The organism is Streptomyces sp. NPDC029292 (genome assembly GCF_055569295.1).
Window position 1 is genome coordinate 177,010 of the sequence record NZ_JBVHXR010000017.1, and the last position, 83,035, is coordinate 260,044.

Sequence of the window (83,035 nt, forward strand, 5' to 3'; positions counted from 1 at the left end):
CGACGACCGGAGGGCCATCGAGGACTACTGCCGCAGCGGCGCCATCGAATTCGCCTGGCAACCCGACGGCAGCCTGCGCACCCGCCAGCGCCGCCCCGCCGTGAGGACCCACCCGGTCACCGGCCGCCGCTGCTGGTTCAACCAGATCGCCTTCCTCAACGAATGGACGATCGAACCCGAAATCCGCGAATACCTCATCGACGTCTACGGCGCCGAGGGACTGCCGTTCAACACCCGCTTCGGAGGCGGCGACCCCATCGGCCCGGACATCATCCAGCTCCTCAACGACACCTACACCGCCCACACCACCCGCGAGCCGTGGCAGGCCGGCGACCTCATGCTCGTCGACAATGTGCGCACCGCTCACAGCAGGGAGGCCTTCCAAGGACCACGCGAGGTACTCGTCGCCATGGCCGAGCCGCTGCGCCTGGCCGAGTGCCCGCCGACCGCCGAGGCAAGCGCCGGATGACTACCGTCCGTTCCACCGCAATGGAGCCCACCATGTCCCAGCCGCACACCGTGCCACCGTTCGCAGTGATCTCCGGCGCCCAGGTCCAGCACGCCCTGCAGGACCGGGAAAAGCAGATCGTGAACCTCATCGAGGCCACCTACCAGCTGCACGCCGCCGGAGAGTCGGTCAACCCACCCTCCTACTTCCTGCGCTTCCCCGACCGCCCCTCCTCCCGGATCATCGCGCTGCCCGCCTCGATCGGCGGGCAAGTGCGGGTGGACGGCCTCAAATGGATCTCCAGCTTCCCCGACAACGTCCAGGCCGGCATCCCCAGGGCCTCCGCAGTCCTGATCCTCAACGACCACGACACCGGCTACCCGTTCGCCTGCCTGGAAAGCTCCATCATCAGCGCCACCAGAACCGCCGCATCCGCGGCACTGGCCGCCGACCACCTCACCCGCAACCGGCAACGCCCCACCCGTATCGGGTTCTTCGGCACGGGCCTGATCGCCCGCTACATCCACACCTTTCTGACCGCCGTGGGCTGGGCCTTCGACGAGACCGGCGTCCACGACCTGTCACTCGACAGCGCCGCCGGCTTCCGCGACTACCTCCAACAGACCGGCACCGCCGGACAGATCACCGTGCACGACAGCCCCGAGGAACTCATCCGCTCCAGCGACCTCGTCGTCTTCGCCACCATCGCCGGCGAGCCACACATCAGCGACCCGGCCTGGTTCCACCACAACCCCCTGGTCCTGCACGTGTCCCTGCGCGACCTCGCACCCGAGATCATCCTCGCCTCGACCAACATCGTCGACGACGTCGAACACTGCCTCAAAGCCAACACCTCCCCGCACCTGGCCGAACAGCTCACCGGCAACCGCGACTTCCTGTACGGCACACTCGCCGACGTCATGACCGGACGAGTAACACCCCCCACCGACCGGCCACTGGTGTTCTCGCCTTTCGGCCTCGGCGTACTCGACCTCGCCGTCGGCAAATACGTCTACGACGAGACGGCCCGCTCCGGGCAGCTCCACGTCATCGAAGACTTCTTCCACGACCTGCGCCGACACGGATGACCGGCCCACAGCGCCCTGCCGCGAACGAAGGGTCTGAAACGGAACGAGCCGGTCGGGCTTGTGCGAATGACCTGGATACGCACCGTTTCCGGCTCTGATCCGCCAGGTTCGAGCCGGTGACTCGATTGAGAGACGTGAACGCCGGTTCCTCGCGTACTCCTCTCCGTCCCGCTCGCCGGACCCGCCCCATCCGGCAGTACTGGACACGTCCCGGCGTTGTCAGGGCTGCTCTCGCCCTCCCCGGCATCACCCGGATCAGGCTGCCCTCAGCTTCAACCCCACTGCTGTGACAGCGGGTTGGCGGCAGGTCTTCCACCTCCACTCCAACCAACAGCGCCTCACGGCGCAAACAGAAGGTGAGCCAGAACCCGAGTTGGGATGTCGTTTCGACGCGAGATCGGGAGTCGCACTCTCGCGCGAATGTCCGATGTTCGCGACTTCGGAAGTCACCTGCCTTCGCCAGTCAACCGGCTTACGGAACGCGGCGACGGCCTGATCGTTGTGCGAGGCGGGGCAGAAACCGGCCGTACCCTCAAGACATACGATCAGGCTTCCTCGTGCTGGAAGGTGATCAATCGATGCCGGTGCCGAGCCTGCTCGCGGTGTTCGCTCACCCCGACGACGAGTCCCTGTTCGCGGGCGGCGTGCTCGCCGGGCACGCGGCCGCAGGCGCTCGAACCGCAGTTGTCACAGCAACCTGGACCGCGGACACGCAACGCGGCGCGGAACTCGCCGAAGCACTTCGGATCCTCGGCACTGACAAGCCACGCATGCTCGGCTATGCCGACGCTCGCGTACCGCAGTCGGCTCCGGGTATGTCGCGGTTCTGCGATGCGCCGCTCGACGAGACGGTGGGGCGGTTGGTCTCTCACCTGCGCCAGTTCCGCCCGGAGATCGTGGTCACCCATGACGCCTACGGCGGCCTGACCGGCCATCCAGACCATGTGCACACCAACCGGGTGACCACGCTCGCAGTCCAGGCCGCCGGGCTTGAGCGGCTCTATCCGGATGCCGGTGAACCTTGGCAACCGAGCGCCCTCTACCTGGCCACGCACCCGCACTCGGCTATGGGGGCGCTGAGCGACCTGGCCCGTGCGGGCAAGGCCATGAACACTGTTGCCGACGAGCGGATCACCGCAACCGTCGATGTCAGCCCCTGGCTGGAGCAGAAGTGGGCCGCCGTGCTGGCTCATCGCACCGAGGTGGAGCGGGGGGCCGCGCCGGGCTTGCTTGCCGGATTCCCGACGGCCGTCCGGGAGCGGATTCTCTCCACCGAGTGGTACATCCGCTACGACACCGTCTCCATCGTGTCGTCCCAAACGAACCTGACGGTGTGAGCATGAGGTGCCGCAGTGACTCCCGAACCCTTCGACATCGATCACGCGGCAGAGCCGCGAAGTGACTCCGAAGCCGTCGACAATCGACTCCCGTTCTCGCGTGCATAGCCAGCTGAGGCACGCTAGAGCGACCAGCAGCGCGGTGCCGAACTCCTCGGCACGTGGCCTGACCCCGGCGGGAGCGCCGGATGCCGAGGCACTTGCCAGAGGCCGTCACCCGTCGGCAGCCCACCCCGGGACCGTCGGCAGTACCTTCTCGGCGACGCGGAGCAGCACCGCGTCGTCCGGCACCCCGCCGTCCGCGCGCCACAGGACCACCTCGAAGGAGCCGCCGCTGTCCTTTGTGTCCCGGGCCGCGGTGAGGGCGCGGGCCGGGACGCCGGGACCGCTGTCGGTGTCGCTCCCGTCGAGGCGGAAGCTGATGCTGATGGTGCGGTCCGAGTAGAAGACCGCCGGGCGGCCCAGAACCGTCCGCTGTAGCGTGCCGTTCCCCAGAAGTGCGGCGGACCCGGCCACCGGAAGACGGTCGTAGGTGGCCGACAGCGTCACGGTGTGCAGAGCGGAGATCGGCTGCTCCGCCTCTGGGCGCCGCCTGCGCCGGATGTTCCTGCTGGAGCCTCGTTAGGGTTCGGTCGTATGACCGACCGCGTTCTGGAACTCTTGCGGACCCGCCCTGATCTGGCTGAACTGGCCGCGTTTGCCTTCGACTTCGATGTGAACCGGGCGTACCACGTCGAGCCGGTGCACCTCGCGTCCGGTGCGTCGCTGGAGGCGATCGCCGGCGACGACACCGGCGGAACGTACTTCCTGTGCGGGGGAACGGCGGTGCTCCACGCGTCCTCCGAGGGGGACGCCGTACTGCTCGCCGACACTGTCGGCGAGGCTCTCGAGATCCTCGTCCGGCTGCCCGGGTGGTGCGAGCACATCTCCCCCGAGCTGGACGAGGAGGACCTGCTCGCCGAAATACGTGCGGCGGACGACGAAGCGCGGGAGGGGTTCGCCCCCGAACTGGACGCGCAGCGAGCGGCGTTGATCAGCGGTCTGGGTCTGCCGGACCGGCCGCTGGTCGAACTCCTCGCCATGTCGGAGTCGGCCGCCAGGCGCACCGAGCCGGACCACGTCCTGCTCAACTTCCGCGCGCTCTGCGCGTACCGGTTGGACGAGTCCTTCCGGCAGCCCCTGCGCGACGTCGTCCTCGGCCCGGGACGAGAGGCGCTGGAGCGGATGCGCTCCGGCGACCTCGGCGCGCGGGAGGAGACGGCTGCGGATCCAGCTCTGCGGGCGGGGGTGCTGAGGGCAGCGCGGTACGACCGCCGTGACGGCGACCTGCCGCTGCTGCGCTTCCTGCTGGAGCACGAGAATGCCGCGCGGACCGAGTGGTTCGAGGAGCGGCGGCTGGCCGCGGTGCTGGTGGCGTTGCACGGGCAGGACGGGGACGTTCCGCTCCTGCGGTCGGCCACTACCGGGCAGGTCACCGACAGTGCCGGAGCCGTGCACTGGGCCCGCGCCGAGGAGGCGAGGCGGCACGGGCGGGATGCGGCTGCGGAGAGCGAGTTCACCTGGATCGAGCTGGCCCACCGGCAGGGTCGTATCGAGCACGCCCGGATCGGGCTCATCCGCATGCTGGACGACACGGGCCCGGACGCGGACCGGCTCCGAGAGCTGAGCCGTGCGCTGGAGCGCATCGGCGACCACGCACAGGCGGCCCGCGCCCAGTTCAACCTCCTCACGCTTCAGGACACGGCATGGGACCGGGCCTCGGAGGCGTACGTCCTCGCCCGCCTGGAGCGGCGCAAGGGCGACCTCGTGGCAGCGGGGCGGGCGCTGGAGCGGGCACGGGCGGCGGTCGGCGCCCATGGCGCCACGCCGGAGGGAGCGGTGACTCAGTGGCACCGCGTGGGACTCGGCCGACTGATCACGGAGCAGCATTTGGAACTGACGCTCGCCGCGGTCGAGGCCGGTGACGCGGAACTCGCGCGTGCCACGATGGCGCATGGCAGGCGCCTGCTGGACACGATCGGCAAGGAGTCGGCGAAGGCACTCAGCCGGCTGTCCACGCGGGCGAAGTGGGCGGTGGCTGGGCTTCGCCCGCCCGGCGCCTGACACCCGCGAACCGTCACGGCGGAGGGGGCGCGGCCGTATCCGGGGTCGCCGGGTCCGCGGCCCGTATGGCGGGAAAACATGGCCAACCAAGGCTCGTCGCCCAGGACTTCGGCGGATGCGTCTGCCTTCGGGCCCAGCTGCTCCACGATGTAGCCGTACGTCGACATCGGCATCCCCGTCACCGTGTGCTGGGGGGGGGGAGGACGACTCCTGGATCCCAGTCGCCAAGGTCCACGAACTGGCGTTGCCGATGCCCGGCGCGCACTTGCGTCTCATCCCCGGCGCCGGGCATCTCGTACCGCTGAACGCACCTGCGCAGCCGCTCGCCGCGCTGCTGGACTTCCTTGCCGGGGACGGCTGAGGTCCTGAGGCCGGAGGTGGTGGCCGGCCACCACCTCGTTGGCCGTTTCCGTCAGTTGTCCGGTCGCGGGCATCGTGGGGTGGTGCTCTGATCACCCCCTGTGGCCTGCGGTGGTGCGTCCATCCGGACGTCTTTCAGTGCGTCAGCAGGCCCCCTCGTCCTGCCAAGGCCCCCACTCCGAGGCGCCGGGCACCTCGTTCTGGGTCCACCACTTGGCCTTCCAGTTGTGCTTGTTGTACGAGACCTCGTTACCGGCGGTGTAGACCGCTGTCGAGCTCCAGGCCGTCGTGCACGCGGTGCTCGTAGGCGTCGGAGTCGGCGTGGGGGTGCTGGTGGGCGGCGTCGCTCCGGCGAACATCACCGAGTACTTCGCGAAGTCCCAGGAATTCTGGGCCACGCTGGAGCAGGTGCCGGATGTACGGCCGCCGTTGTCGGCGGGGGTGCACTGGCGGTCGCGGTTGAGGGACCAGAAGGTGAAGCGGTCCATGTTGTGGCTGGTGGCGTAGTCCAGCACCGTCTGGAAGTCGGCCTGCGAGAAGATCTCGCCGGTGTCGCTGCGTCCGTTCATCCCGGAGAAGCCCTCGTGGGCGTAGGCGGTCGCCTGGTCCCAGCCGAAGGTGGACTGGAGGATCGTGTTGAAGTTGGTGAGGGCGCTGGTCTGTGAGGCCGCGCCGTTGAATCCGCCGTCGAACGGCATGATGGAGAAGTTGTTCGGCGTGAAGCCCTGCGACTTCGCCTCGAGCAGCATCTGCTTGCCGAACCAGCCGGTGCCGTCCGCCGTGCCGGCAGTGGTGACGGAGACGTAGAGTCCCGGGTTGTTCTGCTGGAGGATCTTGGCGGCGCCGATCTCGTTCTTGATGGCCGCCGTGTTCTCGTACTCCGGCTCCTCCAGATCGAAGTCGATCGCGTGCAGACCGTACTTGGTGATGACCTGCTGGTACGCCGCGGCGGTGGCGGCCGCGTCCGAGCAGGCCTGTCCGAGCTTGGTGCCGCCGTACCCGCCGATCGATACCGAGACGTCGCCGCCCTTGGAGCGGATGGTGTTGATGACCGACTGCACGGCGGTGTCCGAGGAGACAGCGGCCGTGCCGCCCCAAGTGGGGGAGCAGCCGCCGCCGTTGGGAGCCAGGATGAACGCGAGCTGGAACGCCTTGAGGCCGGTCGCGTCCATGATGGCGCCCGGGTCCGGCGGGTCGTTGTCCAGGGGCATCAGATAGGGAGCGGCGGCGTACCAGCGGTTGCTGAGCGCGGTGGTCGCGCCCGAAGCGTTGCCCGCGACCAGGGCGGTCGTGCCGACTGCGGCCAGGCTCACGGCGGCTGCCGCGCCCAGACATGCGCGAAGACGTCTCACTGTGCCTCCAGGGAGTGGGGGAGTGGCCCCAGCTTCTGGGTGCTGTCGCGATCACGTCAATGAGTTGGACTAGACCAGAAGAGCCTTTGGACTAGACCATGCAATCTCTTTACCCGGACCTCCGGTGCCTTCCTGCTCTCACGCAGTCTGGGTATCACGTGCTCCGCCGGAGTCTCGGCGAACTGAGGCTCGAACGTCCGGCAGGCGTGTTGACCTGGAGCGCAGCGCCTGGGCCCTCGTGCCGGTGGAACGTGATCCCGGTCATCTCACGCGGCTCTCCGCGGCCGGGCGTACTCCGTCAGCTGCTCAGCGGCGTCCTCGGCGCTCACGGTGTCAACCCGGCGCAGCATCGGGTGACCACGCTCAACCGCCTGGTGACACGCGCGGATCCGACCTCTCCAGGTGCTCCAGCACCCGACGAAAGAGCCGACCGGCGATCACGCGGTCAGGCGGCCGCGGGCTGTGCGGTGAAAGTGCGTTCCAGGAGGTCGTACAGAGCGTCCTGGTCCTGGTCGCTGAGCCTGTTCAGGCCGGCGAGCGTGGTGTGCATCTTCCCGCGAATCGCGTCGATGACCCGCTCGCCCTCGTCCGTGAGGACGACGTTCTTGACCCGGCGATCGGTGGAGCTGGGCTCGCGCCGCACCAGGCCGCGCTTCTCCAGTCGGTCGACGATCCCGGTCATGTTGGAGGCGTCGCACGTGAGGATGGAGGCGAGGACGCGCATCGCGGCGGGTCCCCGGCGCAGCACGTTGAGAGTCTTGCCCTGGCTGGCCGTGAGGTTCTCGCTCGCCGCGGCGACGGTGAAGTCGCCGTAGTAGGCGGCTAGCGACACCGAGAGCAGCTCCATGAGCTGGGCCGTGTCGACGCGGCGGGTTCCTGTCATGTGGGTGACCCTACGCCAGGAAACTTGACCATCTCAAATATTGATGATTACGGTCTGTCAATTGCTTGAAGTCCTCAAGCATCGAGGTTCTTAAGTAGTCAGGAACGAGTTTCCGTGTCTCACGCACAGCACGAGGTGTCCCCGCCCTCCGGAAACACCGCGGTCGTCTTGGAAGGCGTGCCCCGATGAAGACTCCGAACCATCCCGGCAACGGATCGATCGAGATCGACCACCGCGCGGCCGTCGCCGCGGAGACCGCCCGGTTCGTCGCTGCGGTCAAGGGCGCCGACCTGGCAACCCCGGTGCCCAGCTGCCCCGGCTGGACGCTGGCCGACCTGATGAAGCACACCGGCAGCGTCCAGCGCTGGTTCTCGGTCCTGTTGGAGACGCGCATCCAGCAAGCCCCCCGGAACCGCGAGGTGGACCTGAGGCTCCCGGACCGCGAGGACGAGTACGCGGACTGGCTGGCGGAGAGCGCGGCCGTCGCCGCGGAGGCCTTCGCCGCCACTGACCCGAGCCTGCCGATGTGGGCGTGGGGCGTCGACCAGCACGCCCGCTTCTGGGCGCGCCGGATGCTCTTCGAGACCCTGGTGCACCGGGCCGACAGTGAGTTGGCGCTCGGCCTCCGGCCGACGATCGAACATCCCCTCGCAGTCGACGGGATCGACGAGTTCCTCGTCAATCTGCCGTCCGCCGCCTTCTTCGCCCCCAACGTCGCCAACCTGCGAGGTCCCGGCAGAACCATCCGCTTCATCACCACCGATGGGGTCGGCGACTGGCTCGTCCGCCTGCGGCCCGATGGGTTCGGGCTTGTTGAGAGCCGCGAGCCGGACACAGCCGACGCGTCCGTCCAGGGAGCCGCGGCCGACCTGCTCCTGCTCGTCTACGGCCGCCTGCACCACGACGCCGAGGTCTTCACGCACGAGGGAGACGAGGGCCTGCTGGAGCACTGGTTCTCCAATTCAGCGTTCTGAGCGCCCGTCCTTTCGCTGCTCGTTGCGGGGACGGGCCACCGAGATCGCTCCGGCACCCGCGCGCAAACCGGCTCGGCCTTCGTCGCTCGACGCGCCTGGAGTTGATCGCCGATGCTCCCTGGTGTGACCGTGCGGGTGACGGCCGTCACGCCACGCCGCGACACGGCGCCCGGCAGGCAGCTAGGCCTTGACCGGGTTCAATACGTCACATGGCATCAGCCTGGTCTGTGCACCGGGCGTTGGAGCAGAGCGACCCGCCCGGGTCTGAGTCGGGCCAGTTGCCGGCCGCGTGCGAAGAACCAGGGGGAGAACATCGGTAGCCGAGTACGAGGTGGTGTTCGGGGTGGACAAGCGGATGACGGTGCTCAGCGAGAGCGGGGATGATCCTTTCGCGCTGCACCACGCCGCCTCGGCGGTGCTCGACGACCGGGGAACCGTGGTCGGCTGGAGCCGGCGGGCACAGGAGTTGCTCGGCTATCCGGAGACAGCAGTCATCGGCCGTCCGGCGCTCGATGCCCTGATCGATCCCCGCGACCTGCCGGCCGCCAAGGCCGCCGTGGCGACGTGCAGGAGGGATGGAGGCTGGTTCGGCGTACTGGCGGTGCGGCATCGCAGCGGGCGGCTCGTGGAGATGGGTTTCAGGGCACGTGCGCTCCTGCGCGGTGAACTTGGCCGCGAGTGGTTCCTTGTCGGGGCGCCCGCGGCGGAGGTCCTCGAGTGGCAAAGGGACCGCGCGGTCCTCGACGGGTTGTTCCGCCGGTGTCCGATCGGTCTGGTCGTCCATGGCCCCGAGATGACGATTCTGCGGGTCAACCGTGCGGTCGAACGGTTCACCGGCACCCCGGCCGTCTCATTTCGGGGAATGCCTACAGGCGCGCTGCTGGTCGCCGAGGATGCGCGGGAATCCGTGGACCGGGTGCGCCATGTGATGGAGACCGGAAGATCACTGGTCTCCACCGAGCAGTACGCCCGCCTGGAGCGGGATCCCACTCGAGAGCGGGCCGCGTCCGTCTCGGCGTTCCGACTGGAAGATCCCGCCGGCCGGGTCCTGGGAGTGGCAGAGACGATCGAGGACGTCACCGAACGCCATCGGGCCCAACTTCGGCTGGCGCTCCTCGCCCAGGCCGGCGCGCGTATCGGATCGACGCTCGATGTGGGAGAGACGGCCTGGGAACTCGTGGATGTGATGGTCCCTCACCTGGCGGACCACGTATCGGTGGACCTGTCGGAACCGGTGACACGCGGCGAGGAGCCGGCGCAGGCCTTGGCGGGGCCCGTCGCACGGGTCGCGGTCCGCAGCCTCCTGGCCCAGGAGCCCGACCTGCCGCACCCGGAAGCGGAGCTGGTTCAGTTCCCACCCGGCACACCACAGGCCAGATGCCTGGCCGACGGGCGTCCCGTCCTCGAACCGGTCCTTTCGCCCGACTGGTTCTCCGCAGAACCGCGTCAGGGCGAGCAGGCACCGGACCTCTCGGCCCATTCTCTGATCCTGGTGCCATTGGCCGCGCGCGGCCTGGTCCTGGGCGTGATGAGCCTGTGGCGATCGCGGCGCCCCGAGCCGTTCGAGGCCGACGATCTCACACTGGCCCAGGACCTGGCCTCGCGCGCCGCCATCAGTATCGACAACGCCCGACGCTTCACCCAGCAGCAGCAGACCGCGTCCACCCTGCAACGCACCCTGCTGCCAAGGATCGTTCCGCCCCAGCCGGCCGTCGATGTCGCCCCTCGCTACCTCCCAGCCAGCACGGCCCCGGGCCTGGGCGGTGACTGGTTCGACGTCATCCCCTTGTCCGGGGCCAGGGTCGCACTCGTCGTCGGCGACGCGGTGGGCCACGGACTGCATGCTGCTGCCACGATGGGTCGGCTGCGTACCGCCGTGCACACCCTTGCCACCCTCGACCTGGAACCGGACGAGGTCCTCTCCCGACTGGACGACCTGGTCAACCTCCTTGCCGCGGAACAAGAGCCGGCCGGCGAACCCGCCAGCGAGCAGGTCGTCGGCGCCACCTGCCTCTACGCCGTCTACGACCCCGTCTCCCGGCAATGCTCCGTGGCGCGCGCGGGTCACCCTCTACCGGTCGTGACTACACCGGACGGACAGGCCGGCCTCCTTGACCTGCCCCCCGGCCCGCCGCTCGGCCTGGGTGGCCTCCCGTTCGAGAGCCGGGAGATCGAACTGGCCGAGGGCAGCCTGCTCACGCTCTACACCAACGGACTCATCGGCGAACGCGACACCGACGTCGACACGGGCCTGCAACGGCTTCGCGCAGCGCTCACCCACCCTGCGGATCCCTTGGAGCAGACGTGCCAGGCGGTTGTCGACTCCCTCGTGTCCGCACACCCCACCGACGACATCGCGCTTCTCATCGCGCGCACCCGCGTACTGCCACCGCAGAACGTCGCCTCCTGGCAACTGCCGCTGCAACCAACCGCCGCCGCCCAAGCCAGAGCGCTCACCACGGCCCAGCTCGCCGAATGGGGACTGGAACACCTGGCGTTCACAACCGAATTGATCGCCAGTGAATTGGTCACCAACGCCTACCGCTACGCCAGCGGCCCCGTGACCCTGCGACTCATCCGTGAACGATGTCTCGTCTGCGAGGTCGCCGACGCAAGTCACACCTCACCGCACCTGCGTCGCGCCCGCACCACCGATGAAGGTGGGCGGGGCCTGTTCCTGGTGGCCCAGCTGACCGAGCGCTGGGGCACCCGCTACACCCGCGAGGGCAAGACCGTCTGGACCGAACAGCCACTGGCCGGGCTGTAAATCATGATCACGGCTGGGAGGAACCGGAGGTCGCCCGAGAGAGCGACACATTGCCCCCTGCGCCGGCAGGCCCCAACTGGGAGCAGCGCCCGTACCTGCGCACACCTCCGTTTCCACGTCGCCAAGGTGGGCACAGACGGGGCGAGCACCAACGCCTCGACCTTGCCAGACCGAGGGCATGCTCCGGACGTTGGATGACCGGCGCACTCGTAATGCGTAGGTCTCGGGTTCGAATCCCGAAGGCGGTCCATTGGGAAACCGCAGGTTGGGCCTCTGAACTGTGGTTTCTTCGTTTTCTTGACCTTGGAATGTGTGTACGTAGCGCTTCGGCCGCCTGTGTATGAAATGCGTAGGGGTTTGTGGTGCGACGGTTCTCCGCTGCGGCAGGCCGGCCGCCCGGCCAGGATCGTCTGCTGGGTCGGTCGAGCCTGAGCCGGAGCAAGTCGTCTGGGCAGAGAGAGCGTGCTCGGCGCGGACCTCCTCATGCCCTTCGCTGTGCGGCAAGGGGGCTCGTTTGGGGCCTACGGGAGTACCGGCTCATGCTGGCCATTGCCCGTATCGAGATCATCGGCCCCTGGTGGACGTTGACGGACGCCGAAGGACACCTGTCCAGTTCCACGACGGGCTTGCTGATCGCGGGCGTACCAATCGTGAGCGCGGCCCTGGCCTGCTTCTTCGGTGACACGGAGCGGCTGGGGGCGCGTCGGGTGACGGGGCTGGCGCTCGGCCTGGTGGGTGTCGCGGTGCTGACGGTCCCGCATCTGGCCGGCGTCGACGCGCTCTCGCTGACCGAGGTGTTCTTGACGGTCCTGGGCTGCGCGACCGCGCCGCTGATCGTCGCGAGGCACCTCAAGTCGGTGCCGAGTCCAGGACCGGCAGCTCCACCAATCGAATTCGACATGCGTCAATATTGACATCTATCGATGTGTGCGGCAGGCTCGCTGCTGTATTGATGAATGTCGATGCAGAAGATCCGATGGCATCCAGCAACCAGCCCCTGGAGCACCTGATGAGCGAGAGCACCTCCGCCTCCCTGCCGACCGTGGTCATCGGCGCCGGCCCGATCGGCCTGGCAGCCGCCGCCCATCTCGTCGAACGCGGCATCGAACCGCTGATCCTGGAAGCGGGACCGTCCGCGGGCACCGCCGTTCGCGACTGGGCGCACGTGCGACTGTTCTCCCCCTGGGCCGAGGTCGTCGACCCGGCAGCCGAGAAGCTGCTGGCTCCGACCGGCTGGGTGCGCCCCGACAGCGCGGCCTACCCGACCGGCGGCGACTGGGCCAAGCAGTATCTGCAGCCGCTCGCCGACGTACTCGGCGACAAGGTCCGCTTCGGCGCGACCGTGACCGGCGTCGCCCGCGTGGGCCGTGACCGCATCGTCGACTCAGGCCGTGACGAGCAGCCGTTCACCGTGCACGTTCAGGGGGCCGACGGCCGCGAGGAGCGGATCACCGCCCGCGCCGTCATCGACGCCTCCGGCACCTGGTCCGTACCCAGCCCGATCGGCGCGGACGGCCTGCCCGCACTCGGCGAGAAGACGGCCGCCGCGCACATCTCCTACCGCGTCCCCGAACTCAAGAACCCGGCCGTACGCGCCCGTTACGCGGGCAAGCGCACGGCGGTCGTCGGCTCCGGCGCCTCCGCCTTCACTGCCCTCGCCTACCTGGCTGACCTGGCGAAGGAGGAGGACGGCACGCACGCGGTGTGGATCCTGCGCCGGGGGATCACCGGTTCGACGTACGGCGGTGGCGAGGCCGACCAACTGCCCGCCCGTGGTGCCCTGGGCCTGCGCGCCAAGGCCGCCGTCGAGGAGGGGCGCGCGAGCGCGGTGGCCGGCTTCCGTACCGAGGCCGTCGAGAGCGACACCGACGGACGCCTGGTCCTGGTCGCCGAGGACGGGTGTCGCCTCGACCCGGTCGACGAGGTCATCGTGCTGACCGGCTTCCGCCCGGACCTGTCCTTCCTCGACGAGCTGCGCCTCGGCCTGGACGAACGCCTCCAGGCGCCGACCGCGCTTGCCCCGCTCATCGACCCCAACGTCCACTCCTGCGGCACCGTCTACCCGCACGGCGTGAAGGAGCTCTCGCACCCGGAGAAGGACGTCTACCTGGTCGGCATGAAGAGCTACGGCCGCGCCCCGACCTTCCTCGCGATGACCGGCTACGAGCAGGTGCGCTCCATTGCCGCCGCGCTCGCCGGAGACCACGAGGCCGCCGAACGCGTCGAGTTGACCCTCCCGGAGACCGGCGTGTGCGGCGGCGCGGGCCTGTTCGACGAGCCCGATACCTCCCAGGCCGGTGACGGCGGTGGCTGCTGCGCTGCTCCGGCCACCTTGCAGATCGGCATCGGCACCCCGGCCACGTCCGGCGGCTGCTGACCCATCACCGCACCCACCCAGCAGGAGGCTCGCCGTGTCCCGCGTACAGCTCGCCCTCCGCATTCCCGACCTGGCCGCGTCCATCGCCTTCTACACCAAGCTCTTCGGCACCGAGCCCGCCAAACTCCGCGACGGCTACGCCAACTTCGCCATCGCCGAGCCCCCGCTCAAACTCGTCCTCGTCGAAGGCCGGCCTGGCGAGGACACCCGCATGGACCACCTCGACGTCGAGGTCGAGACGACCGAGGCCGTCCACGCCGCCACAACCCGCCTCGCCGAGACGGGCCTGGCCACATCGGCATCCCGGTCGGCCGTATCCTCGAGCGTCGCGGTCCGCGGACCGTGATGACCGCCGGTTCCGTCCTGGGCGTCGTGGCTGTCCTTGCTGTTGCGTACGCGCCCAACCTCGCCGCCTTCACCGCTGCCTGGCTCCTTGCCGGGGTGTCCATGGCGGCCACCTTCTACGACCCTTCGCTGCCGTCACCCGTTGGCGGGCAAGGGCCGGGTCCGCGTCCCTACGAGCGTCACACGCGCCAGCGACCTGCGGCCGTCCGGGCCGGCCGCCGCGGCCGCGCACGGCGGCACGGTCATCGAGTACGTGGTGGCGCTGATCCTGGTGCTCTCGCACGGCGGGATCACCACCACCGTCGCACTGACGGTCATGGTCGTCTTCCACCTGCACATCATGTCGACGTTCCCGATGGGCGTGCCGCTGGAGTGGAACGTCTTCTTCATCTACTCGGCGCTCGTCCTGTTCGGCCACGACGCCGCGCCCGGCGTCTCCTTGCTGCACTCCCCGCTGCTGGTGCTGGGCCTGGTCGTCGTCCCGGTGGTCGGCCATCTGCGCCCGGACCTGGTGTCGTTCCTGCCCTCGATGCGCTACTACGCCGGCAACTGGGCGACCAGCCTGTGGTGTTTCCGCCGGGGCACCGAGCGCAAACTCAACGAGGGCATCGTCAAGGCGTCCGGCCTGCCGGTGGACCAGCTCACCCGCCTGTACGGTGCGCAGACGGCCGAGTTGGTGCTGCACCAAGGGCTGGCCTGGCGGGCGATGCACAGCCACGGCCGCGCGCTGGGCGGGCTGCTGCCGCGGGCCGTGGACGATGTGGAGGCCTACGATGTGCGCGAGGGCGAGATGGTGGCGGGGGCGGTCCTCGGCTGGAACTTCGGCGACGGCCATCTCCACAACGAGCAGCTGCTGGCCGCGGTTCAGGAGCGGTGCGGCTTCGCACCGGGTGATCTGCGCGTCATCGTCCTCGAATCCCAGCCGACGCACCGCCAGCGGCAGCACTGCCGCATCGTGGACGCGGCGACCGGTCCGATCGAGGAGGGGTATGTGACGGTGCGGGACATGGTGGCTCGGCAGCCCTGGCTCGACGACGAGGCGCCCGCGATCCCCGTCGAGCCGCTCGGCGCGGCCCGGCCGGGGACCGAGGCGGCGGCCGCGCATGAGTGACGCGATCGTGGTGGGAGCCGGCCCGAACGGGCTCGCCGCCGCCGTCACCCTGGCACAGCACGGAGTGAAGGTCACCGTCCTGGAGTCGGCCGACGAGATCGGCGGCGGCACCCGGAGCAGCGAACTGACCGTGCCCGGGGTGCTCCACGACCACTGCGCCGCGGTGCACCCGCTGGGCGTCGGCTCACCATTCCTGCGCACCCTCGGTCTGGAGCGGTACGGCGTCGAGTGGGCTTGGCCCGAGGTCGACCTGGCGCACCCGCTGGACGGCGGCCGGGCCGGGCTGCTGGTCCGCTCCCTGGAGGAGACCGCACGCGGCTTCGGCCCGGACGGCCCGGCATGGCGGCGCCTGTTCGCCCCGCTGACCGCAGGGTTCGACGCCCTGCTCGACGATGTGCTGCGTCCGGTCGTGCATCTGCCGGCACACCCCGTCCGCCTGGCACGGTTCGGGATGCGGGCGATGCAGCCGGCCACCGCGATCGCCCGCCGCTGGCGGACCGACGAGGCCCGCGCCCTGTTCGCCGGTGCCGCGGCGCACGCCTTCCATCCGCTCAACCGGCCGTTGACCGCGTCCATCGGACTGATGCTCGTCGCCGCGGGCCACCGGTACGGCTGGCCGGTCGCCCGCGGCGGCTCCCAGGTGATCACCGACGCGCTCGCCGCGCTGCTGCGGGAGCTCGGCGGCACCATCGAGACCGGAGTGCGCGTACGCTCGCTGACCGAACTCCCGCCCGCCCGCACCGTCATGCTCGACGTCGCCCCGAGCGCCGCCGTCGGCATCTGCGGGTCGGCCCTGCCGGAGCGGGTCCGCCGGGCCTATCTGCGATGGCGCCACGGCCCGGCGGCGTTCAAGGTCGACCTGGCCGTCGAGGGCGGTGTGCCCTGGACCCACGAGGCCTGCCGCAAGGCCGGCACCGTGCACCTCGGCGGAACCCTGGCGGAGGTCGTCCACACCGAGCGCGAGATCAGCCGGGGGCGCATGCCCGAGCGGCCCTTCGTCCTGCTCTCCCAGCAGTACCTGGCCGACCCCGGACGCTCGGCCGGGGACATCCATCCCGTCTACGCGTACGCGCACGTCCCGCACGGCTACACCGGCGATGCCACGGACGCCGTGCTCGGCCAGATCGAGAGGTTCGCCCCCGGCTTCCGGGAGCGCGTCGTCGACACCGCCGTCCGCTCGGCCGTGGGGCTGTCCCAGTACAACCCGAACAACGTCGGAGGCGACATCATCGGCGGAGCCAACACCACGCTCCAGCTCGCCCTGCGCCCGCGGGTGGCCGCCGACCCCTACCGCACCGGCATCCCCGGCGTCTTCCTGTGCTCGGCGGCCACGCCCCCCGGCGCCGGGGTCCACGGAATGTGCGGGTTCAACGCGGCCCGGTCCGCGCTGCGGCACCTCGTCCCATGACCGGGCCCACGGGACGGCCGGTGGACGGGACCGCCGACCCGGTCGTCCTCGCGGCACGGGTGATGCAGGCGCGCCGGGACGAGTTCATCGCCCGCCTGGTCGCCACCACCGAGGCGGAGATCGCGCTGCTGGAACACGACGAATCGCTGCGCGGGCTGCTGGAAGCCAGCATCACCGAGAACATCGTCACCGCCTTGCACGTCATCATCAACCGCATCGACCCGCAGACCGTGGACGCCCCCGCCTCGGCCGTCTCCTACGCGCGCCGCCTCGCCCAACGCGACGTCCCGCTCTCGGCGTTGCTGCGCGCCTACCGCCTGGGGCAGTCGCAGAGCTTCGACCTGGTCCTCGGCGAAGCGGTCCGGCTGGGGCTGCCGGACACCGCCGGCACGGTCATCACCCTGGTCAACCTCAGCACCGCCTATGTGGACCGGGTCTGCGACCAGATCAGCCGCGCCTACGAGCAGGAACGCGAGCGCTGGGTGGGCACCCGCGGCATGCTGCGCCAGCACTGGGTCACCCAGCTGCTGGACAACCCGAAGGTCGACCTGCGCCAGGCCGAGGCCGCCCTCGACTACCGGCTGTCCGGCAGCCACCTCGCCGTGGAGGGCTGGCTCGACGGCACCACCGCGACCGCCGATCCCACCCCGGTTTTCGACCGGCTGGCCTCACTGCTGCACACCGTGCTGCACGGTGTCCGCCGCCCGCTGCTGGTCCACACCGACGAGGCCGACGCCCACATCTGACTGACCGTCAGGCCAGGCTGCCCGGTGGACGCCGACACCGTCGGGGCCGAACTGGCCCACGCCGCCCTGCCGGTGCGCGTCACCCTGGGCAGCGTGCGGCCGGGACTCGACGGCTTCCGCCGCAGCACCCGCGCCGCAGCCCGCGCCAAGGCGCTCGCCCTCTCCGCGGGCCCCGCCGCGCCCCGCGCCGTCAGCTTCGCCCGCGTCGCCCTCCTGGTGGACGAGCCACGGGAACTCGCCGACTTCGTCTCCGACACCCTCGGCGACCTCGCCGTCGACGAACCCCGCCGCGAACTGCTCCGCGAGACGCTCCGCGTCTTCCTCGCCACCAACCGCAGCTACGCCGCGACCGCCGACCACCTGATGGTCCACCGCAACACCGTCCACTACCGCGTCCAGCGCGCCGTCGAGGGCTACGGTCTCGACCTCGACGCAGGCGGTTTCGACCTCCATTTCGCCCTCACCGTCTGCCAGTGGCACGGCGCGAAGGTACTGCGACGAGCGCGGGACGCGTGAGCGCCGACCAAGGCGCGCTCTCCCGCACGGGCTTCACCCGCACCCGGGCCCGCATGACCAGATCAGCGCCGTGGGTACGACCGGCCGGCCATTGCCGCTCCTGTCGAGCTCTCCCGCCTGCTGCCAGGGCTTCTGCGCCGGGGCCGCGCCGCTGTGCCGACGTTGAGCGCGGCTCGTTGTGCGTCAGTCGTACACGGCCGCTCAAGCCGTAGACCCCGGCCGCGTCGAGCAGGCGGCCGGCGGTCCGGAAAGACCGGTGGAGCCCGCCCAGTTCCGTCGGAGGGCCGAGCCCCGCGGTCACCTCCAGCTCCCCGATGACGGGTCTGGCCTCCACGACTCCCGCGATCGCCTCGTCCAACACGGCGAGCATCGCGGTGCGGCCGCGCGGATGGCACCGCACCTCTCCCCGTGTGGTCGGGCAACCGCGCACGCCATCGACTCTCCCGGACCGGCAACCGCCAACTCAACGCAGCCCTGCACCGGATCGCCGTCACGCAGGCGCACTATCACCCAGACGCCCGCACCTACCTACAGCGCCGACGAGAGGCAGGGAACACCAACACCGAAGCCGTACGCGCCCTCCGGCGCCGTCTCTCGGACGTGGTCTACCGAGCTCTCCTCCGCGACGCCCAGACCAGCACGGAGCAAGCTGACCTCGCGCAGGCCGCCTGATTGACATAGGAGCCATAGGACGCAACCTTGCGTGGGCCATCCGTGGCAAAGAAGCCCGCTCCCGCTCGTGCCTGCCGTCCGGCTCCACAGCCGTACTGAACCATCGCCTTGGTCAAGACGTACGAAGACGACTCAGCGGACTGAGGGGAAGGACCGATGGACGGAGCGGGACATCCCGATCGCAGAGCTCTTCTCGCCGGAGGACTTGCAGTTGCCACGGTTGCGCTTGCGGGGTGCTCGCCGACGAGCGCCGCCCCGTCGGCGAGCAGCACATCGCCGGAAGCACGGCCGGTCACGCCCGCCGCGGCATTCACGAGACTGATGGACGGCAACAAGCGCTGGGTGAGCGGAGACCTTCGACATCCCGACCGGGATCCGCAGCGGCGTCAGTTCGTCGCCCAGGAGCAGGAACCCTTCGGGGGGATCCTCTCGTGCATCGACTCCCGGGTGCCGCCTGAACTCCTCTTCGATACCGGGCTGGGTGACCTATACGTGATGCGTACGGGCGCGGAGGCCATCGGCCCGGTGGTCACGGGTTCCGTGGAGTACGGGCCCATGACGAGTGGTACTCCGCTCATCGTGGTCCTCGGGCATCAGCGTTGCGGTGCCGTCGGGGCGGCGTACAAATCCATCCGTGACGGCAAACCGCTGCCCGGCAACCTGGAGGCGATCGCCAAGGCTCTGCGTCCCGCGTACGACCAGGCAGTCCGTGAAGGCGGTGCCGACCCGGTCGAGACCATGGCCCGCGCCCAGGTCAAGCTGACCGCGGCCGACCTGCGCTCCAACCAGGACCTGGCCCCCCTTGTGGGCAAGGGCGCACTTGCCGTGGTCGGCGCCTACTACTCGCTCGACACCGGCAAAGTGGAAGTCCTGACCGGAGCGCCTTCCTGACCGGTCGGGCGAGACCGCGCTACGCGGCGCGCCCGGGGCTCCTGGGCGGACTACGGCGGCGGCACCCGGGCCGGTGCCGTAGTCCGCCGCGGTCGAGGGCGGCCGCCGTGGGGGCCGAAGCCCCCAGGCGCGGTGCGCCTCCCGTCGCTGTGGTCATTCGGCTGCGGCGAGCAGCCGTTCCTCGCTCTCCTCGTACAGCCGTCGGTTCTCGCGGCCCTCGGCAGCGCGTCGTCGGTGGTCCAGACGGCTGCCCAGCCAGCCCGCCAGGTAGCCGAACGGTATGGAGACCAGGCCGGTGGACTGCATGGGGAACAGGTCGAAGTGGGCGTCGGGGAAGACGGCGGACGGCGTGCCCGAAACGGCCTGGGAGAGGCCCATCAGCACCAGCGCGCAGGCCGCGCCGCCGTAGAGGCTCGCGAGCAGGCCGGTGCGCGTGAAACCTCGCCAGAACAGGGAGTAGGTCAACGCGGGGGCCACTGCCGACGCCCCGATGCAGATCGCCAGCGTGGTCAGTACACCGACGTCCCAGTTCTGGACCACGGTGGAGAGCATGATGGCAACGGTTCCCACGGCCACGCTCGTCCACGCCGCCACCGTCATCTCCGTACGCGCCGCCGCCTGTCCCCGGCGCACCGCATGGGCGAACAGGTCATGGGCGAGCGACGAGGCTGCGGCCAGAGTCATCCCGGCGACCGAGGACAGCAGGGTGATGAACACGGTGCCCGCCACGGCCGCATAGAGAATCGTCGCGCCTGCGGAGGCGCCGTCGCCGCCCAGCACCCGGGACAGCATGAGCACCGACGTCCTGCCGTGCGGGTCGGCCGCGGTGATGTACTGAGATCCCACCAGCGCCGCCGCGCCCGTACCCATGACGATCACGAGCAGGCAGAACGTGGTGACCGTGCCGACCGCCCACGACATGGAGCGGCGCACGGCGGGCACGTCCCGCGCGGAGAACAGGCGCATCGTGATGTGCGGCAGGCAGGCCACGCCGAGGACCACGGTGATCTGGAGACTGACGAAGTCCAGCCGCTCACCGGCAGAGGTGCCCAGTTGCAGGCCCTGCTGGAGGAAGGCGGGGCCCGCGCCGCTGCCGCGCTCGGCGGCCCGGAGCAGGTCGCCGGGACTCCAGTCGAAGCGGTTCAGGACCAGGGCGGCGATGGTGACGCTGGTGCCCAGCAGGAGCACGATCTTGATCATCTGGATGAGGGCGGTGCCCCTCATGCCGCCGATCGCCGCGTAAATGATCATCAGGCTGCCGACGAGGACGATGCACACCGTCCTGGCGCCCGCCAGGTGCGGGATGCCCAGGATGAAGGTGAGCAGCGACCCGGCCCCGGAGAGCTGGACGACCAGGAAGGGAAGAGTCGCCGAAAGCGTCACCACGCAGGAGGCGATACGGACGGCCCGCCCGGGCATGTTGCGGGCCAGGACGTCGCCCATGGTGAACCGGCCGGCGTTGCGCAGGGGTTCGGCCAGCAGGAACATCAGCAGTACGAGCGACATGGCCGTGCTGACTGCCAGCACATAGCCGTCGTATCCCGCGAGCGCGATGATGCCGGTGGTGCTCAGCACCGTGGCCGCGGAAATGTAGTCGCCTGCGATCGCCAGACCGTTCTTGAGCGGTGTGAGCGAGAGGTAGCCGGTATAGAAGTTCGTCAGGTCGTCGCGATCCGGTCCTGCCATCACGCACATCAGCAGCGTGAAAGTGGCCAGGGCGGTGAACAGAGTCAGGACGGTGGCCTGCGTCCCGGAGCTGAAGTCGTTCATCTGGTCATCCCGGCGTCCCGAGTCGGCCGGGCCGCCCGCTCTCTGACAGCTCGCGCCAACGGGTCCACGGAGCGTTGCGCACTGCGTCCGTACCAGAGGACCGCCGCGAAGGTGACGACGAGCTGGAGGACCCCCAGGGCCATACCCAGGCTCAGCTCCCCGGCGATCTTGGATCCCATCAGGTCCGGCGCGTAGCAGGACAGCAACACGTACACCACGAAGGAGCCGAGCGCGGTGAGCGTGGAGACCCGGCGGAGCAGGCGGTAGGCCGAGCGGAGGGCGGCGAGGTCGGCACCGCGCCGACCGGTCTCGTGCCCGTACGGCTCGTGCCGAGGGGCGTGCCCGTACGAGTCGTACGCAGAGGCGTCGTGTTCATACGAGTCGTGCCGAGGGGTGTCGTGTCCGTGCGACTCCTGCCACGGATCCCGCCCGTACGAGTCGTGCCGAGGGGCGTGCCCGTAGGGCTCGGTCTGCGGCTGCGTCCATCCTGTCGGTGGTGGTGGCGGATACCGGTTGTCGTCGGCGTAGGTCATCGCGTGGCCTTCCAGTGCGGCTCGGATCCGTGGAGGTGGGCGCGGTCGAGTGGGGGTGGCGGCGCACGATACCGACTGGTTGGAATGCCTGATAAGCCTGCTGGGCGTTACGTTTTGGGTTCGATGCCGCACCGGGCCGACGGTCGGGTGCCGACGGGTACGGATCGGGTGGGTGTGGTGCTCTGCGTCGGCGGCTTCGACGACCTTTGGTGCGCTGTGTGGTGGATCAGCGAGGGGAGAGGGGATGCGGATCCAGCCTTCCCATGCATCGCCGGGAGACTGTCCATCTCCTGCGCAAGGCCAAAGCCGCCCCGGAGAAGCGCGGCGAACAGGCCGCCGCGGATCAGGCGGCGGACCGTGCTGCGCACGCCGCCCGCACTGACGACGCAGGACGCCTTCCCTGCTCGCTCTCCGACTGCTGTCGGGCCGGATGCCCGCCATGTCGGCCGGAGTCGGGGATCGGGGCCCCGACGGCTGGGGGACCCGCACGGGCGGATGGTGTGTGGCGAACGTCACGCCCGCCGACGTACCTACTGGTCGGTATGGTCGCGGGGAGCCGCGAACGACAGGAGACGCGATGTCTGCGACCAACCGCCAGATACGTCTGGCAGCCCGCCCCGTGGGCGAGGCAACACCCGATGACTGGGAGCACCGTTCCGGGCCCGTCGAGGAACCGGGTCCGGGCCGGTTCGTGGGCCGGACGCGCGTCATCTCCCTGGACCCGGCCATGCGGGGCTGGCTGGACGACCGTCCCTCCTACCTGCCGCCCGTGGGCATCGGCGAGGTGATGCGCGCCGGATCGGTCATCGAGGTCACCGCATCCAACCACCCCGACTTCCAGCCCGGTGATCACGTGGTCGGCATGTTCGGCGTCCAGGAGTATGTGGTCTCCGACGGCCGGGGCGCCACGAAGATCGACACCTCCCTCGCCCCGCCCTCGACGTATCTGGGGGCGCTGGGCATGCCCGGCATGACCGCCTACTTCGGCCTGCTGGACGTCGGGGCGCTGAAGGACGGCGAGACCGTCGTGGTGTCCGGGGCAGCCGGCGCGGTCGGCACCATGGTGGGTCAGATCGCGAAGGCCAAGGGCTGCCGGGTCGTGGGCATCGCCGGAGGGCCGGAGAAGTGCGCGTTGCTCACCGATGAACTGGGATTCGATGCGGCGATCGACTACCGCGCCGACGATGTCAGGAAAGCGCTGCGCCAGCATGCCCCCGACGGCATCGACGTCTACTTCGACAACGTCGGAGGGGACATTCTGGACGCCGCCCTGACCCGGCTGGCGATGCACGCGCGCGTCGTGGTCTGCGGTGCGATCAGCCAGTACAACAACGCCACGCCGGTCAAGGGCCCCTCGAACTACCTCTCGCTGCTGGTGCGCCGCGCCCGCATGGAGGGCCTCGTCGTCTTCGACTACGCCAAGCGCTACCCGCAGGCCGCGCAGGACATCTCCGCCTGGATCGGCGCCGGCCGCATCAAGGTCAAGGAACATGTGGTGCGAGGGACCGTGGACGACTTCCCCGAGACGTTGCAGATGCTCTTCCGCGGCGAGAACGTCGGCAAGCTCGTGCTGGAGCTGGCATGACGGGCGCCGAGCGCGGGGCCGCCGCCCCGCGGGGAGAACAGACGGTCGGCGCCGCGCTCCAGGGCAAGGTGGCGATCGTCACCGGCGGTGCCGGCGGACTGGGCCGGGCCACGGCGCTGGCACTGGGAAGGGCGGGGGCCCAAGTGGTCGTCGCGGACCTCGATGCGCAGGGCGGCCGGGAGGTGGCCGACATGGTCGGCGGGTACTTCCGTGCCTGTGACGTCTCCGCCCCCGACGCCAACCGCGCCCTGGTCGACTTCACCCAGGAGCAGTGCGGCGGTGTCGACATCGCGTTGCTCAACGCGGGAGTTGCCACCGGGTGCGGCGTCGGCGAGGACTTCGACCTCGCCCGCTACCGCCGGGCGATGGGCGCCAACCTCGACGGGGTGGTCTTCGGTACCCATGCGGTGCTGCCGGCGCTGCGGGCCCGCGGAGGAGGGTCGATCGTGGCGACCGCGTCCCTGGCAGGCCTGACGGCGGTACCGCTCGATCCTCTGTATGCGGCCAACAAGCATGCGGTCGTCGGGCTCGCACGCTCCTTGGGGCCGGCTCTCGCGCCGGAGAACGTGCGCTTCAACGCGGTCTGCCCGGGGTTCGCCGAGTCGCGGATCATCGATCCGCTGCGCGACATGCTCTCCGAACAGGGACTGCCGGTCATCCCGGCTCAGGCCGTGGCGGACACCGTGCTGCGGATTGTCACCGGCGACGGCACCGGGGAGTGCTGGTTCATCCAGGCCGGCCGCGAACCGGAGCCGTTCCGCTTCCGTAACGTCCCCGGCCCGGGCAAGCTCGTCGGAGCCTGAGAAGGCCCGCGGCAGTTCGCGATGGTCGCGCGGTGCCTGTGCCACTGCCGGTCGGGGAAGCGGGGAAGAGAGAGTCGTACGCCCGGACATGGCGCCCGCCCGGCGGCGGCCGACCCGCGGGCGTACTCGGCACTCCGTCCCCCGTGGTGAGCTGCCGGCGGCCGGCCGGTCCTGCGCCTGCTCTCGGCAGCCCGCGGGATCCGGCCGGACAGGGGCGGGCCTCACGAACCACCCGGCCCGCCCCCACCGCCGCAAGGAACCGGCCCGAACGCCTCAGCGCGTGATCGGGCCGAACTCCTTGCGCGTGTCCACCGGTTGGCCGAAGAGCGACCACCGCTCGCCCTTGAACCGCATCAGTTGCATCGTCTCGATCGGGAAGGCGTCATCGCGCCCGGTGGCCAGGGTGACGCCGGGCAGCAGCATGCCCACCTTGTGCGCTGCTGGACGCGGCGTTGGAGGTTTCACCGAGCGCGGCTACACCGACGCCAGCCTCACCGAGATCGCGGCGCGCTCCGGCGTTCCCGTGGGCAGCCTCTTCGAGCACTACGGTGGCAAGAGAGGGCTGTACCTGGAGCTGTGGGAGGAGTTCCGGGAGGAACAGGAGCGCAGGACGGCAGGGATGCTGGCCGAGGCGCGCAGCCGCGGGGTGGAAGACCCCATCGCCCTCTTCGTGGAGGGAGCGAGGGCCTACCTGGAGGGTGCCTGGGAGAACCGATGCATCGGCAGGCTGCTCGTGGAGGACGACGGCCCGGCGGGCTTCGACGCGCTGCGGCGGCAATGGGACCGTGCGTGGGTGCGGCGAAACGCCCGGCTCCTGGAGGTGGACGAGCGGCGTCGCGCGGGCCGGGTACGGGTGATCGTGCTGACCACGGTCATCGGAGGGGCGGCGCGGGAACTGGGCGACTGCGCGGACGAGTTGGAAGCCCGGGAGATTGTGGACGAGGTGTGCGGCATCCTCTCCCATTTGTCGGCGTCGCCCGGTTGAGCGTCCGGCCCTGGCCCCGGCGGCGGCACGGCATGTGCCGTACCGCCACCCTCTCCACCGAACCTGGGGCGGGCGGTTCTCCGGCCGGGAGATCTTGATCCCCATTCCGCAGGCGCCACCCAGCAGGGAGTCGGCCCGCAGATGGCCGAGTCCGTTCGAGTAGCGCACGACGCCGTCGAAGCTGCGCGGCTGGGCGAAGATGCCCTGCGCGTAGGCCCGCGGTGCTTCCAGGATCAGGACCGTGGCCTTCACCAGTCCGTAGCTCTTGCCGTGAGCGGTACGCACGGCGCGCCCGACGCCTTCGGTCCGGACCGAGTCGCGGATGCGTTGACCCACGTTGCGGACGACCTCAGCGAGTTCCTCTTCGTATCCCGGGCACTCACTCGCGGCACGGGAATACGGTGCCGTGATGCCCGGCATCAGGGCCGCCGGACCTCAATCAGCCGTGGCCACGCACGGCTGGACCTCGGTGATCCCGACGCCGAAACAGGGGCGCGCGCCGAAGTCGGCGAAGCGGTGAGGACGCCGGGTTCGTAGTAGGCCGGACCGGTGGTCGACGAGGGCATATCCGTGCTGGTGGCGGATGGCGCAGGCCCGGCCGACGGCGCATCGCAGGAGCAGGAGCAGGACGCCTGGCCGCCGGCCTTCAGGTCCGAGGCAGCGCCCGGCGGGTGGTCGCCGGCGGTCAACTCCGCCAGGCAATTGAGGAATGTGGCCTGCGTCCCGGAGGGGCGGATGAGACAAGGCCGCACGGGCTGCGTATCGCATCACAACGAAACAACAAGGCGAGGCCTGATCCGTGCGGCTCAGCTTCCTTTCACGGAACTGTCCCTGGGAACACAGGACATGGCCTTGCACGTACTTGCTTGAGGAGGACTGCCGGTGGGCCTCAACGACACCGAACCACAGCAAGCTCCCGGTTCGGGTCCTGACGTCGCGCAAGAGATACAGGACTCCTTTCAAGCCGTGCTGGACGCCTTGGACGCCGTACGCGCCGACCTGTACGCCTTCGACGTGCAGCAGGACCTGGCCGAGATCCTGCCGCCGTCCCGGGCCCGACACAGCGAACCGGCCACGGACGCCGGCTTTGCTGATCCGCCCACTACCCCCTCCTCCACCCCGACCCCGACCTCGTCCCTGCCCCCAGTTCCGCCCCCGCCCCCACGGGCACAACCGGCAAGGCATGGCCCCGACCCGTATCCGGATCGACCGCATGCCGTCCCGCCGTCCGTCGTGGAGCCACTGCGGACCACTGGCGCACGTCAGGCCAATGTTCAGCAGGATGTCGTGGTGGAGCCGCTGTGGCTGCGCGGGGCGCATCTGGAGACTGTTCCAACCCCGCCGAGGGGAAGGCCGTCAACGGCGCGTGGCGCAGGCCCGACGCACGCCGCGCCGCCGGTGACCTTTCTGCCCCCGACCCCCGAGCGCAGGGGCGCGCGTCGCGGGACCGGTCCGCACCCGGGCACCACGCGGCCGGCCACCCCCCAACACCCCGTCGTGAAGTCGGACCAACGTGTCGCCCCGCCCTCGGAGGCGCTACCGACACCTGTCCGCGCGCACGCGGCGAGGAGAAGTCAAGGATGGCGGCGCTTCACCGACCGGCGGGAAACCCGTGTCGCCGGAGTCTTCGGGGTGGGCGCCGTGAGCGGATTGATTCTCGCCTCCTCGCTGCTGGCCAACAACAACCCCGTACCGGAGGTCCGTTCCCCGTCCTCTGGACGGATGGACCAGCCACTGCCCGACAACCCGGCTCCCTCGCTCCCCGAGATCCCGGGCACGGGTGTGCTGCGCCAGGGCGACAGTGGCCACGGAGTATATGAGTTGCAGGTACGTCTGCTTCAGGTTCCGAACATCTACGACGGCGGTGCGATCGATGGCAGCTACGACCAGGAGGTCCGGGCGGCCGTGGCCAGATTCCAGGAGTGGTACGGCATCCGCGGCGACGAGACCGGCGTCTACGGCGACCACACTCGCCACGCTCTCATGTTGCGGACCAAGTAGTCGGCGGCAGACATGCGATGGCTACGGCGCGCCGAGGCGGCAGCTCACGCAGTCGCACGTTTCGACAAGACGAGGGCCGACACTTCTACGGGGCCCGAAAGACCCCACCGAAGCCCAACTCATGGAAGACGAAGGCAACGTGCGGCGAATGTCTGCCGCGATCCCGCTCACCGACGATGAACGCGCGGCCGTCGACGACGGCCAGGCAGTTCTGGACCGCCTGCTTGATCGTCTGGCTGGCACTCCGACACCCGCAGGCCCGACACCGCGCGCACTCGACGTGCCGGCGACCGCACGCCTGTTGCCGCCCGTCGCTGTCCGGCAAGGCGGCGCAGGCTCGGCGCCGCGCTGATATTCGGAGTGCGAACTGGCTCGGGAGAGTGTCACAGTCGCTGTCGTGACCTTGATGGACGTACTCGTCGACTTCTCCCGCACTGGCCGGATCGGGCCCCTGAGCTGCGGAATGTCCCTGGCTCAGGCTGAAGACCTCCTCGGCCCGGGGCGCCCGCACCCGGCCCATGTCATGAAGGGGCCCGATATCGACGGCTACCCGTATTCCTGGGACGGGCTGCAACTGGTAGTCATGCGGCGGGCTGTCACCGGCATCTGGATCAACCTCTGGCCCGGTTCGACCGACAAACTTCCGCCGTTCGTCCTGCCTGATTCCGAGTCATTCGAGGCCACGATTCTCCGCGAGGAGCTGATCGCCGCCCTCGACAGCGCAGGCTGCCGTCATGCGGTCAACAGCACCCTCACCTTCGGCCGGCAGTCAAGCCTCGTCACCCAGCCCGCTGACGTCTGCGCGGTCTTCAGCCTGCCGGGACGGGACAACCACGTGCCGCACCGTGATCGGCACTACCTCGACGTGATGCACAAACACACGGCTTGACGCTCGGATCGAGCCCTGGTTGCTTACGTGACTCGAAGCAGCAAGTCAGCGTGATGCGGCTGGGACGCGAGCAGTCGTTTGCCGGAGCGTTTCGGTAACGACGAAAGCGGACTGAAGTTCCCCCGCTGAGCTGGACAGCCTGATACTGGGACCGATGAGTCCCGGAGGAAGCAGTTCCAGGTAGTGAGCAAGAAGAGCAACATGAGCAAGCGGTACACGGCCGAGTTCAAACGCGACGCGGTCGCGTTGGTGCACTCGTCAGGGAAGACGGTCACCGAGGTCGCCCGGGAGATCGGCGTCAGCCCCGAGGGACTGCGCAACTGGGTCAAGCAGGACCAGGCCGACCGCGGGCACGGGCCTGCGGGCGCCCTGACCAGCGATGAGAAAGATGAGCTGCGGCGTCTGCGGCGGGAGAACCGGGAACAGCAGCAGACCATCGAGGTCCTGAAAAAAGCCGCGGCCTTCTTCGCGCGGGAATCGACGAAGTAGCCGTGCGCTACGCGTTCATCGATGCGGAGAAGGCCACCGAGGACAACCCGGACGGCCACGGCGTCAGCCTGATGTGCAAGGTCCTGGGGGTGTCCCGCTCCGGCTACTACGCCTGGCGTGCCGCACGCCCGGCCGCCGAGACACGAGCGGGCCAGGAGACCGAGCTGGTCACGGAGATCCGGAAGCTCCACACGCAGTCCCGCCGCGCCTACGGCTCCCCGAGGATCACGGCCGCATTGCGCCGCAAGGGCCGGCGGATCAACCGGAAGAGAGTCGAGCGGCTGATGCGCGAGCACGACATTCGGGGCATCACACGCCGCAGGCGCCGCGGCCTGACCAGGCCGGACAAGAAGGCGATCCCGTCCCCCGACCTGGTCGGACGTGACTTCACCGCCATCGAGCCCGGCACGAAACTGGTCTCCGACATCACCTACCTGCCCACCCTCGCTGGCTGGTGGTACCTCGCAACCGTCATCGACCTGGCCACCCGGGAAGTGATCGGCTATGCCATGGCTGACCACCACCGCGCCGAGCTCGTCGTCGACGCGCTGAAGATGGCCGCCGGCCGTGGACTGCTCAAGGAGGGCTGCATCGCACACTCCGACCGCGGATCCGAATACACCTCACGCGAATACCGTAGCCAGATACGGAAGTTGAAAATGCGGCAGAGCATGGGCAGAACAGGCTCCTGTTACGATAACGCCGCAGCCGAGAGCTTCTTCGGATTGCTGAAAGCGGAGATCGGGACCACTCTCTGGGAGTCCCACGAACACGCACGAACCGACGTCTTCCGCTTCATCGAGGTCGAGTACAACCGCACCCGCCTGCGCAAGCATCCCGTCTACGGGTACGTCACCCCACTCGAAACCAGGGCACTGACGACACAAGACCTCACCCCCGCAGCGTAACCACCCGCTGTCCACGATCAGGGGGGAACTTCAGGACTGCACTACGTCCCGAAGTAAGGGGAACCGACGAAAAGTTGATGCGCTCAGTGACGGAAGCGTTGGTAGCGTGCCACCGCCGGCCGTAAGGATCAAGGAAGGACGACAACGTGCAGGAAGTGACGTGCCACAGCGTCAGTGAGCAGCGGATCGCCCAAGCGCTGGAGGACATCGACGGGCGGACGTTTCGCCGCTGGCACTGGCTGCGCTACGGCGACCTGTCCCTGAAGTCCCTTCAGGAGATGTGCGACGAACTCCTCGACCACGTCGCCGCTCGTGCCCTGGAGGACCCCACGCTCAGCGCTGCCCCCTCACGCACAGTCCTGCGTACTGCTGCGGAGTGTGCCCTCGGGGTGCTGAGTCTCGGCGCCTTCCCCAACGGCGACTTCGAGGTCCTCTTCCCCCTCATCGACGAGACGCTCAGCAGCGAGGACCTCAGCTTCGGCGACGCCGTGGACCAGGCGCCCACCACGAGGACCTGGCTGGACGCGTTCGCGATGTGCCTGGCCAGTGGCGCGGTCTGGGAGCGGAACCGGGTGATCGGTCTGCTGCTGCGGGAGGACTATGCGCCCGCGATCCGCGACGGGGTGCCGTACTCGCCGCTGGAGTCGCGGTCGGATCCGGCGGGCCTCGCGGAGATGGATGCGTTGTGCGGATACCTGGCCAAGGCGCGCGGGCATCTGCCCCGGGACTGGCCCTCTGTGACTCTGTGCAAGCCGGACGTCGAAGAGCGCGGGGCTGCGGCTCGGCGATTGGACGCCCTCGGTGCGCTGACGCCGGATCAGCAGCTGCTCCGCGTGCTCCTGGAGGACGACCAGCCGGCCTTCGAACGTGCCCTGAATGGTCGTCTCGTCCAGTACCGCGAGAGCGCAGCAGCCGATGCGGCCCCCCGAAGTCTGCTGCCGGTCGGCACGATCGCTCTGGCCGCGCTGGCTGTCCAGGTGCACGGGTGGGAGTTGGGCATCAGGTCCGGCTATCTACCGGAAGGCCTGCTGCGTGCCCCGGAGGGCGCTCCGCAGGTCGGGAACTGACGCCGGCGTGGTGGCCCGCGGCTGCCGGTCCGCCCGGGCCCCGGTGAACCAGGTGAAGGGAGATGGGTTTCGTCGGTGAGCCCTCGGCGCTGGCTCGGCCCCGGCGCCGTTTGCCCAGGCGCTACTTGAGCTCGTACTCGCCGATATGCCGCTGTACGACGGCACGTTCGCGACTGAGCCGCTCAATCAACGCTCGTGACTGCGTCGGCCAGCCGGTAGGGCGGCCGATGCAGGGTGATGCGCAGCTCGGCAAAGCGCAGTTCGAAGAACGGCGCCTGCGAGGGCTGCTGCTGGTTGCGTTCGGTCGGCCGCGTGTCGGCGGAATGGATCAGGCCCGTATCGAACCGCGGAGTCGCCTCTTCGGCCTGTTGCCGGGCGTCGGACGCTGGCATGCCGAAGCCACTGTGGGTGAGGGCACCGGCGGTTCGAAGTTCGCACTGGTCCTGCTGCTGAAACCGTGCTGCCGACGTATGGGCTCTCCGACCTCCCACCGTGTCTGGCCGGGTGTTTCCCTGCGTATGCAGGGGAGTGCCCTCCTCACTATCGGAGAGCACAAAGCCGCCAGACTTCATGGGCTGGCCGCACTCGCGACAGGCGGGGGCGCCGTTGGTCATGTGGCGCACCCCAACGGAGCGACCGCTTCGCCCCGAAGCAACTTGGCTGGGCTTCCGAGCTGGAGCCTTCGCGCCTCTCACCTGCTGCGATGGTCCGTAGGCGTGCGTGGTTGTCCACCGCTGTCTGTCGGCGTTGTCACTCAGTCAGACACTCGGCACAGCCCAACTACGAAGCCCCGACTACTCGTACGCTGTCGGCGCTCGCAGCCCTCGTGCGAAGAAGCTCCAGTCACCGTTGGCGGGCAGCTCACGGCCGGCGTTGCTGTACCAGCAGTCCGCGTCGTCGATCCGCAGGGCCTCCAGGAACTCAGCGAGGTCCGCGTTCTCCCACGAGTGGCCCTCCTCGGCATCACGATCTGCCCATGGCCCATGTACTCGGGTAGAGCTGAGTACTTGCGCTCTGGGCCGGTGACGGGGTGAGCCGCAACGCTTGGGCCATGCGCCAAGGACTACTGAAACCCGTTCTCCAGCTGTTGTCCATCCTCGTGCTGGCTGGGGTAACGCTAGCGGTGTGGGCTGCCTGGCTGGGCTGGGACCAGCATCGTGACGTGCAACCTGATGGCACGACGACCGGCCCGTACGAGGCGTGGCAGGTGATCGGGCTGGTGCTGACTCTGCTGGTACCGGTGTACTGGGCGGCATCCCGGCGCTACATCGCAGGCGCTGTGCTCGGCACCACGGTTGGTCTGACCGTCGCCGCCTATGACGACTGGTCGGACGACTCCAGCGGCCTCTTTATGGTCGGCGTGGGGATGGTCATGATGGGGAGCCTCGTCGCGACCGCCCTCGTTTCCGCCGTGATCGCCTCTGCGAAACGAGACGGACGACGGATCGGATCTTGACGGCACGCTGCGCTGCCCCCGACAGACACTGCTGGTTTGGTGCGACCACTGCTGAGTTGGGTGCGGAGCCCAGCGGTTGCCCCAAGAGATCCGCAAGACTGTCGTTGCCGTCAGAGACACGAAACGCCCTCGAGGGGAGATCTGCTCTGGGGCTCTCCGGGGGCCCAACCAGGGTGACAGCGGGTTTTGCGGGCTACCCGTTGCGCCGAGGGTCAATCGGGTCATCGCTGGCACGTCATCTGGTTCCTTGACGCCGAGCTGGCGTCGACCTGCGACGAAGAGTCTGCGCATCGCGTCGCGAAGGCGCTCCTCGGGTGTGGCGTTCGCGTTGTTTTCGGCAGGGTGAATGGGAGCCACTTGGGCAGCGGGAATGAGAGCCGCCTTCCTCCATTCGGGGAGGGGACGGACCTCGACTCAAGTTCATGATCGGCAATGGAATTGAGAGCCACCCCTATCGGGCGACTTTCGAGTTGGCTGCACTTGAACCGGAGCGTCGGCAGCGAGCGGCTGGCCCGGATGTCGTAGCTTGATGACCCCGGGCCCTTTGAAGCAGTGTCCCTGACAGGCGCGGACCAGAAGGGCCCGGTTTCGTTGTCGTGATCAGGCTGCCCTGCGGTCAGCGCACTGACGGGCGTTGGTGAGCGGCCCAGTGTTCGTCGGCGGTGATGCCCATCAGCACGACGTCGTGGTAGCTGCCCGCGAAGAATTCGTGCTGCCGGAGCCGTCCTTCTTCGACAAAGCCGAACTTGCGGTAGAGGGCGAGCGAGGCATCGTTGAATGCGTAGACCCCCACTTCGCACTTGTTGTACCGCTGTTCGGCGAACATGTAGGTGAGGATCAGCTCAGTGGCTTCCGTAGCGTAACCGTTGCCGCGATGATCGCGGGTGATCACGATCCCTGTCTTGAATCGTCCTGCGCGGGGGTCGGTTTCTCCAACCGTCACAGATCCTGCAAAGGCCTGATCGGCTACTGTCTCGATTACCAGCCGGAAGGATTCGCCTCCTGGTGCACGTCCAGCACGCTCGGCGGTCCAGGACCGGAAACTCTCACCCGAGCGCGGCGGCTCGACGAGATCCGCGTTGCGAACGTCGACGGTGTGCTGGGCAAGCGCGCGGAAGCCCTCCCAGTCGTCTGGCTCGACGCCCCGCAAGCGCACCTTCTCGCCCACCCACATGTCGCTCATGACGCCCCTGATACCGCAGCCGATGTGCAGGCGCAGGCGGCCATGCACTCCAAATGCATCACGATAGAGGCATGCGTCCGCGAGGTGCTGAGTAGGTGCTGCTTCGGTGTCGTGACCCACTTGCTTGGACTCACCGCGTCGTCCTGGTCCGTTCGGCTTCGGTGGCCTGGAAGCGGTAGGACTCGGTGCCGGTCTGGATCAGTGTGCAGCGAAAGGTGATTCGGTCGGCGATGGCCGCGCAGTCTTCCAGGTCTTCATGCGGGCGAAGACGTGCTCGACTCGGGCGCGGACCTGCTTGTGGGACTGGCTTCCTTCCAGCCGGGCAGAGCTTCGCCCTTGCGCCGCCTGTGGGGCATGACAAGTCCGGTACCGGGATAGCCACCATCGGCGATTGTGGTGGTCTTACCGATGGCGGCCTTGGCGCCGGACTCCTCCCACGCCTTGCAGTCGTTGCGGTTGCCTGGCAGAGGCCTCGCGGATCGTTGATTCGTGTGGTGTGACCGGCCCGGGGGTCGGCTGGCCACTGATCTGAAACGGTGACCTGCGACGTCCGGGGCTAGGTTGCCGCCGCGAAAGCGTCGACGCCCGTGAGGTCGGCCGACAGCGCCCACAGGCGCGCGGCCTGCTCGGGGTCGGTCGCGTGTGCGTGCACGCCGCCTTCCGAGCCGTCGCCGGCAGGCTCGGCTATGTCGCAGTCCTCGCAGTACACGCCGCCCATGCCCGCCAGCTGGGGGGAGGTCGCCGCCCATACCTGCGTCGCCGCGCCCTGCCCGGGCGCCTTGAAGGTGGGATCGGTCGGGTTGCCGTGCTCGTCGATCCAGCCCGCGTCGACCATCTCCGCCTTCGCGAGGTGGCGCTGCAGCGGGGTGAGGATGCTGCCCGGATGCAGCGCGAACGCTCTGACTCCGGCGTCGCGGCCGAGCGCATCGAGCTGCACGGCGAACAGCACGTTCGCCGTCTTCGCCTGCCCGTACGCCTGCCATCTGTCGTAGCCACGCTCGAACTGCACGTCGTCCCAGCGCACGCCGGTGATGCCGTGCGCGCCGGAGGACACGGCGACCACACGCGCGCCACCGCGGGCGATCGCCGGCCAGAGATGGTTGATCAGCGCGTAGTGACCGAGGTGGTTGGTGGCGAACTGCGCCTCCCACCCCGGGCCGACCCGCGTCTCGGGGCAGGCCATGACCCCAGCGTTGTTGATCACGATGTCGACCTTGCGACCCGAGGCCAGGAACCGCTCGGCGAAACCGCGGACGCTTTCGAGGTCGGACAGGTCGAGGTCGTCGGTCTCGACGCCGTCGATGCCCTCGACCGCCTCCTGAGCGGCCGCCCGTCGCCGGGCGGGGACCACGACGCGGGCTCCGGCACCCGCCAGGGCGCGGGTTGTCTCCAGACCAAGTCCCGAGTATCCACCGGTGACGATCGCCGTGCTGCCGGACAGGTCGATCCCGCTCAGGACGTCGTCCGCGGTGCTCCGGGCACCGAAACCCGATCCGATCTTGTGCTGAGGTGTCGTCATGACGGAGACGCTAGATGCTGGACTGCGCTCTAGGTCAAGGGCCGGTGACGGCGAACGGCCGGGTCCAGCCGTTGCGTCTGGGCCAGATCACCACAATCACCGACGGTGGCTATCCCGGTAACTGGTGCGGAACGGTCTTGGGCGTGTGAGGCGCCCGCATTCCATAGAGTGGGGTTTGTTGAACATCGAGGAATCTCCTGGCCCCTCTCGTCCGCGCACAAGTTCACGTACACAGTTCGGTGCGCTCCAACTTGCGTACACGGAACCTGTACGCGGACGCCCCTCAGTGGATCCGGGTGAGCGGGGTCCAGGACGGAACTTCCAAGCTGTGCAGACGGCCGGAGACGACTGCGTCCCGGGACAAGGTCACTCCGAACTCCGCCGCCAGGGTTTCGCACAGCCACCGTGCGGGGCCCGATGGGTCCGAGGCGAGGTCGGTCGGAAGGCGGCGAGGGTCGAGGGCGGGTGGTACGTCTCCCCGTACCGTGGGCTCGAGGCTCCTGGTCGGGCCGACGGCGACTTCCCACACCACCCGTCCGGCCCCGGCAGCTGTCACGCGCAGCACGGGCGCGTCCGTGTCGAAATCCCATGTTCCGGCCAGGCTCAGAACCGGGTCGCCCGAGATCGCCGACGCCGACGGGGCAGGAGACTGCATCGGCCCCCGTGCTGCTTGCTCGACCAAGGCGAACGCCCAGCCTCGGGCTTCGGGGCCTGTTCCGGCTCGCCCCACGGCTGCTGCTGACGCGTTCCCGTTCCAGATCACGGCCACGGCCGAGGCGCGGCCGGGCTGCCCTTCAGTCTTCTGGGGTGCCGGTGCCGGGGGATAGGCGGTTTCTTTCCGCTTGTTGGCGGTGACGGGGTGGGGGGACATGTTGCCTTTCGTGGCGATGATGCGCGGCAGGTCCGTTGGATCCGCCCCGCGTGCCAGCACAAGCCACCAATTGGTGAGTGCCCTGGACTCCTCCACCAGCCAGGACAGGCCGTCCCGCCCGGCCGCGTTGGGCGATGTCTCGGCATCGTCCGCCCGGTGTTCCGACGCGGCATCCCCGCGGGGTATGGACAGCAATTCCCTGGCTCGTTGGGGTGTGAGCAAGGGTCCCAGGACCCCATCCGCCTTGAGCCCCAGCGGGGCCACATGTTCCTGCTCGTCGTAGGGGCGCCATGCTCGCATGCCCTCGCGGAGCACTGCCCACGCCGCGTTCACTGCGCCCCAGCGCGCGAGCTCCCGCGCTTTTGCCACCGCTTCCCCGAACGGGCCCTCGACGGTGTGGTGGTAGGTGCCGCCGGCTACCGCGCGCGACACCGACTCGATCAGTTCCACACCGGCCTGGGGGAATGCGCTCAGCAACTGCTCCTGATCCGGGCCTTTGCCGAACGAGGCAACCTGGGCCAGGAACAAGCAGCTACAGGGCACCAATTCCCGCACCGCCCACGTCGTGTTGCCAAGGCCCGTGGGAAGGGCCTTGACGGGTCGGGATCCGAGCAGGGCGCCCAGCTGCTGCTGGATCGAGGCGGCCCTCACCACCATGCTGTCCGGCGAACTGATCAGGTATCACAGGGACTTCGGCGTTGACGGGACGGCCCCGCCACGATCTCCCAGTGGGCACCAGCCCGCCCAGAGCGCACGGAGGCGCACCGCCATTTACCGGCCCCCGGCGAGAACCGAAGGTGCCTTACGTTGCTGTCCGGAAACTTCGGGGCACCTCAGGGACAGCGGCTGCGGCGGATCGTGGTTCGCGGCGGGCCGTATCCGGAGCTGTTCAGTTGGGCGCTGCCCTCGAACCGCGCAGGAGCCAAGCAGGCCCGCCGTTCATACGGCTGTGCGATGGTTGTGGACGAGTACCGGGGCCTGTATCGGTAACTCGCCCGCAACTACGCGATCATTTACTGAAACGCCCGCATCGGCCGTGCTGACATCCCCGAGTGGGCCCTCGTGTCACTTTCGCCAGAACAGGTGGTGCGTCACGCCGCTCGGGCTGGGCACGACTTCAAGGTGGAACCGGTCGAGCAGCTCATCGGGTGACTCCCAGAGTCGTACTCCGGACCCGAGCTTCACCGGCGAGACCGCCACATGCATGGTGTCGACGAGGTCGGCGTCGAGGAACTGCCGGATGGTGGTGACCCCGCCGCCGAGTCGGACGTCCTTGCCCTGCGCCGCCTCCCGCGCCTGCTCGAGGACCGTGGCCGGGTCGCCGTCGACGAAGTGGAACGTGGTGTCGGAGAGCGTGAACGACGGACGCTTGTGGTGGGTCATGACGAACACCGGGGTGCGGAACGGGGGCTCGTCACCCCACCAGCCCTGCCACTCATGGTCGTGCCAGGGCCCGCGCTGGGGCCCGAACTTGTTGCGGCCCATGATCTCGGCGCCGATGTTGCGCGCGTAGTCTCGTGTGAAGTAGTCGTCGAGACCGCGGCTCCCCCCGGGGTCGGTGCGCATGGGCCAGCTCGCCGTGGCGCCGGCCCAGGCGAACAGCCTCTCGGGATTGACGTGGCCGAACGGACTCTCGAGGCTCTGGTCCTCACCGGCACCGATCCCGTCACTCGAGACGTTGAAATTCTGGACTCTCAGTAGCTGAGCCACGTGTTCCTCCTGTGTTGTCGATAACGGTGGTGAGACTCTCCGGGCCGGGAAAACTCATCGCTGCGCCCGTGACCGGTCAGAAATTGGGCTACCTACTGTTCTGACCTGGGAGGTTAGCCGCCTGCGGCGCCGTGGACGGATCGTCTCGCCGTACTCGCTTCTGGTACGGCCGACGTCATGGCCAGCGAGGGGATCGCGTGAGTGATCTCCGGTCAACTGGCCTGGTCGCGACCTGCATGATCATCGTCCCGCACGTCGGGGTCTTCACCGGGGTTTCCTGGTCACGGCATGGATCGCAGCGGGGGGTGCTGCGCCGTTATCCCCGGCGGCTGGAGCAGCGGCGGGGGCTCAGGACCGGGGTCCTCGGTGACGACGACGCCCACGGCCGAGAGACCCCGCCGATGGCGAACGGCCGCTGCGCACCGTCGAGGTGGAGCCCTTCTCGCTGTCGGCGACCGCGGTGATCAACGCCGAGTTCGCCTCCTTCGTCCGCGCGCCACATCTGTGACTGACCCGGCAGGCCCGCTCGCAAGTCCTCGGACAGGTGGGGAACTGTCAATTTGACGGTGCAACTGTGGTAGTTGGGGTCAGATGCGGGTTACTGAGAGGCGTCCGGCGAAGGCGGTGTCAAACGCCTGCAGGGCCCGCTTCCAGCGGCTGTCCATCGCTCGCGGCCGGTGCCGGTCAGGTCGAGGCTCATCACCGCGAGGAGACGCACTTCAACACGGCCGCCTCTGACGGGAAGTGCCCGTGGGCCGGGCCGGTGGAGCTCATCCGTCTCACCGAGTTGGGCACGCGGGCCGTACGGCAGCGGCTGCTGGCGGCCGGCCGGGACGCACCGCTGGTCGGTGAACTGGCTCAGGCGCCGGCGGCCGGCGCTTCGGCGGTGTCGAGCCGATCTGCCGCGTGCTGACCATGCACGACTGCAGCATCGTCCCCTCCACCTACTACGCCCACAAGCAGCGCCAGGCCCTCCCATCGGCCCGCCAGCTCCGCGACGCGGAGCTGAAGATCCTGGCCAAGGAGATCTACGACGCCAACTACCGAGTCTACGGAGCGAGGAAGGTCTGGCGCGAGCTCAACCGACGAGGCCACCAAGAGGCCCGCTGCACCGTCGAGTGCCTCATGCGTGACCTCGGCATCACCGGCGCCGAGCGTGGCAGGAAGGTCGCCACTACGATCGTCGATCCGGCCGCTGGGCGGGCTCCGGACCCTATGGACCGCGACTTCGTCGCCGACGCCCCGAACCGGACCTGGGCCGCGGACTTCACCCACGTCGCGGCCTGGGCCGGCACCGTCTATGTCGCCTTCGTCGTGGACACCTTCTCCCGCCGCATCGTCGGCTGGTCCGTGGCGACCACCAAGCACTCTGAACTGGTCCTGGCTGCCCTGGAGATGTCGCTGTGGCAACGTGACCGGTCCGGCACTCCGCACCGGCGAGGGGAACTGATCCATCACTCCGATGCCGGTTCGCAACCCGGACTCAACCGGTCGTCGCAAGCTGGGCGTCTTCCAGTCCATGGGCAGGGTCGGATCTTGTTTCGACAACGCCGTCAGCGAGGTGTTCAACAGCGTCCTGAAGCGGCTGTGGAACCCGTCGCCAGCCCCGGTGCAGGGTCGGGGCGGGCGACGGGTTCCCGGATGTCAGAGCGACGTCATGACGTGCTTGATCCGGGTGTAGTCCTCGAAGCCGTACGCGGAGAGGTCTTTGCCGTAGCCGGACTTCTTGAACCCACCGTGCGGCATCTCGGCGACGAGTGCCATGTGGGTGTTGATCCACACACAGCCGAAGTCGAGGTTCTTCGACATCCGCATCGCCCGCGCGTGGTCCTTGGTCCACACCGAGGAGGCCAGTGCGTAGTCGACGCCGTTGGCGTACTGCACGGCCTGGGCCTCGTCCGTGAACGACTGGACGGTCATGACCGGGCCGAAGACCTCGTTCTGGATGATCTCGTCGTCCTGCCGGAGGCCGGAGACCACGGTCGGGGCGTAGAAGTAGCCCTTTTCGCCGACCTGGTGGCCGCCCGCCTCGATCGTGGCGTGCTCGGGGAGGCGCTCGATGAAGCCGCTGACCTGGGCGAGCTGGTTCGCGTTGTTGAGCGGTCCGTACAGCACGTCCTCGTCGTCCGGCTGCCCGGTCCTGGTGTCGGCCGCGGCCTTGGCGAGGGCGGCGACGAACTCGTCGTGGACCGACTCGTGGACCAGGACGCGGGTCGCGGCCGTGCAGTCCTGACCGGCGTTGAAGAAGCCGCCGACCACCAGGTCCTCGACTGCCTTCGCCAGGTCGGCGTCCTCGAAGATCACTGCCGGGGCCTTGCCGCCGAGCTCCAGGTGGACGCGCTTGACGTCCTTGGCCGCGCTCTGGGCGACCTGGATGCCGGCGCGTACCGAACCGGTGATGGAGGCCATCGCAGGGGTCGGGTGCTCCACCATCAGGCGGCCGGTCTCACGGTCGCCGCAGACCACGTTGAAGATTCCGCGGGGCAGTGCCAGCTCCTCCAGGACACCGCCGATGATCTCGGCGATCAGCACCGTGGAGGCCGGGGTGGTGTCCGAGGGCTTGAGGACCACCGCGTTGCCCGCCGCGAGCGCCGGGGCGAACTTCCACACGGCCATCAGCAGGGGGTAGTTCCACGGCGCGACCTGTGCGCACACACCGACCGGCTCGCGGCGGATGATGGAGGTCATCCCCTCCATGTACTCGCCGGCCGAGCGGCCCTCCAGCATGCGCGCCGCGCCCGCGAAGAAGCGGACCTGGTCGATGGCGGGGGCGAGTTCCTCGCTGCGGGTGAGGTGGAGCGGCTTGCCGGTGTCCCGGCTCTCCGCGGCGACCAGCTCGTCGGCCCGTGCCTCCATCGCGTCGGCGATCTTCAGCAGCGCGCGCTGCCGCACGGACGGTGTGGTGTCGCGCCAGACGGGGAACGCCGCGGCTGCGGCCGCCATCGCCGCGTCGACGTCCGCCGCCCCCGAGAGCGGGGAGGTCGCGTAGACGTCACCGGTGGTGGGGTCCACCACATCGAGCGTGCGGCCGTCCGAGGCGTCCGCGAACGCACCGTCGATGTAGTTGCGGAAGGTGGTGCTCATGGAACGTCTCTCCTGGTCAGGCAGCGGTACGGGCGGACAGATGCTCGTGGACGGCCATCCAGCCGCCGTCGTCGGCGCGGGCGAAGACGATGGTCTCCCGCTCGTGGACCGTCTCCTCGCCGGCGTTGGTGGCGACCCGGGTTTCGACGTCGTGGCTGAAGACGGCCGTGTCGCCGAAGGGCTGGATCAGCTGTGCGGACGAGGTGCAGCCGAGGATGCGGAAGCCGTCCTGCTCCACCCACTGCTGCCAGAGCGCGCGGTACTCGGCCGTGGAGCCGAGCCGCTGCGGGGTGGTGTGGAAGACGAAGGTCGCGTCCGGGGCGAAGGCGCCGAAGTAGTCGTCGAGGCGGCCCTCGGCGAAGGCGGCGACGAGCGCGTCCGCGGCGGCCTGGATTTCCTGGACGGTGGTGGTGCTCATGCACGGCTCCTGGTCACAGGCGTTCGGCGGCGGGGCCGGAACGCCTGGCGTTCGGTTACGAGGGGGACGGCGAGGGCTCAGTGGGCCACGGCGGGCTCGGTGACGGTCTCCTCGGTGCCGCCGGTGATCGGCGGCACCGGGGCGTCAGACGCCCGGACGAAGCGGGGTCCGGCCGGTCCGTACACGGCGCGCGGCTCGGGGAACAGAGTGAGCAGGGCGAGGTAGAGCACGATCGCGAGGGCGAGGCCGACCGGCAGCGAGATGTCCGTGCCGCCAGCGAGGTTGCCGAGCGGGCCGACGAACTGGCCGGGCAGGTTGGTGAAGAGGAGTGCCACGATGGCGGAGATGAGCCAGGTGGACATGCCGCGCCAGTTCCAACCGTGTGTGAACCAGTAGCGGCCGCCGCGCTGGCGGCGGTTGAAGACCTGCAGCGCCTCCGCGTCGTACCAGCCGCGCCGGGTGACATAGCCGAGCGTCATGACGACCATCCACGGTGCGGTGCAGGTGATGATCAGCGTGGCGAAGGTGGAGATGGACTGCGCGAGGTTGAGCGCGAAGCGGCCCACGAAGATGAACGCGATGGACAGGGCGCCGATGAAGAAGGTGGCCTGGACGCGGTTGAAGCGCGTGAAGACGCTGGAGAAGTCGAGACCCGTGCCGTACAGCGACGTCGTGCCGGTGGAGAGGCCGCCGATCAGGGCGATCAGGCAGAGCGGCAGGAAGTACCAGCCGGGGGAGATCGCGAGCAGCCCGCCCACGTAGTTGGGGGCGGCCGGGTCGACGTACTTCGCGGCCTTCGACGCGATGATCGACGCGGTGGTCAGGCCGAAGAGGAACGGCAGCAGGGTGGCGATCTGGGCGAGGAACGCGGCCCCCATCACCCGGCGGCGCGGGGCCCCGGCCGGGATGTAGCGGGACCAGTCGCCGAGGAACGCGCCGAAGGAGACCGGGTTGGAGAGCACGATCAGCGCGGCGCCGATGAACGACGGCCAGAACAGCGGGTCGGCGGTGGAGGCGAAGCTTCCCGGGTAACTGGGGTCGAAGTCACCCGCGAAGGCGAAGGCGCCGAGCACGAAGAGAGCCGACGCCGCCAGCACCGCGATCTTGTTGACCAGCAGCATGAACCGGAAACCGTAGATGCAGACGACCAGGACGAGCCCGGCGAAGATCGCGTACGCGATGCCGTAGGTGACGTCCGACTCGGGGACGTGGACGAGCCGGTGCGCTCCGCCGACGAGCGCGTCCCCCGAGGACCACACCGAGATCGAGAAGAACGCGACGGCGGTGAGCAGGGAGAGGAACGAGCCGACGACCCGGCCGTGCACGCCCAGGTGCGCGGAGGATGAGACGGCATTGTTCGAACCGTTGGTGGGACCGAACAGTGCCATCGGGGCCAGCAGCAGCGCACCCGCGACAAGGCCGAGGACGGTTGCCGCGAGACCCTGCCAGAAGGAGAGGCCGAAGAGGATCGGGAAGGCGCCCAGCACACAGGTCGCGAAGGTGTTGGCGCCGCCGAAAGCGAGCCGGAACAGATCGATCGGGCGGGCTGTGCGGTCCTCGTCCGGGATCCGCTCGACACCATAGGTCTCGATTTCGGTGATCGAGGTTGTCACGGGCGCTCCACCTTCTGTTCATGTGTGGGGACGGTCTCGACAGTGTGTGGCCACCGGATGGCCATCGACAATTGTGTCCGTCACAGAGCCGTACACTTTCTTCTGTGGCCAGCAACAAACTCACCGTCGAGGATCTGCTCTCCTTCCCGGCACTCCAGCTCTCCGTGAAGGCCGGCAGTGGCGGTCTGGGCCGGTCCGTGTCCTGGGCGCACGCCAGCGAGCTCGCCGATCCGACGCCCTGGCTCCTGGGCGCCGAGGTGATCATGACGACAGGCCTGGCGATCCCCCGTACCGCGGCCGGACAGCGCGCCTATCTGGAGCGGCTGGACGACGCCGGGGTATCCGCTCTCGCGCTCTCCGCGCAGCTGCACATGCCCCCACTGCACGACGCGTTCTTCAGGGCGGCGGAGGAGCGGGGCTTCCCGGTCCTCGAAGTGCCACTCGCCGTCCCGTTCATCGCTGTCGCCCAGGAGGTCGCGGCCTCGGTCCAGGAGGACGCCCGGCACCGGCTGGGCGCGCAGCTCCAGGTCTTCGGCTCGCTGCGCTGGCTGGTCGCCGAGAACCTCGACACACCCGCGCTTCTGCGCCGTCTCGAAGGCCTGTCGGGTTACGACGTCTACCTCTGCACGCCGCAGGGCCGCCCGCTCCTGCCCGGCGTTCCCGCGCCGGATCCCGCTGTCCTGCCCGCCTCCGTCGACGCTCCACCGACGATCCCCGGCGGATTCGTCCTCCCGGTGCCCGCGCCCGGCGGCCCGGCGGGCTTTCTCGTCGCGTACGAGCGTCAGGGCGCCCAGCCCGCGGGACTCGCCGTCGTTCAGCACATCGCCACCGTGGCGGCGCTGCGGCTGGCGATGGTGCGCAACGAGCGCGAGACGCTGCGCCGCGAGGGCGCGGAGACGCTGGCCGAGCTGCTGCAGGAGGTGCTCGACCCGGAGGCAGCGCGCCGCCGGCTCGCCCGGCACGCGATCGAGGGCGACACCGTGCTTCTCGTGGTGCGCCACACCACCGACGAGGCGCTGCTGTGCTGCCTGGAGGACCGTCCCCATCTGCTGCTCACCCGGGGCGAGGACCGCTACGTCCTAGGGGCGCCGGAGCTGGCGGCGGCCGTCGGTGAGCTGCCGGTCGTGGCAGCCGGGATGAGCCGCCCCTTCCTGCCGGGCGCCGCACTGAAGGTCGCCCAGCGCGAGGCGCTCTGGGCGGTCTCCAAGGCCGTGGAGTCGGGCCGCCCCGTCGTCCGGTACGGCGACGACTCAACCGGCCGGTGGCTGCCCGACGACCCCGCTGTCCTGACCGCACTGGTCGAGCACGTGCTCGGCGAGGTCCTGCGCTACGACGAGTCCCATGACTCGCAGCTGCTGGTCTCCGTCCGCACCTGGATGGAGCGCGACCGCCGTACCGAGACGGCCGCGGCGGCGCTCCACATCCACCCGAACACCCTCGCGTACCGGCTGCGCCGCTTCGGCGCTCTCGCCCACCGTGATCTGACGTCGACGGGGGCCCTGGCCGAGGTCTGGCTGGCGATCCAGGCAGCGGGGGCGCTGGGCCTCACCGACTGATCCTCGGCAGGACAGCGCGCCCCGTCGAACCGCGGCCAACACCGAGACCACTCGGACGAGCTACAGCCGACCCCACCTCACCATCGCGGACATGCAGTCTATGAATCGTCGCAGTTCAGAACCGGTATCTGGGCTCCCGCGGTCGGAAAAGTGGAGTACAACCAACCGGGTCCGGCCCGGCCAGTCACCTGATTCGGCACCCCCACCAAGGGACCGGAGGCCGGAGTCTGCGCCGCCTCGCCGCCTCGCCGGCGGCCTGGCGCCGCCCGTGCGCCCGGGTAGGCTTCGGCGCGATCTGCATCCACCGCGCGAAGTCCCTCGCGTCCACCCGCGTGGCACGGGTTCCATGCCCCCCACCTGGCCAGGAACCGCCACCACCGCAGCAGATCCATGCCGTAGGACCGGATCGTCGTGGCTGGCCGTCCGCATGCCTGAAGTTCCGCGAAGAACGCCGTCACCGGCTCTACCACCGCGCCGTCCGCGTCGAGCACGGCATCGCACACCTGAAGTACTGGAGTGCTCTTACCCGCCATCTTGGCCGTCGCGAACACATGAGTGACGTCGTCCAAGCCATCGCCGGACTGCTCTCACACCAGCAGACCGCCACTTGCGACCGCGTCTCGGCTGCTGACGAACGTTTCAGGATGAGGGCCGACCAAGGTCACGACAACGGGCTCCGCGCAGGATGACCGGATCTGCTTCACAGCCCCGGCGCTGGGCACGTCGCCGGACGGGCTGGTCGGGCCCGTGCCGATCGGACTGGCAAAGCTCGCACGACGGGGCTTTCTGCAGACGCTTCTATGCAGGTGGGAGGTTCCAGCTTGAACTGGCCCCGCGTTCTGGCCCGGGATGGCCCCGACCGGGCCGTCCGGTCTATCGGGGAAGGAGATCGGGATCCGCGCCCTGGATGTACTTGGCGAGGAGTGTTTGCTTGCATGCTTGGAACGGGACTTCGCCGGTGATCTGGGAAGGGGGCGTTTGTGAGGATCGGGTCCGTGAAGCGGTCTGAACGTGTTGCTGTCATCGGAGTGGGCATCCTCGGGGCCAGCGTGGGCTGGAACCTGTCCCGGCACGGCGCCAAGGTGGTCTTCATCGACGCAGGACGGCCGGGCGAAGGTGTCACCAACTGGTCTTTCTCGTGGGTCAATGCCAGCAACAAGACCGCGCGCAAGTCCTACTTCGACCTGAACGTCGCAGGCATGGCAGCGCACCGGGAGCTTGCCAGGACCATCGGGCCGGACTCGTGGTGGTATCCCAGCGGCCACCTGCGCTGGGCAGACGATCCCGCAGTGGAGGCGAAGCTCCTGAAAACAGCCGAACTGCTGGCCGGCTGGGACTACCGGGTCGAGGTGTCCACGGGGGCAGAGGTGCGGCGCCGCCTCGAACCTGCTCTCACGATGCCCGGCGATGTTCCAGTCTTGTTCTACCCCGACGAAGCCTGGGTGCACGGACGTCATCTCGTCGGCCGCCTGGTCGGCCAGGCTGTTGCATCCGGCGCCGAGCACCGGTCCGGCACCGCGGTCTGTGACATCGGCACCGGTGCCGACGGGAGCATCCGGACAGTTGATCTGTCCGATGGGAGCTGTCTCGACGTCAACATCGTCGTGAACGCAGCAGGCCCCAGCGCCTCCCACGTCGCCGGGCTCATCGCGCGGCACTTGCCGATGCGCCGGGAACCCGGCGCCGTCACCCGGATCGGCTGTGCTCAGGTCCCGGTTCACCGGGCCATGCACGCGCCTCACATCGAGATCCGTCCTGACGGAGACGCTTCGGTGGTCCTCCACAGCCGCGAGATCGACGCACTCATCGACACAGGCGAAGATCCAGCGGAACTCGCACGACTGCTCCACGAATCGGCGCGGCACGTCGTTCCCGAGCTCGGCAACTCCCGCATCGCACAGACACGGGTAGCCGACCGACCCATCCCAGCCGACGGATTCCCCTCGGTGGGAGCGGTGCCGTCGGTACCGGGCTACTACGAGGCCGTTTCCCACAGCGGCATCACGCTCGGGCCGGTAATCGGCCGGCTGCTTGCTTCGGAGATCCTCAGCGGGAAGAGAGATGAGATGCTTGCGGACTTCCGCCCAGAGCGGTTCCCCCCGTGACAGCCCCGGCAAGCGCCCGAACCGACAACCCGCCCCGCCACGAGTCGCGGCGGATCCGCAAGAACAGCTCGTCCTTCGATAACCCGACCCGGCATTGCCCCTCTCGGTGGCCCATCGCGAAGGTCTCACCGCCTATGGGCGAGATGGGGCCAACTCAAGGTTCTGGATCACTTTCAGTGCCGGGGCCACGGAGGGTCACCGAAACCGCGATCATGAACGGCCGTGGATGATGTGCTCCTCCAGAACCTGTGGTTCCACCAGGTCGAGGGTGTCGTGATCGAAAGCTTCGTGTCCGAAGGCGAGTTGGTGGCCGTGCGGGCCCGGACGGCCGTGGAACGGGCTGCCTGTCCGGCGTGCGGGACGCGTCGGCTCGGGTGCACAGCCGGTACGTACATCGGCTTGCCGACAGTGCGGTCGGCGGTCGTCCGGTGCTGATCGAGTTGCAGATACGGCGGTTCCGATGCGGCGAACGTGCCTGTGAGCAGGCGGTGTTCGCTGAGCAGGTCGAAGGGTTGACCTTTCGGAACGGGCGGCGAAGTGCCAGCCTACAGACAGTACTTGAACGCGTCGCGGTGATGCTGGCAGGCTCGGCCGGTGCCCGCTTGTCCCAGACCCTGACGGCCGGGGTGAGCAGGTCGACGCTGCTGCGGCTGATCCGCCGCCTGCCGGAGCCCGAGACGACGACACCCGCGAGTCCTCGGGGTGGACGATTTCGCCCTGCGCAAGGGACACCACTACGGCACAATCCTGATCGACATCGAGACACGCCAGCCCATCGACCTGCTGCCGGACCGGACGACATCGACGGTGGCCCGCTGGCTTGCCGATCACCCCGGCGTCAAAGTGAGCTGCCGGGACCGCTCCACTGTCCTACGCCGAGGCCGGGCGGATCGGCGCTCCCGATGCGATCCATGTCGCGGATCGGTGGCACATTTTGTCCAACCTTGCCGAGGCCGTCGAAAAGACGGTCGTCCAGCATCGTGCCCTGCTACGCGAACCGCACGACTCCTCCGCGGCCGGGGCCGCCGCGGCCACGGGGAAGCAGGAGCTCGAACCTCTCTCGCCACCGGCACCGCGGACAACTGGTCGGCTGTCCGACCGAGTTCGGGAACAGCACGCCGCCGTCCATGCCCTCATCAACATGGGAGTTGGGCTGCGGACGATCGGCCGTGAGCTCGGGTTGGCTCGCAATACCGTCCGCCGCCTCGCCCACGCGGCGAGCGCAGATGAGCTCCTGGTCGGGCGGTGGACCGGCCGCACCAGCATCCTCGACCCCCACAAGCCCTACCTCCACCAACGGTGGGCCGAGGGCTGCACCGTCGTCCGCCGCCTGTTCGAGGAAGTACGCGAGCACGGCTACACCGGCGGCGAGAGCGTCGTGAAGAAATACGTGGCCCGGCTCCGCGAAGCCTTCCCCCTCGATCCGCCTCGCAAGGCACCATCGGTGCGGGACGTGACTGGCTGGCTCACCCGCCACCCCGACCGTCTCACCGACGATCAGGCCCAGCGACTCAAGGCGATCCTGGCCCGCTGCCCTGCACTCGACCGCACCGCCGACCACGTCCGCGCGTTCGCCGAGCTCATGAACAACCGTCAGGGCCGGGACCTGGACCAGTGGATCACCGGCGTCCAGGCCGACGACCTGCCTGCCCTGCACGCCTTCGTGACCCGCCTCGGCCAGGACCTCGACGCCGTCGTCGCCGGCCTCAGCCTGCCCTACAGCTCCGGCGCCGTCGAAGGCCACAACAACAAGATCAAGATGCTGAAGCGCCAGATGTTCGGCCGTGCCAACTTCGACCTGCTCCGCAAACGGGTCCTCCTCGCCGCGCGAGACCGTTCATGATCGCGGTTTCGGTGACCCTCCGTGGCCCCGGCACTGAAAGTGATCCAGAACCAGGGTTCAACCGCCGCCGACACGGCCCGCTGACCTACTTCTCCATGCGCTGGAGCATGGCCGAGGAAGCGTCTGCCTATGCGGCGGAGGTTGCTGCGTCGATGGACCTCAACTGCTTCGACCCGCAGGCACGGAAGCTCGCCGACTCAGTGCCCAGTGTTCCCCGTGGTTCCCCGCACGATCTGGCACACGTCCGGCGCGGGCTAGCTGCTTGTTGGGCCGGTGGTCCGGAGCAGGTAGCGGATCTTCGGCCAAGCGCTTGGAAGGCGGTTGTGGTCCGAGCCGTGCACGGCCTGTGACCTGCGGTTGGCAGCGTTGTGATCGATCGGCCTGGGCGGCTTCGACGCGCATTCGACAGAAGCCAGTGATTGCTCTGGGGTGGCGGAGCGCCGGTATGGGCGCTGTGGCCGCGGCACCGCTGATGCGGACACCCCGGGCCGAATCTAGACTGGCGAAGGCATAGAAAGTCCCGGATTAGGGAGATGTGCACCATGGCTAAGCGAGGGAACAAGCGACGCGGCCGTAAGAAGAAGAAGGCCAATCACGGCAAGCGTCCCAACGCCTGAGCCAATCGAGCAGACGGCCGAGGGGTCCTCATGAAGACTGGGCGCCTTTTCCAGAGTTGGGCAGGGAACATTCGAACCTGCGCGCACGGCTCCGGAGGGCCCTTCGGTCTCAGACGTATGCGCAGGTCACGGACCCCGGCCGACCGATTGGCGATCACTCGTCCACGGATAGTCCACGGTAGGCGAAGCGCTGTTGCCGTTACTCGATGACTTCATCATTGGCTACGGCGAACACGAACGCGCGCCTCCTGGGGCGGGACCCTGGTCGGATGTCGGCTTGCGTATGTCGAGTAGTAGTACGAACACGTGCTCGGATCATGACCTCCTCTGGCTCGCCAGATGCCAGGCGAAATGTCACTTCGCCTGCTGGGCCCGTTGCTTGGAGCGGGCGCCCCAAGCCGTCGAAGGCTTCGTGCACCTCATCCGCCGTGTCCAGAAGCTCGTTAGCGACGGCCAGATCATGGATCACGTCCATACGGCCGTCGGCATCGAAGAGGAGCGCAGGGTCCATGGGCTCGTCGTGGACCTCGTACTGAGGGCGCGTCATCCCACAATTCTGCCTGGGCTGTGTTGCCTCCAGTGTGCAAGCCGGGGGAGCCGCTCGCGCTGGCCCCCTCGATGCGAACTATCGACGGGACGGTCACTGAGGTCAGCAGGGCTGGTCATCAGTGGTCCTGCGGCCGGTGACGCTCGGCTGGGGCCGCCGTGGGAGCTGTACTTCGCTGCTGTACAGCACAGCGGACTGACCACCGCCTTAGGAGTTCGATCGGGAGTCCCGCGTGGAGCCAAGCTCTCTGTATCGGAACGCCGCTTGCGACTGCGCAAGGCTGCGTGTGTCCGCCGCCGTTGATGTCAGCCGGTGATGTCAGGAGGCCGGGGCGCTCCTGACGTGCGCCCGCATCGCGGTGCGTAGGGCTTCGAGTTCGGTCCGAGGAAACGGACGGCCCCACTGAGCCTCGTAAGTCTCCTCACCGAGCTCGTGAGTGACCTGGTCGAAGGCGCGGACGGCCGACCGTGCCAGTGCCGCAATCGTGTGGCGACCTGACCACAGAACAGTTCCCGAGCTGTCCTGGGCCCGATCGTCATCGGCCACGACAAGACAGATGTCGACCTCAGATCCGTCCCGACGGAAGAACCATCGATAGACCTGAGGCTCCCCCTCCAGCTCAGCGCGCGTCTCTCGGTCCCCCAGCACCAGCCTGGCAATCGCGTACAGGAACTGCTCGGGTCCGTCAGTGACGTACGAAGCGAGGATCTTCGCCTCGCCTTGATAGTCAGTCACCTTGACGCAAGCCCAGCCGTGACTCCACAGAGTCCATGTGATCGCGAGAGACCTCATCGCACCCCCCTTGTGAAGGTGCACCCTACTGTCTTGGCCGGCGGATCGACTTTGGGCTGAAGGCGTCTCGTCTCGATCAAGATCGATTGCTGTCGTCGCCTACGCACCAACGTCCGTTTTAGGAGAGAGGCTCGGGCGTAGGGCGGGTGACCCGTGGCTTGTAGGGTCGGCCTCGCCGCTACAAACTCTCCTGTTCGGCACCGTTGTTGACCGCAGTTGACCCCTACATCTGGCGCGAACTTGCACCTCGCCCGATCGACGCTATCGCTCACGACGTGTCGGGCACCCGTACAAGTCTTCGATCTGGCGCTCGGCACGAGGGCACGCCGCCATCATCCCGTTTGGTGTCTCGTAGCTGCTCGTTGGCTGTTCCGCACAAGCCTCCTGTCCATGCCACGAGCAGCCACCCTGTCTTCCCACTGTGCCTGCGCGATGCAAACTCGCGTCGTAGGTGTACTTCACGATGGGCATAGGAGCTCCTGAAGTGCCTGAGGACGACGGTTCGACGGTAGCGAGGGCCGACGGCTGAGAACAGGAGCTGGAGACGGGTTTGCCTCAGCCGATGACAGTCAGCCACGACGGCGGGTGTGTCGACCGATCAGGCGCGCGTGTGCCTCGCTATCAATGTCAGTGCCCGCAGCTATGGTCTCTACCGCGCGGTCGGCTTCCGGGGGTTCCAGCTCTGAAGGGAATGGTTGCATCCCCGGCCTGTCTGGGGGCGGCCCGGAGACTCGTCCGGGACCTAACCGACGGTCGGGCTTCGTCGATGGCCAGGAGACAACCTGCCAGCGCCGGCCGCGCACCACCAACTTGCGCGGGCCGAGGGCAGGCGCGCGCTTTCCAACTGTGTTGGTGGGGGCGTGGGGCCAAGAACGAGGCCGTTCACCTGCGGTCATGGGCAGGCGGTCGTGGGAGCGGCTACCGTCGTCGGTCTCGTCTGAACGGCCGTGAACGGCGTTGAATGAGACGGAATCTGAGACGGACGGCAGGGCCGGGCTCGCTAGCATCCTCGGTGTCGAGGAGGAGTCATGGCACTCGTCCGCAAGGGATCACGACGGATAGTCGTCGACGGCACGGCCTACCGCTGGCGACTGCGAGGCAGGCCGACCTACTCCCAAGGGCTGGCCTGGTCGCCGTGCACGTTCGCGGTGGAGCATGCGGATACCCCAGGGACAACGCTCGTGGTCACCACCCACCAGCCGCATCCGAGCAACTGGATCGGACGCGATGCCGAGCCTGTATTGCCATCCGCTGTTGCCGCGGCCGTTCGGTGAGAACCCGTGCAGATTCACCTCGAACCGCCCGTCACCGAACCGCTCGCCGACCCATGCGGGTGTGATGCAGGCTTGGGTGTCGGGTACGGGCTCGTGCGGCCGGGCGGCGGGCGCCGAGGAGTTGAAGTTCACATCGCCGTGGATGACGCCTGCCTGCACCACGTGACCGTGGACGTGGGTCTCTCCCGACAGGGCGTTACGCACGAGGCGCGGTGAGCCGTCGGGGTCGCGGGGTGCAGACATCCTCCAATCCTGACACCCGAAGTCCGCGACCGTACAGGTCACTTCGAGAGTGCGACGTGTGCGGCAGGGAGCCCGGTGCGCCGCGCGTGCGCGCGACAACTCCGGTGCAACGGACCCCCGTTGCGCAGCATTTCACGGCACCGAGTTGCCGCGATCCTGTCCTCGCCCGGCTACGGGAGGGTCGGTGCCCGGCAGGTCGGGGGACATGCCTCCTGTGACCAAAGCCGATGTGAACTCCGTACGAGATCGCGTCCCGCCGCGTGGTGCAGTAGCGATCCTCGCGGGGTGAGCTCGGCACCTGCCCTCTGGTGAAAGTCGGCGGTCGTCTGTGTCCACGATGCAGACTGACGAGCCGTCAGGGAAGCAGGAGCCGCTGACGCCTCCGATTCCCAGCGCAACCTGCGACTTTGCGCTTGATCGCCGCAACACCACATGGGGGGACACGACCAACGGCTCGACCAACTCCCACTCGCTGTCGCCTAATTCGCGTCGCGTCACATCAGTCTTCTGGGCGGGCGAGGATGTCACCAAGCCACCGGCAGCTCTAGCGGAAACCGCCGGATCGTCTTTGTGTCCCACCGCACTTCCTCCGGCGGCACCGCAAGCCGCAGCCCGGGGAAGCGCTCCAAGAGGCGCCCGATCGCCACTTCCAGCTCCGCCATGGCCAAGGGCACCGCGATGCACCGGTGTCCGCCCCAGCCGAACGTCATGTGCGGCTGGTACGGCCGGTCGGGGTCGAGGAGGTGCGAGTCCGGGAAGCGCTCCGGGTCACGGTTGGCCGTCAGGTACGACACGTGGACGAAGTCGCCCGCCCGGATCCGTACGCCGTCCAGCTCCACGTCCTCAAGGGCCACCCGGGGGATACCGACCCCCTTGCGGAACGGGATGTGGCGGAGCATCTCCTGCAGGACGTCAGTCAGGGTCTCCGGCCGGCGCCTGAGGTGTTCCATCAGCTCGGGACGCGTCAGGAGCAGGTATGCGATGTCGCTGATCTGGCACGTCGCCGTGTCCTGGCCGCTGAGTGTCAGCGTCATTGCCATGACCGCCAGTTCCCTGTCGTCGAGCTGGTCCTCGCCGTCCCGCGCTGCGGCCATCGCGCTGATGAGGTCCTTGCCGGGTGAGTTCCGGCGCTGCTCGACGAGTTTGGCGAAGTAGGCCGTCAGATCGGCCTTGGCGCTCGCCGCGGCCTCCTTGTTGTCCGCGCCGACGACGAGTAGCTGGCGCACGGACTCCTGCATCTGGGGCCATTCCTCCCGTTCGACGCCGAGGAGGTCCAGGATGGTGTGCTGGGGGAGCGGGTCGGAGAGGAGCTGAACCAGGTCCGCCGGCGGGCCCTGCTCCTCCAGCTCGTCCAGCAGGTCGTCCGCGAGCCAGGTGATCCGGCTCCGCATCCCGTCGACCTGCTGCTGGGTGAAGGCCTGCGAGGCCAACTGGCGGACGCGGCTGCTGTGCGGCGGGTCCATCACGTTGATCGACTCGGGCGAGACGATGGGCTCCGGCGTCAGCCGGGGGTAGTCGTGGCCCATGATGGCGGCCCGGCTGAGCCGGTGGTCGGTGGTCACCTGCTTGACGGCGTCGAAGCCGGTGATCAGCCAGACGTCCGCATCGCCGTAGGGAAGCCGGATGCGTGCGGGGGAATCGCGCTGCATCAGGTCCGCGAGCGCAGGGTCGAACTCCAGGGCTTCGCTGAAGTCGAACGGGCAGATGATTGTCTCGTTGTCCGCGGTCATCAGGCGGCTCCTCCGGGCATGGGTACGACGTTGGTGGTGTCCACGGCCCGGCGAATGGCCTTGGCGAGCCTGACGGCATCGCCGACGGCCCAGTAGTGGACGAAGAACAGGCGTGGTTCGTCGGTCAGGTGGTGGTGGTGCACCTCGACGAGTTCAACGCCACCGCGCCGCAGGGCCACGAGGACGGACTGGACCTCCTTGGCGATCATGACCAGGTCACCGCTGAGGGCGGCCCTTCCGCCGCCGAGCGGCTGGAAGTTGACGGAGGTGGTGGCGCCCAGTCCCGGAGGCAGGATCACAGGGCCGTCGGCGACGGTCTCGCGGCGGACATAGGTGCACTTGTAGATCTCGCCGTCGGCGGCGCCCTTGACGCCCATGGCGGCGTCGATCGCGGCGGTGTCCAGGTCGACGGGCGGCGAGGAGGTGGTGGGTTCGGCAGGCGGGGTGCCGGTGCAGTCGAATGCGGCGCGCAGACCGCGGGCGACGGTGACCGGATCGTGGCCGTGAGCGTGCAGATGAACCCACCAGACATCCGGCTTGTGGGCGAGCAGGTGCTTGTGGATGGCGGTCTGCATGATCCCGTGCTCCTGCAGGACGTCACTGAAGTGCTGCAGTTCGCGCTCGGTGACCACTGCGTCGCCCATCAAAAGCGTGCTGTGGTCTGCGTACCGGACGAAGGACACGTGCGTGCCCAGGGCGAGCGCGGGGTTGATCCAGATGCCGCGGGAGAAGACCGCGAGGTCCCGGCGCGGCAAGCCCGTGTGGTACATGAACCGCCTTATGTCACCGGGTCGGCCGAGAGCCTCGCCCACGTCCGCCCAGTCCGCCAGCTTGGTCATCACCGGTTCGACCAGGGCGCGGTCCTGCGGTCCTGCGGACAGGGCGCGTGCCCCGGTAGGCACACCAGTGAGTATCGGCGCAAGGGCGGCCGCGGCCAGCACACGGCGCCGGGACGCGGTGAGTAGGGAGCGGGTGTCCTGCTGTCGCTCGTCAGCCATGTCGTATGCCTCCTGGCGCGATGCAAGCACGGGAGACCGCGTGGACCGCTGATCGGCACAGTCACATCCCGCCAGGTGGGCTACTGATCTCTTCGGATTGTTGCCGGGGGGCGGGTGATGGTGAGTCCTGTGCCGGCAAGACAGCCACCGATGAGGTGGGCGCGTTGCTGGATGTAGCGCAGGCCTCGACGGAGGGTGCGCTCAAGCTGGTCGTCGTCGGTGAAGGCGGTGTTGGCGAGCGGGCCGCGCCGTAACAGCGACCAGAAACCCTCCACCGGATTCACATCCGGTGCAGAGGAGGGCAATCGGACGATGGTGAGCCAGTCGTGTCTGTCCGCGTACTCGCGCATCCCGGCGGCCCGGTGGGTGTTGAGATTGTCCCAGATGAGGACGATGGGGGCTTTGAGCTGGATGTGGGCGCGCACGACCAGGTCGCGGTCGTCGGTTCAGGGGAAGCTGTTGCGCCCTGCGCCCCGATGCTTGCGGTGCTGGCGCGGCCGGTAGATCAGCCGGGAGGAGTCGCCCGGCCGGTAGCAGCACATCGCGGCGATCGACCAACGGCGCGAGGACCGGCCCTGCACCGGGGAACAACTCCGCGAACTGCGCGTCGGCGAACACCAGCCCGAGCACATCCTGCACCCGCATCGCCAGACACCCCTTCGGGAACACCGCACGATCCACCCTCGCGGTCTCCTCCGGAATCTCCGCCGGCTCCACCCCACGCAACGACACCGAACCCCACCCCTGACACGACGACGGCCTGCACAACCCCAACGGGGTCGTGCAGGCCGTCGTCACGCCCGCACCGGATCTACAGCGTCGATGCGGTCCAGGCCATTGCCTGCATGCACAGCCTCGGCGCTGGACGTGCCACTGCCCGCGGCGATCTGGGGGAGCTGGGATGCCGCGCCGGTCAGGGCAACACGACCGGTGGCGAGCAGATCGCGGATCTCGCCGCTGAGTGTTGTGCCTGCCAGGGGTGACCGGCAGGCTGCGATGTGGGTTTCGCGGGTCGACGATCCGTCATACGTCGTCGGCGGAGCGGGAAGTGGCCTCCCACTCCGACCGGGTCTGCAGTCGTTGGGCGTATACGGCCTGGGCAGTGTCGTATGCGAAGCCGTTCAGCAGCAGGCGCAGGGGCGGGTTCTCCGCGTCGACCGCGGCGAACACGGCGGACGTGGTGGCATCCGGGCCGGGCGACTGCGGCGGTGCCTGCTTCATCGCCTTGGCCCTGGCGTCGCGTAGCGGCCGGTAGGCGGGGTGCGGTTCGGATTGAGCGGGCGAGGTGGTGGCAAAGTCGGTGGCGTAGCCGCCCGGCTCGATGATCGTGACCTTGATGCCGAACGACGCGACCTCCTGGGACAGTGCCTTGGAGAAGCCTTCGAGAGCCCACTTCGAGGCGTGGTACATACCCACGCCGGGGAACGCGGCCACACCGCCGAGGCTGGAGATCTGCACGATGTGGCCGGACCCCTGGTCGCGCATCAGCGGGATCGCCGCCTGGGTGACCCACAGGGCGCCGAACACATTGGTCTCCATCTGGGCTCGGGCCTCGGCCTCGGTGATCTCCTCCAGGAACCTGAAGTGGCCGTAGCCGGCGTTGTTCATCACGACGTCGAGCCTGCCGAAGTGGGCGTGGGCCTGCTCCACGGCCGCGACGGCCGCGGCATGGTCCGTCACGTCGAGTGTGATCGGCAGAATCGCGTCTCCGAACGTGCCGACGAGGTCCTTCAGGGTGCCGATGTCGCGGGCAGTGGCCGCGACCCTGTCGCCGCGTTCCAGAGCGGCCTTGGTCCAACTGCGACCAAAGCCGCGAGAAGCGCCGGTGATGAACCAGATCTTGCTCATCGAGCAGACGGTCGAAGCCGTCCTCGGGCGACCACATCGTGTAGGTCGTGATCATCACTGCTTCGGCAGTGTTGACCAGGAGGGTGGCCCGTACCTCCTGCCCGGGGACCGTGCGGGAGGCGACCCATTCGCGCAACTCGGTCACAAAACGTCGACTGTGGGCGTCCGAGGACTCGGCCAGAGTCGGAGAAGCGGCCTTGAGGCGCTTCTGCACGGCGATCCGGTCGGAGAAGGTGGACAGGCACCCGAGGAGAACCGCCTGCAACGACGACCGCAACGGCTCGTCCGCAGGACGTTCGCGCATCAGGGAGCGCCAGACCTCGGGCTCCTGCGGGTCCGGGTCACAGACGATTGCTTCCTTGGTGGTGAAGTAGTTGAACAGCGTGCTACGCGAAACGTTCGCGGCCGAAGCGATCTCGTCGACACTCACCGCTTCGTAGCCGCGTTCCTCTACCAGGCGCAACGCGGCAGCCCGGATAGCACTCCAGGTTTCGAGCTTCTTCCGCTCCCGCAAGCCCAGACCTTGGGTGTCAGCCATGCCGCCATGGCAAGAAGAACGTGGACTGAATGCAAGTTTGGCCTTCGTGTAGATATTTGGAAGTCCGGCCGCCGGGGATGTGCCCGATGCAGACGCGCTGGACTGCATCGCCTGCGAACTGCGCGGCGCGGAGCTCCGCCAAGTGGCGGATCTGCAGAGTGGTCGCGCCGCTTCGAGGCACGACCACAGCAGCACCCGGCCGATGCCCGGGACGACCTTGGCTCTCCAGACTCGCGGGGGAAACGTATTCCACAGCGACCGGATCATGACAGTCCGTGATCGGCAGCGGGATCCCAGACACGTACTCAACGCCTTCGACCTGGACTTCTTCGACGGTGGACAACGTCGCCGTACCGCGCTGGGCACCGGGTGGGGAGTCCGGTTCGAGGACGTATCGCCGGTACGCGGGTTCCGCGGGAAAAAGGGTGACCGCAGTTTCCCCGGCTGGTACTACGCAGCGACCACGGGTAGTCATGTCGGTTACGAGTCGTGGCTGGAGCGGGACCCGCTGATGCTGCTGGACTTTGATCCGGACGTCGTGGGGATCGCTTCACAGCCGCTCTGGCCGCTCTGGCGCGATGGCGGGAAGAAGCGACGTCACGCTCCTGACTGCCGCGTACGGCTCGCCGACGGCCGGGTCCGGGTGGCCGATGTCCGTGCCGTCGACCAGATCGACGAGCGGACCGCGGAGGCGTTCGCCGCGACCGGGCGGGGCATGTCGGTGCCGCCGAAACGCTTATATCGCAGTCGTTGTTCGTCAGCTGCCTTGGATGGTGGCAGTGTGGAACATGTGGAGGCCGGGCACGGCTTGGCTGGTGTGCGGCAGCTGTGGCAGTCGAGTCATGCGCTGTTGGTGATCCCGATCGTGCTCATCGTGGTGATCACGGCGGTGGACCAACTCGTCCCGGCCGATATCCATCTCGGCCCGCTACTGGTCATCGCCCCTGCGATCACCGCTTCGTTCGCCGGCCCACGGCTGACCGGGCTGATCGGGTTCCTGGCTGTGGCGGCGCAGGCGTACATCGGCTGGCACTTTGGCGTGCTGCTCTCGCGTAACGTGCTGGTGCAGATCCTTGCCCTGGCGGTGCTGTCCGCCATGATCGTGTTCTTCTGCGTGGTGCGCGAGCGATACCGACGCCAGCTGGCCCAGGTGCGGTCGGTCGCCGAGGCCGCCCAGCACGTCCTGCTGTGGCCGCTGCCGGAGCGGATCGGCGCCCTGCGGATCGCCTGCCTGTACCTGGCCGCCGAGGACGAGGCGCAGATCGGCGGTGACCTCTACGCGGCCACCCGCATCATCGGCGGCGTGCGCATCATGATCGGCGATGTGCGGGGCAAGGGCCTGTCCGCCATCGGCGAGGCCGCCCTCCTGCTCGGAGCCTTCCGCGAGGCCGCCCACCGGCACACCTCCCTGCCTGATCTGGCCGCTGCCCTGGAACAGAGCGTCGCCCGCTATCTGGCCGACTTCGAGCCGGCTGAGGAAACCGGCGAACGCTTCGCCACCGCCTTGCTGCTGGAACTCCCCGACGACGACCACATCACCCGAATAATCAGCTGCGGGCACCCCCCGCCCCTGGTGCTCAGCCCCGGCAGTGCCCTCACCGTCCCCAGCCTGCACCCCGCGCCACCGCTGGGGATCGGTGAGATGGGGCCGGAGGGATACACGATTGATGTGCTCTCCTTCGAGCCCGGCGACACGCTCCTGCTCTACACCGACGGCGTCATCGAAGCCCGCGACGCCGATGGCGACTTCTACCCCCTCGAGACACGGGCCGCCCAGTGGAGCGATGCCGGCCCAGAATCGCTGCTGCACCACATCCAGCGCGATCTGCTCGCCCACACCCGCGGACGTCTTGACGACGACGCGGCTCTTGTCGCGCTCCGCCGCGAGCCCGACATCCACCGACACCGCCACCACAGGCGCGTCATCCACGCGAGCGGGTTCGGGCACAGCTCCTGACCTGGACGTGAGTGAGGTCGATCCGACACCCTCGGGCCAGGCTGCAGACCCGACGAAAGTCGCGGCAGCTCACCGAGCAGCAGCCCGCCCTGCGACTGTGCAGAGCTCGATGGCACACGCTCAACCTTGTGTGACACGGGACACGCCTCAACGGAAGCGCCGCGCCTGCCACCGCGTCCACGATCGCAGCACGGAGCGGTCCGTGGCGCTGCCACCCTCTGGGCGTCCCGGAGTGCGAGGCGGCTGGTCGGCAATCACCCGTAGCGTCGTCAGATCACCCGCACAAAAGGGAAGTTGACCAGCCGTGGCTCGGCTGTGCGGGCGTCGGGGATCATTCGAACCCCAGGGGCCCGATGCCCAGATCCTCACGCATGAGTCCGCGCATTCGGGCCATGGCCGTGCGACGTTGTGCGATCAGGGGGGCGTCTTCGGCGGAGCCGACAGCCGCCCCCCGGACGTAGGCGTCGCGTATCCGGCGCAGGCTGTGAAACGCCTCGTTCCCAGCCATCACGACCTGCGGTGGACCCACAAGCCACAGGCGTTCGCTCGCCGTGTACAGGCCGGTGCTGCGGAAGGCTTCCCGCACGGCCGCGTCACGCGCCGACTCGGACATGTGATCGCCCAGTGCCACAGCCCGTATCTCCTCGCCCGCTTCCTTGAGGGCGGAGACGAACTCCGTGTACGCCTCGCGTCGTATCTGCACCGCGTGCCGGGTCTCCTCCCGCCGCCACCGGTTGCGATCAGCGATCAAGGTGGCGCTGATGCCGATCACGGCGCCGGCCAGTGTGGAGAGCAGGGACATCCAGTTCATGCGCCGCAGCTTGTCTGAAGGGACGCGGCCACACCAGCGGCTTTGCTTGCCTGTTTGCGGTCGGCTGGCAACGCCAGTCGCGTGGAGCCCCGTTCAAGAGCTTTGCATGGCTGGAGTGACGACGCTGGGAGCAGGACTTATCTGGTTGATCCCCGCGGGTTCAGGGAAGCCGAAGGTCCTTCAGCACGAACCCACGGGTCCACCGGTGTGCGTCAGGTCGATGCATCCGTGGGTTCGGGTGAAACAGGAGGACGCTGAGCGATCCAAAGGGCTTCGGCGGTGACGTCGGTCGGGACGTCCTCCGTTATCACGGCCGCCCGCCGAACTGCCAGTTGTGCACCTCAATGTCGGCGTACCGGTCCGGGGTCAGGATGGCGCGTGCCGTGTTCGGGTCCGGCGCCCGGACCAACGCAGCCGCGCCCAGCCAGGTGGCGCCGTTGTCGGACAGCAGCGGTCCGTAGGCGATCAGCTCGTCCCGGTCGGGCGGCACCGCGAGGTCGGCGGCCTGCCTCGCGCCGAGGCCGAGCACCAGGTACCGGTTGCCACCGCTCCGGCCGCCGGGGAAGTCCCACATGGTGCGCCCCAGCGTGTTGCGCCACCGTCGCAGCAGCACGTCCCGGTAGACGCCAGCCTGGTAGTTCGGCTCGTCGAAGGCGAACGCGCGGGCAGCGGCGGGATCGGGCAGGGTGACGATGTGCACGCTTCCGGTGGGTGTGTCGCCGTCGCCGGCGAGGGTCGGGCCCCGGGCGATCATCTCCTTCGCGTACCGGTCCATATATGACCAATGCTCTTCCAGTAGCTCGTCGCGCAGCGACAGGGAGCCGGGCCGGTCGCGGTGGTAGCAGAGGAACTCCATGGCCAAGGATCTCTTCAAGGAGGTAACCAGGTCGAGCGGATTTCACTGCGATGGCTGCTCGGCAGCCTCATCCAGAAGCACGCGTGCCGACTCCGCGTAGCGGATGGCCGTCTTCTCGTCGATGCCGAAGACGAGGACGAGGTGGAGCGGGTCGGCGCCGTGGTTGAGGGCCTCTTCGAGCTGGCGGTCGACGCGGAGCCTTTCAAGGGTGGCGGTGAGGTTGCGGGTGGCCCGGGTGGCCCGGGTGGCCCGGGTGGTCCAGAGCTTGCCGGCCGGGCCGAGTTCGACGGCGGTCTTCTGGGTGATCAGCAGGTGCGGGTTCGCCGTGTTTTCTCCGAACTAAGCGAACCTGCAGGCCAGTTGCCCCTTCATGCGCATCTGTTCTTGAAGCCCTGGCTGGTCTAAGCTCCGCGGATGACCTTGGAATGGGAACAGGTAATTGTTCACTCGGTAGATCCGGTGGCCTTGGGGCAGTGGTGGGCTACGGCTCTTGGTTGGGTTGTAGTCCACTCCTCTGATGAGGAGTTCGAGATCCGCCCGGAGCCGGATCGCCTGCCGGGGTTGGACTTCGTCCGGCTTGATGAGAGCAAGAAGGCTAAGAGCCGACTGCATCTCGACTTCAGGCCTGATGACCAGGACGCCGAGGTGGCTCGTCTGGTGGCTCACGGCGCACAGCGTGTTGATATTGGCCAGGGTGATCAATCGTGGGTTGTATTGGCAGATCCCGAAGGTAACGAGTTCTGTGTCCTTGGCCAGCGGCGTCAGTAACTGAGCGTTTGGTCCATCAGTATGCTGGCGGAGCCGGGATCAGGTGGCTCGTGCGGCAATCTCACCGAATGAGGACATTCTAGGTAGATCGACTGTTTTGATCTTGCCGTTTGTGTGTCCATTTGAGCGAGCTTGCCCTTGGCGCCCTCGAGGGTGGTCTCAAAGCCCTTCACGTCGCCGAGCCAGCCTTCCCGTTTGGCCTCAGCGATGCGGTCGATGAGGTTGTCCTTGATCTCGACGAGGCGCCTTCGCTCGCCTGGGTCGAGCTGGAGCATCGGGCAGCGGATGTATGCGTGCTCGTGGATGCAGCTGGTTCCGAAGGCCCGTCCGCAGGTGCCGAGGGCGAGCTTGCGGAGCTCGAAGTGGCCCAGGAACTCGTCCCTTTCCTGGTCGGTCGGACTGCGGTACTCCTCGCTCGGACGTGTCGCCCGGCGCCGCGCGATGAACGCCCGGTGGGCCTCGATGGCCTCCGTGGGACAGATCGCCTTGTAGCGCATGGTGGTTGAGATGTCGTCGTGACCGGCGATGACCTGCCCGATATGCGGCGGCAGACCGTTCAGGATGGCATCGGTGATGAAGATCCTTCGGAAGTCGTGGGGTTGGTAGTCGAGCGGCTGGCCGATGTTGTCGGTCAGACCGGCGAACTCGAGGGTTGAGCTTGTTCCGCTTTGACGAGTGTGTGGATTGTGTGGCCATCGATCATGCGGAGGTGATGTGTAAGTTACCGACGCGGGTCTGCAAAGCTCCAGTTCTTGATGAAGAATTGCGGCAGTATCGATTTCTGCAGTAACTGGATGAAACATGAATCTGTTCAACCGTGGTGCCTCGTTCCGCCGCCCGGCACCCCGCAGCGCTCCCGAGCCACCCGCAGGTCAGCCGGCCTCCGCCTCTGTTGTCCTTCCGGATCCCACCCTGGCGACTCTGACCGGGGAATGGGAAATCGACCCTGCACACAGCAGGATCGGCTTTTCCGTCCGACATGCCATGGTGACCACGGTGCGCGGGGCCTTCACCAAGTACCAAAGCCGCCTCTACTTCGACGGCCGAGACCCGGCTCGCTCACAGGCCGAGATCGTGCTGTCCACCGCCAGCGTCTACACCGGTGTGGAGCAACGCGACGCCCACTTGGCGGGCCGCGATTTCCTGGACGCCGCGACCTACCCGCGCATGCGCTTCACCAGTACCGCCGTGCAACTCGCGGGCACGGATGTCTACCGCATGACCGGCGACCTCACCATCAAAGACACCACCCGCGCCGTCGTTCTGGAGCTCACCTACATAGGACACGTCACCGATCCATTCGGCTATGAACGGGTCGGCTTCGACGGCACCACCACCATCGACCGCTCTGAATGGGGCCTGACGTACCACACCAGACTGGCCGAGGGCGGCGCCATGGTGAGTGAGAAAGTGCGCCTCCAATTCGACATCGCTGCCATCCGCACTGCCCCCGTTGGCTGACGTTGACCCGTGGACGGGGTGTAGCGGCGGATGTCCTGGCCGTCCGGGAGCCCGGCTCGCACGCGTCGGTGCTGGTTAGTAGACCTTGCCCACTGGGTGAACTGCCTTGGATGGCGCGCGGTTGATCGATCTCAGAAGCCGTGGTCGTTCCGAACGTGATCGTTGGGTGGGCGTGAACTCGGGCCCAGCGAGGGAGAGATGGCGCGTTGTGTCCCTCCTGGACGGTGCAGAGGTGGCCCGTGGCATCGGTGTTGGATCTGCTGGAAGCGAAGGAATCGGCTGCGCGTGAGCGGATCGAGGGCCTGCGGGAGCAGGTCTTGCGGATCACGGCGGAGCTCGCGGAAGCCGAGGCGATCCTGGAACGGCTGGTCATCGCGCGTGAGACGGTGACCGAGGTGCTGGCCCAGCCGCGCGGGGAGAGCCCGGAAGAGGGCCGGGCGCCGAGGTCGACCAGGCGCCGCTCGACCCCGCCGCGGCCGCGCTCGCCAGCACGGACCCTGGACATCGCCCGGTCGGAAGCACGCGGTTCGCCAATTCAGGTGCCTGGCCGCCGCGGAACGCGTCCGTCTGGTGGCCTTCTCGTGCCGCTCAGCGTCGAGTTCGCAGGCACCGGTGTTCAGTACGGAGCCGTCGGAGACTTCGTGAGTGGGCAGTCAGCCGGCTGCCTGTTGCGTGGGGGAGTCGGCTTCTTGTGCGGCGGCCCAGGAGGCGAGTAGGCGCAGTCCTTCTTCGGAGGGTGAGCCGGGTTCGGCGGTGCAGATGGTGAGGGTGAGGCCGGGTTCGGCGGCCATTTCAAGGCCTTCGAAGGCGAGGGTGAGCCCTCCGACGGCTGAGTGGTGGAAGCGTTTGACCCCGGTGCCGTGGTGGCGGACGTCGTGGGCGCCCCAGCGGGTGCGGAATTCCTCGCTGCGGGTGGACAGTTCGCCGACGAGGTCGTGGAGGTCTTGGTCGTGGGGGTTGCGTCCACGTCGTCGCCGCGCTGAGCAGCTCCTTCACGATCGTCCTCATCGCCCGCGTCGTCACCGCCCTGGCCACCGGAGCGTTCTGGTCGTCGGATTCGTCATCGCCACCGCCGCCTCGGGTCCCGGCAACTCCACCTGGGCTGTCGGCGTCATGATGGGCGGCCCGACCCTTGCCAACGTCGTCGGCGTACCGATCGGCTCCTTCGCCGGCCAGTTCACCGGCTGGAGCGGCCCCTTCTGGGCCCTCGCTCTCCTCTTCGCCCAGGAGCCCTACTGGATCACCGCCCTCACCACCAACCCCACGACGATCAGCCGGAACTCGGTAGTGCTCCGGCTCGGAAAGATCCCGGCCGAGATGCCCCTGCCCCTGGACGGATACGTCCGCGCCCTTCACGACGAAGCGATGGCCACGAACACGGCCGCGGAGCGCTGGCTCTTTCCTGGTCGCTTCCCCGGCCAGCACCTCAGCCGCAGCCGGCTGACCAGTCGGCTCCAAGCACTCGGCATCCGACCGCGGATGGCACGCAACACCGCCCTGGTGGAGCTCGCCTCCGAACTGCCCGCCGTCGTGGTCAGCCGACTGCTCGGCATCCACCAGAACACGGCCGACGCCTGGCGGCGCATCGGTGGCCAGGACGGCTCCTACGCCGCGGAGCCGGCCTGCAGATGAGCACCATGTGCCGGTGCGCCCGGCACATACCCGTCGACACCGTGTGGCGATCGATAAAACCGTTGGCCGTCGAACGCACGACCGAGATAATCCGCATGGAGTGAGTCAAACTTTCCGGCAGGGGGCTGAGTTGAGGGGCCGGGAAGGATGGCTGGGAGAGCAGACAGCAGAAGCCGTCACGGCAGGAGTCGGTGCACGAGCAGATCCAGGTCGTGTTGGCCGTGTTGAAGAGCGAGTTGTCGCTGGCCGAGGCAGCACGTCGGCATGGGGCGTCCTCGGCGACGGTGGGCAACTGGCGGGACCGGTTCGTCGACGCGGGCAACGCCGGGATGGACCGTTCGCTGCCCGGCCCCGATGGTGGGCAGTCGCAGACCGAGCGGCGGCTGCGCCACGAGTGCGAGCAGCTGAAGCTCACTCTCGCGGAGGCGACGGTGCAGCTGCGGATCTGGCAGAAAGGCTCGGAGTTCGTCGACGCTGTCCCTTCGCCGACCTCGAGGCCCTGAGAGCGGCACATGGCGTGTCGGTCTCGAGGTTCGCAGCACTCGCTGGGATCCCCGAACGAACCTACTGGCGGCGACTAGCCCGCCACCGCGTCGGCGACCCGCCGAAGGGGCCATGGCCGGCGCCGAGAGCGGACGCGATCGAGGCAGTCGCCGCGAAGTACGCAGCGGATTGGCCCGCCTGGGGGCATCGCAAGATCGCCGCGATGATGCGTGCCGACGGCCACCAGGTGTCCACCTCCACCGTTCAGCGGGCCCTCCGCCGGTGCGGACTGCTGCTGCCGACCGCGTTCCGGGCGGACCGCAGATCGTGGGCGCGGCTGCGGAAGCGGGTGTTCCGAGACCGACCACGCCGGCGGAAGCGGGTCTGGCAGATGGACTTCTCCGAGTTCGATACCGCCCGCGGCGGGATCTGGCGGATCTGCGCAGTCATCGACTACGCCACCAAGTACTGCCTCGCCGCCACCGTCACCCCGACGTCTCGCGGCCAGGATGCGCTCGGTTGCCTCCGCCGGGCCGTTGTCGAGGCCGAACGGGTCCTCGACCTCGACGACCTCCGTGCCGACCGCGGCGTGACGGACGTCGTCGACGCCGACGACTACGTGATCGGTGAAGCACCCGCTCCGATCGCCGTCGTGACGGACAACGGGCCATGCTTTCGTGGCGTGACCTTCGCTGACGCGTTCGCCGGCGACGACCCGCTGTTCCGTCACGTCCGCACACGGTGAGGAGCCCACAGACCAACGAACGGCATAGTCGAGCGGTTCTTCGGCACGCTGAAGTACGAACATCTCTACCGCGCCACCATCGGCGACGGCGACGGCGACGGCAACGCCCTCGCCGTCGAAGTCGACCTGTTCCGCCACACCTACACCACTCTGCGACCCGACCAGGCCCTCGACGAACGCACACCACGCGCGGCTTATCTCGCCGTCGAACACCGCGATTGGCGTGTGGCCTTTGGCGGACCCGCTACTCGACTGGGAGGTCCTGACATGGCCAGTAAGTTCACCGAGCTTGCGATCGACTGTGCCGATCCCAACGGTCTCGCCCGGTTCTGGTGCTCGGTCCTTGACTACGAGGTGCAAGACGAAGGCGACGGAATTGTCACAATTGGCTCCCCTATGGTGCCTGAAGGCAAGAACCACCTCGGCCCAGTGCCACCGACGTTGACATTCGCGCGCGTGCCCGAGGGCAAGACCGTCAAGAACAGGCTCCATCTCGACGTCAACCCAGCCGACAGGGAGCAAGACGAAGAGGTCCGTCGCCTGCTCGACCTAGGTGCTCGACACGCCGACGTCGGCCAAATCGGCGATGAGAGCTGGGTCTGTCTTGCCGACCCAGAGGGGAACGAGTTCTGCGTCCTTGCGGGCCGCCGCCCCTGATCGGAGGCCGCACACCGCGCCAGACCTACTTCCGGTCGCCTGCCCACGCTCACGCGGACACGATGAGGAGCCCCTCCAAAGATGGAGAATCCCGACCCGAGCAAGATCAAACTCTGCCAACTTCTTGACTCATAACACGCATGTCAGAGGCATGGAGGGTGGATGACGGTATTCGTGTGTGCGGGATGCGACGCTGTCCTCGGCAGCCCGCTCGCGCAGGTCGCACTGCCCGTCCACGGCCATCAGATGTGGGGCCACAGACTGCTCCCCGTCCTCATGGAGCCGGGAACGTATGCCGTGGAACCGGAACCCTCTGGGCCGCCGTGGCGCCCGTGGAGGCTGGACGACCAGTTGGGAATGGCAGAAGTGGCAGGCTGCGCCGCCCGTCAACCCAGATGGCGGCTGGAACCCGCAGTGGGCTGCTGCCGTGGGAGCCGGACTGGCACACCTGCTGGCGGCCTCGGAAGGCACACCCGTGGCCCTCTCCAACGGTCCGATCACGGACACGTTCGGCCGCGCCCTCGATGCACTGCTCCCTACGGGGACGCCGACGAAGACCGTGGCGCTGGCGGGGCCGGGTGGTTGTAGTTGACCCCGACGAACCGCGCGGCACCGCACACCGCCCGACCCGGGCCCGTCAGTCGAGGCCGGGTCGGGCGGTGTGCGGTGGCGGGGCACGAGCGCATCTCGCCGCGGGATTCAGCTGCCGGGGGTGAGCCCGAGCGTGTCGAGTACCCCGTACACCCCGAGGAACAGGATCGCCGCGCTGCTCAGGACGAGGGCGGCGGTCAGCCAGGGGTTGGCGCGGAAGCGGGGCGGGACGCCGGTGTAGCGCAGGCGCCAGACCGCGACCACGACCGCAAGCAAGAAGATGCCACCGCCGATGCCGCCGATTTGCACCATCAGGACGGGGGACTGGACCCACAGGAAGATGCACATCCACACCGGGGGCAGGCAGCAGGTGAGGATGCGGATGGTGCGGGTGCGCGAGCGCATGTCGTGCCAGTTGACCACTCCGAGCAGACCGAGGGTGTTGGTCCACAAGCGGGGGACGCTGGCCGACGAGGCGACGGTGACCGAGAAGAGGACGGAGATCGCGCCTGCCAGGAACAGGTACTTGGCCCATGGGCCGAGCGTGTCGGTGTAGCTGTGCGACAGCGTGGTGATCATGTCGTTGCCCTCGGGTACCAGGCCCTGCGGGTGGAGCACCGAGGCGCCGATCACGTAGAAGGACAGGGTGCAGACGGTGCACACGATCCATGAGACGCCCACGTCGAGCCGCATGACCTTGAGCCAGCCCTCGGCCCGCCGGGCGCGCTGCTCGGTGCCGTCGTCGGGGCCGGTCCAGCGGGCGTAGCCCTTCTCCAGGCACCAGTACGTGTACGTCGTCATCTCGTCGGCGCCGACGCCCGTTATACCGAACATGGCGAGTGCGATGCCGACCGTGCCTGCGGGGATCTGGAAGCTCAGTCCGTCGGCGAGCTGCCCGGTGCCGTACCCGAAGGCGGTGAACGGCAGGGCGAGTGCCAGGCCGAAGGTGATGACCGTCTTGAGCGTGATGCCGACGACCTCGACCCGCTCGATGATGTGGTACTTGCCCGTCTGCAGGATGAGGATGGCGGAGCCGGTGACGATGAGGGCCCAGATGGTCAGGGACGACGTGCTCAGCGCCGCCCCGTGGATCGGCAGCAGGATCGAGCAGGCCGCCGCGGTGCCGCCGATGATGCCGCCGCGCTGGAACATCTTGGCGAAGTCCATGCCGATCCAGAGCCAGTTGATCCAGCTCAGCCGGCCGATCCGGGGGCCGACGTCACGGAAGCCGTCGAGCGCGGGGCGGCCGTTGAGGATGGTCCAGCGGGCCAGCTCCATCTGCACCCACACCTTGACCGCGGTCGAGATGATCACCAGCCAGAGCAGCGCGAACCCGGCCTTCGCGCCGAGCGAGGTGGTGGTGATCAGTTCGCCGGAGCCGACGACGGCAGCGGACAGCACGAGCCCGGGGCCGAGCTGGCGCAGTCGGCCGCGGAAGGTCTCGGGGGCTGGGCGGGCGTCTTCGGCGCGCAGCGCGTACGGGTCGGTCTGCGCGGGTGGCGGCGCCGCCGTGGCGCCGTCGGTCGTGGTGGCCATGTCAGGTCCTTAGGGGATCTTCCGGCGTCGTCGCCGGTATCCGGAATGGGGACAGGGGTCGTGCCGTGGTGCCTTGTGCCGTGGTGTCTCAACGCGCCTGGTGGTGCGGCTCCTTGCCGGCCAGTACGCGGACGACGTCCTTGGCCACCATCGCCCCCATGGCCTGGTTGGCCTCGGGCGTGCAGGCGGCCATGTGCGAGGTGAGGAGGGCGCGGGGAGCCTCGCGCAGCGGGTGGTCGGCGGGCAGCGGCTCGGTGCTGAACGCGTCGAGGGCCGCGGCCCCGAGGTGTCCGGAGCCGAGCAGGTCGGCGAGCGCGTGTTCGTCGACGAGGCCGCCGCGCGCGGCGTTGACCAGGATCGCGCCCGGCTTCATCGCCGTAAGGCGGGCGCGGTCGAGCAGTGGGGTGCCGGACGGGTCGGGCGGGGTGTGCAGGCTGACGGCGTCGGCGCGCGCCAACAGGGCTTCGAGTGCGGCGGGTTCGGCGCCGTGCGCGCGGACGTCGGCCTCGGAGACGTACGGGTCGTGGGCGAGCAGCTCCATCCCGAAGGCGCGAGCGTATCCGGCCAGCAGGCGGCCGATGCGGCCGAAGCCGACGATGCCCAGCGTCTTGCCGTGCAGTTCGGGGCCGAACAGCTTGGGCCAGCCGCCCGCCGCCACCGCGGTGTGCGAGGCGGTCAGGGAGCGGGTCGCAGACAGCAGCAGGCCGAAGGTGTACTCCGCCACCGCGCGCGCGTTGCTGCCCGGCGCGCACACCACCGGTATCGCGCGGGCGTGGGCGGCGGCCACGTCGATGGTGTCGACGCCGACGCCGTGCTTGGCGATCACCTTGAGGCGGGGTGCGGCGTCCATCACCTCGGCGGTGATCGGGTCCATGCCGACGATCAACGCGTCCGCTTCGGCAGCGTACTCGAGGAGTTCGGCGGTGGGCAGCGCCACGTCCTCGCAGGGGCGCAGGGGACCCGCTCCGGCCTCCTCCAGGATCTGCCAGGGGCGCACCGAATGCCGGGCGAAGGTGGGCGTCGTGATGAGCGTGGTCGGCATCAGCGCGCCCCGCCTCGTGCCGCCTCCAGGTGGGACGTCGCGATCTGCTGCAGGTGCACGACGTCGGCCGCGACCGTCGCGAACGTGAAGCCCTCGGCGAGGCGGCGGGCGGCGCTCGCGCCGTCGGCGTTGTGGATGCCGGCCGCGATGCCCGCCGCCTCGGCCGCCTTGCGGACGCGGGTGAGGGCCTGCTCGAACTCATCTTGTACGGAAGGGTCGGTGGAGGTTGCGCCGCCGATGGCCAGGCGCAGGTCGGACGGGCCGACGTAGACGCCGTCCAGGCCGGGGGTCGCGCAGATCTCCTCGACGTTGGCCAGGCCGTCAGCCGTCTCGATCATCGCGAGGACGGCGGTCTGTTCGTGCGTGTCGGCCGGGTTCGGGCCGATGCGCAGCTGGGCGCGCATTGGGCCGTACGAGCGGCGGCCCAGCGGCGGGTAGCGGACGGCGGCGACGGCGTCGGCGGCGTCCTGGGCGTTGTCGATCAGCGGGACGATCACGGCAGTCGCGCCCGCGTCGAGCGCCTTGCCGATGTAGGTGAGGTCGTTGGCCTCTACGCGCACCATGCCGACGGCGGTGCTGCCCTTGGTGTCGGTGGCGAGGAGGTTGTTCAGCATGCCCTGGTAGCCGAAGAGGCCGTGCTGGGCGTCGAAGGCCAGGTAGTCGTAGCCGACGCGGGCGAGGCGCTCGGCGGCGATCGGCGAGTCGAGCAACGACCAGTAGCCGATGAGCTGCTCGCGATTGCGCAGCGCGGCGGTGAACTCGGCAGAGGTGCGGCCGGTGGCCATGGGTGTCTCCGTTACGGGGGTGGGGGCGGGAGGTCAGCGGTTGTAGGCGGGCATGGGGCCGCGCAGGCGGGCGCCGACCTCGTCGCAGGCGGCCAGGACGTCCGCGGGCAGCGGGCCCGCGGACGCGGCGGCGATGTTGGCCTTCAAGTGCTCGACCTTGGAGCCGCCGAGCAGCAGCGCGTCGGTGGAGGGCCGCGACAGCAGCCAGCGCAGGGCCAGGTCGGTCAGCGGCAGGCCCGCGTCGGAGGCGATGCGGGTGAGGTCGGTGACGGCGCGGAACAGATCCTCGTTCCAGTACCGCTCGCGGTACATCGCGGCCAGCTTGGAGTCGCCGAAGCGCCCGTTGTCCGGAGCCTGCTCGAAACTGTGGCGGCCGGTGAGCAGGCCGCCACCGAGCGGGTTGTAGACCATCGTGCGCAGTCCGGTGGTGGCGGCGTACTCCGTGTATTCCTCCTCGATGCGGCGCGCGAGGAGATTGTGGAGCTGCTGGGCGACGACCGGGCGGGGTGCGCCGACCTCGTCGGCCACGCGGTTCAGCTCGGCGATCTGCCAGGCGGCGAAGTTGGAGACGCCGAGGGCGAGGACCTTGCCCGCCTGCACGAACTCGGCGACGGTCGCGAGGGTTTCGGTGAGCGGTGTCCTGCGGTCCGGCTGGTGCAGGTAGAAGAGGTCGACGTGGTCGGTGCCCAGGCGCTTGAGGCTCCCGTCGAGCGCGGCGCGCAGGCCCTCGGCGGAGAGTGGCGCGTGCTCGCCCTGGTCGGGGTGGGGGATGCCGGCCTTGGTGGCGAGAACCACCTGGTCGCGGCGGCCGGGCAGCAGCTCGGCGAGGATGCGCTCGCTCTCGCCGCCCGCGTAGCCGTTGGCGGTGTCCACGCCGGTGATGCCCGCATCGAGCGCGGCGTCCAGCATCGCGGCGGCCGTCGTGCGGTCGGCGGTGTCGCCGAAGGTCATCGTGCCGAGGACGAGACGGGACAACGGGACGGGGACGTGCGGGAGTTCAAGGCCGACGGTCACGGCGGGTTCCTTCCGAGGCGGGTGGTGCGGGTGGTGCGGTTTCGTGCTCGTGCGCGATCTCATGCGTGATGTGCGCATCGCGGGTGGTGCCGTGCGGCTACGCGGCCTCGAGCGGTCGCTGCGGTGGTTCCCGGCGATGCGATGCTGCGGCCAAGTGCGGTGCGATGTGCTGTGTAAGCCGGTACGCGTCGCGTCCACGAGGGCGACGCGGTCCGCGGGTGACAGCCGTCGGCGCCACGGGAACGCTCGCACGGCTGCGTAAATCGCGCAAGAGGTCTCGCGCATTTCACGCAACCTGTGTCATGATCCTCACCGGGCCGCCCACCGCCGGGCACGCCCAAGGAGGTTCGATCCCGTGGCTTCCCTGCCCCCGCCCCCACTTCCATGCGTCTCGCCGCCCGTACTGCCGTACGTCGTCGCGCTCGCGGACGACCTGTCCGGCGCGGCCGAGACCGCCTGCGCGCTCGGCGGCCTGGTCCGTCTGTCGCTCAACGCCGCTGACACGGCCGAGATCGCTGCCGCGCACGACCTCGTCGTGGACCTGGACACCCGTCGTGTGCCGCCCGCCGAAGCGGCATACGCCGTGCGCACGGCGCTGCGCGCGGCGCAGGCCGGCCCGCCTCGCCTGCTGTACAAGAAGGTCGACTCACAGCTGCGCGGCCACCTCGCCGCGGAGGCTGCTGCCTACGCCGAGGGGGCCGAGGCCGTCGTCATCGCCCCCGCGCTGCCCGCGGCCCGGCGCACCGTGACCGGCGGCGTAGTGCACGTGAACGGTGTTCCGCTGCACCGCACGGACGGCTGGCGCGCGGAACGCGCGTCCGCGCCCCGCTCGCTGCCCGAGGCGCTGTCCGGTCTGCTGGTCCGTACGGTCCCCCTCGATGTCGTACGGTCCGAACCCGCCGCACTGGACGCGGAGTTCCGGCGGATCGCCGCGTCCGGTGCGCACCCTGCTCCGGACGCCGAAACCGACGCCGACCTGGACGCGGTGGCCGCGGCGGCGCTGCGGCTCGGCCCCGGATTCCGGCTCCTGGGCAGCGGTGGTCTGGCGGCCGCGCTCGGGCGCGCGCTGCTGCGTCCCGCTGCCGCCGCACCCCCGCCCGCGCCCGCCCGGGACCGCACCCCGCTGCTCTTCGTCGTGGGGACCGCCGAGCCTGGCGCGGTTGCGCAGATCGCGCACCTCACCGCGCTCGGCGCGCACCATGTGCCGCTGGATCCGGCCGACTTGGCGGCGGGCACGGTCCGCCTGCCGCGTACCGCCGCCGCCCCTGCCCTGACCGTGTTGTCCATCGACGGTTCGGCAGGCCCGCGCCCCGGCGCGGGCCGGGCCCTCAGCACCGCCCTGGGTGCGCTCGCCGCCGCGTACCCGGGCCGCCCCGACCTCGTCCTGACCGGCGGCGAGACCGCCCGCACCACCCTGGACGCCCTGGGCATAAGGGAGTTGGAACCGCTCGGCGAGATCCACCACGGCGCCGTCCACTCCCGCACCCCCGACGGCCGCCGCGTCGTCACCCGCCCCGGCAGCTACGGAGCCGAGGACTCACTGCTGCGCATCGCCGTCGCGCTACGGCCCCGCCTGGCCACCGCCACGGCCGCCACCTGAACCTGTCACTGTCCGCCTCCCGCCTAGGAGTTGTCCTCATGAGCACCCCCCTCCCCCTCATCGCCGTCACCATGGGCGACGGCGCCGGCATCGGCCCCGAGGTCGTCGTCGCGGCCCTGCTCGACGACGCCGTCCTGACCCGCTGCCGCCCCGTCGTCATCGGCGACGCGCAGCGGCTGCGCGAGGCCGCCCGCATCCTCGGCCTCGACTGCGAGATCGCCGCCGTCGACCACCCGCGCGACGCCGAGTTCACACCCGGCCGCGTCAACGTGGTCGACCTCGGCCTGCTCCCCGCAGACCTGCCCTGGGGCAAGCTGACGCCGGTCGCGGGCGACGCCGCGTACGCGTACATCAAGCGTGCCGCCGAACTCGCCGTGGCAGGCGAGGTCAACGCCATCTGCACCGCACCTCTCAACAAGGAGGCCCTGCACGCCGCGGGCCACATCTACCCCGGCCACACCGAACTCCTCGCCCACCTGACTGGGACCGAGGAGGTCTCGATGATGCTTTCCACCGAGAAGGTGAAGGTCATCCACGTCACCACGCACATCGGCCTGATCGACGCCGTCAACCGCATCGAGCCGGGCCTCGTCGAGCGCACAGTGCGCCGCGGTCACGAGGCGATGGTCCGCGCCGGCACCCCGAACCCCGTCATCGGCGTCTGCGGCATCAACCCGCACGCGGGCGAGAACGGCCTGTTCGGCTACGGCGAGGAAGAGGAGAAGATCGTCCCGGCCCTGGAGAAGCTGCGCGCCGAGGGCGTCGACGCCCGGGGTCCGCTCCCCGCCGACACCGCCTTCTTCCTCGCTTCACGCGGCGACTACGACCTGATCGTGGCGATGTACCACGACCAGGGCCACGGCCCGGTCAAGGTCCTGGGCATCGAGGCGGGTGTCAACCTCACCGTGGGACTGCCCGTCATCCGCACCTCAGTCGACCACGGCACCGCTTTCGACATCGCCGGAACGGGCACGGCGGAGGCCGGTAGCATGGTCGAGGCGCTGCGCCAGGCGGCCGAGATGGCTACGGCGCCGGTCGCCCCGGTCGCCTGAACCGCCGTCCCCTGCACCGTCGTTACTGCCGCACCGTAGAGGACTCCGTAGATGCCGCCGACCACTTCCCAGGCACGACGCGACCGCATCGTCCACCTCGCCACCACCACCGGCCTCGCCAGCGTCGAGGAGCTCTCGCAGCTCTTCGACGTCACCCCCTCAACCATCCGCCGCGACCTCGCCCGTCTCACCACGGAGGGCCGCCTCGCACGCACCTACGGCGGCGCGATGGCGCTGTCCGCGCACCCCGAGGCGTCGCTGCGGCAGCGCACGGGCGAGGCATACGAGGAGAAGCGGGCCATCGCGCAGTGGGCGGCACGGCAGGTCGAGCCGGGCGAGACGCTGCTCCTCGACGCCGGTACGACGGTGGGCGCGCTGGCCCACGAGCTGCGCGGCGCAAAGGAGTTGACGATCGCGACGACGGGCCTGACCGCCCTGCACGCCCTGATGGACGCGGAGGGCGTGCACGTCGAGTGCCTCGGTGGCACGCTCCGCCCGCTCAGCCAGGGCTTCGTCGGCCCGCTCACGGAGGCCGCGCTCGAGCACATGTCCTTCGACCGGGTCTTCCTCGGCGCCGACGGCGTCGGCGTCGACCGCGGCATCTGCGAGGCGGACCTGCGCCAGACCCGCCTCAAGGAGCTGATGTCACGCCGCGCCGACCGGGTCTACGTGCTCGCCCACGGCGCCAAGTTGGGGCGTGCGCCGTTCCACGCGTGGGCGACGCTCGGGGAGGAGTGGACCCTGGTCACGGACACATCGGCGCCCGACGCGCAGATCCGCGCTTTCGAGGCCTGCGGAGTGCGTGTCGAGATCGCCCCGCCCGCGGGGACGTGACGGAACCGGCACGAGCCCGCCCGGCCAGGCCGGCACGATCCTCCCCGCCGACACAACGACGTCCGCTCCGCTCAGCCCTGGCTTCGCGAGCACGGCCACGAGGATGTCGGCCCCCGGCTCCGCGACGAGGCGGCCCTGGGTGGCACGGGAAGGCCAAGTCGCCGGTCGACGGCAGCTGTCCCCCCGAGGCTGCTCTGGCGTGTCAAGCGGCTTGAGTAGCATCCTCGACACTCCCGATCTTGGTTCGGTCGGTCCGCTCGAGGATCTTGAAGATCTGACGGCAGATGGCGCGCCTGAGGCCTCTCTGCGCGTCGCGGAAGGTCTTCCCCTCGATGATTCTGCGGGCGACGTACGCCTTCGTGGTGGTGCTGCTGAGGCCGAACGTGTCGCTCAGCTGGACCTTAATGAGCGGAAGAGCTTCGTCAAGCTTCGCCAGGTCGTGCGCTCTGTCCTGGCTACTTCGACGGATGCCGAGGAGTTGGACCAGTTGGTCTGCCTGTTGCTGGAATAGCAGTCTGGGGAGCGAGGGGGTCTGGTAGGGCTCAGAGATCAGGGCCGTGCTGCGGCCCGGGCAGCCGGATGCCGCGGATTGACGCTGCGGCCGAGACGCCGAGGGCATGCAAGTACTCCCGCCCGCAGTCGCGCAGCTGAGAGCTCACAGCATGGGCCTTTCCGGCATGGGCTGCTCTACGCCGTCCAGCTCCAGAGTGCATCTGGGCTGGGACGGGACGAGGTGCGGCTGGCGTATCCGGACCCGGAACGGGCGGGTGGGATCGTCGGGCAGTTCGCCGCTCAGCAGGCTTGTCCCGGGGCCGTGCTCCTTCTGGTACGCGACCACTTTGCCGTTGACCAGGAGCTCGATCTCTCCGTTCTTTCCGGGCCCGACGTTCACGGTGATCGAGTGGTCACCCTGATCCAGGTGGAAGTGGTGGCTGTGCCCCATAACGCACCTCCACATCGCCATCGGTAGGTCCAGCCTAGATCCGGGGTTCACGGACCTGAGGAGCGAGCGGCCCGGGCCCCTGGCCGACTGCGGGGGATTCGGAGAGCGACAATTGTAGGTGGATGCCGTGCTGGTCGGTTTACGGAGTGCAGCTCGCGAGGTCCTGCCCGGTGGACCGGACGTCGAACCGGCAGGAGACGACGATGAACGGCTCGGTCCGTGTCGGACAGGTTGTCGGGGTACCGCTGCGGATGCACTGGAGCGTGCCGCTGCTGGTGGTCCTGTTCGGGTACGGCCTGGGCCGCCAGACCCTCCCCGCATGGACTCCAGGGCGCTCGGATGCGGTGTACACCTTCGCCAGCGCCGTAGGGGCCGTGCTGCTCATGGGCAGTCTGCTGCTCCACGAGACGGCACACGCCGCGACTGCCCGCAGGAAGAAGATCGCGGTACAGGATGTGACGCTGTGGGCGCTGGGCGGGATGACCCGGATGGGGCGGCCGCAGACCGCCGCGGTGGCTTTCTGGGTGGCGGTCAGCGGGCCGCTCACCAGCCTGGCCATCGGAGGCGCCGCGCTCGGAGCGGGAATCGGGCTGCACACGCTGTCCGGCTGGGCGGTGCCCGCCGCCGTTCTGGTGTGGCTCGGCTGGGTGAACCTGTCCCTGGGCGCGTTCAACCTGCTGCCCGCTGCGCCGCTCGACGGCGGAAGGGTGGTGCAGGCGCTGCTGTGGTGGCGCACCGGAGACCGCGAACGTGCGGACCGGGTGGCCTCCCGAAGCGGTCAGGTCATGGGCCTGCTGCTGATGGTCTTCGGCTGGCTCTCCTTCCTGCGCGGGGTGTCGGGCGGGCTGTGGCTCGTCTTCGTCGGTCTCTTCATCGCGGTCGTCGCCGGGGCGGAACGGCAGCGCGCGGTGATCAACACGGCACTGCGGGGGGTGCGGGTGGCCGATGCCATGTCCAGTCCGGTGACGACCGGTGCCGACTGGCTGACCGTCCAGCGGTTCATCGACGAGGTGGCAGTGAAGTCACACCATTCAGCTGTGCCGCTGCTCGATTTCGAAGGCCGTCCCAGCGGGATCGTTCAGGTACGCACGCTTGCCGGAATACCCGGAGCGCGCCGTGAGAACGTGCGCGTGCGCGAGGTGGCGATTCCTCTGTCTCAGTGCGCGGTTGCCGCTCCGAGTGACCTCCTGAGTGAGGCTCTCGACAGGCTCCGCCCGGGTACCGGCATGCGCATTCTCGTCATGGACGGGGGCCATCTGGTGGGGATCGTCACTGCGAAGGACATCTCACGGCTGATGCAGCGGCACACGCTGGGTGGCCAAGGGCCCAACTGGTGACTCCTCCACTCCGTAAACGGGGTGGCTTCTCGCTATGCCGGTCGGGCTTCGCGACGGACCAGCCCGGCCCGTAGAACGTTCAGGGCGCCCACCGTGTCCGCGTGCGCGTTGTGGCCGCACGCCTGACAGCGGAACTTCTCCTGTAGGGGAGATTCCGCGCGCAAGTCGGCGCTGTACGACGCCTTCGCTCACACCGGTAAGGCCCTGGCCAGCGGAAGCGTCTGGAACTCCTCGATCTGCTCGCGCAGGGCGAGCGCACTGGCCGGGGAGGACATCGCCGCCCGTATGCGCTGCTGCGGCAGGTCGCCCAGGCCGCCCGCATCGCCTACCTCGGCGACGCGGGCGGGGCGGAGGAGGTCGGCCGAGAGGAGCTGCTGGCTCGCGCACAGGCGGGCATGGTGGTCGTCCTCAATGTCCGCCCGGTAGAGGAGTACGCGGCCGGGCACATCTCCGGCGCGCCCTCCATTTCGGTCGAGGAACTCGCCGAGAGAACCTCCGAGTTGCCGGACGACGCCGAAGTGGTGGCGTACTTCCGGGACGCCTACTGCGTTCTCGCGCACGACGTCGTACGCCTGCTGCACGAGCGCGGCCGCAAGGCGGTCCGGCTGAGCGACCGCCTACTGGAGTGGCGGCTGGCCGACAGCGGGACCGCCGCATGATCCCCGCGCACCCCGGGCTGGATGGTGGACCGGTCTATCTGGAATACAACGCCACCACCGCGGCCAAGGCCGGAGAGGCCCGGGACGGAGGGCGCAGGAGCGGTCGCCCGGGCAGGAAGAAGACGATCTGTACACCGTGCACGGGCACGCCTAGGGCCGCCTAGCCCGACTCCGTCGGGGATCTTGGTGTTTCCCAGTGCGGCAGCATGATCAGTGGGCATGCTCGGGGCTGTTTCGAAGGCCTATGGAGTTGTCGAGGTGTCCGTTGTCCGTCCGTCCCCGTTCCGGTGAGGGGGAACCGACGAATTGCGGCTCCGGAGGTGACGGAATGCGCCGAGCGGGGGCAGCGGGCCGGTGGCCACCGCGTGTTGTGGCACGCTAGCTGGCCACTCTGAGCGTCGCAGTTGGCTGGCCCAACGAACCCGCTGCTGGTCAGCAGTTGATTGGGGGGTTACCGGAAGCGACTCGGCAGAAGTCCGACCCGAGTCCGCCGTCGACGGTGCCGGCGTTCGGGCCGACGAAGATGAAGTCGCCGTCGGCGCCGCCGAGGATCCTGCCGTTCGCCGTGGTACCGGCGTTGGCCGTGATGAAGTCGCCGCCGGCGCCGCCGTCGACGGTGCCGGCAACGATGCCGTTGATGACGATGTAGTCGCTCCCGCCCAAGCCGTTGACGCTATCGCCCAAGGCAAGGGCGCCGCAGCTGATGTTGTCGGAGCCGGCAGTACCACTGACGGTCGTACCGGACACGGGACGGCCGTTGACCGTACATGAAGTCAGGGCTTGTGCAGGCGTTGCGGTCAGGGCGAGGGGAGCGGCCACGAGGGTGGCGGCGCAGAGCGTACGCATCGCGTGTCTGATCATGTAATGAGTGGTTCATGATGATTTCATGATCGCAATGCTGCGCCATCGCTGACTCTACCGTTCGGGGCAGTTTGCCGCCCGGACGGACCACCGGGGCTGACGGTCAGATGATCGGGTTTGCGGCTGGTGTCCGAGGCAGGAGTCCGGGGCCCATCCCGCAGGTTCCCAATCTGCGAACCTGCGGGAACCGCCCACACCCACGACGACGCCGACGTATGGAAGTTCACCCGGGACCCTTCACGCCCAGCCCGGGAAGTCCACCCGACGCGGGCCACGTTTCCGCAGGTCAGCGAATTTCGTCGGTAGCCCGTGAGCAGGTTCCGTCCTTGACTGCGTAGGTCGCCCGGGCGAGTAATCCGGGTGGTCCCGGTATGCGGTTCGCTCCGGAGTGGAGGGCACCGTCAACGAGTTCGCTCACGGACACGGCATGCGCCGCTGCCGCTACCGGGGGCAGTAGAAGGCCCACCTGCAGCATGTCTTCACGGCCATCGCCGTGAACATCGAGCGCCTCAGCGGTCTGCCGCCGACCGGCGAAGCAATCCCGCCCCGGCCACCGGCCGACTTCCAGGACTTCCTGGCCCGGCATGGGATCCCTCGGCTGAAGTCCTGGCGGGCTGCCAGCGGCTGACCTCGACGGCTGCAAGATCCCCGACAGAGTCAAGCTGGAGGCAGCCCAACCCGGCGCTGTCCTCGCAAGCATCGATTGCAGCACCGGAGCCCCAGGCGTTGTCAGAAACGCCTATTCGCGACAGGGCGCTGTGGTCACGCCGACGCGCGGACCACGATCCGGCCGGGCACGGGGGCCAGGCCCTCCGTGTCGATACCGAGGGCACCTCGGGCGGCGAGCCGTCCGAGGACTTCGGCGTCGATGTGGACGGTGGTGAGCGCGGGCGTGGACAGGGAGCCGTATTCGGTCTCGTCGAAGCCCATCACCGCCATGTCCTCAGGCACTCGCACCCTGAGGTCGTGCAGGGCGGTCAGGCTACGCAGGGCGATGTCGTCGTCGAAGGCGGCCAGAGCGGTTACGTCCGGGTGTGCTGCCAGAAACGTCTCGACGGCGGCCGCGCCGGCCTCCCGTGGCCGTGGCACGACGAGGCGTTCCAGGGGCGGAAGCCCCAGGCGCCGGGCGGCCTCCCGGGCGAATCCGAGGCGAGCCTCGGTGAGCGGGAAGTCATGGTCGGGCATGGCCATCGCGATCCGGAGGTGCCCTCGTTCGGCGAGGTAGCCGATCTGCAGGGCGGCGTTGGCGGCGAACCCGTTGTCCCAGTCCTCTTCGATGGGCCCGTGGCCCTGCATGTAGACCTCGCCGAGCCTGAACACCGCCCGCGGCACGATAGCGTCGAGGATCTTCTGCGTGGCCTCGGGCACGGCGTGCCCGTGCCGGACGAGAAGGACGTGGTCGTGCTGGGCCAATTCCTCGTCCAGGCCCCGGATGTAGCTGCGGGAGAAGTTGCCCTCGATGCCCCAGTCCACGTTGAGCACGACGATGCGCGACGACCCCTCGCGCAACGCGCGGGCGATCCCGTGCGGGACGTAGCCCAGGTCGTGGGCCGCTTCCAGGACCCGCTCCCGTGTCGCGCCGGAGATCGTCTGCCGTGGGTCGTCGTTCAGTACGAAGCTCACCGTCGCCCGCGACACGCCGGACGCCTTGGCCACGTCGCTCAACGTCACCCGGCCGGAACGGCCCATATCGGCATACTCCCTCTCCGTCGGACGGGGCGCGCCCCGTCCACGAGCGGTGTCACCAAGAGTGGTATCCGACCTCTAGAACGATTAAGCGCCAGGGGCTAGCCTACGCGACTAGATCGTTCCAGTTCCTCTGACTCGTTTCCTGTGGAAGCCCGACGCCGAGCCGTCGTTGCCGGAGGGTGCCGGAGCCGAGTACGCGGGGTACCTCAGTGCGCGGGCCGCGCCTCGCCGGGCAGTCGCCATCCGTCAGGCATCGCAGCGGGCTCCGGAGACGTCCGCTGACGCGATGGCCAGCAGTCGGCGCGCCTTCAGTTCGGTTTCCTGCCACTCCCGCTCCGGCTCCGAGCCCCAGGTGATGCCGGCTCCGGTGGCGAACCTCAGAAGGCCATCGGCTCGGGCGATCCAGAAAGTGCGGATGCCGACCGCCAGTTCGCCGCGTGCGTGGTCGGCGTCGACCCAGCCGATTCCTCCGCAGTAGGGACCACGGGGGGATGTCTCTCGTGCTCCGATGATCCGCAGGGCGCTCTCCTTCGGAGCACCCGTGACGGAACCGGGCGGGAAGGTCGCAGCCAGCAGCTCGGGCCAGCCCGTGCCTTCGCGCAGTCGCCCTCGGACCGTGGACGCGAGGTGGACAAGCCCCGGGTGCTTCTCCAATGAATTCGTGCGCGACGGACACGGTCGCTCCGCGCTGCAGCAGGAGCTGGGTCAGCGGCCGTCCGACCAGTTCGCCCCAGCCGACCACGGCGACGTGGGCGCTCTTGAGTCGAACGCCTTCGGCGTCCAGGAGTTCGATGACTCCGCTGGGAGTGCAGGGGCGCAGTCCGCGTTCTCCGCGGGCGAGGAGGCCGGCGCTGGCGGTGGTGAGGCCGTCGACGTCCTTGGTGACGGGGATACGGTCGATCAGCGCGGCCGCGTCCAGCTGCCGGGGCAGCGGGAGTTGGAGCAGGATGCCGGAGACGTGCGGGTCGGCGGCGAGCTCGTCGATCACTGAGGCCACGTCGTCCTGGGTGGCGTGCGGAGGCAGGTGGCGGTGGAAGTCGCGCATTCCGGCTGCTCCGATGGCACGTCGTTTGGCGGCGACGTACACGGCACTGGCCGGATCGTCGCCGACGAGGATGGTCGCGAGGCCGGGGATTCTGCCCGAACCCGTGGCCGCTGCGACCTCCTCGACCTGTGCGCGGATCCGCTGGGCGATCCTGGTGCCGTCGATCGTGGTGGTCATGGTGGCGAACCGCTTTCTTGTCGTGAGGAACGATTCGCCCGGGTGAGAGGGGTGTGCTGCGTGCGGTCGGCGTGACCGCGGCTGTACGGCGCCGTGACCGGGCCGGCCACCGGCCGTCGCGGCCGGACGGCTCGGTCACAGGGATGGCGCACGACAAGACCGTTTGTCCCTGCACCGGGCGGTTTTGCGTGCCGGAGAACATTCCTCCGTCAGGCGAAGACGATGGTGTGGTTGCCGTCGCGGATGACCCGGTCCTCGGCGTGCCACAGCACGGCGCGGGAGAGCACCGCGCGTTCCACGTCGGCGCCTCGGCGGGTGAGGTCGGCGGCGGTGTGGGCGTGGGTGACGCGGACGACGTCCTGCTCGAGGATCGGCCCCTCGTCGAGATCCTCGGTGACGTAATGGGCGGTGGCGCCGACCAGCTTCACGCCCCGTTCCTTGGCCTTGGCGTAAGGCCCCGCGCCGATGAAGGCCGGCAGGAAGGAGTGGTGGATGTTGATGATCGGGACGCCGACCTTCTCGATGAAGCCTCTGGAGAGGATCTGCATGTAGCGGGCCAGGACGACGAAGTCGACGTTGCCCTTCAGCAACCGCAGGTGTTCCGCCTCGGCGGCGGACTTGTCCGCGCCCTGGCAGGGGACGTGGAAGAACGGGATGCCGAAGCTGCGTACCTCCTCGGCCACGTCGGGGTGATTGGAGATCACCATGGAGACGGTGATGGGGAGTTGCCCCTGCCGGTGGCGCCACAGCAGGTCGAGCAGACAGTGGTCGGACTTGGACGCGAAGATCGCGACCCGCTTGGGCACCGACATGTCCCGAAGCGTGTAGCTCAGCCCGAACCCCTCCACCAGGCGCTTGTCGAGTTCGGCCCGCAGCGCGGGCAGCGCGGCCTGGAGACTGTCCAGGCCGAACACGGTGCGCTGGAAGAAGGCGCCGCCCTGTGGGTTGTCCGAGTACTGGTCGAGGGAGACGATGTTCGCGCCGTGGCCGCTGAGGACCGACGTCACGGTCGCGACGATGCCCGTGGCGTCGGCACCCTGCACGATCAGCGACGCCTGCTGGGCGGGAGACTTGCCCGTGGCTGTGCGGGCCGGGGCGTCTTGCGTGAGGGTCATGCGAGGCTTTCCTTCCGGAAGCGGGCGGCCCAGTCGGAGGTGGCCTTGAGCCCGCCGAACGTATAGAAGTGGATCTTCAGGTCGCCGTGGCGGGCGGGGCCGTAGGCCGCGGCGAGGTCGCGCAGGAAGCGGTCCGGTCCCGCAGTGCCCATGAGGTTGGTCAGCGAGAACCCGTATTTCTTGACGACGGACGCGCTGGTACCGACGCCGAAGCGGGCCCCGTACGACATGAGCCGGCGCACTCCGGCAGGCCCGGGCACACCGATCCTGATCGGGAGGTCGATGCCCCGGCTGCGGACCTCTTCCACCCAGGTGAGCACCGGGTCGACGTCGAACCCGAACTGCGTGATGACACCGCCCTCCAGGGGTTGGACGGTGAGCGCCTTGTGCTTGTCGTGCAGTGCGGACCAGAGCGATGCGCCGTCGATCGCCGGGTGGCCTTCCGGGTATCCGGTGATGCCGACATGCCGAACGCCGTACTCCTGCAGCAGCCCTGTGTCGATCAGGGACAGGGAGTCCGCATAAGGGCCCTCGGGGTGTGCCGGGTCTCCGCCGACGAGGAACACGTTGTCGGACGTGCCGTCGGCCTGCAGACCGGCCAGGAACTGCTCGAAGTCGGCGCGCGAGCCGAGGCGCCGGGCGGATATGTGCGGCACGGGCACGAAGCCGAGCCGCTTGACCGCGCGGGCCGCCTCCAGGCGCATCGGCAGATCCTCGTTGCCGAGGAAGGTGACATTGATGCGGGTGCCCTGGGGAATGGTGTCGCGGGCTTCTTCCAGTTTGAGGATGTCCTTCCCGGTCATCTCCAGGGAGAAGTCCTCAAGGAGCGATGTGCCGACGGCTGTTCGTGCCGTGCTCGCGGGATTCATCGTCGGTCCTCTCACTTTCTCGTCTGCGGGGGCCGAGTCCTCCAAGCCCCCCGTCGCACCGCCGAGGCGGTGTGACGGGGCGGCGAAGCGGGGTTGCGTCGCACGGCACGTGGGGGCGGAGGGGTGGCAGGAAGGTGGTCGCGTCAAAGGTCGCTGCAGTAGA

76 protein-coding genes and 14 pseudogenes (1 of these 90 cut by a window edge) are annotated in these 83,035 nt (G+C 68.9%); 51 read left to right on the top strand and 39 right to left on the bottom strand.

Annotated features, from left to right (window positions below; genetic code table 11):
- From ACZ4WS_RS32435 to ACZ4WS_RS32445, 3 genes are all read left to right on the top strand, one after another.
- Positions 1-469, top strand: the end of a protein-coding gene (locus ACZ4WS_RS32435) for a TauD/TfdA family dioxygenase (RefSeq protein ID WP_467986145.1). Its footprint begins 536 nt before the window's first position; 469 of the gene's 1,005 nt are visible here — the last part of the coding sequence; the start codon falls outside the window, past its left edge; it ends in the stop codon at positions 467-469.
- Positions 466-1,536, top strand: a complete 1,071-nt coding sequence (gene sbnB / locus ACZ4WS_RS32440; protein ID WP_467986146.1) for a 2,3-diaminopropionate biosynthesis protein SbnB — start codon at positions 466-468, stop codon at positions 1,534-1,536. Before ACZ4WS_RS32435 ends, sbnB begins: the two co-directional genes overlap by 4 nt.
- A 578-nt stretch (positions 1,537-2,114) precedes the next feature.
- The gene (locus ACZ4WS_RS32445) at positions 2,115-2,873 is read left to right on the top strand and encodes a PIG-L family deacetylase (protein ID WP_467986148.1); all 759 of its coding nucleotides are present in this window, start codon (positions 2,115-2,117) and stop codon (positions 2,871-2,873) included.
- A 213-nt stretch (positions 2,874-3,086) separates the two neighbouring features.
- On the opposite strand, the gene ACZ4WS_RS32450 is transcribed toward ACZ4WS_RS32445, so the two are convergent.
- Positions 3,087-3,422: a hypothetical protein gene (locus tag ACZ4WS_RS32450; protein ID WP_467986150.1), complete on the bottom strand. Its 336-nt coding sequence runs from the start codon at positions 3,420-3,422 to the stop codon at positions 3,087-3,089.
- Between the two features lie 87 nt (positions 3,423-3,509).
- Between ACZ4WS_RS32450 and ACZ4WS_RS32455 the strand changes: the two genes are divergently transcribed.
- Positions 3,510-4,976, top strand: coding sequence for a hypothetical protein (locus ACZ4WS_RS32455; protein WP_467986152.1), 1,467 nt, complete (start codon positions 3,510-3,512; stop codon positions 4,974-4,976).
- Between the two features lie 174 nt (positions 4,977-5,150).
- Positions 5,151-5,337, top strand: a pseudogene (locus tag ACZ4WS_RS32460) (alpha/beta fold hydrolase); the annotation flags it as partial.
- Positions 5,338-5,479: 142 nt separating this feature from the next.
- Here ACZ4WS_RS32460 and ACZ4WS_RS32465 read toward each other — a convergent pair.
- Both ACZ4WS_RS32465 and ACZ4WS_RS32470 read right to left on the bottom strand, forming a co-directional pair.
- The gene (locus ACZ4WS_RS32465) at positions 5,480-6,688 is read right to left on the bottom strand and encodes a carbohydrate-binding protein (protein ID WP_467986154.1); all 1,209 of its coding nucleotides are present in this window, start codon (positions 6,686-6,688) and stop codon (positions 5,480-5,482) included.
- A gap of 445 nt (positions 6,689-7,133) precedes the next feature.
- A complete protein-coding gene (locus ACZ4WS_RS32470) occupies positions 7,134-7,571 on the bottom strand; it encodes a MarR family winged helix-turn-helix transcriptional regulator (RefSeq protein WP_467986156.1) in 438 nt (145 codons plus the stop codon).
- Between the two features lie 185 nt (positions 7,572-7,756).
- On the opposite strand from ACZ4WS_RS32470, the gene ACZ4WS_RS32475 reads away from it, so the two are divergent.
- From ACZ4WS_RS32475 to ACZ4WS_RS32525, 11 genes and pseudogenes are all read left to right on the top strand, one after another.
- Entirely contained in the window at positions 7,757-8,545 is a 789-nt protein-coding gene (locus ACZ4WS_RS32475) for a maleylpyruvate isomerase family mycothiol-dependent enzyme (RefSeq protein WP_467986157.1), read from the top strand.
- A 355-nt stretch (positions 8,546-8,900) separates the two neighbouring features.
- Positions 8,901-11,312 (top strand): SpoIIE family protein phosphatase, encoded by a 2,412-nt coding sequence (locus ACZ4WS_RS32480; protein ID WP_467986303.1) that lies wholly within the window; start codon positions 8,901-8,903, stop codon positions 11,310-11,312.
- A gap of 465 nt (positions 11,313-11,777) precedes the next feature.
- Positions 11,778-12,196, top strand: a pseudogene (locus ACZ4WS_RS32485) (DMT family transporter); the annotation flags it as partial.
- A 92-nt stretch (positions 12,197-12,288) separates the two neighbouring features.
- Positions 12,289-13,689 carry an NAD(P)-binding domain-containing protein gene (locus ACZ4WS_RS32490; RefSeq protein WP_467986159.1) on the top strand — a complete coding sequence of 467 codons (1,401 nt, stop codon included), beginning with the start codon at positions 12,289-12,291 and terminating at the stop codon, positions 13,687-13,689.
- Between the two features lie 34 nt (positions 13,690-13,723).
- Positions 13,724-14,032 (top strand): annotated as a pseudogene (locus tag ACZ4WS_RS32495) (VOC family protein); the annotation flags it as partial.
- Between the two features lie 144 nt (positions 14,033-14,176).
- Positions 14,177-15,145, top strand: a complete 969-nt coding sequence (locus tag ACZ4WS_RS32500) for a DUF3556 domain-containing protein (protein ID WP_467986160.1) — start codon at positions 14,177-14,179, stop codon at positions 15,143-15,145.
- A complete protein-coding gene (locus tag ACZ4WS_RS32505; RefSeq protein WP_467986162.1) occupies positions 15,138-16,553 on the top strand; it encodes a phytoene desaturase family protein in 1,416 nt (471 codons plus the stop codon). Before ACZ4WS_RS32500 ends, ACZ4WS_RS32505 begins: the two co-directional genes overlap by 8 nt.
- Complete coding sequence (locus ACZ4WS_RS32510; RefSeq protein ID WP_467986164.1) at positions 16,550-17,299, top strand: RsbRD N-terminal domain-containing protein; 750 nt, start codon at positions 16,550-16,552, stop codon at positions 17,297-17,299. The genes ACZ4WS_RS32505 and ACZ4WS_RS32510 overlap by 4 nt, the downstream gene beginning before the upstream one ends.
- A 24-nt stretch (positions 17,300-17,323) precedes the next feature.
- Positions 17,324-17,815 carry a helix-turn-helix domain-containing protein gene (locus tag ACZ4WS_RS32515; RefSeq protein ID WP_467986166.1) on the top strand — a complete coding sequence of 164 codons (492 nt, stop codon included), beginning with the start codon at positions 17,324-17,326 and terminating at the stop codon, positions 17,813-17,815.
- 402 nt (positions 17,816-18,217) lie between these two features.
- Positions 18,218-18,487: pseudogene (locus ACZ4WS_RS32520) on the top strand (transposase); the annotation flags it as partial.
- 321 nt (positions 18,488-18,808) lie between these two features.
- Positions 18,809-19,378, top strand: coding sequence for a carbonic anhydrase (locus ACZ4WS_RS32525; RefSeq protein ID WP_467986168.1), 570 nt, complete (start codon positions 18,809-18,811; stop codon positions 19,376-19,378).
- A 153-nt stretch (positions 19,379-19,531) separates the two neighbouring features.
- Here ACZ4WS_RS32525 and ACZ4WS_RS32530 read toward each other — a convergent pair whose 3' ends face one another.
- Both ACZ4WS_RS32530 and ACZ4WS_RS32535 read right to left on the bottom strand, forming a co-directional pair.
- Positions 19,532-21,148, bottom strand: a complete 1,617-nt coding sequence (locus tag ACZ4WS_RS32530; RefSeq protein WP_467986170.1) for a sodium/solute symporter — start codon at positions 21,146-21,148, stop codon at positions 19,532-19,534.
- Positions 21,145-21,681, bottom strand: a complete 537-nt coding sequence (locus ACZ4WS_RS32535) for a DUF485 domain-containing protein (RefSeq protein WP_467986172.1) — start codon at positions 21,679-21,681, stop codon at positions 21,145-21,147. The genes ACZ4WS_RS32530 and ACZ4WS_RS32535 overlap by 4 nt, the downstream gene beginning before the upstream one ends.
- Before the next feature lie 577 nt (positions 21,682-22,258).
- On the opposite strand from ACZ4WS_RS32535, the gene ACZ4WS_RS32540 reads away from it, so the two are divergent.
- Both ACZ4WS_RS32540 and ACZ4WS_RS32545 read left to right on the top strand, forming a co-directional pair.
- Complete coding sequence (locus tag ACZ4WS_RS32540; RefSeq protein ID WP_467986174.1) at positions 22,259-23,266, top strand: NADP-dependent oxidoreductase; 1,008 nt, start codon at positions 22,259-22,261, stop codon at positions 23,264-23,266.
- A complete protein-coding gene (locus ACZ4WS_RS32545) occupies positions 23,263-24,069 on the top strand; it encodes an SDR family NAD(P)-dependent oxidoreductase (RefSeq protein ID WP_467986176.1) in 807 nt (268 codons plus the stop codon). The genes ACZ4WS_RS32540 and ACZ4WS_RS32545 overlap by 4 nt, the downstream gene beginning before the upstream one ends.
- Before the next feature lie 273 nt (positions 24,070-24,342).
- Here ACZ4WS_RS32545 and ACZ4WS_RS32550 read toward each other — a convergent pair whose 3' ends face one another.
- On the bottom strand, positions 24,343-24,492 hold the full coding sequence (locus tag ACZ4WS_RS32550; protein WP_467986177.1) for a hypothetical protein: 150 nt from the start codon (positions 24,490-24,492) through the stop codon (positions 24,343-24,345).
- 7 nt (positions 24,493-24,499) lie between these two features.
- Here ACZ4WS_RS32550 and ACZ4WS_RS32555 point away from each other — a divergent pair, with 7 nt between their 5' ends.
- From ACZ4WS_RS32555 to ACZ4WS_RS32585, 7 genes are all read left to right on the top strand, one after another.
- Positions 24,500-25,054 (top strand): TetR/AcrR family transcriptional regulator, encoded by a 555-nt coding sequence (locus ACZ4WS_RS32555; protein ID WP_467986178.1) that lies wholly within the window; start codon positions 24,500-24,502, stop codon positions 25,052-25,054.
- Positions 25,055-26,695: 1,641 nt separating this feature from the next.
- A complete protein-coding gene (locus ACZ4WS_RS32560; protein ID WP_467986180.1) occupies positions 26,696-27,055 on the top strand; it encodes a peptidoglycan-binding domain-containing protein in 360 nt (119 codons plus the stop codon).
- A 121-nt stretch (positions 27,056-27,176) separates the two neighbouring features.
- Positions 27,177-27,407 (top strand): hypothetical protein, encoded by a 231-nt coding sequence (locus ACZ4WS_RS32565; protein ID WP_467986182.1) that lies wholly within the window; start codon positions 27,177-27,179, stop codon positions 27,405-27,407.
- Positions 27,408-27,452: 45 nt separating this feature from the next.
- Positions 27,453-27,944 (top strand): hypothetical protein, encoded by a 492-nt coding sequence (locus tag ACZ4WS_RS32570; RefSeq protein WP_467986184.1) that lies wholly within the window; start codon positions 27,453-27,455, stop codon positions 27,942-27,944.
- Positions 27,945-28,145: 201 nt separating this feature from the next.
- Positions 28,146-28,433: a transposase gene (locus ACZ4WS_RS32575; protein WP_467986186.1), complete on the top strand. Its 288-nt coding sequence runs from the start codon at positions 28,146-28,148 to the stop codon at positions 28,431-28,433.
- A 2-nt stretch (positions 28,434-28,435) separates the two neighbouring features.
- Positions 28,436-29,341 (top strand): IS3 family transposase, encoded by a 906-nt coding sequence (locus ACZ4WS_RS32580; RefSeq protein ID WP_467986188.1) that lies wholly within the window; start codon positions 28,436-28,438, stop codon positions 29,339-29,341.
- Between the two features lie 146 nt (positions 29,342-29,487).
- Complete coding sequence (locus ACZ4WS_RS32585; RefSeq protein WP_467986189.1) at positions 29,488-30,408, top strand: immunity 49 family protein; 921 nt, start codon at positions 29,488-29,490, stop codon at positions 30,406-30,408.
- Between the two features lie 182 nt (positions 30,409-30,590).
- On the opposite strand, the gene ACZ4WS_RS32590 is transcribed toward ACZ4WS_RS32585, so the two are convergent.
- Together ACZ4WS_RS32590 and ACZ4WS_RS32595 are read right to left on the bottom strand one after the other, a co-directional pair.
- Entirely contained in the window at positions 30,591-30,800 is a 210-nt protein-coding gene (locus ACZ4WS_RS32590; protein ID WP_467986191.1) for a hypothetical protein, read from the bottom strand.
- Between the two features lie 402 nt (positions 30,801-31,202).
- Positions 31,203-31,325: a hypothetical protein gene (locus ACZ4WS_RS32595; RefSeq protein ID WP_467986305.1), complete on the bottom strand. Its 123-nt coding sequence runs from the start codon at positions 31,323-31,325 to the stop codon at positions 31,203-31,205.
- A 134-nt stretch (positions 31,326-31,459) separates the two neighbouring features.
- On the opposite strand from ACZ4WS_RS32595, the gene ACZ4WS_RS32600 reads away from it, so the two are divergent.
- The gene (locus tag ACZ4WS_RS32600) at positions 31,460-31,864 is read left to right on the top strand and encodes a hypothetical protein (RefSeq protein WP_467986306.1); all 405 of its coding nucleotides are present in this window, start codon (positions 31,460-31,462) and stop codon (positions 31,862-31,864) included.
- Positions 31,865-32,480: 616 nt separating this feature from the next.
- Here the strand turns inward: ACZ4WS_RS32600 and ACZ4WS_RS32605 are convergent.
- The 6 genes and pseudogenes from ACZ4WS_RS32605 to ACZ4WS_RS32630 form a co-directional block, all read right to left on the bottom strand.
- The gene (locus ACZ4WS_RS32605; RefSeq protein ID WP_467986193.1) at positions 32,481-33,047 is read right to left on the bottom strand and encodes a GNAT family N-acetyltransferase; all 567 of its coding nucleotides are present in this window, start codon (positions 33,045-33,047) and stop codon (positions 32,481-32,483) included.
- A 234-nt stretch (positions 33,048-33,281) separates the two neighbouring features.
- Positions 33,282-33,520, bottom strand: a pseudogene (locus tag ACZ4WS_RS32610) (transposase); the annotation flags it as partial.
- A gap of 83 nt (positions 33,521-33,603) precedes the next feature.
- Positions 33,604-34,566: an SDR family NAD(P)-dependent oxidoreductase gene (locus ACZ4WS_RS32615; protein WP_467986195.1), complete on the bottom strand. Its 963-nt coding sequence runs from the start codon at positions 34,564-34,566 to the stop codon at positions 33,604-33,606.
- A gap of 283 nt (positions 34,567-34,849) precedes the next feature.
- Positions 34,850-36,094, bottom strand: coding sequence for a hypothetical protein (locus ACZ4WS_RS32620; protein WP_467986197.1), 1,245 nt, complete (start codon positions 36,092-36,094; stop codon positions 34,850-34,852).
- A gap of 408 nt (positions 36,095-36,502) precedes the next feature.
- A complete protein-coding gene (locus ACZ4WS_RS32625) occupies positions 36,503-37,147 on the bottom strand; it encodes a dihydrofolate reductase family protein (RefSeq protein ID WP_467986199.1) in 645 nt (214 codons plus the stop codon).
- 587 nt (positions 37,148-37,734) lie between these two features.
- Positions 37,735-37,903, bottom strand: a pseudogene (locus ACZ4WS_RS32630) (IS256 family transposase); the annotation flags it as partial.
- Between the two features lie 7 nt (positions 37,904-37,910).
- Between ACZ4WS_RS32630 and ACZ4WS_RS32635 the strand changes: the two are divergent.
- The gene (locus ACZ4WS_RS32635; protein WP_467986311.1) at positions 37,911-38,060 is read left to right on the top strand and encodes a hypothetical protein; all 150 of its coding nucleotides are present in this window, start codon (positions 37,911-37,913) and stop codon (positions 38,058-38,060) included.
- 2 nt (positions 38,061-38,062) lie between these two features.
- Positions 38,063-38,611, top strand: a pseudogene (locus ACZ4WS_RS32640) (DDE-type integrase/transposase/recombinase); the annotation flags it as partial.
- Positions 38,612-38,791: 180 nt separating this feature from the next.
- Here the strand turns inward: ACZ4WS_RS32640 and ACZ4WS_RS32645 are convergent.
- The 3 genes from ACZ4WS_RS32645 to ACZ4WS_RS32655 form a co-directional block, all read right to left on the bottom strand.
- Positions 38,792-40,231, bottom strand: a complete 1,440-nt coding sequence (locus ACZ4WS_RS32645) for a gamma-aminobutyraldehyde dehydrogenase (protein ID WP_467986201.1) — start codon at positions 40,229-40,231, stop codon at positions 38,792-38,794.
- Positions 40,232-40,247: 16 nt separating this feature from the next.
- The gene (locus ACZ4WS_RS32650) at positions 40,248-40,649 is read right to left on the bottom strand and encodes a YybH family protein (RefSeq protein ID WP_467986202.1); all 402 of its coding nucleotides are present in this window, start codon (positions 40,647-40,649) and stop codon (positions 40,248-40,250) included.
- Between the two features lie 77 nt (positions 40,650-40,726).
- Positions 40,727-42,262: a purine-cytosine permease family protein gene (locus ACZ4WS_RS32655; RefSeq protein ID WP_467986204.1), complete on the bottom strand. Its 1,536-nt coding sequence runs from the start codon at positions 42,260-42,262 to the stop codon at positions 40,727-40,729.
- A gap of 104 nt (positions 42,263-42,366) precedes the next feature.
- On the opposite strand from ACZ4WS_RS32655, the gene ACZ4WS_RS32660 reads away from it, so the two are divergent.
- The 5 genes and pseudogenes from ACZ4WS_RS32660 to ACZ4WS_RS32680 all read left to right on the top strand — a co-directional run bounded on the left by ACZ4WS_RS32660 (position 42,367) and on the right by ACZ4WS_RS32680 (position 48,383).
- On the top strand, positions 42,367-43,818 hold the full coding sequence (locus ACZ4WS_RS32660; RefSeq protein WP_467986206.1) for a PucR family transcriptional regulator: 1,452 nt from the start codon (positions 42,367-42,369) through the stop codon (positions 43,816-43,818).
- A 995-nt stretch (positions 43,819-44,813) separates the two neighbouring features.
- Positions 44,814-45,923: an NAD(P)/FAD-dependent oxidoreductase gene (locus ACZ4WS_RS32665; RefSeq protein WP_467986208.1), complete on the top strand. Its 1,110-nt coding sequence runs from the start codon at positions 44,814-44,816 to the stop codon at positions 45,921-45,923.
- 702 nt (positions 45,924-46,625) lie between these two features.
- Positions 46,626-46,694: pseudogene (locus ACZ4WS_RS32670) on the top strand (hypothetical protein); the annotation flags it as partial.
- Positions 46,695-46,857: 163 nt separating this feature from the next.
- Positions 46,858-47,766 (top strand): ISL3 family transposase, encoded by a 909-nt coding sequence (locus tag ACZ4WS_RS32675; RefSeq protein WP_467986210.1) that lies wholly within the window; start codon positions 46,858-46,860, stop codon positions 47,764-47,766.
- Positions 47,767-48,308: 542 nt separating this feature from the next.
- Positions 48,309-48,383: a 50S ribosomal protein bL37 gene (locus ACZ4WS_RS32680; RefSeq protein ID WP_099504217.1), complete on the top strand. Its 75-nt coding sequence runs from the start codon at positions 48,309-48,311 to the stop codon at positions 48,381-48,383.
- Between the two features lie 865 nt (positions 48,384-49,248).
- Here the strand turns inward: ACZ4WS_RS32680 and ACZ4WS_RS32685 are convergent.
- The 6 genes and pseudogenes from ACZ4WS_RS32685 to ACZ4WS_RS32710 all read right to left on the bottom strand — a co-directional run.
- Complete coding sequence (locus ACZ4WS_RS32685; protein ID WP_467986212.1) at positions 49,249-49,722, bottom strand: hypothetical protein; 474 nt, start codon at positions 49,720-49,722, stop codon at positions 49,249-49,251.
- A gap of 2,041 nt (positions 49,723-51,763) precedes the next feature.
- Positions 51,764-52,969: a cytochrome P450 gene (locus tag ACZ4WS_RS32690; protein WP_467986213.1), complete on the bottom strand. Its 1,206-nt coding sequence runs from the start codon at positions 52,967-52,969 to the stop codon at positions 51,764-51,766.
- On the bottom strand, positions 52,969-53,967 hold the full coding sequence (locus ACZ4WS_RS32695; protein ID WP_467986215.1) for a DUF1259 domain-containing protein: 999 nt from the start codon (positions 53,965-53,967) through the stop codon (positions 52,969-52,971). The genes ACZ4WS_RS32690 and ACZ4WS_RS32695 overlap by 1 nt, the downstream gene beginning before the upstream one ends.
- An 80-nt stretch (positions 53,968-54,047) precedes the next feature.
- A pseudogene (locus ACZ4WS_RS32700) lies at positions 54,048-54,548 on the bottom strand (transposase); the annotation flags it as partial.
- Between the two features lie 442 nt (positions 54,549-54,990).
- Entirely contained in the window at positions 54,991-55,815 is an 825-nt protein-coding gene (locus tag ACZ4WS_RS32705; RefSeq protein ID WP_467986217.1) for an SDR family NAD(P)-dependent oxidoreductase, read from the bottom strand.
- Positions 55,816-56,173: 358 nt separating this feature from the next.
- Positions 56,174-56,620 (bottom strand): annotated as a pseudogene (locus ACZ4WS_RS32710) (TetR/AcrR family transcriptional regulator); the annotation flags it as partial.
- Between ACZ4WS_RS32710 and ACZ4WS_RS32715 the strand changes: the two are divergent.
- Entirely contained in the window at positions 56,619-58,310 is a 1,692-nt protein-coding gene (locus ACZ4WS_RS32715; protein ID WP_467986219.1) for a TnsA-like heteromeric transposase endonuclease subunit, read from the top strand. The pseudogene ACZ4WS_RS32710 and the gene ACZ4WS_RS32715 overlap by 2 nt on opposite strands.
- Positions 58,311-58,641: 331 nt before the next feature.
- On the opposite strand, the gene ACZ4WS_RS32720 is transcribed toward ACZ4WS_RS32715, so the two are convergent.
- Together ACZ4WS_RS32720 and ACZ4WS_RS32725 are read right to left on the bottom strand one after the other, a co-directional pair.
- Positions 58,642-59,121 carry a hypothetical protein gene (locus ACZ4WS_RS32720; protein WP_467986220.1) on the bottom strand — a complete coding sequence of 160 codons (480 nt, stop codon included), beginning with the start codon at positions 59,119-59,121 and terminating at the stop codon, positions 58,642-58,644.
- A gap of 307 nt (positions 59,122-59,428) precedes the next feature.
- A complete protein-coding gene (locus ACZ4WS_RS32725) occupies positions 59,429-59,977 on the bottom strand; it encodes a YciI family protein (protein ID WP_467986222.1) in 549 nt (182 codons plus the stop codon).
- Here ACZ4WS_RS32725 and ACZ4WS_RS32730 point away from each other — a divergent pair.
- Together ACZ4WS_RS32730 and ACZ4WS_RS32735 are read left to right on the top strand one after the other, a co-directional pair.
- A complete protein-coding gene (locus ACZ4WS_RS32730; protein ID WP_467986224.1) occupies positions 59,957-60,382 on the top strand; it encodes a hypothetical protein in 426 nt (141 codons plus the stop codon). The genes ACZ4WS_RS32725 and ACZ4WS_RS32730 overlap by 21 nt on opposite strands.
- A gap of 9 nt (positions 60,383-60,391) precedes the next feature.
- Complete coding sequence (locus ACZ4WS_RS32735) at positions 60,392-60,745, top strand: VOC family protein (protein ID WP_385424196.1); 354 nt, start codon at positions 60,392-60,394, stop codon at positions 60,743-60,745.
- On the opposite strand, the gene ACZ4WS_RS32740 is transcribed toward ACZ4WS_RS32735, so the two are convergent.
- Entirely contained in the window at positions 60,739-61,560 is an 822-nt protein-coding gene (locus ACZ4WS_RS32740) for a site-specific integrase (protein WP_467986226.1), read from the bottom strand. The two genes, ACZ4WS_RS32735 and ACZ4WS_RS32740, sit on opposite strands and share 7 nt — an antisense overlap.
- Between ACZ4WS_RS32740 and ACZ4WS_RS32745 the strand changes: the two genes are divergently transcribed.
- Together ACZ4WS_RS32745 and ACZ4WS_RS32750 are read left to right on the top strand one after the other, a co-directional pair.
- Positions 61,547-62,206: a YceI family protein gene (locus ACZ4WS_RS32745; protein ID WP_467986228.1), complete on the top strand. Its 660-nt coding sequence runs from the start codon at positions 61,547-61,549 to the stop codon at positions 62,204-62,206. The genes ACZ4WS_RS32740 and ACZ4WS_RS32745 overlap by 14 nt on opposite strands.
- Positions 62,207-62,445: 239 nt before the next feature.
- Positions 62,446-62,922, top strand: coding sequence for a hypothetical protein (locus ACZ4WS_RS32750; protein WP_467986230.1), 477 nt, complete (start codon positions 62,446-62,448; stop codon positions 62,920-62,922).
- On the opposite strand, the pseudogene ACZ4WS_RS32755 reads toward ACZ4WS_RS32750, so the two are convergent.
- Positions 62,860-63,183: pseudogene (locus ACZ4WS_RS32755) on the bottom strand (MmyB family transcriptional regulator); the annotation flags it as partial. The gene ACZ4WS_RS32750 and the pseudogene ACZ4WS_RS32755 overlap by 63 nt on opposite strands.
- A 136-nt stretch (positions 63,184-63,319) precedes the next feature.
- Here ACZ4WS_RS32755 and ACZ4WS_RS32760 point away from each other — a divergent pair.
- From ACZ4WS_RS32760 to ACZ4WS_RS32785, 6 genes and pseudogenes are all read left to right on the top strand, one after another.
- Positions 63,320-63,838, top strand: coding sequence for a hypothetical protein (locus ACZ4WS_RS32760; protein ID WP_467986232.1), 519 nt, complete (start codon positions 63,320-63,322; stop codon positions 63,836-63,838).
- A 191-nt stretch (positions 63,839-64,029) separates the two neighbouring features.
- Positions 64,030-64,341, top strand: a complete 312-nt coding sequence (locus ACZ4WS_RS32765; RefSeq protein ID WP_467986233.1) for a helix-turn-helix domain-containing protein — start codon at positions 64,030-64,032, stop codon at positions 64,339-64,341.
- 203 nt (positions 64,342-64,544) lie between these two features.
- Positions 64,545-65,066 carry a hypothetical protein gene (locus ACZ4WS_RS32770; protein ID WP_467986235.1) on the top strand — a complete coding sequence of 174 codons (522 nt, stop codon included), beginning with the start codon at positions 64,545-64,547 and terminating at the stop codon, positions 65,064-65,066.
- Between the two features lie 24 nt (positions 65,067-65,090).
- Positions 65,091-65,240: pseudogene (locus tag ACZ4WS_RS32775) on the top strand (hypothetical protein); the annotation flags it as partial.
- A 93-nt stretch (positions 65,241-65,333) separates the two neighbouring features.
- Positions 65,334-65,723 (top strand): VOC family protein, encoded by a 390-nt coding sequence (locus tag ACZ4WS_RS32780; protein ID WP_467986237.1) that lies wholly within the window; start codon positions 65,334-65,336, stop codon positions 65,721-65,723.
- Positions 65,724-66,015: 292 nt separating this feature from the next.
- The gene (locus ACZ4WS_RS32785; protein ID WP_467986239.1) at positions 66,016-66,315 is read left to right on the top strand and encodes a hypothetical protein; all 300 of its coding nucleotides are present in this window, start codon (positions 66,016-66,018) and stop codon (positions 66,313-66,315) included.
- Between the two features lie 107 nt (positions 66,316-66,422).
- Here the strand turns inward: ACZ4WS_RS32785 and ACZ4WS_RS32790 are convergent, their stop codons facing one another.
- The 4 genes from ACZ4WS_RS32790 to ACZ4WS_RS32805 form a co-directional block, all read right to left on the bottom strand.
- Positions 66,423-67,850 carry an Nramp family divalent metal transporter gene (locus ACZ4WS_RS32790; RefSeq protein ID WP_467986240.1) on the bottom strand — a complete coding sequence of 476 codons (1,428 nt, stop codon included), beginning with the start codon at positions 67,848-67,850 and terminating at the stop codon, positions 66,423-66,425.
- Positions 67,851-67,938: 88 nt separating this feature from the next.
- Complete coding sequence (locus tag ACZ4WS_RS32795) at positions 67,939-68,892, bottom strand: phosphoglycerate dehydrogenase (RefSeq protein WP_467986242.1); 954 nt, start codon at positions 68,890-68,892, stop codon at positions 67,939-67,941.
- Positions 68,892-69,677 carry an HpcH/HpaI aldolase family protein gene (locus ACZ4WS_RS32800; RefSeq protein ID WP_467986244.1) on the bottom strand — a complete coding sequence of 262 codons (786 nt, stop codon included), beginning with the start codon at positions 69,675-69,677 and terminating at the stop codon, positions 68,892-68,894. Before ACZ4WS_RS32800 ends, ACZ4WS_RS32795 begins: the two co-directional genes overlap by 1 nt.
- Positions 69,678-69,710: 33 nt before the next feature.
- A complete protein-coding gene (locus tag ACZ4WS_RS32805) occupies positions 69,711-70,691 on the bottom strand; it encodes an aldo/keto reductase (protein WP_467986246.1) in 981 nt (326 codons plus the stop codon).
- 355 nt (positions 70,692-71,046) lie between these two features.
- Here ACZ4WS_RS32805 and ACZ4WS_RS32810 point away from each other — a divergent pair, with 355 nt between their 5' ends.
- The 4 genes from ACZ4WS_RS32810 (at position 71,047) to ACZ4WS_RS32825 (ending at position 74,688) form a co-directional block, all read left to right on the top strand.
- The gene (locus ACZ4WS_RS32810; protein ID WP_467986248.1) at positions 71,047-72,291 is read left to right on the top strand and encodes a four-carbon acid sugar kinase family protein; all 1,245 of its coding nucleotides are present in this window, start codon (positions 71,047-71,049) and stop codon (positions 72,289-72,291) included.
- Between the two features lie 38 nt (positions 72,292-72,329).
- Positions 72,330-73,343: a 4-hydroxythreonine-4-phosphate dehydrogenase PdxA gene (pdxA, locus tag ACZ4WS_RS32815; RefSeq protein WP_467986250.1), complete on the top strand. Its 1,014-nt coding sequence runs from the start codon at positions 72,330-72,332 to the stop codon at positions 73,341-73,343.
- A 51-nt stretch (positions 73,344-73,394) separates the two neighbouring features.
- Positions 73,395-74,177 carry a DeoR/GlpR family DNA-binding transcription regulator gene (locus ACZ4WS_RS32820; RefSeq protein ID WP_467986252.1) on the top strand — a complete coding sequence of 261 codons (783 nt, stop codon included), beginning with the start codon at positions 73,395-73,397 and terminating at the stop codon, positions 74,175-74,177.
- 211 nt (positions 74,178-74,388) lie between these two features.
- Positions 74,389-74,688 carry a hypothetical protein gene (locus ACZ4WS_RS32825; protein ID WP_467986254.1) on the top strand — a complete coding sequence of 100 codons (300 nt, stop codon included), beginning with the start codon at positions 74,389-74,391 and terminating at the stop codon, positions 74,686-74,688.
- A 144-nt stretch (positions 74,689-74,832) separates the two neighbouring features.
- Here ACZ4WS_RS32825 and ACZ4WS_RS32830 read toward each other — a convergent pair whose 3' ends face one another.
- Positions 74,833-75,120 carry a hypothetical protein gene (locus tag ACZ4WS_RS32830; protein ID WP_467986255.1) on the bottom strand — a complete coding sequence of 96 codons (288 nt, stop codon included), beginning with the start codon at positions 75,118-75,120 and terminating at the stop codon, positions 74,833-74,835.
- Between the two features lie 203 nt (positions 75,121-75,323).
- Here ACZ4WS_RS32830 and ACZ4WS_RS32835 point away from each other — a divergent pair, with 203 nt between their 5' ends.
- Positions 75,324-76,457, top strand: a complete 1,134-nt coding sequence (locus ACZ4WS_RS32835) for a site-2 protease family protein (RefSeq protein ID WP_467986257.1) — start codon at positions 75,324-75,326, stop codon at positions 76,455-76,457.
- A 188-nt stretch (positions 76,458-76,645) separates the two neighbouring features.
- Here ACZ4WS_RS32835 and ACZ4WS_RS32840 read toward each other — a convergent pair whose 3' ends face one another.
- On the bottom strand, positions 76,646-76,903 hold the full coding sequence (locus ACZ4WS_RS32840) for a hypothetical protein (RefSeq protein ID WP_467986259.1): 258 nt from the start codon (positions 76,901-76,903) through the stop codon (positions 76,646-76,648).
- On the opposite strand from ACZ4WS_RS32840, the gene ACZ4WS_RS32845 reads away from it, so the two are divergent.
- Complete coding sequence (locus tag ACZ4WS_RS32845) at positions 76,853-77,116, top strand: rhodanese-like domain-containing protein (RefSeq protein ID WP_467986261.1); 264 nt, start codon at positions 76,853-76,855, stop codon at positions 77,114-77,116. The genes ACZ4WS_RS32840 and ACZ4WS_RS32845 overlap by 51 nt on opposite strands.
- A 432-nt stretch (positions 77,117-77,548) precedes the next feature.
- On the opposite strand, the gene ACZ4WS_RS32850 is transcribed toward ACZ4WS_RS32845, so the two are convergent.
- Positions 77,549-77,977, bottom strand: coding sequence for a hypothetical protein (locus ACZ4WS_RS32850; RefSeq protein WP_467986263.1), 429 nt, complete (start codon positions 77,975-77,977; stop codon positions 77,549-77,551).
- 493 nt (positions 77,978-78,470) lie between these two features.
- On the opposite strand from ACZ4WS_RS32850, the gene ACZ4WS_RS32855 reads away from it, so the two are divergent.
- Positions 78,471-78,605 carry a hypothetical protein gene (locus ACZ4WS_RS32855; RefSeq protein WP_467986265.1) on the top strand — a complete coding sequence of 45 codons (135 nt, stop codon included), beginning with the start codon at positions 78,471-78,473 and terminating at the stop codon, positions 78,603-78,605.
- 134 nt (positions 78,606-78,739) lie between these two features.
- Here ACZ4WS_RS32855 and ACZ4WS_RS32860 read toward each other — a convergent pair whose 3' ends face one another.
- From ACZ4WS_RS32860 to ACZ4WS_RS32880, 5 genes and pseudogenes are all read right to left on the bottom strand, one after another.
- Positions 78,740-79,666: a LacI family DNA-binding transcriptional regulator gene (locus ACZ4WS_RS32860; protein ID WP_467986266.1), complete on the bottom strand. Its 927-nt coding sequence runs from the start codon at positions 79,664-79,666 to the stop codon at positions 78,740-78,742.
- Between the two features lie 246 nt (positions 79,667-79,912).
- Positions 79,913-80,320, bottom strand: a pseudogene (locus ACZ4WS_RS32865) (chorismate-binding protein); the annotation flags it as partial.
- 61 nt (positions 80,321-80,381) lie between these two features.
- Positions 80,382-80,888: pseudogene (locus ACZ4WS_RS32870) on the bottom strand (tetrahydrofolate dehydrogenase/cyclohydrolase catalytic domain-containing protein); the annotation flags it as partial.
- 209 nt (positions 80,889-81,097) lie between these two features.
- Complete coding sequence (gene purU / locus ACZ4WS_RS32875) at positions 81,098-82,003, bottom strand: formyltetrahydrofolate deformylase (protein WP_467986268.1); 906 nt, start codon at positions 82,001-82,003, stop codon at positions 81,098-81,100.
- Positions 82,000-82,872, bottom strand: a complete 873-nt coding sequence (locus ACZ4WS_RS32880; RefSeq protein WP_467986270.1) for a methylenetetrahydrofolate reductase — start codon at positions 82,870-82,872, stop codon at positions 82,000-82,002. Before ACZ4WS_RS32880 ends, purU begins: the two co-directional genes overlap by 4 nt.
- Between the last annotated feature and the right edge of the window lie 163 nt (positions 82,873-83,035).

What these genes read in the sequence shown, in the direction of transcription:
- sbnB (WP_467986146.1), top strand. Translation starts at nt 466, where the DNA reads ATGACTACCGTCCGTTCCACCGCAATGGAGCCCACCATGTCCCAGCCG.
- ACZ4WS_RS32445 (WP_467986148.1), top strand. Translation starts at nt 2,115, where the DNA reads ATGCCGGTGCCGAGCCTGCTCGCGGTGTTCGCTCACCCCGACGACGAG.
- ACZ4WS_RS32455 (WP_467986152.1), top strand. Translation starts at nt 3,510, where the DNA reads ATGACCGACCGCGTTCTGGAACTCTTGCGGACCCGCCCTGATCTGGCT.
- ACZ4WS_RS32470 (WP_467986156.1), bottom strand. Translation starts at nt 7,571, where the DNA reads ATGACAGGAACCCGCCGCGTCGACACGGCCCAGCTCATGGAGCTGCTC.
- ACZ4WS_RS32475 (WP_467986157.1), top strand. Translation starts at nt 7,757, where the DNA reads ATGAAGACTCCGAACCATCCCGGCAACGGATCGATCGAGATCGACCAC.
- ACZ4WS_RS32480 (WP_467986303.1), top strand. Translation starts at nt 8,901, where the DNA reads ATGACGGTGCTCAGCGAGAGCGGGGATGATCCTTTCGCGCTGCACCAC.
- ACZ4WS_RS32490 (WP_467986159.1), top strand. Translation starts at nt 12,289, where the DNA reads ATGGCATCCAGCAACCAGCCCCTGGAGCACCTGATGAGCGAGAGCACC.
- ACZ4WS_RS32505 (WP_467986162.1), top strand. Translation starts at nt 15,138, where the DNA reads ATGAGTGACGCGATCGTGGTGGGAGCCGGCCCGAACGGGCTCGCCGCC.
- ACZ4WS_RS32510 (WP_467986164.1), top strand. Translation starts at nt 16,550, where the DNA reads ATGACCGGGCCCACGGGACGGCCGGTGGACGGGACCGCCGACCCGGTC.
- ACZ4WS_RS32525 (WP_467986168.1), top strand. Translation starts at nt 18,809, where the DNA reads ATGGACGGCAACAAGCGCTGGGTGAGCGGAGACCTTCGACATCCCGAC.
- ACZ4WS_RS32530 (WP_467986170.1), bottom strand. Translation starts at nt 21,148, where the DNA reads ATGAACGACTTCAGCTCCGGGACGCAGGCCACCGTCCTGACTCTGTTC.
- ACZ4WS_RS32535 (WP_467986172.1), bottom strand. Translation starts at nt 21,681, where the DNA reads ATGACCTACGCCGACGACAACCGGTATCCGCCACCACCACCGACAGGA.
- ACZ4WS_RS32540 (WP_467986174.1), top strand. Translation starts at nt 22,259, where the DNA reads ATGTCTGCGACCAACCGCCAGATACGTCTGGCAGCCCGCCCCGTGGGC.
- ACZ4WS_RS32545 (WP_467986176.1), top strand. Translation starts at nt 23,263, where the DNA reads ATGACGGGCGCCGAGCGCGGGGCCGCCGCCCCGCGGGGAGAACAGACG.
- ACZ4WS_RS32550 (WP_467986177.1), bottom strand. Translation starts at nt 24,492, where the DNA reads ATGCTGCTGCCCGGCGTCACCCTGGCCACCGGGCGCGATGACGCCTTC.
- ACZ4WS_RS32565 (WP_467986182.1), top strand. Translation starts at nt 27,177, where the DNA reads ATGGAAGACGAAGGCAACGTGCGGCGAATGTCTGCCGCGATCCCGCTC.
- ACZ4WS_RS32575 (WP_467986186.1), top strand. Translation starts at nt 28,146, where the DNA reads ATGAGCAAGCGGTACACGGCCGAGTTCAAACGCGACGCGGTCGCGTTG.
- ACZ4WS_RS32590 (WP_467986191.1), bottom strand. Translation starts at nt 30,800, where the DNA reads ATGCCAGCGTCCGACGCCCGGCAACAGGCCGAAGAGGCGACTCCGCGG.
- ACZ4WS_RS32600 (WP_467986306.1), top strand. Translation starts at nt 31,460, where the DNA reads ATGCGCCAAGGACTACTGAAACCCGTTCTCCAGCTGTTGTCCATCCTC.
- ACZ4WS_RS32605 (WP_467986193.1), bottom strand. Translation starts at nt 33,047, where the DNA reads ATGAGCGACATGTGGGTGGGCGAGAAGGTGCGCTTGCGGGGCGTCGAG.
- ACZ4WS_RS32615 (WP_467986195.1), bottom strand. Translation starts at nt 34,566, where the DNA reads ATGACGACACCTCAGCACAAGATCGGATCGGGTTTCGGTGCCCGGAGC.
- ACZ4WS_RS32620 (WP_467986197.1), bottom strand. Translation starts at nt 36,094, where the DNA reads ATGGTGGTGAGGGCCGCCTCGATCCAGCAGCAGCTGGGCGCCCTGCTC.
- ACZ4WS_RS32645 (WP_467986201.1), bottom strand. Translation starts at nt 40,231, where the DNA reads ATGAGCACCACCTTCCGCAACTACATCGACGGTGCGTTCGCGGACGCC.
- ACZ4WS_RS32650 (WP_467986202.1), bottom strand. Translation starts at nt 40,649, where the DNA reads ATGAGCACCACCACCGTCCAGGAAATCCAGGCCGCCGCGGACGCGCTC.
- ACZ4WS_RS32685 (WP_467986212.1), bottom strand. Translation starts at nt 49,722, where the DNA reads ATGAGGTCTCTCGCGATCACATGGACTCTGTGGAGTCACGGCTGGGCT.
- ACZ4WS_RS32690 (WP_467986213.1), bottom strand. Translation starts at nt 52,969, where the DNA reads ATGACCGCGGACAACGAGACAATCATCTGCCCGTTCGACTTCAGCGAA.
- ACZ4WS_RS32695 (WP_467986215.1), bottom strand. Translation starts at nt 53,967, where the DNA reads ATGGCTGACGAGCGACAGCAGGACACCCGCTCCCTACTCACCGCGTCC.
- ACZ4WS_RS32705 (WP_467986217.1), bottom strand. Translation starts at nt 55,815, where the DNA reads ATGAGCAAGATCTGGTTCATCACCGGCGCTTCTCGCGGCTTTGGTCGC.
- ACZ4WS_RS32715 (WP_467986219.1), top strand. Translation starts at nt 56,619, where the DNA reads ATGACAGTCCGTGATCGGCAGCGGGATCCCAGACACGTACTCAACGCC.
- ACZ4WS_RS32720 (WP_467986220.1), bottom strand. Translation starts at nt 59,121, where the DNA reads ATGAACTGGATGTCCCTGCTCTCCACACTGGCCGGCGCCGTGATCGGC.
- ACZ4WS_RS32725 (WP_467986222.1), bottom strand. Translation starts at nt 59,977, where the DNA reads ATGGAGTTCCTCTGCTACCACCGCGACCGGCCCGGCTCCCTGTCGCTG.
- ACZ4WS_RS32735 (WP_385424196.1), top strand. Translation starts at nt 60,392, where the DNA reads ATGACCTTGGAATGGGAACAGGTAATTGTTCACTCGGTAGATCCGGTG.
- ACZ4WS_RS32745 (WP_467986228.1), top strand. Translation starts at nt 61,547, where the DNA reads ATGAATCTGTTCAACCGTGGTGCCTCGTTCCGCCGCCCGGCACCCCGC.
- ACZ4WS_RS32760 (WP_467986232.1), top strand. Translation starts at nt 63,320, where the DNA reads ATGATGGGCGGCCCGACCCTTGCCAACGTCGTCGGCGTACCGATCGGC.
- ACZ4WS_RS32770 (WP_467986235.1), top strand. Translation starts at nt 64,545, where the DNA reads ATGATGCGTGCCGACGGCCACCAGGTGTCCACCTCCACCGTTCAGCGG.
- ACZ4WS_RS32780 (WP_467986237.1), top strand. Translation starts at nt 65,334, where the DNA reads ATGGCCAGTAAGTTCACCGAGCTTGCGATCGACTGTGCCGATCCCAAC.
- ACZ4WS_RS32785 (WP_467986239.1), top strand. Translation starts at nt 66,016, where the DNA reads ATGCCGTGGAACCGGAACCCTCTGGGCCGCCGTGGCGCCCGTGGAGGC.
- ACZ4WS_RS32790 (WP_467986240.1), bottom strand. Translation starts at nt 67,850, where the DNA reads ATGGCCACCACGACCGACGGCGCCACGGCGGCGCCGCCACCCGCGCAG.
- ACZ4WS_RS32795 (WP_467986242.1), bottom strand. Translation starts at nt 68,892, where the DNA reads ATGCCGACCACGCTCATCACGACGCCCACCTTCGCCCGGCATTCGGTG.
- ACZ4WS_RS32800 (WP_467986244.1), bottom strand. Translation starts at nt 69,677, where the DNA reads ATGGCCACCGGCCGCACCTCTGCCGAGTTCACCGCCGCGCTGCGCAAT.
- pdxA (WP_467986250.1), top strand. Translation starts at nt 72,330, where the DNA reads ATGAGCACCCCCCTCCCCCTCATCGCCGTCACCATGGGCGACGGCGCC.
- ACZ4WS_RS32820 (WP_467986252.1), top strand. Translation starts at nt 73,395, where the DNA reads ATGCCGCCGACCACTTCCCAGGCACGACGCGACCGCATCGTCCACCTC.
- ACZ4WS_RS32830 (WP_467986255.1), bottom strand. Translation starts at nt 75,120, where the DNA reads ATGGGGCACAGCCACCACTTCCACCTGGATCAGGGTGACCACTCGATC.
- ACZ4WS_RS32835 (WP_467986257.1), top strand. Translation starts at nt 75,324, where the DNA reads ATGAACGGCTCGGTCCGTGTCGGACAGGTTGTCGGGGTACCGCTGCGG.
- ACZ4WS_RS32845 (WP_467986261.1), top strand. Translation starts at nt 76,853, where the DNA reads ATGGTGGTCGTCCTCAATGTCCGCCCGGTAGAGGAGTACGCGGCCGGG.
- ACZ4WS_RS32850 (WP_467986263.1), bottom strand. Translation starts at nt 77,977, where the DNA reads ATGATCAGACACGCGATGCGTACGCTCTGCGCCGCCACCCTCGTGGCC.
- ACZ4WS_RS32860 (WP_467986266.1), bottom strand. Translation starts at nt 79,666, where the DNA reads ATGGGCCGTTCCGGCCGGGTGACGTTGAGCGACGTGGCCAAGGCGTCC.
- purU (WP_467986268.1), bottom strand. Translation starts at nt 82,003, where the DNA reads ATGACCCTCACGCAAGACGCCCCGGCCCGCACAGCCACGGGCAAGTCT.
- ACZ4WS_RS32880 (WP_467986270.1), bottom strand. Translation starts at nt 82,872, where the DNA reads ATGAATCCCGCGAGCACGGCACGAACAGCCGTCGGCACATCGCTCCTT.